Genomic DNA, 114,391 nt, shown 5'->3' with positions numbered 1-114,391 from the left:
ACGATGACGCACACGGGCGAAGAGTTGGACCTCGCCGTCGCTGCCGCTGCGCAGGGCGACAGATCCGCTTTAGCTCAGGTACTGGAGATGATCCGCCCGCTGGTGGTGCGCTACTGCCGCGCGCGGATCGGAGCCGCGGAGCGTGGGCAGCTCTCCGCGGACGACGTTGCGCAGGAGGTTTGCCTGGCTGTGATGACAGCCTTGCCCAGGTACCAAGACCAGGGCAGGCCCTTCATGGCCTTTGTTTACGGGATCGCTTCGCACAAGGTCGCCGACGCGCATCGCAACGCCGCCCGTAACAAGGCGGAGGCGATGGCCGAAGTACCAGATGTCATATCCACCGACCAGGGACCGGAACAACGAGCTCTCGAATCCGAGACGAGCAGGCAGATGAACCGTCTGCTCGCGACGCTTCCTGAGAAGCATCGGGAGATCTTGATCCTGCGCTTGGTCATGGGTTTGTCAGCGGAAGAAACCGCGGTCGCCGTGGGCAGTACGGCGGGTGCGGTACGGGTCGCCCAACACAGGGCACTCGCGAAACTCAAGTCACAAGTGGCGAGGGCAGGTGAAATGTATGGCTAGGGATGGCGAGCGCGGTCGGGGTGACTGGAAGGCGCGGCTTGGATCGCGGAACAGCGGTCCCTACGCCGAGGCGTCCGGTGACACCGGCCCGGTCGACATCGCCGCGGTACGCCGCGACGATGCTCTGATCGATGCCATCGCCAGCGATGGTCCGGTGCACACCGACAGCGCCGAGGAGTATCAGCTCGCGACGTTGCTCGCGGACTGGCGAGCGGAGTTGATCGCGGCTCCGATGCCGGCCGAGCCGGATCTGGATGCGATCGTGGCCGCGGTCAACCAGGAGATCGGCGCGCGGCAGGTTCGCATCGGGGCGCACAGCGGCGGGCGACTGCGGCTACTACGCCCGATCATGGGCACCGCGGCCGCGCTGGCCCTGGTCATCGGCGGCATGACGGCATTCTCGTACAAGGCCGAGCCGGGCGATCCGCTCTGGCGGGTCAAAGAGGTCGTGTTCAGCGAACAGGCGCAGACGACGGTCGTGCAGCGGGCAGGCGACGACCTGAACGAGGCTTCCACGCTGGTCACCCAGAATCCGACCCAGGCCAAAGTGCGCCTGGAGCGGGCCAAGGAGAACGCCGCGCAGGTCAGCGATCCGGACAAGCGCGCCGAGCTGATGACCGAGTGGGAGCGGTTGCTCGCGAAACTGCACGACGTGAATCCGGAGCTGGCCGATCAGCTGGGATCGACGGTCCCCAAGACCACCGATCCGCGTGCCACCTCGGGCAGCAGCGCGACCACGAAGCCGAGCCCGACGCCGGGCAGCGGGACCTCGACGATCGTGCAGCAGCCCGGCGAGCCCTCGACCAATCCCTCGCCGTCGGCCGACGCCACCGCCCCCAGCGGTGGAACGTCGAACAATGGCGGAACGTCGAACGGCGGCGGCGCGCCGACCACGGTGCCTCCGGTGACCACAGCGCCCCCGGCGAACACTCAGCCGCCGTCGACCGCGGAGCCGACGGCGCCGCAGGAGCCGCCGGTCACCGAGGTCAAGCCGCCGCCGGCGGGTGGAACTACGGGAGACACCGGTAATCCGCCGACCGCGCCACAGCAGCCCCCCACTGCCCCGACGCAGGGCAACACCGGTACTCAGAACAACAATCAGCCGCCGACCTTCAGCGTGCCCGTCATCCCCAATCCGGGCTCGTTCGTGCCGCCCCACCGCTGACACCAGAAAAAAACGGTCAAGGCAAGCCGATCGCCAGCCAGGCGGTCGGCTTTTTGCCTTTCCGGGAGAGCGGGCTCGTCCGGCGGGTGACCATAGGGGCCGGATTCATCGGCGTGTCGCGCCGCGCGGAGGCGGCATCGTGTGCCTGCCGCAGTGATCGTGTGCGTCGAAAATCACAGTGGCAAGCGCGAAGTACGCGAGCCTCGAGAGGCCCGCGCGCCGCTCGATCGGCTGTCCTCAGCCGTCGAATCCGTCGAATCCGTCGCCGTGGAAAGCCTCGTTCATCGAAGCGTCCGCGTAGCCCCGGCAGTAGTCCCAGGTGACATACGCTTCCGGGGTCGGGTCGTAGGCGGGCTCGTGCGGGCGGACCGTGCCGTCGACCAGCAACTGAAGCAAGTTGGCGCGCAGCATGTCCCAGTCGTGGTAGTGGTCCTGCCTGCAGTCTTCGCAGCTGACCACGAGTCCGCGGATGCCGCGGTGGGCCAGCAGTGCCTCGTACACCGCGAGGTCGGCGAGATCCTCCTCGACCGCAAGGCGCTCGTGGGGATCCAGCGGTTCGCCGGGCTCGATGGCATCGAGCGCGGCGGACGGGTCGGAGGGGTCTCCGGCGAACGGATCCGGCGGCAAGCCAGGTGGTAGATGGTCACGCACATCCCCACGGTACGCAGAACAGGGTGGTCTGCGCCAGCGATGCGGCCTGCCAGTTTCGGTGGTGGGCTCACTTCGTCGGCGAGTTCACCGGACAGATACCATGGAGCACAGGCTACGGCGGGTACCGATCGCACCGCCGCCGAACCACGTCCATCCCATCAGCCGTCACGGCGCCGGTACCACCGGCGCCGGTCGCTATCGACGTCCAGGAGGGGTCGATCCGAATGAGTAATCCCGTATCGGGCGAACGAATCGCAGTCCGCCCTCCTACGGGTGGCGACGATCCGAACAAGATCGCCATGCTCGGCCTCACATTCGACGATGTGCTGTTGCTGCCTGCCGCCTCGGATCTCATCCCCAGCTCTGTGGAGACCTCCAGCCAGCTGACCAGGGAGATCCGCCTGCGCACCCCGCTGGTCAGCTCGGCCATGGACACGGTGACCGAGGCGAGGATGGCCATCGCGATGGCGCGTGCGGGCGGTATGGGCGTGTTGCACCGCAACCTCTCGACCGCCGACCAGGCTTCCCAGGTGGAGACAGTCAAGCGTTCCGAGGCCGGCATGGTCACCGATCCGGTGACCTGCCGTCCGACCGACACGCTCGCCGAGGTCGACGCGATGTGCGCCAGGTTCCGCATCTCGGGTCTTCCCGTGGTGGACGAGACCGGTGCGCTTGTGGGCATCATCACCAATCGGGACATGCGGTTCGAGGTGGATCAGAACCGGCGCGTCGCCGACGTGATGACGAAGGCCCCCTTGATCACCGCGCAGGAGGGCGTCACCGCCGAAGCCGCGCTCGGACTGCTGCGCAGGCACAAGGTGGAGAAGCTGCCGATCGTTGACGGCAACGGGCGCCTGCGTGGCCTGATCACCGTCAAGGACTTCGTCAAGACCGACCAGTACCCCAACGCCACCAAGGACCGTGACGGCCGCCTGCTGGTCGGCGCCGCGGTGGGCGTCGGCGAGGACGCCTGGTCGCGGGCCATGACGCTGGCCGACGCCGGCGTGGACGTGCTCGTGGTGGACACCGCGCACGGCCATCAGGTGCAGGTGCTGCAGATGGTGACCAAGGTCAAGGCCGAGGTCGGCGACCGGATCCAGGTGGTCGGCGGCAACGTGGCCACCCGCCAGGGCGCGGCCGCGCTCGTCGAGGCGGGCGCGGACGCGGTCAAGGTGGGTGTCGGCCCCGGCTCGATCTGCACCACCCGCGTGGTAGCCGGTGTCGGCGCGCCGCAGATCACAGCGATCCTGGAGGCGGTCGCCGCGTGCAAGCCCGCCGGTGTCCCGGTGATCGCCGACGGCGGCATCCAGTTCTCCGGCGACATCGCCAAGGCGATCGCGGCGGGCGCGTCCACCGTGATGCTCGGCTCGCTGCTCGCGGGCACCGCCGAGTCGCCCGGCGAGCTGATCCTGGTCGGCGGCAAACAGTTCAAGAGCTATCGCGGCATGGGCTCGCTCGGCGCCATGCAGGGCCGCGGCCAGGCGAAGTCGTTCTCCAAGGACCGCTACTTCCAGGACGACGTGCTGGCCGAGGACAAGCTGGTCCCCGAGGGCATCGAGGGCAGGGTGCCGTTCCGCGGCCCGGTCAATCAGGTGATCCACCAGCTGGTCGGCGGCCTGCGCGCGGCCATGGGCTACACCGGCTCGCAGTCGATCGCGCATCTGCAGGAAGCGCAGTTCGTGCAGATCACCGCGGCGGGCCTGAAGGAGAGCCACCCGCACGACATCACCATGACTGTCGAGGCCCCTAACTACACCGGGCGGGCCTAGCCCACTAGGTTCATGTACGGGACCAACCGGTCCGTGCATGATGGAACTCGCCCACCGGCTGTGGCGGTGTGCGAGCCGTGCGGCAGTCGGTGGCGCGTTCCGTGCTGCCCACCTGCCCCCACAAGTAACCACTGGAGGCGCGAGTCTTACGAGCGCCCGTTCGCGGCCCGGCTCGCGTTCCAGCGGTCGAAGCGCATGCGCCGCAGGCGCGAGTCTCGACCGCTGGAACGCGAGCCACAAGAGGGCCGCGAACACGCAGCGCCGCGGGCGCTGCCGAAAATTAAGGAGAATTCGCGTGCGCGACATGGTGGAGATCGGCATGGGCCGGACCGCCCGGCGTACCTATGAGCTGGACGACGTCGACATCGTCCCCTCGCGCCGGACCCGCTCGTCGAAGCAGGTGTCGCTGTCCTGGCAGCTGGACGCCTACCGCTTCGAGATCCCGTTTCTCGCGCATCCCACCGACGCCTTGGTATCGCCGGAGTTCGCGATCGAGCTCGGCCGCCTCGGCGGGCTCGGCGTGATCAACGGCGAGGGACTGTGGGCGCGGCACGCGGATGTCGGCGCGAAGATCGATCAGTTGCTCGAACTGGCAGGCAAGGGCGGCTACGAGCGCGCCGTGGCGCTGCTGCAGGAGTTGCACGCCGCGCCGATGCAGCCGGATCTGCTCGCCGCCGCGGTGGCGCAGGTCCGCGCCGCCGGTGTCACCGTCGCGGTGCGGGTGAGCCCGCAGAACGCGCGCACGCTCACCCCCGCCCTGGTGCAGGCGGGCATCGACCTGCTCGTGGTGCACGGCACGATCATCTCCGCCGAGCACGTCGGCGACGGTGAGCCGCTGAACCTCAAGACCTTCATCGCCGAGCTGGACGTGCCCGTGGTCGCGGGCGGCGTGAGCGATCATCGCACCGCGCTGCACCTGATGCGCACGGGTGCGGCGGGCGTGATCGTCGGCTACGGCTCCTACCCCGGAGCGACCACCACCGGCGAGGTGCTCGGCATCGGCGTGCCGATGGCCACCGCGATCGCGGATGCCGCCGCCGCCCGCCGCGACTACCTGGACGAGACCGGCGGCCGCTACGTGCACGTCATCGCGGACGGTGACGTCGCCACCTCGGGGCACCTGGCCAAGGCGATCGCGTGTGGCGCCGACGCGGCCATGCTCGGCGTCCCGCTGGCCGTGGCCGCGGAGGCGCCGGGCCGCGGCTGGTACTGGCCGTCGGCGGCCGCGCATCCGTCGGTGCCGCGCGGCTCGCTGCTGCACGTCGACGACCCGTGGGATCTCGGTGGTGAGCCGGTCGGCGACCCCGTGCGCCCGAGCTTGGAGCGGGTGCTGTTCGGTCCGTCCGACGACCCGTTCGGCTCACTGAACCTCGTCGGCGGACTGCGTCGCTCGATGGCCAAGGCCGGTTACTCGGACCTGAAGGAATTCCAGAAGGTCGGCCTGAGCGTTCGCGCTTGATACTGGTCCGGGGCGCACCCCGCCACCAGGCGATCTGGAGAAGCGAGTCTTACGAGCGCCGTTCGCGGCCCGGCTCGCGTTCCAGCGGTCGAAGCGCATGCGCCGCAGGCGCGAGTCTCGACCACTGGAACGCGAGCCATGGAGGGGCCGCGAACACGCAGCGCCGCAGGCGCTGCACATCGAACACAGCGTTCACCGCACGCGGGCTGGTTTCGTCCGTGCGCGGAGGAACTGCCGGATCGCGTGGTTCACCGGCTCGGGGTGGGTCATCGTCACCGCCAGGCGGGCTTCGGCGATCTCGATGAACGTGGCGCCGGACAGGCCGTGGGCCAGCTCTTGGGCGCGCTCGCGGTCCATGCCGCTGTGCGTCGGGTGGATCACCAGAGCGGGACAGGCGATTTCGCGGAGGCGATCCAGCACCGAGTCGCGGCTGAGCAGACAGCCTGCCGCCACTTCGATGCCGCGGCGATCGCGCACCAGCCAGCGCTGGGTCCAGATCGAGCGGTACCACTCGTCGTCGCCGATCAGCCAGGAAGCCAGCTGGTGCACGGCCCGTTCGCGGGAGCCGTCGTCGTACCACTCTTCGAGGAACTTCTGCGTGGCGGTGGACTGCTCCGGGGTGGGACCGTGCGCTTCGGTGCTGATCAGGATCAGCGCGGAGACGCGCTCCGGCGCGATCAAGGCGGTGCGCAGCGCCGTGAAACCCCCCTGCGCGGTGCCGCCGACGACGGCCTGGTCGGCGCCGAGATGATCCAGGACGGTCAGCGCGTCCCTGGCCGCGGTCCAATAGGTGAAAGGTAGGCCCTCGTCCCTGGTGCGGCCGTGGCCGCGGGCATCCCAGGACACGATCCGGAATTCGGGTGCGAGCGCGGCCATCTGGGCGGCGAACATGGTGCGGTCCATGAGGAACTCGTGCGCCAGCAATACCACCGGGCCGTCCCCGCCGCTGTCCTCGTAGTGGATGTCGGCATCGATCGCGCGGGCGAAGGGCACGAGCAGAAGGATAACCAGCGAGCCCGGCCGCGGGTGACGATTCGGGCGGTCGGGCTCGTCTCCCACGCCTGCCGCTGTGCCGATGATTCGCTCGTTTCCCCGCTCACTAAACTGGGCGAGTGGCACAAACCCAGAGACCGGTCCTCGTCGTCGACTTCGGAGCACAGTACGCCCAGCTGATCGCGCGGCGGGTGCGCGAGTCGAGCGTGTACTCGGAGGTGGTTCCGCACACCGCGACGGTGGAGGAGATCGCCGACAAGCAGCCGCTCGCGGTGATCCTGTCCGGCGGCCCGGCCAGCGTGTACGCCGAAGGCGCGCCGCGGCTCGATCCGCGGTTGTTCGATCTGGGACTGCCGGTCTTCGGTATCTGCTACGGCTTCCAGGCGATGGCCCAGGCGCTGGGCGGCACGGTCGCGCACACCGGCACCAGGGAGTACGGGCGGACCGAGCTCAACATCGACGGCGGTTTGCTGCACGGCGGCCTGCCGACCATTCAGCCGGTGTGGATGAGCCACGGCGACGCGGTCACCGACGCGCCGGATGGCTTCGAGGTCACCGGAACCACCGCGGGCGCGCCGGTCGCCGCCTTCGAGGATCGCGCCCGCAGGCTGGCCGGTGTGCAGTACCACCCGGAGGTGCTGCATTCGCCGCACGGCCAGCAGGTGCTGAGCCGGTTCCTGCACGAACTCGCCGGCATCCCGTCGACCTGGACTCCGGCGAACATCGCCGATTCGCTGATCGCCTCGGTGCGCGAGCAGATCGGTGACGGGCACGCGATCTGCGGGCTGTCCGGCGGGGTGGACAGCGCGGTCGCCGCCGCCTTGGTGCAGCGCGCCATCGGTGACCGGCTGACGTGTGTGTTCGTCGACCACGGCCTGCTGCGGGCGGGGGAGCGCGAGCAGGTGCAGCAGGATTTCGTCGCCGCGACCGGCGCCAAGCTGGTGACCGTCGACGCGGTGGACAAGTTCCTCGGCGAGTTGAAGGGCGTGACCGACCCCGAGGAGAAGCGCAAGATCATCGGGCGTGAGTTCATCCGCTCCTTCGAGGACGCGGTGGGCGAGGTGGTGCTCGAGCACGGCGCGGCCGACGGCGCGACGCCGAAGGTCGAGTTCCTGGTGCAGGGCACGCTCTACCCGGATGTCGTCGAGTCCGGCGGCGGCAGCGGCACCGCGAACATCAAGAGTCATCACAATGTCGGCGGCCTGCCCGACGATCTGGAGTTCGAACTCGTCGAGCCGCTGCGGTTGCTGTTCAAGGACGAGGTCCGCGCGGTCGGCCGCGAACTCGGGTTGCCCGAGGAGATCGTGGCCCGCCAACCCTTCCCTGGCCCCGGCCTCGCCATCCGGATCGTCGGCGAAGTCACCGCCGACCGGCTGGAGACGCTGCGCCGGGCCGACGCCATCGCCCGCGAGGAACTGACGGCGGCCGGTCTGGACCGGCAGATCTGGCAGTGCCCGGTCGTGCTGCTCGCGGAGGTCCGCAGCGTCGGCGTGCAGGGCGACGGCCGCACTTACGGACACCCCATCGTGCTGCGTCCGGTGTCCAGTGAGGATGCGATGACCGCCGACTGGACCCGGTTGCCCTACGAGGTGCTGGAGCGCATCTCCACCCGGATCACCAACGAGGTGGCGGAGGTCAACCGCGTGGTTCTGGACGTGACCAGCAAGCCGCCGGGCACCATCGAGTGGGAGTGATCCCGCTCAGGCGGTAGAACCCTGCCGTCGGTCCCGACTCCGCGCGACATCAGCGGGGACGGTGGAACGCGCTCTGCAGAATCAGGTGGCCCAGGAGTGTGCCGGGCGTGGCGCAGGGGCGGGGCTCCGGCGGCGTGGTCCGGGCGGTGGGTGGCGTCTGATCGGCGGGTTGGTCGGGCTTCATTCGGTTCTCCTGTCCGTAGGACGACGAGGGGTCTCCGGCGGCGACTCGAGGACGAACGCGCAACGGCCCGTCCGGGTGGACGGGCCGTTCGTCGTGCTCAGGATCGTTTGCGCGGGGAGATCACCAGCACGATGCCGATGACGATCGCGGCGAGCACGACGATCCACCCGATCGGGATCATGCTGGTCGCCGGCACCGACGCCGGACCGGCGAACGCCCACACGCTGATCGCGAGGGAAAGCAGTCCCGCGATCAGCAGCGAGGCGGCGGGGCCGCGCCGGGAGCCGGTGCGCTTGTCGTTGTCGGTCTCAGCCACGCTGCACCTCCACGTTTCCGGCGCGGACGTCGACGTTCAGATCGAGCACCGGCGCGCCGGGAGTATTCGGACCGCTGATGCCGTCGGCGCAGATCGCCTCGGCCATGGTGGCCGTGCACCGGGTGCGGACGGTCATGTCCGCGGGCAGCAGCACGCGGGCTTCGCCCATCCGGACATCGATGTCGACGGTACGGTTCTCGGTCAGTTTCACCGACCGCAGGTCGAGCGTGCCGGTACCCATGGTCACCTGGTAGTTCCCGGCCAGATCCGCGGCCGAGGCGGGCGTCCAGATGTGGTCGCCCATCGCCGCCCGATCGAATTCGAGCGGACCGATCGCCGAGGCGAACAGCACGAATCCGGCGAGCGGAGCGGTGAGCACCAGCAAGCCGTAGCCGCGCCGCAGGAACGCGCCGAGCACCAGGCCGAGACCGATCACGGCCAGCGCCGCCGCGGCGATGCGGGCCGGTGTCATCCACTCCACGCCCGAGGCCGCGGCCGCGCCGGCTCCGGCCGCCGCGAGAATGGCCGAGCCGATCACCACCGGCGTCAGCCGTGAGCGCGGCCGCTTCTCCTGCGGGGCGACGACGGTGCGGGCAGGGGGAGGTTCCGGCAGGTCCCAGGCAAGCGGAGCGACGCCGAGCGGATCCCAGGACGGTGGGGTCGGGCCGCCGATGATCGCGGGATGAACGGACGCGGTGCGAAGCGGGCTCGGAGGGGCCGGGACGTCTTTGCGAAGTGGGACCGGACGGTCGGACGGTGAAATTTTCGCGTCCGGTGTGCTCCCCGATGAATCGGTGCGGCCGGTATAAGCCGAGTCCGATCTGACTCGGCCGACCGTACCGGCGGGATCGATCGGGCCGTTTCCGACCTGAGCCGGCCCCACTCGATCGCTGACCGTGGCGGGTGAATCGATGCGGCGGCCGACCGGAACTTCCGGGTCCTGTTCAGCGGGCATGGCCGCCTTGTCCAGCACTACGGTGGCGTCATCGGTCGCGGGCTTGTGCAGCGGAACCGTCGCGCCGTCCGCGGGGGTCTCCGGGATGTAAGCGTCCGGCAGTTTCGTGTAGGGCGTGTACACGGCGGTCGGCGGCATGTACAGGTCGCCGACGGTTCGGGTCGCTCCCTGTGGGAAGACCGCGCCGGGGTAGCCGGTGGCGTTGATCCCGGTCTCCGCAGCGAATCCGCCGAACGCTTCGGTGGTGCCCGGTGGCGGATTGGGCGTGCGCAGGTGCAGCATCCACCAACCGGCCAGCATCAGGGCGAAGCTGATCACGCCGGAGCCGCCGAGACCGACGCCGACCGGACCCATCGTGCTGACCGCGATGGCCAGCGCCACGATCAACACGATGGTCTTGGTCTGCGACTGCGAGCTGTGGCCCTTGCCGACCAGCGACTCGGCCGCGGAGGCCTGGTCACCCGCCGCGCTGAGCAGCAGCCAGGCCAGCAGGTAGAGCACGATGCCCGCGCCGCCGAAGATCGTCGAGACGACGAACGCGACGCGAACCAGCACCGGATCGATCTCGTAGCGGCGCGCGAACCCCGCCGCGACGCCCGCGATCGGCCCCTGCTGCGGCAATCGGACCGGCCGGGCCTGCCATATCTGCTGGACCTGGTCGCCGAAGCTCGTTTTCGTCATGTTTCCCATGGTGTGCCGATCACGGAATCGGCGCATCGGGGGGAACCCTGAAAAACAGCCTGAACACTTTGGACCGATCCACCGATGCAGCAAATTTTCAGCTATGCGCGGGTGTGCTCGGGTCGCGGCGTGTCCGCCCTGGTCGGCGCGGGTGTGATCGAGCAAGATCAGGGTGAATCCGGATGCTGGCGGCTTCGTCGCCGTGCCAGTATCGAAGACATGTACCCGTCTGTTCCCGCGTTCGACACCCGGGGGTTCGACGCTGCCCGTGGGCTGGGGCCCGTGCCCGCGCCGGTCCCCTGGCCGCCGCAGGCGCGGATGGTCCGCCGGTCGGGCGGCCGGGTCGTCGGCGGCGTCGCGGGTGGTCTGGCCGACCATCTCGGCGTCGACGTGTTCAAGGTGCGGATGGCGTTCGTGCTGCTGTCCGCCCTGGCCGGGGCGGGCATCGTCGGGTACGGACTGCTGTGGATCTTCACGCCCGGCGGATCCGATCAGGTGAAACCCTCCGGTGCGGAGCGGCGGCAGGCGATCGGGCTCGCGATGCTCGGGCTGGGGCTCGCGATCGCCGTGTCCTGGGTGTTCAGCGGGACCGCGGCGAAGGTGATCGCGCCGATCATCGTGGTGGCGGTCGGCGCGGCGCTGGTGTGGCGGGAGTACGACGTCGACGGGCCGCGTTCGCTGCTCGGGCTGCCCGCACGGCCTTCGGTGGTCACCTGGTCGCGCATCGTCGCCGGTGCGACGCTGATCGTGGCCGGTCTCGGTGTGGTGGTGCTGGCCAGGATCAATCTGAGCTCGATCGGATCGGCGCTGCTGGCGGTGGCGGTCACGCTGATCGGCGCGGGACTGCTGACGGTCCCGCTGTGGCTGCGCATGATGCGCGCGCTGAACGCCGAGCGCGCCGCCCGCATCCGCAACGAGGAACGCGAGGAGATCGCCTCGCACCTGCACGATTCCGTGCTCCAGACGCTCGCGCTCATCCAACGGCAGGCCGACGACCCGCAGGAGGTGTTGCGGTTGGCCCGCAGCCAGGAGCGGGAGCTGCGGAAATGGCTTTTCGAGGATTCCGGCCCCGCGCAGTCGAGCTTGGCCGCGGCCCTGCGGACCATCGCGGGCGAGGTGGAGGACCAGCACGGCGTGAAGGTGGCGCCGGTGACCGTGGGCGACGTCTCGATGGACGTCGACGGCTCCGGCTCGGGTCTGCCGAAGGAACACTTCACCGCTCTGCTCGGCGCGAGCAGGGAAGCGCTGGTCAACGCCGCCAAGCACGCGGGCGTCCCGGAGATCGACCTGTTCGCCGAGGTCGAACCGCATCAGGTGAGCATCTTCGTCCGTGACCGCGGCTCCGGCTTCGACCTGGCGGCCGTGCCGGAAGACCGTCGCGGCCTGGCGAAGTCCATCCGCGGACGGGTCGAGCGCCGCGGGGGCCAGGTGGACATCCTGTCGACGCCGGGCCGCGGCACCGAGGTCCGAATCATCATGCCCCGGACGGATTCCGGCTGCGCCACCCAGGACGAAGAGCCCGCTCGGGCCGCCCACTAGGCGCGTTCGGCGCCCGCGCGGGACGTGACGGGCGCACGGGGGACGAGTGTGGTACGGGTTGGGGGTCATGGGTCGGTTAGGAGAAGTAGGTGACCGTGCGGGTCTTTCTCGTCGATGATCACGCCGTCTTCCGGTCGGGTGTGCGTGCGGAATTGAGCCGTGAGGCGGACATGGAGGTGGTCGGGGAGGCCGGAGGGGTCGCGGAGGCGGTGGCCGGGATCAACGCCGAGCGACCGGACGTCGTCCTGCTCGACGTGCACATGCCCGACGGCGGGGGAGTGGCGGTGCTGGCGGGCATCGATCCCGGGCCGGTGTGCCTGGCGCTGAGCGTGTCCGACGCGGCCGAGGACGTGATCGCGGTGATCCGGGCCGGGGCCAGAGGGTATGTCACCAAGACGATTTCGGGTGCCGAGCTGGCCGACGGCATCCGCCGGGTGGCGGGCGGCGACGCGGTCTTCAGCCCGCGCCTGGCCGGCTTCGTCCTGGATTCGTTCACCGGGAGGTCCCCGGTGCCCGAGCCGCCCCTCGACCCCGAACTGGACTCCCTGACCCCGCGCGAACTGGAGGTGCTGCGCCTGCTCGCGCGCGGCTACACCTACCGCGAGATCGCCGAATCCCTGTTCATCTCGGTCAAAACCGTGGAGACGCACGCCTCCAATGTGCTGCGCAAGACGCAGCAGTCCAACCGCAACGCCCTGACCCGATGGGCACACCGCCGCCGCATCGACTGACCGTCGTCCGGGACGGCTGGGTCGAGGTCAGAGGACGGCGACGATGATCCCGATGATGATGATCAGGCCGATCAGCAGGCCGACAGCGATGGCCAAGGGCGCGTTGCCGGGCTGGGCGTTCTTGGTGCGCTGCGGGGGCGGGGCCGCAGCCGCACCCGCGAGGTTGCGGTGCGGGCGGGGAAGGGGCGTGGAGTGCGGGCTGCGGATCCCGGACGCCGAGTTGCGTGCGGCCCAGAACGGAATGGTTCCGTCCTCGGTGCGGACGGGCGCGCCGAGAATGTAGGGCCCGGTGCCGGGACCGAAAGCGGCGGTGAGGATCTCGTCGCGCGCCTCGGCCATGGTCGGGCGGCGCTGCGGCGCGGGTTCCATCATGTGCAGCAGCGCCTGGGTGAGCACGCCGCTGCGGGTCGGCGGGATGATCTGCGCCATGGCGGCGCGGTGCACGATGACGTCGCTGTCCTCGTCGAAGCCGTACGGCGGCTGTCCTTCGATCGCGGTGTAGAGCGTGGCGCCAAGGGAGAACACGTCGCTGGCCTTGGTCGGTTGCGCTCCGCGCGCGACCTCGGGGGGCAGGTAGGAGGGGGTGCCGGTGATCACGCCGTCCGGCTCGTCGAGCAGGTCGCCCGCGCCACGGGAGATGCCGAAGTCGCTGAGTTTCGCCATGCCGACGCCGGGGCCACGGTCGGCGACGAGGATGTTGCCGGGCTTGATGTCGCGGTGCACGATGCCGACCGCGTGCGCGGCGGCCAGCGCGTCGGCGACCTGGGCGCCGATCTGCGCGACCTCGATCGGCGGCAGCGTGTCGACCAGCGCCAGCGCCTTCGCCACGCTGCGCGAGGGCAGGTGCTCCATCACCAACCACGGCTCACCGGCCTCGAGCACCACGTCGTACACGGCGATCGCGTGGTCGTGCGAGAGTTTGGCGGCGACCCGGCCCTCGTGCATGATCTGGTTGCGGACCGCGTCGGCTTCGGCCTCGTCGAGCCCGGCCGTGGTGAGCACCTGCTTGATCGCGACGTCCCGGTCCAGCAGTCGGTCGTGCGCCAGCCAGACCGCGCCCATGCCGCCGCCACCCAGCTTCGACTGGAGGCGGTAGCGGCCTGCGACGAGATATTGGGGGCCGACAGTGGGACGAGCGCGTTCGGTCACGGGTGCAGGGTAGCGGAAAATGAGGCTAGCTGGCCTGATTCGTGTTCGCGCATAGGCGGGCAGGAGGCACTGCTATGTGCCACGCACGCTCTCGGTTCGTATGTGTGCCACAAACCATACCGATGAACCGGGTGCCGGGCGTGGTGGCCGGGTCTGCGACACCATACCGAGGAAACGGGTGGTGGCCGGGCGCGCGCGGAACGGGGCAGCCGCGACACGCGCCGCGGGAACCCTTGACGGAAACCTGGGGGTCGGTTTCTACTGTCTCGGTATAGAACGTATATTCGATATCAATCGATAGCTGAATCGGTGCTGGCACTCGAATCGAGGGTCGCTCCGCATGCTTCGCCTCGGGTCCATCGTGGGAAGTAGGTGGTTGGGATGGGTTCGGATGCGATATCGCAGGGAGGGGTGAATTGGGGCGCGCTGCCGCGCGGTGGTGGGCGTGAGGGCGCCCCTTCTCTGGCTGAGCTGCGCAGACGTATGGCCGCAGTGCCGGGCCACGGGGAATCGGCAGCGCAGCGTGTCCCGCTCGGCGCCGAGTCGCGCCGACCGGCATTGCCGGTGCCCGCAGCGCTCGCGCCATTGTTGCCGGAGGGTGGCTTGGTCGCCGGTTCCGTGGTGGCGTACACGGGGGCGAATTCGCTGCTGGCCGGTCTGCTCGCCGCGGTGACCGAAGGTGGCGGGCACGCCGCGGTGGTGGGCATGCCCCGCCTCGGTCTGCTCGCCGCGGTGGAGATGGGGGCACAGCTGCGGCGGCTGGCCGTGATCGCCGATCCCGGCCCCGACCCGGTGGAGGTGGCCGCGGTGCTGCTCGACGGGCTCGATCTGGTCGTGCTCGGCCTCGGCGGCGGGGCCGTCGCGCCCGCGCGCAGCCGGGTGATCGCGGCCCGTGCCCGCAACAAGGGCGCCACCCTGGTGGTCGCCGACGGTCGCTGGCCCGGCGCGTCCCTCCAGCTCGATGCTCGCGTCGCGGGGTACGCCGGTCTCGGCCGCGGGCGCGGACGATTGCGTTCGCTCGGTTTGGCCGTCGAAGTGCGCGGCAAGGCGGGACCGCCGCGGCGCGGGCGGTTGGATCTGTGCCCGAACGCGGGGCGCGTGGAATGGGTGCTGCGCGAAAAGGCGGCTCCGGCGGTCGAAGCCGTCGACACGCAGGAGGCGGTGTCGTGAGTGCGGCGGCCCGCTCCTCGGTTTCCGCGGGTCGTGCGGCGCCGTGATCCGATCGAAGCGGGTGCTGGCCCTGTGGTGCCCGGACTGGCCCGCGGTCGCCGCGGCGGCGGTGGCGGGCCTGCCCGCTACGCGGCCGGTGGCGGTGCTGTTCGCCAACCGGGTGGTGGCCTGTTCGGCGATCGCGCGAGCCGAAGGGGTGCGCCGCGGGCTGAAGCGCAGAGATGCGCAGGCGCGCTGCCCCGAGTTGTTCCTCGGGCAACAGGATCAGGATCGGGACGCGCGGCTGTTCGAACCGCTGGTCGCCGCGGTGGCCGCGACCATGCCCGGCGTGGAGGTCCTGCGCCCCGGGCTGCTCGTGCTCGGTGCGCGCGGTGCGGCGCGGTTCTTCGGCTCCGAGGAGGCGGCGGCCGAACGCCTGGTGGACGCGGTGGCCGCGGCCGGGGCGGAAGCGCAGATCGGGATCGCCGACGAACTGTCGACGGCGGTGATCGCCGCCCGGCGCGCCGCGATCGTGCCTCCGGGGGAGGGCGCGCGGTTTCTGGCACCGCTGCCGGTCGGGGAGCTCGCGGTCGAACCGAGCTTGGCCGCCCCGGAACGCGCCGACCTCGTCGATCTGCTGCACCGTTTGGGTCTGCGCCGGATCGGCGATTTCGCCGCGCTCTCCGCGGCGGAGGTCGCCTCCCGGTTCGGCGTCGACGCCGTGCTCGCGCATCGCTGCGCCAGAGCCGAGCCGGAGCGCCCGCCGTCCGCGCGGCAGCCACCGCCGGATCTGGTGGTGGAGTACCGCTGTGATCCGCCGATTGAGCGGGTCGATGCGGCCGCCTTCGCCGGTCGCATGCTCGCCACCCGGCTGCACGGCGCGCTCGCGGCCGCCGGGCTGGCCTGCACCAGGCTTTCGGTGCGTGCGGAAACCGAGTCGGGGGAGGGGCTTTCGCGGATCTGGCGCTGCGCAGAGCCGCTCACGCCGGAGGGCACGGCGGACCGGGTGCGCTGGCAGTTGGACGGCTGGCTCACCCGGCGCGACGGCGCGCGGCCCACCGCGCCGATCACCGTGCTGCGGCTGGAACCGGTCGAGGTGGTCACGGCGGGCGCGCTGCAACTCGGGTTGTGGGGCGGGGACGGGGCCGAGGACGAGCGGGCCCGCCGCGCGCTCATCCGGGTGCAAGGGCTGCTCGGCGGGGAAGCGGTGCGGGTCGGCGTGCTGAGCGGCGGACGTGGACCCGCCGAACGCATCACCATGGTCGCGCTGGGCGACGAACTCGTCCCAGCGGCCGACCCCGCGCAACCCTGGCCGGGACGGCTGCCCGAGCCCGCCCCGGCCGTGATCCTGCTGAACCGTCCGCTGGTGCGGCTGGAAACCGCCGACGGCGCGCTGGTCAAGGTCACCGACCGCGCCCTCTTCGACGCCGACCCCGCGCTGCTGCGCTGGGGGAGCAAACAGTGGCGGCTCACCGGCTGGGCAGGCCCGTGGCCGGTGGACGAACGCTGGTGGTCAGCCGGCTCGGGCGACGCGGAATGCACCGCCCGCGCGCAGGTCCAACTCGACGACGCCACCGCGGCCAGCCGGGTGCTGCTGCTGCTCTATCGCGACGAAACATGGTGTGCGGAGGGTCTTTACGACTGAGCACTCTCAGTCGGGGCGCGACCACACGGTCGCCAACGTGAACGGATGTCCGCGCAGGGCCGCCCATTTCGGTTTGCGAGCCAGCCACGCGTCGTCGACCAGCGCCTCGGCTACCTCGGTGAGGACCCAGCCTGCGTCCAGTCCGGCCGACAGGTGCTCGCTGATCAAGTGCAGATGGGTGCTGATCGCCACCGGTTCGCCCGATGGGTCGGTGTAGTGCGTCGGCATGCCGGACACCATGATGAATTGCGGGTGGTAGCTGACCAGTACGCAGCGCGCGCCCGGCGCGGCCAGCCGTGACGCCTCCGCGTAGAACGGCGCCAGCTCCGGCAGGTGCTCGTCGATCAGTGAGGCGATCACCAGGTCGTAGGCGCCTTCCGGCAGGCCGGTGGCCCGCACGTCCGCTCGGGTCAGCGTGGTGTGGGCGCCGCGTTCGGCGGCCAACGCCAGCATCCCCTGGCTCACGTCCACGCCGTCGATATGCGGTATTCCCCGCTCGCGCAACCAACTTCCGGTTCGCCCGGTGCCACAGCCGAGGTCGGCCGCGCGCCGCACTCCGCCGAGGTCGAGCCGCAATCGCCCGAGCAGAGCGAGATCCATCTCGTCCAGGACGGTCTGCTCGTAGGTGGGTGCCCATCCGTCGTACCCCGTGGCCACGTCGACGGTGCGGTAGTCGCGGCGGTCGAAGTCGGCGAAGGAGGGCATGCGGCGAGTATTGCTCCGAGTTCGCCCCTGCGCCAGGCATTTATCGCGCTGCTCGAAACACCACCGTGGAGAACGGCCTTCGCGAGGCTCGGATCTCATCCGGTGAGTGCCGCCCGAACTGCGTTTTCGCCGTTGCGTGATCAGCGCTACACCGCGCGGGGGTGAGGCATGACTGCCGGTATCCTTCATTGTCGTGGATCTGACGCTTGGCCAGGTGACATTCGGAGACGTGCGGATCGCCTATCGGGATTCGGGGGTGGGCGCGGTCAGCGACATTCCCGTGCTGCTCGTGCACGGCATGGGCGGCGACGGGCACACGTGGGATCGGTTCGCCCGTGTCCTCGTGCGATCCGGACGCCGCGTGATCATCCCCGACCTCCGTGGACACGGCCGTAGCTCACACACCGATTCCTATCTTTTCGACGAGTTCGGCGACGATCTGCTGCGCCTGTGCGACCACTTGGAACTGCCCGCGGTGGATCTGGTCGGGCACTCGCTCGGCGGTTACGCGGTGTCGCGCGTCGCGCAGGAGCGGCCGGAACTCGCGCGCAGGCTGGTCATCGAGGAGTGCCCGCTCCCGCTGCGGTCCGGCGCCGAGGAATTGCGCCTGACCCGCCGGTTCCCGACCGTGCCCGAACTGTGGCACGCCACCTCCAGCCTGGTCCTGCACCCGCGCGCGGTGCTCGCCTTCGACCGGTCCATGACGAAGACCGCGCTGGAGCAGTTCCGCAAGCCGAACCCCGAGTGGTGGGACCGGCTCTCCGACATCACCGCTCCCACTCTGGTGCTGTGCGGTGGACCGGGCGGCATGGTGGACCCGGAAAAGCTCGCCATCCTGCAAGACAGCATCACCGACTGCACGGTGACCACCTTCACCTGCGGCCACAGCATCCACCGCGACCGCTACCTGGAGTTCGCCGCGGCGGTCCGGCCGTTCCTGGCGGGCTGAACCCCGTTAGGGCGCCGGATTTCACCAATGGGTGCCGGGGACCCAGCGGGCGGCGCGCCGTAAGGCCGTGCCCGTGACGCGGCGCGTGGTGGATCGGGGCCGGGGCTCGGGGAGAGCGGCGACGGGTTCGGCCGGTTCGTGGGATGCCGTCGGCTCGCCTTTGGCCGCGGGGGAGTCGGGCAGGGCGCGGTAGTAGCGGTGCAGGACCCGGTCGCGGATCTTCGGGGTGAGCAGCGCGCCGTATTCGGCGAGGGTGCCCAGCGGCACGTCGATGCGCTTGGGGCGTTCGGTCAGCGCGCGCACGATGGTGGCCGCCGCCCATTCGGGTGACTCGGCGGGGCCTTGGTCGCCGCTCGGGGCGATCATCGGCGTGCGCACCAGCGGCATGTGGATGGTGGTGAATGTGACGCCGTCCGCCATGGTCTCGACGGCCGCCACCTCGGTGAACTTGTCCAGCGCCGCCTTGCTGGCCAGGTACGCCGCGAACCGGGGTGTGGCGACCTGCACGCCGGCGCTGCTGATGTTGACGATGTGCCCGAACTTGCGTTCCCGCATCTGCGGCAGCAGGCCGAGGGTCAGTCGCAACGCGCCGAAGTAGTTCACGGCCATGGTGCGTTCGAAGTCGTGCAGCCGGTCGGTGGAGCGATGGATGGCGCGGCGGATGGAGCGGCCCGCGTTGTTCACCAGCATGTCCACGTGGCCGTGTTCGTTCAGGACGGTCTCGAGGACCTGATCGACGGAGTCGGAATCGGTGACGTCGCAGGAATATCCGTAGGCCGACCCACCCGCGGCTCTGATCTCGTCGACGACGGCGGCGAGTTCCTCACCCCTGCGCGCGAGCAGGAACACGGTGGCGCCCTTGCCCGCGACCGCCAGCGCCGCCGCGCGGCCGATTCCGGAGGACGCCCCGGTGATGAGGACGTGCCGTCCGGTGAGGTCGCGGTTGTGGCGCCGGCGGCGGACGGGCTCAGCGGAGGCGTCGGTCATCGCTGCTGCTCCTTTGCAGGTCGGGTGCCCATGAACTTACTCCGAAGTAAGTTCGCTGCCAAGTGGCCTTCGTCACGTCCCCGTGGGCCGGTTCGGTCGTCGCCGCGGCCTGCCCGTCCGCTCGGGAATCGCACGCGGCCTGCGGATTTGCCAATGCGCGAAACGCTTCGAACAACTCTCGAAACGTTCGAACATATGTGCGATACTTCAGCGCATGTCGGACGATCGGATGGCGGAGGTGTTTGCCGCGGTGCGGCTCGGTGGCGTCGACCCCGCGGCGGGGCGACGGGCGTTGGAAAAGCTCTGGGACGAACTCGGCGAACGCGGCGGAGCGTTGCAGCGCTGCGTGGTCGCACACCATCTCGCCGATCTCCAGGAGGAGCCCGCCGAGGCGCTGCGCTGGGATCAGCGCGCGCTGGCCGCGGTCTTCGGGCCCGGCGTGCCGCTGGACGAAGGACTGCGCGGCTTCTTGCCGTCGCTGTATCTGAACCTGGCCGACAGTCATCGCCGGGTCGGGGAGTTCGAAGTGGCCAGGATGCAGTTGGCCATCGCGCGCGGCCATCTCGACGTCCTCGCCTCCGATGCCTACGGCGCGCTCATCCGAACGCGCCTGCGGGGTGTCGAGGCGGCTCTGGCCGCCGGTTCCGTCGAACGTCTTCGTGCGTCCTGACCTGCCTGTACATCTCCTGTATTCGAATGTATGTTCGAGGCGAGGAGGTGAGTCGTGGGCTGGGGCAACGGACCGCCGAGCTGGGCGGAGATGGAGCGGGTGCTGTCCGGACGGGCGAGCCAGGAGGCGGCGTATCCGGGCGACGGCGGCGACAGTCCGGCATGGTCGCGTAAGCGCGGCGAGTACCGTCCCGAGCCGGTGCGCCGCAACGATGAACCGCGGGTTCCGTACGCGGAGTTGCACGCGCACTCGGCCTACAGCTTCCTGGACGGTGCCAGTCAGCCGGAGGAACTGGTGGAGGAGGCGGTGCGGCTCGGCCTGACCGCGATCGCGCTCACCGACCACGACGGCTTCTACGGCACCGTCCGCTTCGCCGAGGCCGCCAAGGAATGGGGCATGCCCACCGTCTTCGGGGCCGAACTGTCGCTCGGCACGGCACTCGAACCGCAGGTGCCCACGCGTGGGCACGCCGCAGCTCCCGACTCGGCGCCGCGCACCGGCGCGCCGGACCCGGCCGGGCCGCACCTGCTGGTGCTGGCCCGCGGGCAGGAGGGTTACCGCAGGCTCTCCCGCGAGATCGCCGCCGCGCACATGGCCGCGGGCGAGAAAGGCATCCTGCGCTACGACCTGGACACGCTCACCGCGGCGGCCGATGGGCATTGGCACATCCTCACCGGATGCCGGAAGGGTCACCTGCGCCAGGCGCTCGACCTCGACTTGCGCGCGGGCAGCACCCGGCTCGAACGTGCGGAAGCGGCCCTGCGGGAGCTCGCCGACCGCTTCGGCGCCGACCGGGTGAGCGTGGAACTCACCCATCACGGCATCCCCGAGGACGACGAACGCAACGCGCGTCTCATCGCCTTGGCCGATCGCGTCGGCCTGCCCGTGCTCGCCACCACCGGAGCGCACTTCGCCGCACCGCGCCGGCGCCGCAGGGCCATGGCGCTCGCGGCGATCCGGGCCAGGCAGAGCCTGGACGAGATGGCGGGCTGGCTGGCCCCTGCGGGTGGCGCGCACCTGCGGTCGGGGGCGGAGATGGCGCGATTGTTCGCCGACTGCCCGCAGGCGGTGGCGAACGCGGCGGCCCTGGCCCGCGAATGCGCCTTCGACCTGCAGTTGATCGCCCCGAACCTGCCGCCCTTCGACGTGCCCTCCGGACACGACGAGCAGTCCTGGCTGCGCGAACTCGCCATGGCCGGCGCCGCCGCGCGCTACGGGACGCCCGAGCAGAACCCCGAGGCGTACCGGCAGATCGAGCACGAGCTCGCGGTGATCAACGACCTGGAATTCCCCGGATACTTCCTGGTGGTGCACGACATCGTCAGCTTCTGCAAGGCCAACGACATCCTCTGCCAGGGCCGCGGTTCGGCGGCCAACTCCGCGGTCTGCTACGCGATCGGCATCACCAATGTCGATCCGGTGCGCAACCGGTTGCTGTTCGAGCGTTTCCTCTCCCCGGAGCGCGACGGTCCGCCGGACATCGATATCGACATCGAGTCCGACCGCAGGGAAGAGGCGATCCAGCACGTCTACCGCAAGTACGGCCGCGAGTACGCCGCGCAGGTGGCGAATGTGATCACCTATCGCGGCAAGTCCGCGGTGCGCGACGCCGCACGGGCGCTGGGGTTCTCGCCCGGCCAGCAGGACGCGTGGAGCAAGCAGGTGAGCCGCTGGACCGGTGTGGGCGCCGAGACGAACACCGACATCCCCGCCGAGGTGCTGGAACTGGCCGCCGATATCGAGGGTCTGCCGCGGCATCTGGGCATCCACTCCGGCGGCATGGTGATCTGCGACCGGCCGATCGCCGACGTCTGCCCGGTGGAATGGGCGCGCATGCCGGGCCGCAGCGTCCTGCAATGGGACAAGGACGATTGCGCGGCCATCGACCTGGTGAAGTTCGACATGCTCGGCCTCGGCATGCTCTCCGCCCTGCACTACATGATCGACCTGGTGCGCGAGCACAAAGGCGAGACCGTCGAGCTGCACGCGCTCGATCTGGCCGAACCCGAGGTCTACGAGATGCTTTCGCGCGCGGACTCGGTCGGCGTCTTCCAGGTGGAGTCGCGCGCGCAGATGGCCACCCTGCCCCGGCTGCGCCCGCGCAGCTTCTACGACCTGGTGGTCGAGGTGGCGCTGATCCGTCCCGGCCCGATCCAGGGCGGGTCGGTGCACCCCTACATCCGCAGGCGCAACGGAGCCGAGGACGTCGTCTACGACCATCCGGCACTGAAGAATTCGCTGGAACGCACGCTCGGCGTTCCGCTGTTCCAGGAACAACTCATGCAGATGGCCGTCGACGTCGCCGGATTCACCGCCGTCGAGGCCGATCAGCTGCGCCGCGCCATGGGCTCCAAGCGGTCGCCGGAGCGCATGGAGCGCCTCAAGGCGCGGCTCTATCAGGGCATGCGCGAGCGGCACGGCATCACGGGCGAGGTCGCCGACCGCATCTACGAGAAGCTCTACGCTTTCGCGAATTTCGGCTTCCCCGAGAGTCATTCGCAGAGCTTCGCCTCGATCGTGTACTACTCGGCCTGGTTCAAACTGCACCATCCCGCGGCCTTCTGCGCGGGCCTGCTGCGCGCCCAGCCGATGGGCTTCTACTCGCCGCAATCGCTGGTCGCCGACGCGCGCAGGCACGGGGTCGCGGTGCACGGTCCCGATATCAACGCCAGTCGCGCCGAAGCCACCCTCGAGGCGAAGGGCACCGAGGTGCGCCTCGGTCTCGCCGCGATCCGCCAGATCGGCGACGACCTCGCCGAACGCATCGTGGCCGCGCGGGGCGATCGGCCCTACACCTCCTTCCTCGACCTGACCGGCAGAGTGGAACTCACTGTCGCGCAAGCGGAATCGCTCGCCACGGCGGGCGCGCTCGGCAGCCTCGGCAGCACCCGCCGCGCGGCGCTCTGGGCGGCGGGCGCGGCCGCGGGCGAGCGCCCCGACCGGTTGCCCGGCACCGGCGCGGCCACCACCGCGCCCATGCTGCCCGGCATGAGCGATCTGGAGACCGCCGCCGCCGACGTCTGGGCCACTGGCGTCTCGCCGGGCAGCTATCCGACGCAGTTCCTGCGCCCGCACCTGGACGCCCTCGGCGTCATCCCCGCCTCCGGCCTGCTCACCGTGCCCGACGGCTCGCGGGTCCTGGTGGGCGGCGCGGTGACGCACCGGCAGCGTCCCGCGACCGCGGAGGGCGTCACCTTCCTCAATCTGGAAGACGAGACCGGCATGGTGAACATCGTCTGTTCGCTGGGGCTGTGGCGGCGTTACCGGCGCCTCGCCCAAGGCGCCGCCGCCCTGCTCATCCGGGGCCGGGTGCAGAATGCCGAGGGCGTGGTCAGCGTGGTGGCCGAACATCTGCAGCGCATGGATCTGCGGATGGCGTCCAAATCGCGCGACTTCCGTTGAGCCCGTTGCTTTAAGGAAGTGTTAGAAGCGCTCTAGAGAACCGTTATGCGCGGCTTTTCCAGCGGTGTCAACGGCTACTGTGCCAAGCATGAGGAAGCAGCTTGCTGTGCTGTGCGCCGGCGTGCTCGGGTTGATCTTGCTCACCGGCTGCGGTGACGACGACGCGACGCCCGCCCTGGATCGGACATCATCGGTGCTCACCGGGCCGGGGCCCGCCGCCCCCGCACTGGTGCCGCCGGGGCTGCACGAGCAGGCGCCGCCGAAGCGGGACAACGATTCCGGCGCCGAACCGACGTCCACCCGCAAGGAGGTGGTCACCGGCAGCGTCGAGATCACCGCGGACGCGCCGGTCGCCGCGGCGGGCACGATCATCGACCAGGTGCGCGCCGCGGGCGGCCGAGTCGACAGCCGCACCGAGCAGCCCGGCACCGACGACACCGAGCCGAGCGCCACGCTCGTCGTCCGGCTGCCCGCGGACAAGACCGACGCGTTCATCGCGGGCCTCGGCGGAGTCGGACGGATCACCCGGGTCAGCACCAACCGCGACGACGTCACCATGCACTGGGAGGACCTGGACGCGCGGATCAAGGCGCTGCAAGCTTCGGTCGACCGGCTGCGCGGGCTCATCGCGGGCGCCACCACCACCTCCGACCTGATCGCCGCCGAGCAGGCGCTGTCGAGCCGCCAAGGGGAACTGGACAGCCTCACCGCGCAGAAGCGCAGGCTCGACGACCAGGTCGCCCTGTCCACGCTGACCATCGACGTCAGCACCGATCCCAGGAAGTCCGGCGACGATCCCGACAGCTTCTGGGATGGCGTCGTCTCCGGCTGGAACTCCCTGGTGGACTGGTTGCAGGACGCGATCGTGTTCAGCGGCAAGGCGATTCCGTGGCTCGGATTCCTGGCCGGGGCGCTCGCCGTGCTGTGGGGCGTCGTGCGCTTGGTGCGGCGGCGCGGGCCCGCGCCGGGTGGGGGAGAATCGGCACCGGCTCCCACGGAACCGGTGAGCGGCGCCTCCGACGGCGCGGAAACCAGCGCAGGAGGCAAGCGTGCCGACGGTGGTCAGGGCGACGATCAAGCCGAACAGCCGTAAGGGCCCGCTGGTGGAGACCCTCGACGACGGCAGCCTGCAACTGTACGTGCGGGCTCCCGCCGTCGAGGGCAAAGCCAACAAGGCGGCCATCGAGTTGCTGGCCGACCACTACGGCGTCCCCAAGTCCGCCGTCCGGTTGACCGCGGGCGCGACTTCCCGCTTCAAACGATTCGAGATCGAGGAGTCCTGACGCCGATCAAATGCCGCCGGGGAAACCGAGCTGGCGCCATGCTTCGTAGACGGTCACCGCGGCGGCGTTGGAGAGGTTCATGGAGCGGCGGCCGGGCAGCATCGGGATGCGCAGCCGGTCGGTGATGCGTGGGTCGGCCAGCACTTCCGCGGGCAGTCCGGTGGGCTCGGTGCCGAACAGCAGCACGTCGTTCTCCCGGTAGGCCACGTCGGTGAACCGTGTGGTGCCCTGGGTGGTGAACGCGAAAACCCGCTCCGGGCGCAGCGCCTCCCACGCCGCCGCGAGATCCGGATGCACCGTCACCGACGCCAGATCGTGGTAATCCAACCCGGCCCTGCGCAACTTCGGCTCCGACAGATCGAACCCCAACGGCTCGATCAGATGCAGATGACACCCGGTCCCCGCGACCAACCGGATCGCGTTGCCGGTATTCGGCGGAATGCACGGCTCGTGGAACATCAGATGGAACACGGGTGTCAGTCAACCAGGTGATCGAGAGCGACCGCGAACGGTGATCCCCGGCTCGTGGGCCGTCGGAGAACCGGATCCGGACGATCGGGCGTGCGGCCGTCCAGGACTCAGCCGAAGCTGCCCGTACTCGGCTTGCCGATCACGTCGACGGTGACGATCTCGGTCACCGACGTATCGCCCCCACGGGGATCGCCGGTGGGGCGTTCCCAGGCGCATGCGCCACGCACGCGCATCCGCCCTGCGGGCAGGGAACCGTTGCCCAGCGACGTCTGGACCATCTTGCCGTCGGCGATGGCGAACGACGTGGGGTGGTTGCCGCCGAAGATCTCCCCGGTGTCGTCGTTGTACACCCAGCACACACCCTCGGCGTTGCGGTTGTGGAATTTCGCCGACACGGTTCCGGGCACGGAGAAGACCTCCTCGAGCACCGGAGGCGACAGCGGAGGTGTCGCGGCAGCGGTGGCGCCGGAACCGAGCGCCACCGGAATCGCGGCGAGCGCGAGAAGGGGGAGTCGTCGCAGGATCATGCTCGAGATGATGCCAGCTCCCGCACACACCCACGTCCCTCCGTAACCGATAAACCTGAGCTACAACGCTTTTGGAACCGAAGGATCGCCGAAACGAGTGGCACACCGCCGAGGGATCTCTGGCGATTCGCCGCAGCCGTGTGCCACTCGTCACTACTCGACCGGAAAGGAGTTCTTCCCGGCAAGCGTCACCGCAGCGACGCCTTCGTCCCTCCGGAGAACGCAGAGTCGTGGAACTCGATCTGGGCAGGTTCCGCATCCGGTGGTACGTCGAACACCAAGACGACGTTCAATTTGTTGCCGGGATTGATCTCGGCCCCGATGACGCCGCTGTCGTTCACGCTGAGTTCGGCGGTCGTATCGTTCGTGAACTGTCGTCCCTGGACGTCGATCAACTTCTGGTTCTGGCCGAAGTAGGTTTGCGGCTTGTTTCCGGTGTTGGAGACCGTCACGCGAACCAATACGAATTTGCCCTGAGCATCCTTCTTCAGATACGGATTCGTCCCGACCGACGGCAGGCCCGCCTCGACGCCGGTGACGACGAAGCCGAACTTCCCGTCGCGAACTTCCGTACCGAGGGGCGCTGCATCGGAATTCGCCCGACCTGCCGGTCCTCCTGGCGCCGCGGCTTGATTGCCGGTGCTGGACGCAGAATCCTTAGTGTCGTTCCCCGCGATGCTGACGATGCCGAAGCAGCCACCGCACAGCAGGATTAGCGCCCCGATCAGAATCCACGGCCAGACCCGACGTTTCTTCGGCGGTTGGGGTGGGTACGGGTAGGGAGGCGGATTCTGCCCGTACGGCTGAGGCGGCGGCTGTTGGACCATCGTCGACCTTTCATGAGGAGCCGGGAGGCCCCTGCCCTCCCGGACGATTCCCGGGAGTTCTATCAGCCACGGTCCTCGCCGGGATAGGGAACGGCGGACGGTTTTAGCCCCTAACCTGCATGTTGCAGGCACTGCCAGGACCGCTGGGTATGCGGTCGGCCGGGAGGCCTCTGAAGCACCGATCGCTGGGAGTCTGCAAGAATCGGGGGGTGACCGATGCCGACACGCCTATTTCGGAGCACCGGGCGGGGGCCCGCGGTTTGTGGGCGGAGTTCTTGCGCTCCCATCTGCCCATGGTGGTCGTGACGCTGGTCATCGTGGTGGCGGTGGTGTTCGTGGCGTCCGATCGGTGGCGGCGCGGGGCGTTCTTCTTCGGGGGCGCGACGCTGCTGGCGGCGGCGTTCCGGCTGTGCCTGCCGACCGCGCGGGTGGGGCTGCTGGCGGTGCGCGGTAAGCCGTTCGACGTCGGCGCGCTGACGCTGCTCGGCTCGAGCATTCTTTTCCTCGCGGCCACGATCAATACTCTCGGCGTCGGCTGAGGGCCTGCGAGCGGCGCAGACGTGGCGCAACTCGAGACCGGACGGAATTACTTGGCGCTGCGCGGTGAGGTAGCCCGGACAGGGCTTCTCAGCGTCCGGGTCGCATACCGGCGCGGGCCAGTCGCATGGTCTCGGTCAGCAGTTTCGACACCGCCGCGGCCTCGGTGAGGAATCCGTCGTGCCCGTCGCGCGAGTGCACGATCTCCAACCCGTCGCAACCGGGCAGCAGATCGGCGAGTTCCTGCTGGGTCCGCAGCGGATACAGCCGGTCGGAGTCGACGCCGCCGACCACGCAGGGCACCGGCGTCGCCGCGAGCGCCGCCTCGACTCCGCCCCGGCCCCGGCCGACGTCGTGGCGGTTCATCGCCTCGGTCAGCAGGACGTAGGTGGCGGGATCGAAACGCTTGCACAGCTTCTCGGCCTGATGGTCCAGGTAGCTCTGCACCGCGTAGCGGCCGCCGTGCCACGGGTCCTCGCCGTCCTGCGGCTTGTTCTCGAACCTGTGATCCAGCTCGAACTCGGTGCGGTAGGTCAGGTGCGCGATCCGCCGGGCCAGGGCCATTCCCGTCGTCGGAGCGCGTCCGGTGCCGTGATAGTCGCCGCCCTGCCAGTCCGGATCGGCCTTGATCGCCGCGATCTGGGTGGTCTGGGTGCCGATCTGATCGGCGGTGGCGCGCGCCCCGACCGCGAGCACCAGCGCCGCGGCGACCCGCTCCGGTGCGCCGACCATCCACTCCAGCACTCGCATACCGCCCATCGACCCGCCGACCACGGCGGCGAGCCGCTCGACGCCGAGCACGTCCAGCAGCGCGGCCTCCGCGGTCACCTGATCGCGGATCGAGATCTCGGGAAACCGCGAGCCCCATGGCTTTCCGTCCGGAGCGGTACTGGACGGCCCGGTGCTGCCCTTGCAGCCGCCGAGCACGTTCGTCGCGATCACACACCATTCGTCGGTGTCCAGCGGCGCGCCGGGCCCGACCATGCCGTCCCACCATCCCGGCAGCGGGTGCACGTCGTCGGCCTTGCCGACGACGTGCGAGTCGCCGGTGAGCGCGTGTTCGACCAGCACGATGTTGTCCAGTCCGGGGGAGAGTTCACCCCAGCGCTGCACCGCGAGGTGGACGTCCGGGATGACCGCGCCGTTCTCCAGTCGCACGTCCCCGATGGCGATGGTGCCGAGCTGTCCATCCGGGGGCGGCAGGACGACGCCTGCGGTCCGCGAGCTCGATTCGGTGTTCACGGTCATGTCGCCGCCGCGAAACCGGCGGGCAGGTCGGCCGGGTCGTCCTGCGCCGGGAGCGAACGCATCCCGAACTCGGCACCGTGGCTGTGCGGGCCCGACTGCGCCCGGCCTCGCTCGGCCCCGGGCGCGGTGAATTCACTCATGGTTTGCTCCCAAGCAGGTGTTCGCCGGTACAGCAGGGGTTAGCGGTGTGTGGGTGACGAACAACAACACATGCCGGCGACCTCCTGTTACGCGCTTGCTCCCGGCTCTCGGGAGCCAGGTCATCACCCGGAGCACCCCACCGCGGCTGGAGGGTTGCCGACCAGCGAGCCGGGGCTTGGCGCTGGTACTCATGACCTGTCCGGCATCATAACCGGCAGGCGGTCAGCGCCCGAAATCCTCCATCGAACTCACTGGTCGACGGCGCTCGGCGTCCCGCAGCAGGTGCGCACGAACTCGTCGTAGGCCTCGGTGAACGCGGCACGCCCCGCTCTGGCCGCGGTCGCCAGGTCGTCGTCGAGGAACACATCGTCGGAGCACTCCATGCCGACGTGGCCGATCAGTTGCCAGGTGCCGACGATGAGCCGCACGGGCCGCGCGTCGGGTGTGGTGCCGAGGCGCTCGGCGACCACCGCGGCGATCGCGGTGTTCTTGGCGTCGGCGTGTTCCATGTTGCGCGCGGCGACCGATGGGCTGCTGCGCAGGATCCGCTGCATCTTCTGGAACTGCCGGAACGACAGCGGGTCCGCCTCGCCCGCCGCGGCGGCTTCATCGACCACGTGCAGGAAGGCCGCGCGCAGCGCCGCGAGTTCGTTGCCCGTGCGGGGCAGCTCGCGCAGCGTCTCGGCGATGGTGCGACCGAAATCCTGGACCGGGCCGAGGACGATGTCTTCTTTGCTGTCGAAATAGCGGTTGATCGTGCGCGGCGAGACGTCCGCCGCGTTGGCGATCTGCTCGATCGTGGTCGCGTCGAAGCCATGGGTGTCGCACAGGTCGAGGGCCGCGGCGATGATGCGCAGCCTGGTCTGTTCCTTCTTGCGTTCGCGCAGGCCACGGGTCGCCGGGCCGCCGGCGGCGCGGTCGGCCGCTGCGCCCGCGCCCGTCGGCGCCGATGACTCGAGCATGCCCCCATGCTAACGCAACCTGCCGTTTTCCTGTCCTTAACAGTCAAATGTCGTATCACGACATTTTTCGCTTGACGCCAAATGTCGCTCGATGACAGGATGGCTCGAGACATCGAGGGACGAGGAGAAGACCGTGACGGAGACGGCGACAGCGGTGCACGCGCCGCGGAAGGCGAGCGGTTCAGCGCGGTGGCTCGCGCTGGCGGTGATCGCATTGGCCCAGCTCATGGTGGTGCTGGACGCCACCATCGTGACCATCTCGCTGCCGTTCGCGCAGCGTGATCTCGACATCAGCGACGGCAACCGGCAATGGATGCTCACCGCCTACACGCTGATCTTCGGCGGCCTGCTGCTGCTCGGCGGCAGGCTGGCCGACTACCTCGGCCGGCGCCGGATCTTCATCGTCGGCCTGATCGGCTTCGCGAGCGCTTCGGCGCTGGCCGGTCTCGCGCAGACCGGCGCGGAACTGTTCGCCGGACGCGCGCTGCAGGGCGCGTTCGCCGCACTGCTTGCTCCCGCCGCGCTTTCGCTGCTGTCGGTGACGTTCACCGAGCCCGGCGAGCGGGCCACCGCGTTCGGTGTGTTCGCGGGCATCTCCGCGGGCGGCGCGGCCCTGGGCCTGATCGCGGGTGGCGCGCTCACCGAATACGCCTCCTGGCGGTGGTGCCTGCTGGTCAACACGCCGATCGCGCTGATCGCGCTGGTCGGTGCGCTGGCCTGGGTGGCGAAGGACGTGCCTGCGCCGCGCAGCGGGGGATACGACGTGCCCGGTGCCGTCACCGTGACGCTCGGACTGATCGCCATCGTGTACGGCTTCAGCCGCGCCGCTGACGACGGCTGGCTGGCGGGTAGCACTCTCGCGCTGCTGGTCGCCGGGCTGGCGCTGCTCGTCGCCTTCGTCGCGATCGAACGGCGCTCGGCGAACCCGCTGCTGCCGCTGCACATCCCGGGGGAGATCAACCGGGGCGGCGCGTTCCTGGCCGCGCTGCTCATCCCGATCGCGATGTTCGCGATGTTCCTGTTCCTGAGCTTCTACTTCCAGATCACGCTGGGTTACTCCGCGCTGAAGGCGGGCTTCGCGTTCCTGCCCTTCCCCGCGGGCATCGCGATCTCGGCGGGTGTCACCAGCGCCCTGCTGCCGAAACTCGGCCCGCGTCCGCTGATGCTGGCCGGGGCCGTGCTCGGCGTCATCGGCCTGCTGCTGCTGGCGCAGCTGAGCTACGGCGACAGCTTCCTCGCCGGTGTGCTGCCCGCTCAGGTGCTCATCGCGCTCGGCATGGGTCCGCTGTTCGTCGGCATGCAGACGGTAGCGCTGCACCAGGTGGAGGAAGAGGACTCCGGCGTCGCCTCCGCGTTGCTGAACGCGGCGCAGCAGGTGGGCGGCGCGGTCGGGACGGCGCTGTTGACCACCATCTCGGTGCAGGTCGCCAAGACCTTCGCGCACGACAACCCCGGCATCGACAACCTGGCCGCGCGGGCCGCGATCCGCAGCTACGACGTGGCCTTCTACGTCGGCGCCGGGTTCTTCCTCGCGGCCGTCCCGATCATCGCGCTGATGATCCGGGACCGGCCGGAGAACCTGATCGAAGGTTCGGAGGAGGGAACGCGGCTTCCGGTCGCGGTCTGATCCGCTGGAACGAGGCCCGCGCGACGTGACGGCGTCGCGCGGGCCGGTTGTGTGCTGGACGGTTGCCGAGCCGCGACGGAAGGCGGATCATGGCGACGACGGCGGTGGTACGGGTGCCCGCCGAGGCGCTGGAAGGCATTGCCTACCAATCGGTAACAAAGGTGGTCCAGCTCACTCCGGGGGCTGCCCGTGCGGTGAGGACTTCGGCAGCAGTACGCTTGTCTTGTTTGCACCACATGTCCCGCCGACAACGCGGGACATATACGTTGTCTGTTGGAACAGCTGGGGTCCGCTCACAAGCGTGTTCGCCTGGCCGTGCAATGAGGGCACCATCCTAGGAGGACACGAAGATCCATGTCCAAGATCAAGGTTGAAGGCACCGTCGTAGAACTCGACGGCGACGAGATGACCCGGATCATCTGGCAGTTCATCAAGGACAAGCTGATCCACCCCTATCTCGACGTGAACCTCGAGTACTACGACCTCGGCATCGAATACCGCGACAAGACCGACGATCAGGTGACCGTCGACGCCGCCGAAGCCATCAAGAAGCACGGCGTCGGTGTGAAATGCGCCACCATCACCCCGGACGAGGCGCGGGTCAAGGAATTCGGCCTGAAGAAGATGTGGCGCTCGCCCAACGGCACCATCCGCAACATCCTGGGTGGCACCATCTTCCGCGCCCCGATCATCATCTCGAACATTCCGCGCCTGGTGCCTGGCTGGACCAAGCCGATCATCATCGGCCGTCACGCCTTCGGCGACCAGTACCGCGCCACCGACTTCAAGGTGTTCCAGGGCGGCACCGTCACCGTGACCTTCACCCCGGACGACGGCAGCGAGCCGATCGTGCACGAGGTCGTGAAGATGCCGGACGAGGGCGGCGTCGTCATGGGCATGTACAACTTCCGCAAGTCCATCGAGGACTTCGCGCGGGCGTCGTTCAACTACGGCCTGCAGCAGAACTACCCGGTGTACATGTCGACGAAGAACACCATCCTCAAGGCCTACGACGGCATGTTCAAAGACACCTTCCAAGACATCTTCGACGCCGAGTTCAAGAGCCAGTTCGACGCCGCCGGCCTGACCTACGAGCACCGGCTGATCGACGACATGGTCGCCTCATCGATGAAGTGGGAGGGCGGCTACGTCTGGGCGTGCAAGAACTACGACGGCGACGTGCAGTCCGACACGGTGGCGCAGGGCTTCGGCTCGCTGGGCCTGATGACCTCGGTGCTGCTGACCCCGGACGGCCGCACCTGCGAGGCCGAGGCCGCGCACGGCACCGTCACCCGGCACTACCGCCAGCACCAGCAGGGCAAGCCGACCTCGACCAACCCGATCGCGTCCATCTTCGCCTGGACCCGCGGGCTCGAGCACCGCGGCAAGCTGGACAACACCCCCGAGGTGATCGGCTTCGCGCAGACCCTGGAGGACGTCGTCATCAAGACCGTCGAAGGCGGCCAGATGACCAAGGACCTCGCGCTGCTCGTCGGCGGTGACCAGGGCTACCTGAGCACCGAGGAGTTCCTCGGCGCGCTGGACGCCAACCTGGCTCGCGCGCTGCGCTGAGCTCACGCGGGCCGAGCCACGGCGCTCGGCCGACGCCGGCGCTGGGTGCTCACCCAGCGCCGGGCTGAACATCGGGCACCCGCCCCGCCATCGGTGGAACGGGTGCCCGGATTGTTTTCGCGGCCGATTCGCCGAGTCGTGGGCGCAGGTCAGCTGGGTCGGCTCACTCCGACTCCGGCAGGACCGAGCGGCACGGTGGTCGGGCTGACCTGCGTCGTTCATGCTCCCGGTGGGCGAACTCACGTTCGCCGGGGAAGCGAATGCGGGCCGGGGCCGGTTACATGAACACGTGACCACCCCCGTGATCGCCAGCACCTCCGCTCCGCCCGGACGCACCGATTGGCACGTGCCCGCCATGCTCGCGCTGGCCCTCGGCGGATTCGGGATCGGCACGACCGAATTCGTCACCATGGGTTTGCTGCCGGACATCGCTTCGGCCATGCGCGTCTCCGAGCCGACCGCGGGGCATGCGGTGTCGGCCTACGCGCTCGGTGTGGTGATCGGCGCGCCCCTGATCGCGGCGCTGTGTGCCCGGATGCCGCGCAGGCGCCTGCTCGTCGCGCTCATGGTCGCGTTCACCGTGGGAAATGCGGCGACCGTTCTGGCGCCCTCGTTCGAGACGCTGGTCTTGGCGCGATTCGTCTCCGGTCTGCCGCACGGCGCTTACTTCGGCGTCGCCTCGCTGGCCGCCGCCACTCTCGCCCCGGCAGGGCAGCGGGCCAAGGCGGTTGCCGCGGTTATGCTGGGGTTGAGCGCCGCCAATGTTGTCGGCGTTCCCGCAGCTACCTGGCTCGGCCAGCATCTCGGCTGGCGCGACGCGTTCGTGGTCGTCGCGCTGATCGGTGTCACCACGGTGGCGGCGCTGCTGTGCTTCGTTCCCGAACTCACCGGCATCACGGTGACCGATCCGCGGACCGAACTCGGTGCGCTGCGCCGTCCGCAAGTGCTGTTGACGTTGCTGGTCGGCGCCGTCGGATTCGGCGGCATGTTCGCCGTCTACACCTACATCGCGACCACGCTCACCGACGTCGCCGGTCTGCGGACCGGGGCGGTTCCGTTGGTCTTGATGCTGTTCGGCGTCGGCATGGTGATCGGGAACATCGTCGGCGGCGCGCTGGCCGACCGTGGCGTGGACCGTGCCGTCGGCATGTCCCTGCTCGCGATGACGGTGATTCTCGGCGGGTTCGTCGCCGCCGCGCACAACCCGTACACCGCGGCCTTCGGCGCGCTGCTGGTCGGCGCTTCCGGAGCCGCGCTGGCGCCCGGTCTGCAAACCCGTCTGATGGACGTCGCGGCCGACGCCCAGACCCTCGCCGCCGCCCTCAACCACGCCGCCCTGAACATCGCCAACGCGGCGGGCGCCTGGCTCGGCGGTCTGGTCATCGCCGCGGGTCTCGGTTACACGGCCCCGGCGGTGGTCGGCACGGCCTTGGCGGCGACCGGCGTCGTGTTGTTCGCGCTGACGGTCTGGACGGCGCGCCGATCACGCGGGTAGCCGGGGTGGCGGCCGACGCGGGCATCGTGACGGATCGGAATCGTTTCCGCGGGACTGCTCCATCGGTGGGGTGATCGCGCGGCGTGACAACCTCGTGGCCGGTGCGCGCCGGACTATTCGGTGGGTCGGCTGCTCAGGGCCCGCCCCGCGATCTCGTGCAGATGCGCCGAGGCCCGCCGCCACCGCCGCCGGGCGCGTTCGTCGTCCGGATCGATGAAGTTCGAAATCAAGATGCCGCGCAGCGCGTCCATCGCCGTGTAGATGAAGTCGCGCGCTTCCTTGCGCCGCACGTCGTCCGGCACGAAACGGGCCACCGACAGCAAGACGGCGTTGTTGACGAACGGCTCGACCTTCTCCATCGCCGCCGCCAGCACCGGGTCGGTCCGCCCGGCCACCCACAGTTCGACCGTCGCGATGAACAGTGGACCCTGGTGCAGGTCCCACAGGAAATCCAGCGCCGCCGCCACCGGATCGTCGCCCGCTTCGACCCGCGACATCTCCCGCATGGCGGTCTCGGCGCGCAGCTGCGCCAGATGGCTGATCGCGGCCACGACCAGATCGGTTTTCGAGCCGAAGTGATGGACCTGGGCCCCGCGGGTCACCCCGGCGCGTTCGGCCACCCGCGGCGTGGTGGTGCCCGAATATCCGTACTCGACCAGACAGTCCACCGTCGCGTCCAGCAACCGGGTGCGCATCTCGGTGCTGCGCTGCTCCTGCGTCCGGCGCTGCTGCTTCACGACTACGCTCCTGGCCACCGCACGATCTTACACTTACATACAGTGCTGTATGTTCCGCCATTCCGAGTGGGTGGCCGGCCCCCTGAGGCGGGGACCTCTGCTGCGGGTCAGTAATCCGCCATGTAGCCGGTAGCGAGGAAACAAGCATGTCTCACTGTATGTAGCAGATGCGACGCAATCGGCTGGTTATTCGCCTTGTCTCGGCGCTATCCGGCATCACCCTTGTTCACTTACATACAACCTTGTATGTTTGTTTCCACTCGTTCCGTCGCTCGCGACGTACGCACAATCTGAGGAGTTCGATGGCGAACAAGGTCTACGTCGTCGGTGTCGGCATGACGAAGTTCGAGAAGCCGGGCCGCCGCACGGTCGAGGAAGCCGACGGCACCACCCGCGCCTGGGACTACCCCGACATGGCCAGGGAATCGGGCACCAAGGCGCTCGCGGACGCGGGAATCGCCTACGACCGGGTGGAACAGGCTTACGTCGGCTATGTGTACGGCGAATCCACTTCGGGGCAACGCGCCGTCTACGAGCTCGGCATGACCGGAATCCCGGTGGTCAACGTGAACAACAATTGCTCCACCGGTTCCACGGCGCTGTATCTGGCGGCGCAGGCGATCCGGGGCGGGCTGGCCGAATGCACGCTGGCGCTGGGCTTCGAGAAGATGCAGCCGGGCTCGCTCGGGTCCACCTGGGACGACCGCGAGCAGCCGATGGCCAAGCACGTCATGGCGCTGGCCGAGATCTCCGAGGTGCTGTTCCCGGTGGCCCCGTGGATGTTCGGCGCGGCCGGGCGCGAGCACATGAAGCAGTACGGCACCACCGCCGAGCACTTCGCCAAGATCGGCCACAAGAACCACAAGCACTCGGTGAACAACCCGTATTCGCAGTTCCAGGACGAATACACCCTCGAAGACATTCTCGCCTCGCGCATGATCTACGACCCGCTGACCAAATTGCAGTGCTCGCCGACCTCCGACGGGTCCGGCGCGGTCGTCCTCGCCAGCGAGAAGTTCGTCGACGCCAACGATCTCGCCGGGCAGGCGGTGGAGATCGTCGGCCAGGCGATGACCACCGACTTCGCCTCGACCTTCGACAACACCGCCAAGAACCTGATCGGCTACGACATGAACGTCCAGGCCGCGCGGAAGGTCTACCAGCAGTCCGGACTGGGCCCGGAGGACTTCCAGGTCATCGAACTGCACGACTGCTTCTCGGCCAACGAACTGTTGCTGTACGAAGCGCTCGGTCTGTGCGGCGAGGGCGAAGCGGGCCGGCTGATCGACGACGGCCGGACCACCTACGGGGGCAAATGGGTGGTCAACCCCTCCGGCGGCTTGATCTCCAAAGGACACCCGCTCGGCGCGACCGGTCTCGCGCAGTGCTCCGAGCTGACCTGGCAGCTGCGCGGAGCGGCGGACAAGCGGCAGGTGGACGGCGTCACCGCCGCCCTGCAACACAACATCGGACTCGGCGGCGCGGCCGTCGTCACCGCCTACCAGCGCGCCGACCGCTGACCGGCCCGCCGAACTCGACGAGGAGTGCAACACATGGGACACATCGAAGCCGCCAAGGACGTCAACGCCGCCCCCGAAGCCCTGTGGGCGGTCGTCTCCGACCCGCACAGCTGGGACAAGTGGTTCACCATCCACGAGCGCTTCATGGAGGAGCCGCCCGCTGTGCTCAGCGCGGGCGCCAAGCTGGTCGCGAAGATCGTGATGCTCGGTATGGCGAACAAGCTGGAGTGGACCATCGTCTCGGTGGACGCGCCGAACAAACTGACCCTGGGCGGCACCGGCATGGCGGGCGTGCGGACCGAGTTCACCTTCGACATCAGGCCCAACGGCGATGGCAGCACCATCCTGGTGTCGGGCGACTTCGAGGGCGCGTTGATCAAGGGCGCGCTCGGCAAAGCGGTGGAGAAGGACGGCATCAAACAGCTGGACCGCTCCCTCGACCAACTCGACGCCCTGGCCTCCGCGGCATGAGCGGTCAGGCCCGGAGGCGGCAGCGGAGTGTGACCACGCAGGGCCCCGCTCGTGCCGGAGAGGAAACAGCATGAGCGGTCAGGCCCGGAGGCGGCAGCGGAGTGTGACCACGCAGGGCCCCGCTCGTGCCGGAGCGGAAACAGCATGAGCGGTCAGGCCCGGAGGCGGCAGCGGAGTGTAACCACGCAGGGCCCCGCTCGTGCCGGAGAGGAAACAGCATGAGCGCCGGTACCGGTGCGCGCGCTGTCGAATTCGATGACAGCGGCTTGGAGACGTGGTCGGACGAGGAACGTTTCGAGGTCACGGCCGACCGGATAGCGCAGTACGCCGCCGCCACGAACGATCCGATCGCCGCGCACCTGGCCGGTACGGTGGCCGGGCCGGTCTTCGCGATCGTCCCGGTCTTCGAGGCCATGATGATGCCCGTCATCGATGTCGCGCCGATGGACATCTTCGGCAGGGTCGTGCACGGAGAGCAGGACTTCCACTTCCACCGCGCGATCCGTCCCGGCGACCGGCTGGTGTCGCGCGCCAAGGCGATCGGCTACACCAGCCGCCCCAACGGCACGACCATCACCATCCGCATCGAATGCCGCACCGAGGCGGGGGAACCGGTCAACGACCAGTACCTCACCGCCTTCTTCCGCAACATCGACGCGGGCCGGACGGTCGGTGCCGCCGCTCCGGCGCACAAATTCGACGAACGGCTGCGCGAACAGGATCCGGTTGCTGTCGTGGCGCAGCACGTGGACCACGACCAAACCTTCCGCTACGCGCCCGCCTCGGGCGACCCCGTGCCGCTGCACCTGGACGAGCAGGTCGCCAAGGACGCCGGATTGCCCGGCATCATCGCGCACGGGCTGTGCACCATGGCGTTCGCGTCCTGGGCGGTGCTCACCGAGGTCGCGGAGTCGGACGTGCACCGGCTCCGGCGATTCGCGGTGCGATTCGCCAAGCTGGTCTTCCCCGGTGACGATCTGGAGACCCGCATCTGGAAGGCGGAATCCGCCGACGGCGTCACCCGCTACGCCTTCGAGACCGTGCGCGGCGACGATGTCGTGCTCAGCGACGGACTGGCCGAGATCGCCGACTGACCAGCGCGGCGGCACGATGTCCGCCGCTTCACTTCGCCGGATTCGGCACGAATGCAGGAGACAACACATGGGCGTACTGGACGGACGGGTCGCCGTCATCACCGGTGCGGGCCGCGGCATCGGCCGCGAGCACGCATTGCTGTTCGCGAAGGAAGGCGCCGCCGTGGTCGTCAACGATCTCGGCGGCAGCAACGCGGGCGAGGGGACCGACGCCGGGCCCGCCCAGGAAGTGGTGCGCGAGATCGTCGCCGCGGGCGGCGAAGCGGTGGCCAACACCGACGACGTCGCCACCTGGGACGGGGCGCAGAAGCTGGTCGAACAGGCGGTCACGGAGTTCGGCTGCCTCGACGTCGTGGTGAACAACGCGGGCATCCTGCGGGACGCGTTCATCGCGGGCATGGACGAGGCGCAGTGGGATGCGGTGATCGCCGTGCATCTGAAGGGCCACGCCGCGGTGCTGCACCACGCCGCCGCGTACTGGAAGCAGCAGTCCAAGGCGGGTGACCAGCCGAAAGCCGCCGTGATCAACACCGCGTCGGCGTCGGGCACCACCCTGCCCAACCCGGGCCAGGCCAACTACGGCGCCGCCAAGGCCGCGATCGCCGCGCTGACCTTGGTGGCCGCCGACGAGCTCGCGCGCTACGGCGTGCGGGTCAACGCGATCGCGCCGATCGCGCGCACCCGGCTCACTCTCGCCACTCCCGGCATGGGGGAGATGCTGGCGGCCGAGGCGGAGGCGTCGGAGGGCGGGTTCGACGCCTTCGCCCCGGCCAATATCGCTCCGCTGGTCGCCTACCTGGCCGCCGCGGACTGCCCGATCACGGGCAAGGTGTTCGCGGTGCAGGGCGGCGCGATCTCCGAGCTGGCCGGTTGGCACGATGTGAAGACCATCGAGACCGAGGGGCCATGGCTGATCGACGACATCGCGGCCCGGCTGCCCTGACCTCGGGGAATGTGAGGAGAACGACGATGTTCGAATGGTCTGAGACCGATGTGATGATCCGCGATGCCGTGCGGGCGTTCATCGACAGGGAGATCCGCCCGAACCTGGACGCGCTCGACAGCGGGGAACTGCCGCCGTACCCCGTCATCCGGAAGTTGTTCCGGGAGTTCGGGATCGACGCGATGGGCGGCGAGGCCGTGCAGAAGATGCTGGCGCGGGAAGCGGCGCGCGAGACCGCGGAGGCGGAACAGAAGCCGAAGTCCTCGGGGGCGAGTCCGTTCGGCGGACAGGAATCGCTGATGGCGGTGCTCATCGGGGAGTTGTCCGGGGTGTGCATGGGGCTGGTCTCGGCGATGGGGGTGAGCATCGGCCTCGGCGCGACCACCATCATGTCGCGGGGCACGCTGGCGCAGAAGCAGCGCTGGCTGGAGGACATCGTCACCATGCGGAAGGTCGCGTCCTGGGCGATCACCGAACCGGACTCCGGTTCCGACGCGTTCGGCGGCATGAAGACCTACGTCAAGCGCGACGGCGAGGATTACCTGCTCAACGGCCAGAAGACCTTCATCACCAACGGTCCCTACGCCGACGTGATGATCGTCTACGCGAAGCTCGACGACGGCGCGGGCGGCGACAAGCGCGACCGCAAGGTGCTCGCCTTCGTGCTCGACAAGGGCATGCCCGGTCTCACCCAGGGCAAGCCGTTCAAGAAGATGGGCCTGCACTCCTCGCCGACGGGTGAGCTGTTCTTCGACAACGTGCGCGTCGGCCGGGACCGGTTGCTCGGCGAGACCGAGGAGCACAAGGGCGGCGACGGCCGGGAGAGCGCGCGGTCCAGCTTCACCGCCGAACGCGTCGGCGTTGCCTTCATGGCGCTGGGCATCATCAACGAGTGCCACCGGCTGTGCGTGGACTACGCCAAGCACCGCAAGCTCTGGGGCCAGGAGATCGGGCGATTCCAGCTGGTCCAGCTGAAGCTGGCGAAAATGGAGATCGCGCGGATCAACGTGCAGAACATGGTGTTCAACACGCTGGAGCGGGGCAGGGCTGGCAAGCCCCCGACCCTGGCGGAGGCGTCCGCGATGAAGCTGTACGCCTCCGAGGCGGCCACCGAGGTGGCCATGGAAGCGGTGCAGCTGTTCGGCGGCAACGGCTACATGACCGAGTACCGAGTGGAGCAACTCGCCCGCGACGCCAAGTCGCTGATGATCTACGCGGGCAGCAACGAGATCCAGGTGACCCATATCGCGAAAGGTCTTCTGGCGCAGTAGTTCTCCGCGCGGCCGGGGTCGCGTACCACCGTCCCGCTTACGCGTTCGGAGCCGACCGAGACGGAGCCTTGTCGGTCGCGACCCGGCTGCCCGCTGCCTCGGCGGTCGGCCGGAGCGGCCTCGTCGGCCGCCGTTGCCGCCTGATCACGTCGGCCGCCCGGAGAAACGCCCGGGGGCAGGCGAGTGGTCGGCCGAGCCGACAACCGGCCTCTATGGACTGCGCGCGCCTGATCGCGGGGTTCGGTACCGACGCGCCCAGCGCACCCCCACTACGTCTTTCGAGCGAAGCGAGACCGAGCCTGTTCCGTTCGCGGCCCGGCTCGCGTCCGAGTGACCGCCGTGTCCGCGACGAAGTCGCCAGCGGCGGTCACTCGGACGCGAGCCACACAGGGGCCGCGAACACGCCGCGCCGAAGGCGCGGCCAAACTACACAGCCCGCAGCCGCGTCCGGCTGGCGTAGACGTGTTCGGCGATGAGGGTGGCGATGCGGTCGGGTGCTTCCAGCATCGGAACGTGGCCGACGCCGTTGACCAGGATGCGGTCGGCGGACTCGGGCAGTTCCTTCAGGTAGCGCCGTGCGTAGACGCGGTTGGGGATGACCCGGTCGTATTCCGACAGCAGCAGCCGGACCGGCGTCCGCAAGGTGGACAGGTCCGCCTGTGCGGGCGCGCGCATCGCGCCGAGGATCATCGGCACCATCGCCGGGCAGTGCAGCGCGGCGGCGAGCGCGGCCGCGGCGTCGCGCCGGGATACCGCCGCGGCCTGCTTGCTCAACGCGAGCAAGGCGACCCGCTGGGCGAGCGGGTTGCCGATGGCGAATCCGCCCATGCGCTTGCCGATCTGGACGAGCGGTATCAGAGAGAGGAATTTCAGGTTGATCCGCCACTGGGTCAGCGAGGGCGCGTGCCAGCCGCCGGCGGGCGCGATGAGGGTCAAGGTGCGGGCGCGTCCGCGGCGCGCGAGTTCGACGCCGACCAGCCCGCCGAGCGAGTTGCCCGCGATATGGCAGGTGCGCCAACCCAGTTCGTCGAGCTGTTCGCAGATCCGGTCGGCCAGCGACTGCACATCGACCGACGGACCTCCGGTGGGCGCGCCGCCCCAGTGCCCCGCGAACGCGGGCGCGAACACCTCGCAGTGCGTCGACAGCCGCGCCGCCGTCTGCTCCCAGCAGTGCGGCGACATCATGAATCCGTGCAGCAACAGCAGGGGATCGCCGGATCCCACGTGCAATGCCTTGATCGGCTGGGGCGGTTTCGCCCGGGTGGATCCGCGCGTGACGGCGGAGGAGGACTGGGAGGTGTCGGACGACATCGTCATCACCCCTTCCTGGACGGCAGTGTCCAAGGGACTTCATCTGACCAGCATTGTACGGTCGTGGAGTGCCGTATATCTCGACAGTGAACGTGAACGGTGTCCGCGCGGCCGCGGGTAAGGGCTTGCTCGCCTGGCTCGCGGCCACCGAGGCGGACATCGTCTGCGTGCAGGAGACCCGCGCCACCGACGAGCAGGTCGCGGCCGCGCTGGCGCCCGCACTGGACGCGGGATGGCAGCTGTCGCACGCCGAGCCGGAGTCCAAGGGCCGCGCCGGTGTCGGCATCCTGTCCCGGCGGGCGCCCAGCGCGGTCCGAGTAGGCTTCGGCAGCAGCGAGTTCGCGGCGGCGGGCCGCTATCTCGAGGCCGATTTCGACGACGTCACCGTGGCCAGCGTCTATGTGCACTCCGGTGACGCGGGCACGGTGCGCCAGGACGAGAAGTATCGCTTCATGGCCGAACTCGGCGCCTATCTCACCGCGCGGACCGGCGATTTCGTGGTCGCCGGGGACTGGAACATCGCGCACACCGAGCGCGACCTGAAGAACTGGAAGGGCAACCTGAAGTCGGCCGGGTTCCTGCCGCAGGAGCGGGCGTGGATCGATGACCTGCTGGCCGCCGGATACGTCGACGTGGTGCGACAGTTGCACCCGGAGGGCGACGGTCCCTACAGCTGGTGGTCCTACCGCGGCCGCGCGTTCGACAACGACAGCGGCTGGCGCATCGACTATCACCTCGCTCGCGGTGATCTCGCCGCCCGCGCCAAGGACGCGGTGGTCGAGCGTGCCGCCTCCTACGATCAGCGCTGGTCCGACCACGCGCCCGTCACGGTGCAGTACCGATGAGCCGGTCGATCAAGCGTGGTATCGGCCTGCTCGGCGCGGTGGCCTTGGTGGTGCTCGCCGCGGTGCTCGCGTTGTACGACGGTGGCGATACCACCACGTCCGCTCCGGCGAGTCGCGCGACCACCGCCGCGACGAGCACGGTCACCCCGACCAGCGCGGCGCCGCGCGGTGGGGACAGCGCGTCGCCGGTCACCCAGGCCGCCGGTGTGCCGGAACGCGCGTACGCCACGTTGCGGGAGATCGATGCGGGCCGGTGGCCGGATTCGGCGAACGCCCCCGGCACCAAAGGGGGCGAGCGATGGATGAACCGGGGTGGCGACCTGCCCGCCACCGATGGCTCCGGTAAACCGATCACCTATCAGGAATGGGACGTCAATCCCAAGCAGTCCGGCCGATCCCGCGACGCCGAACGCATTGTCACCGGCAGCGACGGTTCGGCCTGGTACACCGGCGACCACTACAAGACCTTCACGAGGATGCGCTGATGACAAAGACCGTCACGCTGTCGCAGTTCCTTGCCCGCCCCGACGCCGACGACGCGCCGCCCAGCCCCGAACTCGCCCCGCCGCGCGTCACCTTCGGCACCCTCGCCGTCGACGCCGCCGATTTCAGCGGGGTGCGGGACAAGGCGCCCTCCGGATACCTGGTGCGCGAGTTGCGCGGCGCGAAGATGCCCACCACCGCCCGGCTCTTCGACGAGTTCGCCGCCGCGTTCCAGTTCCCGTACTACTTCGGCGAGAACAAGGACGCGTTCGACGAATGCCTGCGCGACCTGGACGATTTTCTCGGCGAAGGGGCCGGATACGTTGCCGTGGTGCGTGATTCGGCCGGATTGCTCGCCGAGGAGCCGATCGAGCGCGACTGGTTCGCCGAGGCCATGCGCGACTGCGCGGCCTACTGGTCGCGGCGGGACGTGCTCTTCCGGGTGGTGCTGCAAGGCGACGCGCCCGATTTGGAAGACGTGTCCCTGCGCCTGTGATCGGGGCTGTTACCGCAGTTTCTCGGCCAGGTCCTCGCCGAGCAGGACGAACACGTCGACGGTCTGCTCGATCAACTCCTCGCGGGTGAGGTCCAGGTCGCCGTGCAGCCAGGCGGTCAGCGTCTGCACCAGGCCCCCGACCAGGTACAGCGCCCGGAAGTCGACCACCGCGGCCGGTGCCGAGTCGGACATCCGATAGAAGTCCGTGCCCTCCGTGGCCACCATCCGCGCGAACGCTCGCACCGTCTCGGTGGTTCGGGTCCGTAGTTCCGGCGTCGCCATGCCCGCGATCAGGGCCGCTTTCGCCTTGCGCGGGTCGTCGGTGAGCAGGTGCACGCCCGCGGTGATCGCGGCGTGCGCGGTCGCGCGCGTGTCCGTGGCGGCGGTGCGGACGGCGGCGAGGATGGCCGCGGCCAGTTCCGTGGCGATCCCGTCGATCAGGGCGGTGAGCACGGCGTCGCGACTGTCGAAGTTCTCGTAGTAGTACCGCTCGTTGAGGCCGGCCCGCGCGCACAACCCCGACACGGTCAGCTTCCCCAGCCCTTCCGTGCCGATGATCTCGAGCGCGGCCTCCAGCAACGCCGCACGCCGCTGCGCCCGGCGCTCCTCGGCGGAAACACCCCCATAGGTCCGTTGCGCCGTCACCCTCCGATTCTTACAGGTACGCCGAAGCCGGTGCCCCCGATCGTCGCGCACGCCGGTTCCCCGGCGTATGCGGCGGTCGGGTAGCGCTTGGTACTCGGCCACTGAGACCGAGCATGCGAACACGCCGCCACGCAGTCGCGGCCGAACACAGCAATTTGGACACAGCTATTGCCAGAATTCGTCGTTCTGGTGGATGCTATTGCCAGATGTTCTCGACGAGGAGGCGGTCATGTCCGAGCCCGGCTATTTCAGTGACCACTCGATGGTCCGGCGGGTGATGACCAAGCGGGCGGTGGGGCTGACCTACGGTGTGCGGGCTCTGGTGATCGGCGCGGTCGATCCGCTGCTCTACGTCGGCACGGCCGAGAACACCGAGCACCGCATGACGCCCTACACCCGGCTGGCGCTGACCGGCCGTCTGTTCGAAGCGGTGTTCCTCGGCAGCAAGGCCGAGGCCGATCGCGCGCTGGCGTTCACCAGGAAACGGCACGTCAAGGTGCGTGGGGCGCTGCCGGAGGACGCCGGTGCCCACCACCCGGCGGGCACCGAGTACTCCGCGCTCGATCCGCACCTGATGTTCATGACGATGGCCTTCACGTTCGACTCGGCCGAGGTGATGTACGACCTGCTGGTGCGCACCATGACCGACGGCGAGCGCGAAGGGCTCTACCAGGACTACGTGCGCTGGGGCGAGCTGTTCGGCATGCCCGTGGACGCCGCGCCGGCGAGCTACCCCGAGTTCCGGGCCTTCTTCGACGGCTACCTCGCCTCCGACGAACTGTTCCTCACCGACGAGGCGCGGCTGGTCGGCTCCTACCTGGCCGGACAGCGCGTCCCCTACACGCAGGGCGTGCCGTTGCAGCAGGTCACCTCCGCGTTCTACCTGCTGGTGCAGGGCAGTCTGCCGGCACGCATCCGCCGGATGTACGGGATGCGCTGGGGTGTGGCGGAGGAGGTGGCCTACCAGGGACTGTCCCGGGCGGTGCGCGCCGCGCACGTGTCGGTTCCGCTGGTGCCCCCGATGCTGCGCGGCACGCTCGCCGGGCCCAGCGCGCCGGTCTACAAGATGCTGTCCCAGCGGGAACACGAACTGGTCAGCAGGGGGCGGCCGAGCATGCCAGGAGTGGACCCGCGCAACTGGGTGCAGCGAAATTCGGCTTGAGCCGCATGCGAAGATCGGGGTATGTCCAGTCCTGCGCCCAGCCCGGCCGCCGAACGCAAACAGCGGGTTCTGTCCGGGATCCAGCCGACCAGCTCCTCGTTCCATCTCGGGAACTACCTTGGCGCGCTGCAGTACTGGGTGACCATGCAGGACGACTACGACGCGCTGTACTTCATTCCGGATCTGCACGCGATCACGGTGCCGCAGGAGCCCAAGGAGCTGCGGCTGCGCACCAAGGCCGCCGCCGCCCAGCTGCTCGCGCTCGGCATCGATCCGAAGAAGTCGACCCTGTTCGTGCAGAGCCAGGTGTCCGAGCACGCCGAACTGGCCTGGGTGCTCAGCTGCATCACCGGTTTCGGCGAGGCCAGCCGGATGACCCAGTTCAAGGACAAGTCGGTGAAGCAGGGCGCGGAGAACGCGACCGTCGGCCTGTTCACCTACCCGGTGCTGATGGCCGCGGACATCCTGCTCTACCGCGCCCATCAGGTACCCGTCGGCGAGGACCAGCGTCAGCACCTGGAACTGACCCGGAACCTGGCCCAGCGCTTCAACACTCGGTTCAAGAAGACGTTCGTGGTGCCGGAGGCGCACATCGTCAAAGGCACGGCGAAGATCTACGACCTGCAGGACCCGACCGCGAAGATGAGCAAGTCGGCCTCCACCGACGCGGGCCTGATCAACCTGCTCGACGACCCGAAGGTCACCGCGAAGAAGGTGAAATCCGCGGTCACCGACACCGAACGCGAGATCCGCTACGACCCGGAGCGAAAGCCGGGCGTCAGCAACCTGCTGGTGATCCTGAGTTCGCTGACCGGTGCACCGATCGTCACCCTGGAAAAGGATTTCGAGGGTAAGGGTTACGGCGAGCTGAAAGCCGATGTGGCCGACGCGCTGGTGGAATTTGTCACGCCGTTGCGGGCGAAGGTGCAAGAGTACATGTCGGATCAAGGTGAACTCGACCGCGTACTCGCCGCAGGCGCGGAGCGCGCGCGAGAGATCGCAGGCAACACCCTCGCACAGGTCTACGACCGGGTCGGTCTGCTGCGTCGCTGAGCGGCTGCTCTCCTTCGCCGGGCGGTTGTCGCCCGCTCGACCGGGTATCACCGGTGCGGGGTCTCTCGGCCGAAGGGGCGAATGGTGCAGGTGATCGACAACGTCAAAGCCGGGATCGAACGCCGGATTCAGGCGAAACCGTGGCTGGACCATCTGGTCCGCGCTGCGGGGCGCTATCAGCGGCAACGGGGTGACTACTACGCGGCAGGCATTACGTATTTCACCGTGTTGTCGTTGTTTCCGCTGCTCATGGTCGCTTTCGCGGTCGCGGGCGTGGTCTTGTACAACAATCCGGAACTGCTGGACGAATTGCGCGGCAAGATCGTCGAGAACATCCCCGGCTCGTTCGGCACCCAGCTCAACGACCTGATCGATCAGGCGGTCCAATCCCGGCGCACAGTCGGCGTGCTCGGCCTGGTCACCGGCGTCTACAGCGGGCTCGGCTGGATGGCCAACCTGCGCGCCGCGCTCACCGAGCAATGGGATCAGAAGTCCCCGGACGGTAACTGGCTGATGACCAAGCTGTCCGATCTCGGCGCGTTGATCGGTCTCGGTCTCGCGTTCACCGTCTCGCTCGGGTTGTCGGCGCTGGCGTCGAGTTCGCTGGGCAGCCAGCTGCTCGACGACCTCGGCCTCGGCGACCTGCCCGGTGCGGGCGTGTTGCTGTCGCTGGCGTCGATCGCGCTCGGATTCCTCGCCTCCTGGGCGGTGTTCGCGTGGGCCATCGCACGGTTGCCCCGGGAACCGGTGACGCTGGCCAGTGCCGCCAGAGCGGCCGGCTTGGCCGCGCTGGTCTTCGAGGTGTTCAAGATCGTCGCTTCGATCTATCTGCAATCGGTGCTCAGCAGTCCGGCGGGCGCCACCTTCGGCTCGATCATCGGCCTGATGGTGTTCAGCTACGTCACCTACCGCATCGTCCTGTTCGCCACCGCATGGGCCGCCACCGCCGCGGAGAACGAGCCGGAGGCGGAGGTCCCCGCGCCGGGACCGGCCGTGATCGCGCCGCGGGTCGGTGCGCGTGACGTATCGATGGGGGTGGGCGCCGCCTTCTTCGGCGCGGGAGCGCTTGCGGCTCTTGCCCTTTCCGGTCTGCGCAGGCGCTGATCGGTCAGCGCCGCCGGGCCGCGCGCCGTGCCCCTAGCAGCAGAGCGGCGACCACCAGGACGCCGCCGATGATCAGCACGGTTCGCGCGCCGGTGCGGTGATCCCCGGTGTGCGGCATGGCGGACGGATCGCTTCCCGGCGCCGATGCCGTGGCCGGCCCGGAGTCCGGCGTCGGCGGCGCGGCCAGGGTGACTCCGCTCTGGTCACGCTGGGGCACCACCGCGCCGGGCAGGTTGCCGATCACGGCGCCGCGGGGTAGCGCGAACCCGTAGTCGAGCAGGCGAGCGGCCTGCTCCCACGGCCGCACCGGTTGCACGTCGGCCTTGAGAAGGGTGACGGCGAGCCTGCGGCCGCCCCGCTGGGCGGCGGCGACGAAGGTCTGGCGCGCGTCGTCGGTGAAGCCGGTCTTGCCGCCGAGGGCGCCGTCGTAGTTGTAGAGCAGCTGGTTGTCGTTGCCGATCGGGTAGCCGGGACGGTCGGTGTCACCGGGAATCGAGGGGTCGGCGGGGTAGCCGGGGAAGTCGACCTGCTCGGTGTGGATCAGCTCGGCGAACAGCGGGATGGTCATCGCCTCGCGGAACAGCACGGCGAGGTCGTAGGCCGAGGTGCTCATGCCGGGGCCGTCGAGTCCGGAGGGGGTGGCCGCGCGAGTGTCCATGGCGCGCAACGATTTCGCCAGGTCGTTCATCTTGGCGACCGTCGCGGCGTCGCCGCCGAGTTGCGCGGCGATGGCATGTGCCGCGTCGTTGCCCGAAGCCATGATCAGGGCCTGCATGAGCTGCCGGTTGGTGTAGCGGCCGCCGGGCCCGATGCCGACCCTTGTGCCGTCGGCGTCGGCGTCGGCCTGCGTGCCGATGACCACTTTGTCGAGATTCAACGTGCGCAGCGCCAGCGTGGCCAGCAGCACCTTGATCGTGCTCGCGGGACGGTAGCGGCCGTGCGGGTCCTTCGCGGCCAGCACTTCTCCGGTGTCCAGGTCCGCCACCAGCCACGCCGTCGCCGAAATGTCCTGTGGAGCGGGCGGCGCGTTCTTGGGAAGCACGACTCCGCACTCGCCGAGGCGCGCGCCCCCGATCGGCGGGGAAGGAATCGGGAGCGGCGGTGGAGCCGGCTGTCCTGGCGCGGGCACCTCGGAGGTGTCGATCGGCGCCGGCGGCGAGGTCTTCTGCGGGCACCCGTCGGTGTTCGGGGTGGTGAACGGCGTGGTGGTGCTCGGCGCTGCGACGGACGGCGCGGCTGTCGCTCCGAGCGCGGCGACGGCGAGCACGGCGCCTACGCAGAGCAAGGCACGGCGAGTGATCTTCATCGCCGATGAGCCTAGCGAGCGATCCGGTGATCGAGCATGCCGTCCCCGCGGCGGTATTGACAGTCACTGCTAAATGAAAGCTACTATCAAATTACTGTAGCTATCATTTTTGGAGGCGTCATGAAGACCGACTCGGCCCGTCGCTGGCTCGCCCTCGGCGCGCTGGCCGTGGCGATGTTGACCATCGGGCTCGATGTCACAGTGCTGACCGTGGCGCTGCCGACGCTCGCCGTCGACCTGAACGCGAATACCGCCGCGCTGCAATGGTTCAGCAGCGCCTACACGCTGGCGCTGGCCGCCGTGATGCTGCCCGCGGGCGCGCTCGGCGACCGCTACGGCCGCAAGAAGTTCCTGCTCGCCGCCCTGGCGCTGTTCGGTGTGGCGTCCATCGCGTGCGCCGTGGCCGGCTCGCCCGGCGAACTCATCGCGGCGCGCGTGGTGCTCGGCATCGCCGCGGCGGCGATGATGCCGCTGTCGATGTCGGTGCTGCCCGCGCTGTTCCCCGAACCCGCCGAACTGCAGCGGGCGCTCACCATCTGGATCACCTCGACCGCGATCGGCCTGCCGCTGGGCCCGATCGTCGGCGGCTGGCTGCTGCGCAATTTCTGGTGGGGTTCGGTGTTCCTGATCAACGTGCCGATGGTCGTGATCGGCGCGTGCGCCGTCGCCGCGCTGGTGCCCGAGTCGCGCAGCGCGCAGCGCTTCCGGATCGATCTGCCCGGCGTCGCGCTGTCCGCGGCGGGCATGCTCGGACTCACCTACGGCTTCATCCGGATCGGTGAGAAAGGCTGGGGCGACGGCCCGGCCTGGGCGATCGTCGCGGCCGGTGTGCTGCTGCTGGCCGCCTTCCTGCTGTGGCAGCGCAGGACCGCGCATCCGCTGATCGATCTCGGTCTCTTCGCCGCCGACGGATTCCGCTGGGGCACAGCTTTTTCCATCGTGGTGAACTTCGCCATGTTCGGCATGTTCTTCACCGTTCCGCAGTACTTCCAGGCGGTGCTCGGCGTGGACGCGCTCGGCAGCGGCCTTCGGCTGCTTCCGTTGATCGGCGGTTTGCTGGTCGGCAGCAGGCTGGTCGACAGAGTGCTGCCGAAACTCGGCGTGCGCGTGGTGGTGGCCGCCGGTTTCGCCCTGCTGGCCGGCTCGCTGGCGCTGGGCGCGCTGACCACGGTGGACAGCGGCTACGGCTTCGCCGCGCTGTGGCTGACCCTGCTGGGCGCCGGCATGGGATTGGTGATGCCCGCGGCCATGGGCATGGCGATGGGTGACCTGGACGCCGAACGCTCCGGCTCCGGTTCCGCGCTGTTGCAGGCGCTGCGCCAGGCCGGTGGCACCATCGGCGTAGCGGTGCTGGGCACCGTGCTGTCCACCCGGTACCGGGCGGACCTGGGTGAGCTCGACCGCGAACCGATCGCCGACGGCGTGAACGCGGGTGTCGCCACCGCCCGCAAGCTGGGTGATCCGTCGATGCTGCACCAGGTGCAGGTGGCCTTCCTCGGCGGCATGAGCGCGATGCTGTGGACCTGCGCCGCGCTGTGCGTGCTGGCGGCGGTGCTCACGGCGACATCGGTGCGCACGCGGCAACCGGCCCGGTCGCCGGAGCCGGGTGCGGCAGAATCGATTCATGTCGGTTGAGCTACCCGCGAACGGGACGGCGCAGGGTCTGCGCGAGCGGAAGAAGGAACGGACCCGCCGGACGATCCGCGTCGAGGCTTTCCGGCTGTTCCGCGAGCAGGGTTACAACGAGACGACGATCGAGCAGATCGCCGCGGCCGCCGATGTCTCGCCGAGCACCTTCTTCCGCTACTTCCCGTCCAAGGAACAGCTGGTGCTCGCGGACGATCTCGATCCGGCGATGATCGAAGCGCTGCGGCGTCAGCCGCGTGACATCGGACCGATGGCGGCCTTCCGCAACGCGGTGCTCGAAGTCTTCGGTAATCTGCCCGCCGCCGAGCTGGCGTTCGAGCAGGAGCGGCAGGCGCTGCTCTATCACGTGCCGGAGCTGCGGTCGGCCATCGGCTTGGAGATCATTCGCAGCATCGACCTCATCGCGGGCCTGCTTGCCGACCATCTCGGCAGGCCCGCCGACGACTTCGAGGTGCGGGTGGCGGCGGGCGCGATGGCGGGCGCGGCACTCGCCATGGCGACGATGACGCCCTTGAACGTCGAGAACATCACTCGCACATTGGATTTCCTGGACGCGGGCATGCCGCTCGGACCGAGGCGCGAGTCCTGACATCTCGATCCGGCCGCACCGCTACGCGCCGACGGGGCTGCCGTGCCGCAGACGGTCGGGTGTGTCGTCGTCCATGGTCGCGAAGAAGCCGCCGATCACGTCCTCGATCTCGCTGATCGAGTCCGCGCAGTAGAGCGTCGGCTGATAGTGGGTGATGTCGTAGGTCGCGGTGCCCATCCGGGCGATGTCGAGGGGGAGTAGCTCGGCGTGCCGGAACTCCTCGATCTCGCCGTAGGACGACAGCAGGCCCGCGCCGTAGCACCGCACCTCGCCGCGCTCCCGGACGACGCCGAACTCCATCGAGAACCAGAAGACGTCGGCGAGGAATTTCAGCGCGCGATCGGTGTTCAGGCGCGCGACCGCGGCGCCGACGGTCGCGTAGATCGCCGCGAAACGCGGGCTGGCGATCTGATTGGCATGGCCGATGATCTCGTGGATGGCGTCCGGCTCGGGCGTGTACAGCGGTGCGGAATGATGCCGGATGTACTGCGTGGAGTGGAAGACCCGATCGGCGAAGGAACCGAAGAACTCTCGTAGCGGCACCAGTCCCGCGGCCGGTGCGTAGCGGAATCCGGTCAGCGGTGCGAGTGCCGCCGACACCTCGTCCAACTGCGGGATGTGATCGGTGGGCAACGACAGCGCCTCGGCGGCCGTCAGTATCTCCGCGCTGGCATAGGTGCGATGTTTGCGCGCGAGTTCGGCCGACACGATCCGCCACACCTGCTGCTCTTGCTCGGTGTAGGCGATGTGCGGCGGCGGTTTGCCCGGCGCGTAATCCAACGCCAGCGCGGCGATGGCATTGCGCCGGGCCCGGTATTCCGGATCGTGCACACCGGGGTGCTCGTCGCTCAGGTGCACGGTCACGTCGCCGTCGCCGGTGCGGGTCACCGGCGAGTACAACTGCGCCTCGCTGAACATGACTCGATGCAAGCACCACCGGCACGCGGCGACAACAAAAGCCCGTTCAGCTGGACAATCTGCCTAGCTGAACGGGCTGCGGGCGGGTCGTCGTGTCATCCGACGGCGCGGATCGGGCGGCGTGCTGATCAGTGCGCGCCGTGCAGCGAATGCACCACCGCGTGGCCTTTGCCGCGTCCGATCATCCACTTGTTGACCGGCGTGGTCAGCACGAAGGCCACTGCCAGGGCGAAGGCGAGGGTGATCCAGAACAGGATGGTGTCCAGGTGGGCGTCCATCGCGCCGGGGACGGCGAGGATCACGGCGTTGTCCACGATCTCCATGACCGTGATGGACACCGTGTCGGCGGCCAGCGCGGTGCCGATGGCGGCCGACAGCGGCAGGCCCGCCCGCAGCACGCCGCGCATGGTCAACGCGTAGCCGAACACGAACGCCAGCACGATGGCCAGCGCCATCGTCGCGGTGTTGTTCCAGCCCAGCGCGGTGCCGATCACCATGCCGAGGATTTCGCCGATGGCGCAGCCGGTGAGGCAGTGCAGCGTGGCCATGGCCGCCATCCGCCAGGTAGCGGGGGAGTGGTGCCCGGTGTGCTGTCCGGCGTGCGCGGCGTGGGAAACATGTTCGGCCGCGGGGTGGTGCCTGTGTTCCATGTCAGGAACTATACCCCCGTAGGGTATTTACGCAAGTCCGAGTTCGCGATTTGCCGGACATGAACGGGCGTTATGCCGCAAGATGGCGAAAGTATGAAGGAGGGCGCATGAAATCCGTGCGGATCGATCTCGACCAGGACCTGCTCGCCGCGGCCGCCGCCATCATGGGCACATCGTCCAGCGCCGCCACCGTCAACGAGGCCTTGCGCCGGATCGTCGTGCACGAGCGCCAGCTGCACAATCTGCAGCGCCTGGCCGCGAAGGCGTTCGTCGGGCTACCCGATATCGCCGTGATGGATCGCTAGGCCCTTCCGACCGGCGGCCTACCTGGGCGAAGCGGGCCGTTGCTCATCGAGAGCGCGCTGCCAGACCTCATCGAACTCTCCGGCGTCGATCTGGAGTGCGGTGAACTCGGTCTCCGCGCTCAGCTCGTCCGGCGTCGGAACCGGGATCTGCCCGAGTTCGGTCGTGCCGGTGCCGCGGCCGGAATCGGCCCAGTCGCGGTGCCCGTCGCGGAACACCTCGACCTTGCGTACCTCGAAACCGTCGTCGCCGATCTCACTGAACAGCTCGACCGGCTCGTCGTCGAAATCATGGTGCCATTGCGCCTTCAGGTACCACATCGCCCCTCAGCTCCCCAGCTCGCGACCGACTCGGCTACCGAACCGCACATCAGCCAGCATATGGGTGCGGCCGAGGTGTCGGTGGTCCCTGGCAGAATCCCGGGCACTGTTGGCGTGACCGAGGGGTGGAAGTCATGGCGGTCTCTCTCATCGACGTGCCGGTAACGCAGCGGCCGCGCGAGCGGTTGCTGGCGCTCGGCCCGCAAGCGCTGAGCGATGCGGAGTTGCTCGCATTGTTGCTGCGGCACGGCAGGCGCGGTGCGAGCGCGCTGGATCTGGCGGTGGAGCTGCTGGTCGAGCACGGCGGGCTGGCCGGCTTGGCGTCGGCGCGTCCGGAGGAGTTGTCGCGTCGGGCGGGCATCGGCGTGGCCAAGGCCGCCGCCATCATCGCCGCCTTCCACCTCGGCGCGCGCGCACGCGGGAGGCCGGACGCTTCGATCCGGCTCACCAGCCCCGCCGATGTGGCCGCCGCCGCTCTCCCGCTCTTCGCGGGCTGCCGGGTCGAGCGTCTGCTCGTCCTGGTCTGCGACGCGCAGAACCGCCTCCGTCAGAAGGTCTTCGTCGCCGAAGGCGCTGTCGATCAGGTGTCCGTCCCCGTCCGCGAAGTCCTGAACACCGTTCTGCGGCACGACGGCCGCGCCTTCGCCATCGTGCACAACCACCCCTCCGGCGATCCGACCCCCAGCTCCGACGACCGCCACACCACCACCCTCCTCATCGAAGCGGCCCGCACCGTCGGCCTCCGCTTCCTGGACCACGTGGTGGTGGCCGGGGAGAAGTGGACCAGTGCTCCGAGGTTCGCGGGCCTACCAGAGCCACCGTCCCCGGGCCTTGCATGAAGTGTGAGCCGGAACTCGCGCTTGACCTTCGCACTGTGTCAAGGCCTTCACTGGCTGTCGGAGGTGGTCCCCATCAATTCGACACACAGCAATCCACAACACACCCGACTGCTCGGCGCATTGGCGGCGAAGAACTCATCGACGCGGCTCGAGGCAGCCCTCGCGATCGGCACGCATCCCGATCCCGGCTTCGTCGACGCGCTGATCGAACGATGCGCGATCGAGCCGGACTTCTTCGTGCGCGACATGCTCACGTGGGCGCTGACGCGGCTGCCATCGGCGATCACGGTGCCGAAACTCCGCGCGGAGCTGGGTTCGGAGCGTCCTCAGGCGCGCAGTCAGGCGCTGCACACGTTGTCCAAGATCGGCGACCAGGACGCCTGGCCCGCGATCACGCGGTCCTTGCTGCACGATGCCGATGACGAGGTAGCCCGGACCGCTTGGCGCGCTGCCGTCGTCCTCGCGCCCGAGGGGGACAAGGAAAGTCTGGCCGCGGAGCTGGCCACGCAGTTCGGGCGCGGTGACCGGGACGTACGGTTGAGCCTGAGCCGCGCTCTCGTCGCGCTGGGTGACGTGGTCGAGCCGGTCCTCCGGGCGGCGACGGCGAGTGACGACCCGGTGGTGCGTGCGCATGCGAGCGCCACCGAGCGACTCCTGCGCGATCCGGAGGCCGGATTCGACCTCGCCGTCGATCAGGCGAAACGGGTTGTCGCGCTCGGTCCGGATCGGGAGGAGACAACTGCGTGCTGATCGGTGAGGTGGCGCGGCGCTCGGGGGTGAGCGCGCGGATGCTCCGGCATTACGACTCCCTCGGGCTGGTGCGACCGACCGGCCGCACCGTGGGCGGCTACCGGGAATACTCCCCGGAGGACATCCGGCGCATCTTCCATGTGGAGGGGCTGCGGTCCCTGGGAATGTCGCTGAGCCAGATCGGACGCGCGCTCGACGACGCGGGATTCACACCGTCCGCGCTGGTCGGCGACCTCATCCGGAAAACAGAAGAACGACTGAACCGAGAGCGGGAACTGCTCGAGCGACTGCGCAGGGTCGATGCCGCCGAACCGTCCGGCTGGCAAGACGCCCTGCGCATCGTCGAACTCCTGCGCGGGCTCGGTTCGCCGGACGCCGCCCAACGACAGCAGGCTGTCCTGGCCCCGGCCGAGGACGTGTCGGTACCCGCCGAACTGCTGGCCGAGGCGGTGCTCACCGAATCCGATCCGTACGTGGCCGGGGCACTGCGGTGGGCGCTCGCGCGAGCCGGCGGTGACAGTGCGGCGAGCGTGGCGGCCGGCCTGGCCTCCGACAACGTCGACATCCGGCGGCGCGCGGTCCTGGCGCTCGCCGAACTACCGGGCGACGAGACCACGGCGGCGCTCACCAGCGCGCTCGATGACCCGGACGCGACGGTCCGCAGACGTGCCGCTCTCTCCTTGGGCGCGCGCGGCATGACACTGGCCGTGCCCGCGCTCGTCGGCACAGTGGTCGAGGGCCCGAACGATGTCGAGGCGGCCGAGATCCTGGGGACGCTGGCGCGCGACCCGGAGTGGGCCGGCCGGATCATCAGCGCGCTGGCCGACGAGCTGAACGAACACAAGGGTGATTCAGCGGTGCGGCTACGCCTGACCCAAGCGCTCGCCGAGATGCCGGGCGCCATCGCGCTGAATACCCTGCGTCAACTGGCCCGCGACGACGATCGCGCCGTGGCCGCCCTCGCCTCGGCCCTCGCGGCAACGCTCGAAGAACGGTCTGACGGATGAAGGACGCTCGCTCGACTACTTGCTCGAGCATTCCCGGGGCGCCGTGGTCGGCAATCTGGTTTCAGCGGCCTTCGGTCCAGAACCGCTGTATGCGAGTGATCGCTTCCTCCCGGGTCATCAGGGCGATTTCGTCCTCGGTGAGACCGACTCGCTGAATCAGCAAGTGCACGAGGTCGATGGGCAATGATGACTTGGGCTTTTCTGGAACACCGCGGTTCGGCAGCACATCGTTCAAGACGCATTCCCAGAACGAATCCTCCGTTACGTCCAGCTGGTCCCGCAAGATGTGCGCCCACAGGGAGGAGCCGTAAGTTGTGCGATCGACGGGATGGGAGATGCGTGTGCGCAGAATTCGGCCGTCCGGTAGGCCCAATTCGTAAGTGATGTGGTGGGTTCCAGTGCGGCCTCGTGCATCCCGTATCCGCTCCCACCCCTCGATTTCGCAAAACTGTTCGTGGCGTTTGCGAGTCGGCTGCGGCCAGGTCATCCGGCGGCTCCGACCAGCCATTCCCGAAGTTGGGCGTCGTTGCTCAGGCCGATCAGCTGAATGAGGCCCCAGTTCTCCCGATGGTTCGGTGCATCGCGGAGCCTGGTTTGCCAGTCCTCGGCGTATTCGCGCAACGCGGCGATCGTCTCGTCTATGGCTTCATCGAGCGTGCTGCCGTCAGCGGCCACCGGCAACCCTGGTAGGAACACCGACCATCCCCCGTTCTCGGCAACCACTTCCGCACCGGACGGGCAAACCTTCGCAAGCATGTAGCGGAGCCGTTCAGCATCGACCACCGCGGCGTACTCGGCGTCGCGCCGTACCGTCGCCACACGTCCTCGTACGGCAGCATCCAACAATTCTTTGAGATGGGCACGCGCGTCGGTGTAGCTGTCATAGTGCACCGCTGACATCGGTCACCTCCAGAATCGCTGCGTCTCCATAATCCCGCCCTTCTACAAGTACGTCAAGTACGCCACGTACTGGTCGCCAGGCTGCGAATGCCGGCGACCGCCGATGCGAGCAGTCCGCCTCACAAACGGCGAAGGCCGCCTCCATCGCATTGATGGAGGCGGCCTTCGGTTCGGCTGGGGCCGTGAAATCAGCGGGTGAACAGCAGCGCTCGCTTGACTTCCTGGATGGCCTTGGTGACCTCGATGCCGCGGGGGCAGGCGTCGGTGCAGTTGAAGGTGGTGCGGCAGCGCCAGACGCCTTCGACGTCGTTGAGGATGTCGAGGCGTTCGCGGGCGCCCTCGTCGCGGCTGTCGAAGATGAAGCGGTGGGCGTTCACGATCGCGGCCGGGCCGAAGTAGCTGCCGTCGCTCCAGTACACGGGGCAGGAGGTGGTGCAGCAGGCGCACAGGATGCACTTGGTGGTGTCGTCGAACCGGGCGCGGTCGGCCTGGCTCTGGATGCGCTCGCGGGTGGGCTCGTTACCCGAGGTGATCAGGTAAGGCTTCACCGCGCGGAACGCGTCGAAGAACGGCTCCATGTTCACCACGAGGTCCTTCTCCACGGGCAGGCCGCGGATGGGCTCGACGGTGACGGTGATCGACTTGCCTTCCTTGGGCAGCATGTCCTTCATCAGCACCTTGCAGGCCAGCCGGTTGACACCGTTGATCCGCATGGCGTCCGAACCGCACACGCCGTGCGCGCAGGAACGACGGAAGGTGAGCGTGCCGTCCAGGTAGGACTTGATGTAGATCAGCACGTTCAGGAAGCGGTCGGTCGGCAGGACCGGCACCTGGAAGGACTCCCAGTGCGCGCCCTTGTCGTCCTCCGGGTTGAACCGGGCCACCTTCACGGTGATCATCACCGAGCCCTCGGGGACCGGAGCGGGCGTCTGCGAAGAGGGTGCTTCGGCAACAGCAGTCATCAGTACTTACGCTCCATCGGCTCGTAACGGGTCTGCACCACCGGCTTGAAGTCCAGGCGGATGTCCGAAAGGAGCTCCGAGCCTTCCTTGTAGGCCATGGTGTGGCGCATGAAGTTGACGTCGTCGCGGTCCGGGTAGTCCTCGCGGGCATGGCCGCCGCGCGATTCCTTCCGGTTGAGCGCGCCGACCACGGTGACCTCGGCCAGCTCGAGCAGGAAGCCGAGCTCGACGGCCTCGAGCAGGTCGCTGTTGTAGCGCTTGCCCTTGTCCTGCACGGTGATCCGCGCGTAACGCTCCTTGAGCGCGTGGATGTCGGTGAGCGCCTGCTTGAGCGTGTCCTCGGTGCGGAACACCGAGGCGTTGTTGTCCATCGACCGCTGCAGCTCGGTGCGGATGTCGGCGACCCGCTCGTCGCCGTGCTCGCTCAGCAGCTGGGCCAGCCAGTCCTGCACCATCCCCGCCGGGTTCTCCGGCAGCTCGACGAACTCGCTGCGCTGCGCGTACTCCGCGGCGGCGATGCCGGCGCGGCGGCCGAACACGTTGATGTCCAGCAGCGAGTTGGTGCCCAGACGGTTCGCGCCGTGCACCGAGACGCACGCGCACTCACCCGCGGCGTAGAGGCCGGGGACGATGTCGCTGTTGTTGCGCAGCACCTCGCCGCGGATGCGGGTCGGGATGCCACCCATCACGTAGTGACAGGTGGGGAACACCGGCACCAATTCCTTCACCGGGTCCACGCCCAGGTAGGTGCGGGAGAACTCGGTGATGTCGGGCAGCTTCTCCTCGAGCACGTCCTCGCCGAGGTGGGTCACGTCGATGTAGACGTAATCCTTGTTCGGTCCCGCGCCGCGACCCTCCAGCACCTCGAGCACCATCGAGCGGGCGACGATGTCGCGCGGCGCGAGGTCCTTGATGGTGGGGGCGTAGCGCTCCATGAACCGCTCGCCGTCGGCGTTGCGCAGGATGCCGCCCTCGCCGCGGACCGCCTCGGAGATCAGAATGCCGAGCCCGGCCAGGCCCGTCGGGTGGAACTGGTGGAACTCCATGTCCTCCAGCGGCAGGCCCTTGCGGAACACGATCGCCATGCCGTCGCCGGTCAGGGTGTGCGCGTTCGAGGTGGTCTTGTACATCCGGCCCGAGCCGCCGGTCGCGAACACGATCGACTTGGCGTGGAAGACGTGGATGTCACCGGTGGCCAGCTCGTAGGCGACCACGCCGGTGGCGACCGGGCCGCGATCGGTCTCGGTGAGCACCAGGTCCAGCACGTAGAACTCGTTGAAGAACTCCACGTCGTGCTTGACGCAGTTCTGGTACAGCGTCTGCAGGATCATGTGGCCGGTGCGGTCGGCGGCGTAGCACGCCCGGCGGACCGGGGCCTTGCCGTGATCGCGCGTGTGCCCGCCGAAGCGGCGCTGGTCGATCTTGCCCTCGGGCGTCCGGTTGAACGGCAGGCCCATCTTCTCCAGGTCGAGCACCGCGTCGATGGCCTCCTTGGCCATGATCTCCGCGGCGTCCTGGTCGACCAGGTAGTCACCACCCTTGACCGTGTCGAAGGTGTGCCATTCCCAGTTGTCCTCTTCGACGTTGGCCAGCGCGGCGCACATGCCGCCCTGCGCCGCGCCGGTGTGGCTGCGCGTCGGGTACAGCTTGGTCAGCACCGCCGTCCGAACCCGCGGGCCGGCCTCGATCGCGGCGCGCATGCCCGCGCCGCCCGCGCCGACGATGACGACGTCGTAGCGGTGCTCCTGGACAGGACGAGATTCACCAGTCCCGATGGTTCGTTCGCTGCGCTCACTCATGCGAGGGGGCCTGTTCCTAACTGATGTTGGGGTCGAAGGTGAAGATGACGTAGGTGCCCACGCCCATGATCAGGATCATCGAGACGGCAAGCAGGGTCTTGAGCCAGAAGCGGGTCGAGTCCTTGCGGGAGTAGTCGTCGATGACCGTGCGCAGGCCGTTGCCGCCGTGCAGCTGGGCCAGCCACAGCATGGTCAGGTCCCAGAACTGCCAGAACGGGCTGGACCAGCGGCCTGCGACGAAGGCGAAGTTGAGCCGCTTCACGCCGCCGTCGAGCAGCAGCATGATCGCCATGTGGCCGAGTACCAGCACGATCAGCAGCAGGCCGGAGAAGCGCATGAACAGCCAGGCGTACTTCTCGAAGTTGTTGCTCGAGCGCGCGCGCGGCGAGCGCGGCAGGTCCAGGCTGGCCGGACGGTCATAGGACTTACCGATGACAGGTGCGCTCATTTCAGTGCTCCGTGAACAGGTAGAAGAACTGGCGCCCGATCGCGGGAACGGCCAGCAGGAACCAGATCGCGAGAATGATCCAGAGCATCAGCCGCTGGTACTTCGGGCCCTTGGACCAGAAGTCCACCAGGATCACGCGGACGCCGTTGAGCGCGTGGAACAGGACGACGACGACCAGGCCCATCTCCATCAACGCCACGATGGGCGTCTTGTAGGTCTCGATCGCTTCGTTGTAGGTGTCCGGGCTCACGCGCACCAGGGCGGTGTCCAGCACGTGGACGAAGAGGAAGAAGAAGATGGTGACGCCGGTGATCCGGTGCAGCGCCCACGACCACATGCCAGGGTCGCCTCGGTACAGCGTCTTCCGCTTCGGCTGGGCCGGAGCTTCAATCGTGGTCATAGAGTGCGGTGCCTCCAACGTCGTTGATGGACCCGGTCGCAGGTCCGACGCCGACGGCGTGGCGGGCGAATGCCCAGGTGGCTGTACTCCGGCCCGTCGCAGGGAACCTGAACCGATCTGTTCTGGACTCTAATCCTCCAGCAATCCCGGAACTAATTCGGCGTACCGTGCGTTGCGCGACACCGGATCGGGTTAGGCTTACCTTTCTTGATGGGTGCGAGGTTCCGTCGTGGCCTTCGCACGGCCGTGATCGGGTCGGTCCGAGAGGGGTTGTTTTTGCCGGAAATCGACTGGAAATTATTGCGGGCCAGCGCGTTTCAAGTTATGCGCAACGCCTATGCGCCGTACTCGCGGTTTCCGGTCGGCGCTGCGGCTCTCAGTGCCGATGGCCGCGTGGTGAGCGGTTGCAATGTGGAAAATGTCTCATACGGTTTGGGCCTGTGTGCCGAATGTGTACTCATCGGTAACTTGATTTCGGGGGGTGGGGGACGTCTGCGGGCGATCTCCGTGACGGATTCTCGCGGCGAAATCCTGATGCCCTGCGGGCGCTGCCGCCAATTGCTGCACGAGCACGGCGGGGCCGATCTCCTGGTCGACCACAAGGCCGGGCCGGTGCCGCTGCGCACGCTGCTGCCGGACGCGTTCGGTCCCGACGACTTGGACGCCGGGCAGGTCTGAGCGAGTACACCGGCGACGCGTGTGCTGCTGCCGGTGGTGCCCCTGGCTCGCGGCTGCGGGCCTCCCCGCATCGACCGCCACGACACCGAGATCGACTTGGCCCCGACTCGCGGCCGCGGGCCTCCCGGCGCGATCGACCCGGCCGATCGGGGTCCGGCGCGCCCGGAAAGGTGCCGGATGGTGGTTTCGTCCCATCGGCGAGAACCCGGGCGCGCGTCGGCCCGTGCCAGACTGTCGACCGTGACGGCACTGGACGCGGTTTCGATCATCACCACCAAGCGCGACGGCGGCGAGTTGTCGGACGCGCAGATCGACTGGGTGATCGACGGCTTCACCCGCGGCGCGGTGGCCGACGAGCAGATGTCCGCGCTGGCCATGGCGATCGTCTGGCGCGGGATGACGCGGCGGGAGACGGCGCGGTGGACCGCCGCGATGATCGCCTCCGGGCGGCGCATGGACCTCACCGGCCTGCCACGCCCGACGGTGGACAAGCACTCCACCGGCGGGGTGGGCGACAAGATCACGCTGCCGCTCGCGCCGCTGGTCGCGGCGTGCGGCGCGGCGGTGCCGCAGTTGTCCGGGCGCGGTCTCGGGCACACCGGCGGCACCCTGGACAAGCTGGAATCGATTCCCGGCTGGCAGGCGGACGTGCCCGCGGCGCGGATGCGCGAGCTGCTGGCCGATCCCGGCATCGGTGCGGTGATCTGCGCGGCGGGCGCCGACCTCGCGCCCGCGGACCGGCGGCTCTACGCGTTGCGCGACGTCACCGGCACGGTCGAGTCGATCCCGCTGATCGCCAGTTCGATCATGAGCAAGAAGATCGCCGAGGGCACCGCTGCGCTGTTGCTGGACGTCAAGGTGGGCTCCGGCGCCTTCTTGAAGACCCTTGACGGGGCGCGCGAGCTGGCCACCGCGATGGCCGAGCTCGGCGCCGACGCGGGCGTGCGGACGATTGCCCTGCTCACCGCCATGGACACCCCACTCGGCCGCACCGCGGGCAATGCCCTGGAAGTCGCGGAATCGGTGGAGGTGCTCGCGGGCGGCGGCCCCGCCGACGTCGTCGAGCTGACCATCGCGTTGGCTCGTGAGATGGTCGCGCTGGCCGGTCTCGACGCCGATCCCGCCGACGCGCTGGCCGACGGCAGGGCGATGGATCACTGGCGCGCGATGATCCGCGCCCAAGGCGGCGACCCGGACGCGAAGCTGCCTACCGCGAAGCACACCGAGACCGTGCGCGCCGACGCCGACGGCGTGCTGACCCGGCTCGACGCGCTGAGCGTCGGCATCGCCGCCTGGCGCCTCGGTGCGGGCCGGGCGCGTCAGGGCGATCCCGTGCAGTTCGGCGCGGGTGTCGAGATGCACGCCAAGCCCGGTGACGCCGTGACGGCAGGTCAGCCGCTGCTCACGTTGCACACCGATACGCCCGCGGCGTTTCCCGGGGCCATCGCGGCCTTACGCGACGCCGTCACGATCGGAACCGATGCCGCGTCCGCTCCGGACTCGTTGGTTCTCGACCGCATCTTGTCCTGAGTCATCCGGGGTTGTCGCGGGCAATGGTGTCCCGAATCGCTCGCCGGTCTCTGCCTCCGCGCTGACCCTGCGGCCGCCGAGCATCGCCCGGGCATTGCCGGTCTGCGACCGTCGCACGCACCGGCGGCCTTGCCGTACTCGCGTTCGAGGCGCAGCAGCGCGGGGCCGATGAGGGCGTCTCTCAACCACGGCTGCACGGAAGCTCGTCCGTGCGGCGAGAGTCAGACTTCACGCGCGAGGGAGTGTTCGGAGCACGGCGCTCGCCGTACGATTCGGCGCCGGAGCGTGCCGCCCGCCGCCTGGTGGCGGCCGCACGCGTTCGCGCGGGCGTGTTGGGGGCCGGTGGTGTGAGGCAGGACCGGGCGGTGTCCGATTGTGGACCGGCGCGCATCCGGCGGGCAACGAGATGGTGGTTGCCACCCGAGTCGGCTGCCGTTTCGGCGCGCTGCGGCTACCGTCGTTACATGACTGGACCGATGCCTCTGACCCTCGCCTCGATCCGCCAAGCGCCGAAGGCGCTGCTGCACGACCACCTCGACGGTGGCCTGCGGCCCGCGACGGTGCTGGAACTAGCCGCGCACTGCGGCTACCAGGAGCTACCCGCCCACGACGAGGCGTCGCTGGCGGCCTGGTTCCGCGACGCGGCCGACAGCGGATCGCTGGAACGGTACCTGGAAACCTTCGCGCACACCGTCGCGGTGATGCAGACCCCGGAGGGCCTGCGCCGGGTCGCCCGCGAATGCGCCGAGGACCTCGCCGCCGACGGCGTCGTCTACGCGGAGGTCCGGTTCGCCCCCGAACAGCACTTGGAGCGCGGACTCACGCTGGACGAGGTGGTCGAGCACACGCTGGCCGGATTCCGCGAAGGCGAGGCGGCCGCCGCCGAGAGCGGCCATCCGATCGTGGTGACCTGCCTGCTCACCGCGATGCGGCATGCCGCGCGCTCCCGGGAGATCGCGGAGCTCGCGGTGCGTTTCCGCGATCGCGGGGTGGGCGGTTTCGACATCGCGGGCGCGGAGGCCGGTTACCCGCCGAGCAGGCATCTGGACGCGTTCGAATACATGCGCGCCAACAGCGCGCACTTCACCATTCACGCCGGCGAGGCATTCGGTCTTCCGTCCATCCACGAGGCGCTCGCGTTCTGCGGCTGCGACCGGCTCGGCCACGGCGTGCGGATCACCGACGACATCAGCGTGCCCGGTGCGATCGAGGACGCACAGCTCGGGCCGGTCGCCAACTACGTCAGGGACATGCGCATCCCGCTGGAGCTGTGTCCGTCGTCGAACGTGCAGACCGGCGCGGTGCCCTCGCTGGACAAGCACCCGTTCGACCTGCTGGCCCGGCTGCGTTTCCGCGTCACGGTGAACACCGACAACCGGCTGATGAGCGACACCAGCATGAGCCAGGAGATGCTGAAGCTGGTCGAGACGTTCGGCTATGGCTGGAGCGACCTGGAACGGTTCACCATCAACGCCATGAAATCGGCGTTCATCCCGTTCCCCGAACGGCTGCGGATCATCGACGACATCATCAAGCCCGGATACGCGGTGCTCATCGGATAGCGGACACGCGCGCCGGAGGCGGTCGCGGATCACCGTGCGGCAACGAAACCGGCCGGCGGCGAGGTCGCGCAAGCGGGCCGGTAACCGGTTCGCTACGGAAGCGGTCGGCGGTAAGGTTCCGCAGCCCGGTCGGCAAACGGTTCGCTAGCGTGGCGATCATGGCGACTTTGCGCATCCCCCGCCGGTTCAACGGTCCGCCCGACTCCGGCAACGGCGGTTACGTGGCCGGTCTGCTCGCCGACCAGCGCGACGAGCAGACCGTCACCGTGATCCTGCGCAGTCCGCCGCCGCTGGAGACGCCGCTGGCCGTGCGGGACGAACGGCTCTACGACGGGGACAGGCTGATCGCCGAGTCCAAGAGCGGCGAACTCGAACGCGACGCCCCGCGTCATGTCGCGTTCGACGACGCGGTCGAGGCGACGCGCAGCTACACGAGCATCGAGATGTTCGCGTCCTGCTTCGTCTGCGGCAGCGGCCGGGCCGACGGGCTGCGCATCGAACCCGGCCGACTCGATGACCACCGAGTGGCCGCGCCGTGGGTGCCCGACGCCACCGTGCCGCTGGGGCCGCCGCTGCTGTGGGCCGCGATGGACTGCCCCGGCGGCTGGTCGCTGCCCGGCATGCTCGAACGTCCCGCGCTGCTCGGGTCGATGACCGCCACCGTGCACGGCATTCCGCAGGTCGACGAGCGCTGCGTCGTGGTGGGCGAATTCCACGGCGAACAGGGCCGCAAATGCTGGGCCTCGACCGCCGTCTACGGCGCGGACCAACGCCTGCTCGGGCAGGCCGAGCAGGTCTGGATCCGGCTGGCCTAGTTACTGCTTGTCGAGCCGGGACTCCAGGTTGCGTTCCAGTTCCCGCCACGCCTGGGCCTCGGCGGTGAACGGCGGGTTGGGCGCCAACCGGGTGGGATCCGGATTGAGCAGGTAGGAGACATACCAGCCCAGCGGGGTGGATTGGGCCAGGGCCTGTTCCACCGTGTCGTCGTCGGCGTAGTCGGCGGCGTCGGTGAACAGCTCGACCGCCAGGTCCAGCTGTTCGATGTCGACCGCCTCCGGGCCTTCGGCCAGGTCCTCGGCCAGGCCGGGCAGCACGTAGACGTTCTCGTCGGTGACCTCGACCTCCAGCGAGCCGTCCACCGCCGCGGTCTGCACGTCGGCGAAGGTGCTCACGCGCGCCAGATCGTGCTCGTGGTCGTCGGCGAGGTAGCGGGCCAGCGCGCGCTCGGAGGAGAACACGGTGATCGAGCCCTTTGAGCCGAGGAAGATCGGCTCGTCGTCGAGGTAACAGCGCAGCGTGAAGACGCTGCCCTCCGAGGTGATGATCTTGACCGGGTCGATGCCGACCTCGTGCCAGAACGACTCGTCCTCGTCTTCCTCGTCGTCGTCCTCGTCTTCTGCGTCGAGGTCGACCGGCTCGAACTCCTCGTCCTCGTCGCTGTCGGCCGCGTCGTCGGCGTCGACCACGTTCTCCTCGGCGGCCAGCAACTCCGCCTCGGCCACCGCGACCGCCTCGGCGTCGACCTCGGGCGTCCGCACCACGGAGTCGATGGCGTCGAGTACGTCGTCCCAGCCCTTGGCGATGGCCGCGCCGATCTGGTCCCACAACTCTTCGCCGTCGCGACCGACGAACGCGTTGACGCCGCCGGGCAGCGCGCCGAGCACCGGATGCGAACCGAAGAACTTGGTCACCGTCTCGAGTTCGCACACCTCGCCGATGTTGCGGACCATGCTGAGCGTGTCCTCCAGCTCGGCGACGGTGTCGACGTCGGGCTCGCCCGCCGCCAGCTCCGGCACCGCGACCAGATCGAAGGAGAAGTTCTCCTCCGGCTCCAGTTCGACCGCCGACAGACCCGCGACAACCTTCCAGGCCGGATGGTCCACGAGGTCGTTGTCGGCGTTGGTTCGGATGAATGCGGCCAGCTCCGCCACGGACTCGAAACCGTAGAGGGCGTCCTCGTGCCCGAGGAACGCCTCCCACTCGTCGTCACCGTCTCGCCAGCGCGGTGCCCACAGGGTGACGAGATCGCCGTCGGTCAGGCCGAGCTCGATCGGGACGATGTCTCCAGAAGCCATGTGCGGAAGCCTATCGACCTTCCGCGTCAGGCACTATCCGGCCCGCCCCCATTCGTGCCCGCGGGCGGCGCCGCGGCGGGCACGAACGACTCGTTCAGTGTCGCAACGACCTTGGACCGCTGCGCGCCGGCGTCCTCGGCGGCCTGCCTGCACGCCCAGACGATCAGCTGCCCGACCTCGGCGGGCGGCAGCGAGGTGACCGATTCCGCCAAGGTCAGGCCGACCAGCGCGCCGTCGCTGTTGACCTCGACGCTCACCGCGCCGTCCGGCGAGGTGAACCGCCCACGCACCTGCTTCAGCCCGTACAGCGCGGCTTCCAGCGCCTCCAGTTTCTGGGTGGCCGACGCGACCAGGGCGTCCATTTCCGCACTCATACCGGCCTCATCCAGCTCGTCGGTCCCGTGTCCGCGTCGTCGATCCGGTCCAGCTCGTCGACCGCCTGCTGGCGGGTGGGCAGGCCGAGCCGGTCGAGGATGTCCGACGGCATGCCCGCCTCGGCGAGCAGTTCGCGCCGCCGCGCCCGCGCCGCGATGGCGGAACGCTGGGTGAGCCGCAGGATCTCGTTCGCGAGCGACTGTGCGCCGTAGCGGTATTCGCTGCGCTCGAACTTGATCTCCACCGGCATGCCCTGATCGGTGGCGCGCACCGAGATGGTGCCCGAGCGGTTGCTGCTCGCCGCCACCGTGACATTGGGGACTTGTGGTCGGGTCATGCCGTCGGCCTGTAGAAACCGTAGAAGTCCATGCCTGAGTTCTCCGTTCGAATCGAGCTGATCTGGACCGGGTCACCCGCCTCGACGAACTGTCCGTTGCCGATCACCATGGCCACGTGGCCGTCCCAGATCGCGAGGTCGCCCGGCATCAGGTCACCGGCCGACACCGGTGTTGCCCCGTTGCCCTGGTCGCACGCGAGCCTGGGCAGGTCGACGCCCGCCTCGCCGTAGGCGTATTTGGTGAGCCCGCTGCAATCCAATCCCGCGCCCGGGGTGTTGCCGCCCCAGACGTAGGGCGTGCCGACGGCGCCGATCGCCGACCGGACCGCCGTGGCGGCCTGCTCGTTGGGGGCCTCCACGACACTGCCGTCGGGCAGCGTGATCTTCACGCCCTTGCCGTCGTCGGGCGCCCCCGACGAACCCGTGTCGGGCCGAGGCGTGCCCGACGTGCCCGGCGTGCCGCGGGAACTGCGTGTGGACTGCGACTGGGTGGGTGTGGCCATCACGGTGCTCAGCAGCGAGCCCGCGCCGTTGAGCACGCCGGAGGCGGCGGACGCCGCTTGCTGCACGCCCGCGGCGGGCACACCGGCGAGTGAGGGGGTCGGCGGCGGCGGGGTCAGGTCGTTCATCGACGCGGTGTGCGTCTGCAACTCGTTCTGCACCCGGCCGACGACAGTGAGCGCCTGGTTGAGATGGTCGATCGCCGAACCGACGAGCACCGTCAGCCCCTCCGGCGTCGCCAGGACCGGGCCCATGCTCGCCGCCGTGTTCACGAAGGACTGCGCGATATCGGTGAGCTCTTTCTGGCCCGTCTCGACCTCGCCCGCGGCCTGGTTCACGACCGTGGCCATCTCGTTGCCGCGATCGGAGATGGTGGCCGCGGAGGTCTGCACCCGCAGCGCCTTCGCCGTGGCAGCGTCGGCGGCGCGGCCGTCCCACGCGTCGTTCATCCCGTTGATGCTGTCGCGGCCCATCTGATGGATCCGGTCGACCGCGGTCGAGGTGCTGCGCAGCGCGTCGGTGGGACCGCCGGAGGGCAGCACACCGCTGCCGAAGCTGGCGAGCAGGTCCAGGATCGGCTGGGCCAGTGCGTTGACATCGATCACGCGCTCACTCCAGCTCGGCGGCCGCGCTCCGCAGCGCGCCCGCGTGGGCGGCGTCGGTCTCGGTGAGGACGGCCGCAGCACCGGTGGCAGCGCCGCCCATGCTGGTCAGCACCGCCGACAGCTGACCGATGGAGGCGACGTGCCCGGCGTGCGCCGCGGCGTAGGCCGCCATGAAGTCACCGCCGATCAGGCCCATGATCGGCCCGAGCAACGCGGGCTCGGCGGCCGCCGCGCTCACCCCCGCCGCCGCCATCTCACCGGCCATGACGTGGGCGGTCGCGCCATAGGCAGCGATGCCTTCGGTGTCCGCCGACATCTTTCGCATCAGAGCTTCCCCCATCTGTTGTTCCCAGGCAGAGTACGTCATCCACTTGGTTCGACGCGCGCGGTTGCGTTTCGGTTCCGCCGCATCGAGAAAAAGTTCGGTGGCGTCCGGCGGCGCGCCCGCGACCGACCTTATCGTTCCCTCATGCGCACCCACACCGTGGACCATCCACTCGTCGCCGCCCTGCTCACCACGATGCGGGACGAGCGTACGCCGAATCCGGCTTTCCGTGCCGCACTGCGGGATCTGACCGGAATCCTGATCTACGAGGCGCTGCGCGAGGCGGAGGTGGAGCGCTTCGAGATCGCCACACCGGTCGCTCCCGCCGAAGGCTTCCGCCTGGCCCACCCGCCGCTGCTGGTTCCGGTGCTGCGCGCCGGACTCGGCATGGTGGACGCGGCCGCCGAGCTGATCCCGGACGCCGGAATCGGATTCGTCGGAATCGCCCGCGACGAGGACACGCACCTGCCGGTGCCGTACATGGAATCGCTGCCCGCGGATCTCGCCGGACTGCCGGTCTTCGTGCTCGACCCGATGCTGGCCACTGGCGGCTCCATGCGGCACACCCTCGAACTGCTCGCGGCGCGCGGTGCCACCGACATCACCGCGGTGTGCGTGGTCGCCGCCCCGGAAGGCATTGCGACGCTGGCTGATTCGGGCCTGCCGGTGCGGCTGGTCACCGCCGTGGTGGACGCGGGCCTGAACGAGAACGCGTATATCGTGCCCGGCCTCGGCGACGCGGGCGACAGGCAATTCGGCCCGCGCTGAAGCGTTTCCGGGTCAGAACTTCCGGCAGAACTCGCGCAGCGCCGAGAGGCGTTCGCGCGCGGCGGCTCGCACGGCGGGGAGATCGGCACGCGAGCCGACCGGTTCGACCACCTCCAAGTAGCACTTGAGCTTCGGTTCGGTGCCGGAAGGGCGGACCACCACGCGGGACGAAACGCCCTGGAAGACTAGCGCGTCGGTCCGCATGCGGCCCCGCACCAGGAGTTGATCGGTGTACTCCATCGGCTCGCCGGCGATCTCGCCCGGCGGATCGGCCCGCAACCGCTCGACCGCGGCCGCCGCCTCGGCGGAGGAGGCCAGCCGCAACGACACCTGCTCGCCCGCGTGCAGGCCGAATTCCACCGCGTAGTCGTCGAGTTCGTCGTTCAGGTCGCGGCCCGCCGCCTTCAGCCGGGCCACCAGGTCCGCGGCCAGCGCGGCGGCGGAGATCCCGTCCTTGTCCCTGACCGCCGCCGGGTCGACGCAGTGGCCGATCGCCTCCTCGTAGGCGTAGACCAAACCGTCGCCCGCGCGGGCCAGCCATTTGAATCCCGTGAGCGTCTCCGCGTAGCGGCCGCCCCGCGCCGCGGCCAGCTTCGACAGCAGTCGCGAGGACACGATGGTCGTCGCCACCAGCGCGCCGTCCGGGGCGGTGCGCAGCACGCAGTCGCCGAGCAGCACACCGGTCTCGTCGCCGCGCAGCATCCGCCAGGCGCCGTCCGCCCCCGGAACGCCCACCGCGCAGCGGTCCGCGTCCGGGTCCAGCGCGATCGCCACGTCGGCGCCGACCCGAGCCGCCGTCGCCAGCAGCAGGTCGGTCGCGCCGGGTTCCTCCGGGTTCGGGAACGCGACGGTCGGGAAGTCGGGATCCGGTGCGAACTGCTCCTGGACCACGTGGATGTCGGAGAATCCCGCCGCGCGGAGCGCTTCGACGGCGAGTTCGCCGCCGACGCCGTGCAGCGGGGTGAGCGCGATCCGGACGTTCGCGCGCTCGCCGGGTCCGCCGATCCAGGCGGGCAATTCGGCGACGCGCCGCAGATAGCGGCGCACCACGTCGTCGTCGGCAGGGGTGACCGGCAGGCGATCGATCGGCTCGGCGACGGCCTCGATGCAGCGCTCGATCTCGGCGTCGGCCGGGGCGATCAGCTGGGATCCGCCGTCGAGGTAGACCTTGTAGCCGTTGTCGGTGGCCGGATTGTGCGAGGCCGTGATCTGCACGCCCGCGACCGCCCCCAGCTCACGCACGGCGTACGCGACCACGGGCGTCGGCAGCGGACGCGGCAGCAGCGTCACGGGGAAGCCCGCCGCGGCGAAGATCTCCGCGGTCGCCACGGCGAACTCGGCGGAACCGTGCCTGGCGTCGCGGCCGACGACCACCGCGCCGCCGCCCAGGCAGCGGTCACGCAGCCACGCCACGAGCCCCGCCGTCGCGCGGCTCACCGTGGTGACGTTCATGCCGTCCGGGCCGTCGCGCAACGGCCCGCGCAGGCCGGCCGTGCCGAAGCGCAGCATCTAGACCCGTTCCAGCACGCCGCGCAGCAGCTTGCCGAGCCGGGGCGCGGCGGCATGCCCTTCGGCGAGCACCTCCGCATGGGACAGATGCGCGCCCGTCACCCCCGCGGCCAAGTTGGTGACCAGCGAGATGCCCAGCAGCCGCGCGCCGAGCGCGCGAGCGGCGATCGCCTCCAGCACCGTGGACATGCCGACCAGATCCGCGCCGATCGTGCCAAGCATCCGGATCTCGGCGGGCGTCTCGTACTGCGGCCCGGTGAGGCCCGCGTACACGCCCTCGGTCAGGCTCGGATCGATCTCCCTGGCCAGCGCCCGCAACTGCGGATCCCAGGCGTCGACCAGGTCGACGAAGGTCGCGCCGGCCAGCGGCGTGCGGCCGGTCAAGTTGAGATGGTCGCTGATCAGCACCGGCTCACCCACCCGAAGGCCGGACCGGATACCGCCCGCCGCGTTGGTCAGCACGACGATCTCCGCGCCCGCCGCCACGGCCGCCGACACCGGGTGCACCACATCGGCGGGCTGATATCCCTCGTAGAGGTGCTGGCGGCCCATCAGGAGCAGCACGTCGTTGTCGTCCACCTGAACGGAATGGATCACGCCGACGTGGCCCTGTGCGGTCGGCGTCCCGAAACCGGGCAGCTCCGGCATCGGCACCGACGCCCGCGGCGCCCCGATCTCCGCGGCCGCGTCCTGCCAACCGGATCCCAGCACCACCGCGATCCGGTGACGTGACACTCCCGTACGTTCGGCGATCGCCTCAGCGGCCTGTTCGGCAAGCATGATCGTCACGATAGTGGATTCCAGCGCCTGCGGCGCTGGGTGTTCGCGGCCCCTTTGTGGCTCGTGTGTGCGCGACCGCCGCTTGCTCCTTCGTCGCGTACGCGGCGGCCGCGCACACGCGAGCCGGGCCGCGAACGGCGGATGCTCGGTCTCGCTTCGCTCGAAAGACGTGGTTGCGGTGAGCCGGGCGCGTTGGTGATCGAACGCTGGGACACAGGGCGCGCGGTTCAGAAGTCGGTTTGTTCGGCCGGGCCTCGCACTCGGTGTTCGCGAAGCTCTTGTGTTCATGTCCAAACGGCGCGCACGCGAGCCGCGGCGGATGGCTGGTCTCGCTTCGCTCGAAAGTCGTGGGTTGTGGTGCGCTGGGCGTGTCGGTGTTCGGACGCCTGGACGCAGGGCGCGGGTCGGATGGCGGGTTTGTTCGGCCGGGCCTGCAATGGGTGTTTGCGGCCCTGGCGTCGCTGCCGTTGCGCGAGCGCCGCTTGTGGCCTTGTCGCGTTGAGCGTCGGTCGCGAAACGCGGAGGACGGCGAAGGCCGGATGCTTGGTCTCGTTCGGCTCGGAAGTCGTGGTTGGGGGTGCGCTGGGCGCGTCGGGGTTCGACTGCTCCTGAGTTGCAGGGGGCGGCTCGGAAGCCGTGCGGTGGACCGGTGATCACCGGGGGAGCGGTTGGGCGTCGTGGTCTGCGGGGTGAGTGCTACCCGTGAGTAGGGGCGTCGGGCGCGGCCCGTTACGCTGCACCGCATGCCGTATCTGGAACGCCAAGGTGAAGTGTTCGTCGTCTACCTCGGGGCCGAGGGGCAGACGGACAGCGAGAACCGATTCCACCCGGATTGGATCGACGCGTTTCACGGGCTGCTCGACGAGGTCGAGAGTTCCACGGGGCCTGCCGCGCTGGTGACGACGGCGACGGGGAAGTTCTTCAGCAACGGTCTCGACACGGATTGGCTGTTCGGCAATCTGGACAAGATGCACGGCTATCTCGATCGCGTGCACTCGCTCTACACCCGCCTGCTCGCTTTCCCGCTGCCGACCGTCGCGGCGATCAACGGCCATGCCTTCGGCGCGGGCGCCATGCTGGCCACTTCGCACGACTTCCGGGTGATGCGCGCCGATCGCGGCTTCTACTGCCTGCCCGAGGTGCACCTGGGCATGCCGTTCACCATCGGGATGAACGCTCTGCTCACCGAGCGGCTGACCAACCAGGTGTGTGTGCAGGCGATGACCACCGGCCACCGCTACCCGGCCGACGAGGCGATCGCCGTGGGCATCGTGGACGGCAAGGCCGAAGCCGACGAGTTGCTCGCGACCGCCGTCCAGCGCGCGGCGACGCTGGCGAGCAACCGCAAGCCCAACCTGCCGGTGATCAAGCGCGCCCTGCACGCTAAGGCACTGGCCGGCCTCGCGGTGCCGACCACCCCGGAGAACCTGGCCTTCGCCACCAGCTGACCCGCATTCGCGGACAACGCCGGCGCCGCCGCGTCCGGCCGGCCCGATCGCCCACGCACCCGGAGGCCGGCCGCACCGCGTCTCTGGCGAAGCGTGACCGCGGTGCCGTCGGAGCTTTGCGGGCGGTCGCCGCGTGAGTGGAAGCCCAGCGAACCTCGACCCCGTCTTTCGGGCGAAGCGATCGCCCATCCTCCGTCCACGGCCGGGCTCGCGTTTGCGCGGCCGACAACTGGACGCCGTGGGAGCAAACGAGCAGCCCGCCCGAGCCGACAACCAGCCCGCCCGAGCAGCCCGCCCGAGCCGCAAACCAGCCCGCCCCACACCGCGTGCACCTGATACCGGGCTCCGGCACCAACGCGCCCAGCGCACCGCCACCACGTGTTTCGAGCGAAGCGAGACCGAGCATCCGCCGTTCGCGGCCCGGCTCGCGTGTGCGCGGCCGCCGCGTAGGCGACGAAGGAGCAAGCGGCGGTCGCGCACACGCGAGCCACAAAGGGGCCGCGAACACTCAGCGCCGAAGGCGCTGAAAAACCAACACAGTGCGAGACTGTGTTGCATGTCATCACCGCGCGGCGGGCGTCAGGGAACGCAACACGACGGCAACGCCGTGTGCGAGGTCGACGCTGTCGCGCGCGGTGATGCCGCGATCCGGGCGGCGGCCGCCGAGTTGGTCGCGCTCTCGCACGCCATCCACGACGAACCGGAGTTGGCGTTCGAGGAGACCCGCAGCGTCGCCAAGACCATCGCTCCGCTGGCCGAGCGCGGCTTCGAGATCGAGGCCGGGGTCGCGGAACTGCCGACGGCTTTCCGTGCGCGCTACGGCAGCGGCTCGCTGACCGTCGGCATCTGCGCCGAGTACGACGCGCTGCCCGAGATCGGCCACGCCTGCGGGCACAACATCATCGCCGCCTCCGCGGTCGGCGCCGCGCTCGGTCTCGCCGAGGTCGCCGACGCGCTCGACCTCACCGTGCTGGTGTTCGGCACACCCGCCGAGGAGAGCGGCGGTGGGAAGGTGCTCATGCTGGAACGCGGCGTGTTCGACGACGTCGCGATGGCGATGATGGTGCATCCAGGCCCGCTCGACATCGTCGGCGCCCGCTCGCTGGCTCTGGCCGACCTGTCGGTGGTCTTCCACGGGCGCGAGGCGCACGCCAGCGCGGCCCCTGAGCAGGGGCGCAACGCGGGCGACGCGGTCACCGTCGCGCAGGTCGCCCTGGGGTTGCTGCGGCAACATCTCCTGCCCGGCCAGCAACTGCACGGTATAGTCGGCGACGGTGGCGTAGCTCCCAACATCGTGCCCGGACGTGCGGAACTGCTGTATTACCTACGCGCAGTCGACTCCGCATCCCTCGATGATCTGATGCGACGAGCGTCGGCTTGTTTCGAGGCGGGCGCCCTCGCGACCGGCTGCACCCACGAAATCCGGACGCTCGCGCCGACGTACACCGAGCTGACCCCGGATCCGGAGTTGTTGCTCGTCTATCGCGAGCAGCTCGCCGGATTGGGACGCGTGCCGCTCGCTCCGGAGTTCGAGGCGCAGCGGCCGCTGGGCAGCACCGATATGGGGAACGTCACCAATGTCATTCCGGGCATCCACCCGGTCATCGGCATTGATGCCGGTGGTGCGGTGACACATCAGCCAGGCTTCGCCGCGGCCAGCGTCAACGCCTCGGCGGATCGTGCGGTCCTCGACGGTGCGCTCGCGCTCGCGCGTACCGCAATCGCCGTCGCCCGCGATGACATCCATAGAGACAGGTTGTTGCAACGGCTAGTTCAACGACAGGAGGACATTCGGTGAGCACAACCGGCCGTTCTGCGGCGCCGGCGACGGGCCCGGAGGTGGGCGTCCGTGTGGCCACGGAGGGCCACGGCAGCTCCGCAGTGTCGGAGACCGGGGGATCAGGGCGCGAAGCGGTGGAGTCGTGGCTGGCCGATCACACGGTCGATCTCGTCCAATGGCGCAGGCACATCCACGCGAATCCGGAGCTGTCCCGTACCGAGTTCGGCACCACCGAGTTCGTCTCGGCGTGGCTGACCAAGGCGGGTCTGACGCCACAGGTGCTGCCCGGCGGCACCGGCCTGATCTGTGACATCGGACCGGAAGGACCGCGGATCGGCCTGCGCGCCGACATGGACGCGCTGCCGCTGCAGGAGTTCACCGGACTGCCCTTCGCTTCGACGGTTCCCGGCGTCTCGCACGCCTGCGGCCACGACGCGCACACCACCATCCTGCTCGGCACGGCGCTGGCGCTGGCCGAGGTGCCGCAGCTGCCGGTCGGCGTGCGGCTGGTCTTCCAGCCCGCGGAGGAGGTCATGCCGGGCGGCGCGATCGATGTGGTCGCCGCGGGCGCGATGACGGGCGTGGAGCGGATCTTCGCGCTGCACTGCGACCCGCGCCTGGAGGTCGGCCGGATCGGCATCCGGGTCGGTGCGATCACCTCCGCCGCCGACACCATCGAGCTGGTGCTCGATTCGCCCGGCGGCCACACCTCGCGTCCGCATCTGACCAGCGACCTGGTCTACGCGATCGGCTCGGTCATCACCGGCCTGCCCGGCCTGCTCAGCCGCCGGATCGACCCGCGCACCAGCACCGTGATGGTGTGGGGCGCGGTGAGCGCGGGAAAGGCGCCGAACGCCATCCCGCAGACCGGCATGCTCACCGGCACCATCCGCACCGGAGATCACGCGACCTGGTCGTTGCTGGAGCCGATGGTGCGGGAGATCGTCGACGGCCTGCTCGCCCCGACGGGCGTGCGTTACCAGCTGAACTACCGGCGCGGCGTGCCGCCCGTGGTCAACGACGAGCACTCCACCCGCCTCTTCGAGGACGCCATTCGCGCACTGGGCCCCGACGCGCTGGCCGACACTCCGCAGTCCGGCGGCGGCGAGGATTTCTCCTGGTACCTGGAGGAGGTGCCGGGCGCGATGGCGCGCCTCGGCGTCTGGTCCGGCGAAGGCGAACAGCTGGATCTGCACCAGCCGACCTTCGACATCGACGAGCGGGCGCTCGCGGTCGGCGTCCGGGTGCTGAGCAATCTCGCGCTCGGCGTGGGCCCTGTCTGACCTCCAGCGCCTGCGGCGCTGAGTGTTCGCGGCCCGTTGTGGCTCGCGTCCGAGCGGCGAGACGCGCGCATGCCGCGCTTCGCTCCTGGACGCGAGCCGGGCCGCGAACGGTGCTCGACGGCCTCGCACTCGACGAGGCCGGGAGCGTGACAGTGGTCGAGCCCAGCGGAGAGGGCACGGCCACACCGCAGGCGTTGCTAGGTGACGCGCGCTCAGCCGAAGTTGCCCGGGCCGACGTTGCGGCTGTTGCGAGTGCGTAGGGCGTGCACGTAGTCCTCTGGCGCACCGGCCTTTTCGGCGGCGTCGGCGATCACGCCGAGGTAGCGGGCCGATGGCAGGCCGCCCTCATAGGCGTCCAGCACGTAGAGCCAGGCCAGCGTGGGCTCGCCACCGTCGCCGTTGCGGGTCACGCGCAGGCGGATCTTCTTGTGGATGCCGAAGTCCGAGCCCTCCCAGCGGTCCAGGCGCTGCTCGTCCTCCGGGGACACGTCGTAGAGCACGACGAACACCCGGGAACCGGGATCCTCCACGACCGTCGCGAGAGGCCCTTCCCAGCCGATGTCGTCACCGGCGAAGGTGAGCCGCCAGCCCTCCAACCAGCCCGTCCCGGACATGGGGGAGTGCGGACAGCGCTCGAGCATCTGCGTCGAGTCCATGTTGGACCCATAGGCGGCATAGATCGGCACCAGCAAAGGGTAGCCAATAACCTTCGCAGACCGCGTTCGATTGCCGCACCTGCGGCGCGCCGCCCGGCGGTCGACCGTTGCGCACCGGTAACGCGGTCGGTGGTGCGAGGTGGTTGCCGGATAACGTTGACCTCGTGCCGGAGATCCCGGCGCGAAGCACGGAGCGGAGGTATCAATGACCCGCATCGCGATCATCGGTGGCGGACCGGCCGGCTATGAGGCGGCCTTGGTGGCGGCCCAGCACGGAGCGTCGGTGACGCTGATCGATTCCGACGGCATCGGCGGAGCGTGCGTGCTGTGGGACTGCGTCCCCTCCAAGACCTTCATCGCCTCCACCGGCGTGCGCACCGATCTGCGCCGCGCTCGCGATCTGGGGATCACCCTCGACCCGGCCCAGGCGCAGGTGCAATTGCCGGAGGTGAACGCGCGCGTCAAGGCGCTGGCGCTGGCGCAGTCCTCCGACATCCGCTCGAAACTGCAGACCGTCGGGGTGACGGTGCTGGCAGGTTACGGCGAGCTGATCGATCGAGGCAGCGGCCTGGCCGCGCACCGGGTGCTGGCCAGACTGGCCGACGGCGCGCAGCAGATCATCGAGGCCGAGGTGGTGCTGATCGCGACCGGTGCGAGCCCGCGGGTGCTGCCGGGCGCGGAGCCCGACGGTGAGCGGATCCTCAACTGGCGTCAGCTCTACGACCTGGATGAGCTGCCGGAGACCCTGGTCGTCGTCGGTTCCGGTGTGACGGGCGCGGAGTTCGTCTCGGCATACACCGAGATGGGCGTGCGGGTGAAACTGGTCTCCAGCCGCGACCGCGTGCTGCCCGGCGAGGACGCCGACGCCGCGCTCGTGCTGGAGGACGCGCTCGCCGAGCGCGGCGTCGAACTGGTCAAGCACGCCCGTGCCGACGCGGTGGAGCGCACCGCCGACGGCATCGTGGTCAAGCTCTCCGACGGCCGCACCGTCTCCGGCTCGCACGCGCTGATGACCGTCGGCTCGACACCCAACACCACCGGCCTCGGGCTGGAAAAGGTCGGCATCGAACTCGACCGCGGCGGCTATCTGCGGGTGGACCGCGTGTCGCGCACCTCGGTGCCGGGCATCTACGCCGCGGGCGACTGCACCGGCCTGCTGCCGCTGGCCTCGGTGGCCGCGATGCAGGGGCGCATCGCGATGTACCACGCGCTCGGCGAAGGCGTCAGCCCGATCCGACTGAAGACCGTCGCCTCCGCGGTGTTCACCCGGCCGGAGATCGCGACCGTCGGCGTCAGCCAGACCTCGATCGACAACGGCGAGGTGCCCGCGCGCACGGTGATGCTGCCGCTGAACACCAATCCGCGCGCCAAGATGTCCGGGCTGCGACGGGGTTTCGTCAAGATCTTCTGCCGTCCGGCGACCGGCGTGGTGATCGGCGGTGTCGTGGTCGCGCCGATCGCCTCGGAGCTGATCCTGCCGATCGCGCTTGCGGTGCAGAACAATCTGACGGTCAACGACCTGGCCCAGACCTTCTCGGTGTACCCGTCGCTCACCGGTTCGGTGACCGAGGCGGCGCGTTTGCTGATGCGGCACGACGACTTGGGCTGAGCTCGGGTTTGACGCACCGGGTGCCGTGTCCGATCCCGGACACCGGGCCCGGTGAACTCGGGGCGGACGCGGGATGCGGGCGCTCTTGCCACCCTTGGCTATTCGCTGCGTTGCCCATCGTGCGCACATGTGGTTCACTCTCGGCAGAGATGCGATCGGCTGGACGGTCGCGGAGTTCGGTGTGGGGGGATGGGTTCTTTCCAGATCGGCACGTGCGAACGGCCCGGGTCGTTCGACGATCAGGCGTCTCACCCAGGGACAACTGCATGCGGCCGTTCCGGTCGCACCCGGGAAGGGAATTGCGAAAAGTGAAACATCGTAAGCCGAGTCGGGCGCAGCGAGCGATGGCGAGCACCTCGTTGCCACTGGCCACAGCGGCTGCCGTGGCCACTCTCTTCGCTGCGCCGGCGGGGGCGGCTCCCAACGATCCGGCCACTCCGTCGACGCCCGCGCCTGCGCAGCCGGGCGTGAACGAGTCGCCGAGCACCCCGGAGACCACCCAGGCCGAGCCGAACAAGCCGGAATCCAAGCCGGAGGCGCAGAAGCCGGAGAGCAAGCCCACGCCGAGCCAGCCGGGCGTCACCACCCCGGAGTCGGATCACGCCGCGCCGGAACAGAAGGATCCGAAGCTGGCCAAGCCGACCCAGCCGGGCGTGACCCCGCCGCGGGTCGCGCCGCTGCCGGTCCCCGGTCAGCAGAAGCCGGACGAGCCGCTGCCCGCGGTCGTGCCTGATCAGGCGGCGCCGCAGCCGGGCGGGCAGTCCGGCCAGCAGGCGGCCCCGCAGCCAGGACAGCAGGCCGCTCCGCAGCAGGGCGCGCAGAACGACAACGCCCAGGCGCGGCAGCCGGACAGCTCCACGCTGGTGCAGCCGCAGGCACAGCCGCGCTGGCAGGCGCCGCGGCTGGAGTCGGCTCCGGCCGCGCCGGTCGTGGAGATGACCGGCCCGCACGCCGAGATCGGCGCCAACATCGACGGCGGCACCATCCTGCCCGGCCACGTGGCCAACACCCACCACTTCAGCAACGAGGCCGGTTACGTCGGCACCATCGGCTACCGCACGCCGACCGGTTCCGGTGAAGCGGGCGTCTCGGTGGAGTTCGTCGACAAGAACACCGTCAAGCTGACCACCTACACCGGTGGCGAGGGCTTGGCATCGAACAACACCACCACGGTGTTCGACACCACCCAGCTGAACCAGGCCAAGGCCGCGGTGGAGGACTGGATCCGGGAGCAGCCGGGCGGAGCCGCTGCCCTGGATGCCGCCGCACAGGTTAAGCTTCCGCTTCAGCCGGGCGATTTCGCTCCGCAGACCGTCGACGTGGGTGGTGTCACCACCCAGTGGGGTGGCTCACTCCAGTACTGACACGTACAGTTTCGGCGGGTGGGGCGGTCGTTCACGGCCGCCCCACTTGTGTGTCCTGGGAAAGGATTGGGTGTGACCTCCGAGGGTGACGCGAGGGAGAACGAATCCGACCAGTCCGGTTCGGCGTTCGGTCCGTCGTTGGGGGAGTTCGGGCCGCCGGTTTCCGAGTTCGGACCGCCCGTCTCGGAATTCGGTCCGCCGGTTGCGGAATTCGGCCCGCCGACGGGGGCCGACACCGGTCCCCGCTGGCAGGTGCCGCAGCAGCCTACCGATCACCCGGAACTGACTTGGCGACCCGCGGGCGAGCCGGAAACGACACCCGCGCTGCCGTCGCAGTTCCGCGCGCCGGATTCCACCGTCTACACCGGACCGCCCTCCGCCGCGCCCGAGCAGCCTTCCGCCGCAGCCGAGCGCTCCCAGCCGACGAGCGGTGAGCCGCAGGAATCCTGGTGGAACCAGCCGACCGCCGAAGGCGGCGTGCCGAAGCCTCCCGCGCCGTCCGAATCGGGTTTGTCCTGGGCCGAGGACCCGATCGCCATGCGGCTGGCGTTGCGTGTGCCGACCACACCGGCGCCGGCCCGGCGCAAGGGCCCCTCGCCGCGATGGATCGTGCTCGGTGCGGTCGCCGCGGTAGCGGTGCTGATCGCGCTGACGGTGACCATCATCGTGTCCAGCGGCAGCGATGAGGACGAGAACGGTACGGCCGCGTCGGCCGGGCCCAGCACCGTGTCGGTGAACTGCCCGACCCGCACCGAGGGCAAGGTCACCTTCGGCAACGGCCCAGGGGATACGAGCAGTGGGATCCGCGCGATTCTGGGCTTCGAGCACGCCTACTATTCCGAGCGCAGCGCCACCCGCGCGCACACGTTCGTGGCGCCGGGCGCGAACGTCGAGCCCCCCGCGGACCTGCAGAAGACCATTGATCAGCACATTCCGCAGGGGACGGGCTATTGCCTGCGGATCGCGGAGATCACCCCCGACCGCTTCAACGTGGAGATCACCGAGCACCGTCCGGATGGCACGGAGGCCCAGTACTTCCCGGTTATCACAACCGTGAATCTGGACGGGCGGACCCTCATCTATCTGATCGATTGAGTCGCTTCGTGGAGTCGGGACCCGTCCGCCGGTTCCTTCCCGCGATCCCGGCTGCGCGCATTGCCTGAAACGAGTGCCGAGTCCGATCCGCCCGGCCACCGGTGCGCGCCGGGACTGCGCACCCGAGGCCGCCGACGCCGATCAGCCGTCGTTGACGCCCGGCTGCAGGTAGTTCGTGACCTGCCACACGTAGCCTCCGCCTGAGCGCACGCAGCCGAGAACGGCTTTGCGCTGGACCCCATTGCCCACGTCCACGTAGTCCTTCGCCGTCGCTCCGGGGACGGTGCACTTCTGGCCGGGCTGGGCGGCGTTCGCCGAGGGCGCGGCGAAGGCCAGGATGCCGGTGGTCAATGCGCCGATGGCGAGCGCGGATGCGATGTGCTTCATTGCTTTTCGTTCCTTCGATCGGATGATCTGTACGTGAATCTGGACGGTCGCGGTGCGCAGGCCGTTCCATCGAGTGATATAGATCACTTCGATCGGACATGTTGTATGCCCTCTGGGCTCGGCTTTCGGGCAGCGGGTCGGTGGGCCTTGCCGTAGGCGCACTCGACTGATCGCACCGGTGTCCTCGCCTATCGATTGGGTCTCACATAATGAGAATAGAATTTCATATTTTGGTAGTCGGTATGAAACAGTGAGGATACGCGTACCGTGGCGTCCTCCTGGAGGTTTCATGTCGGCGATCACTCCACCACTGGCCCGGCGTCTCGACGGCCTGACGAGCTCGGCGATTCGGGACCTGCTGAAGGTAGCCGCGCGCGACGACATCATCAGCCTGGCCGGTGGCCTTCCCGACGAGCAATTGATGCCGAGGGACCGGATCGCGGAGGCGGCGGAATCGGCGCTGGCGGACCGCGCACGACTGCAGTACACCGAGTCGGCGGGCTGGGGCCCGCTGCGTGAAGTGCTCGCCGCGCGCGAGACCCAGCGGCTGGGGCGGCCGGTGCCGCTGGAGGAGGTGTTCGTCACCCACGGCTCGCAGCAGGCGTTGTCGCTGCTCGCCGAGGTGCTGCTCGATCCGGGCGCACTGGTCGTGGTGGAGGATCCGGCCTACGTCGGCGCCTTGCAGGTGTTCCGCGCCGCCGGATCGCGCATCGTGACGGTCCCGCTGGACGCCGACGGGATGCGCGTCGACGCGCTGGCCGAGCTGCTCGGCCGCGGCGAGCGGCCCGCCGTGGTGCACACGGTGAGCAATTTCCACAACCCGCGCGGTGTCACCATGAGTTCGCGGCGTCGACGGGAACTGGCCGAGCTCGCCGACCGGTACGGATTCTGGGTGATCGAGGACGATCCCTACGGTGAGCTGTGGTTCGACCGGCCGTCGCCGGAGCCGATCGCGACGTATTCGCCCAATGTGATCCGGTTGTCCAGCGTGTCGAAGATCCTTGCCCCGACCTTGCGGGTGGGCTGGATGACCGCGCCGAACGCGGTGTGCAGGGGCGTGGAGTTGCTGAAGCAGGGCGCTGACCTGTGCGGTTCGGCCTTGACCCAGCAGATCGCCGCCGATCTGCTCGCCGACGCGGACTGGCTGACCGGGCAGGTCGAACAGATCCGGCGGGTCTACGGCGCGCGTGCGCGGGTCTTGGTCGACGAACTGCGCACCAGCTTCGGCGACCGGCTGGTGAGCACCGACGCCGCCGGTGGCATGTTCGTGTGGGTCGATTTCACCGATGGGACCGACACCGTGCAGCTGTTGCCCCATGCCATCGATCTCGGCGTCGCCTACGTCCCCGGCGAGGCGTTCGCGGTGTCGGGCGGTCATCGGAGCTCGATGCGTCTGTGCTTCACCACTTCCGACGCGACGACGCTGCGGGAGGCGGTTGCGCGCTTGGCGCGCGCGATCGGCGCATAGATTCGGGAGCACCGCTTTCGGTAGCGGAAGCGGACTCGGCGCGTTTTCAGTCCACCCAACCGTAGGTGCGCTCGACCGCCTTGTTCCACGCGGCGAAGCGCTCTTCGCGCTCCGCCTCCGGCATGGTCGGATGCCAGGTCTTGTCGGCGGTCCAGTTGTCGCGGATGTCGTCGGTGCCCGCCCAGTAGCCGACAGCCAGCCCGGCCGCGTACGCCGCACCCAGCGCGGTGGTCTCGTTGACCACCGGGCGCACCACGGGCACGTCGAGCACGTCGGATTGGAACTGCATCAGCAGATCGTTGGCGACCATGCCGCCGTCCACCTTCAACGTGGTCAGCTCCAGGCCGAGCCGCTGGGACTCCGCGTCGGCGCGCATCGCGTCGACCACCTCGCGGGTCTGGAACGCGGTGGATTCCAGCACCGCCCGCGCCAGGTGCGCTTTGGTGACGAAGCGGGTGAGCCCGGTGATCACGCCGCGCGCGTCCGGGCGCCAGCGCGGGGCGAACAGCCCGGAGAAGGCGGGCACGATGTAGGCGCCGCCGTTGTCGTCGACGCTGCGGGCCAGCGGCTCGATCTCGTCGGCGGAGGAGATGATGCCGAGATTGTCGCGGAACCACTGCACCAGCGAGCCGGTGACCGCGATGGAGCCCTCCAAGGCGTATACCGCGTCCGCGTCACCGAGGCGGTAACACACCGTCGTGAGCAGGCCGTGCTTACTGAACACCGGCGTGGTTCCGGTGTTCAGCAACATGAAATTGCCGGTGCCGTAAGTGTTCTTGGCCTCGCCGGGCGCCAGGCACGCCTGGCCGAAAGTGGCGGCCTGCTGGTCGCCGAGGATGCCCGCCACCGGCACCCCGGCCAGCGGTCCCGAACCGATCGGCGCGTAGACCTCCGAGGAACTGCGCACCTGCGGCAGCATCGACTCGGGCACGACGAACTCCCGGCAGATCTCCGAATCCCATTGCAACGAGCGCAGATCCAGCAGCATGGTGCGGGAGGCGTTGGTCACGTCGGTGATGTGCTCGCCGGTGAGCTTCCACAGCACCCAGCTGTCGACGGTGCCGAAGCACAGCTCGCCCGCCTCCGCGCGCTCCCGCACGCCCGGCACGTTGTCCAGGATCCAGCGCAGCTTCGGCCCGGCGAAATAGGTGGACAACGGCAGGCCGGTGCGGTCCTGATAGCGGGCCGGTCCCGCGTCGCCGGCCAGTTCGGCGCACAGCCGGTCGGTGCGGGTGTCCTGCCAGACGATCGCGTTGTACACCGGCCGGCCGGTCTCGCGGTCCCACACCACGGTCGTCTCGCGCTGATTGGTGACGCCAACCGCGGCGATGTCGTCGGCGCCGAGGCCGCCACGCTCGAGAACCTCACCGAGAACGAGTTCGGTATTGCGCCAGATGGTTTCGGGATCGTGCTCCACCCAGCCCGGTCGCGGGAAGATCTGCTCGTGCTCCCGCTGGGCGACGCCGACGACGCGCCCTTGCCGGTCGAAGACGATGCACCGGCTGGAAGTCGTGCCCTGGTCGATGGCGGCCACATAGCGACGCATGGGCTGAGTTTATTTGGCCGCTGTGTTGGTTCTCCAGCGCCTGCGGCGCTGGGTGTTCGCGGCCCCCTTGTGGCTCGCGTCCGAGCGACCGCCGCTGGCGACTTCGTCGCGGACGCGGCGGCCACTCGGACGCGAGCCGGGCCGCGAACGGCGGATGCTCGGTCTCGCTTCGCTCGAAAGACGTGGTTGCGGTGGGTTGGGCGCGTAGATGTCGAAGGTCGGTATCGAGCTCACGCGGTCTGTGGTGGCCGGTATCGGCTCGGACGCGACCCGGGCCGCGAACGGCGCAGGCTCGGTCTGGCTTCCCTCAGCGGGGTGGTGGGGATGAGCTGGGGCGTCGGTGCCTCTTCGTTGGACGTCATGCGCTGCGCGGTCGGGTGTCAGCTCGACCGGTCTGGGGACTCATGGCGTGCGCAAGTGGCCGTGGGGAGCAGGGCCGTCGTGGTCTGTAGGCGCCTGGTGGGCTGGGAGGTCGCTTCGGTGGTTTGTGCGTGCTGGCTACTGGCTGCTGGGTGCGAGTCGGGTGGGTGGTGCTCTGCGTGTCCGAGGCCCGCTCGCTCCACGGCGAGGACTTCGTGCGGTCGATCGGACATGCTTTGGCTGCGAATCGAGCAATGCTCGGTCTCGATCCGGTCGCACAGGGGTGCGGTGGCCGCCCATGACTCGATGTGCGGGTGACCGCTGAGGCGTGGGCGCGGATATCCGGTCGATGGGCTTGGTGGTGCGTGGGGCGCGGTGTCGGGTAGCTCACTGGGCCGGGGAATGGTTCGTCTCTCGGTTAGGGTTGAACTTGTTACCGATGAGTAGGGCGGGGCGACACGGATCGGGGCGCGGGCGGTCGATTCGCGGCGGCTTCGCCTAGCCTGGAGCTGAACGCTCGATCGGACACATCCGCGTCGGCTGGAGGAGTCGAGCATGGCCAAGAAACCGGAATCGCAGCTTCTCGGGCCGGAGCAGCGCAGGGCGGCCTGGGAGCGCTTCGGCAAGGATCATTTCGATGTGGTCGTCGTCGGCGGGGGCGTGGTGGGGGCAGGCATCGCGCTGGACGCGGCGACCAGGGGCTTGCAGGTCGCGCTGGTCGAAGCCCGCGATTTCGCGTCCGGGACATCCAGCCGGTCGTCGAAGATGTTCCACGGCGGGCTGCGGTACCTCGAGCAGCTGGAGTTCGGCTTGGTGCGCGAGGCGCTGCGCGAGCGCGAGCTCACGCTGTCCATGCTGGCGCCGCACCTGGTCAAGCCGCTGCGCTTCCTGTATCCGCTGACCAATCGCGTGTGGGAGCGGCCGTACGTGGCGGCGGGCCTGGTGCTGTACGACACCATGGGCGGGGCGAAATCCGTGCCGGGACAGCGGCATCTCACTCGGGCGGGCGCGTTGCGGCTGGCGCCCGGATTGCGGCGCGATTCGCTGATCGGGGGTGTGAGCTACTACGACACGGTCGTCGACGACGCACGCCACACCATGATGGTGGCGCGCACGGCCGCGCACTACGGCGCGGTGATCCGCACGTCCACGCAGGTGGTGGGGTTCCTGCGGGAGGCCGACCGGGTGGTCGGCGTGAAGGTGCGCGACACCGAGGACGGACGCGCGGGCGAGGTCCGTGGCCATGTGGTGATCAACGCGACCGGCGTGTGGACCGACGAAGTGCAAGCCTTGTCGCATCAGCGCGGCCGGTTCCATGTGCGGGCTTCCAAGGGCGTGCACATCGTGGTGCCCCGCGACCGCATCGTGAGCGACACCGCGATCATCCTGCGCACCGCGACCTCGGTGCTGTTCGTCATCCCCTGGGGCGCGCACTGGATCATCGGCACCACCGACACCGACTGGAATCTCGACCTCGCGCATCCGGCCGCGACCAAGGCCGATATCGACTACCTGCTGGAACGGGTGAACGAGGTGCTGGTCCAGCCGCTCACGCCGGACGACATCGACGGCGTGTACGCGGGCCTGCGCCCGCTGCTGGCCGGGGAGAGCGACGAGACCTCCAAGCTCTCGCGCGAACATGCCGTCGCCCGGGTCGCGCCCGGGTTGGTCGGCATCGCCGGCGGCAAGTACACTACCTATCGCGTGATGGCCATCGACGCGATGGACGAAGCGGCGCAGGACATTCCGGCCCGCGTCTCGCCGTCGATCACCGCGAAGGTTCCGCTGCTCGGCGCCGACGGCTATTTCGCGCTGGTCAATCAGACGGTGCAGCTGGCCGAGAGCTACGGGGTGCATCCGTACCGGATCAAGCACCTGCTGGATCGATACGGGTCGCTGATCTCCGAGGTCATGGCCTTCGCCGAGGACAAACCCGAACTCCTGCAACCGATCACGGACGCGCCGTCCTACCTGCAGGTGGAGGCGGTCTACGCGGCGGCGGCCGAGGGCGCGCTGCATCTCGACGACATCCTGGCCCGCCGGACCAGGATCTCGATCGAGTATCCGCATCGCGGAGCCAACTGCGCGGAGCAGGTGGCCCGGCTGGTCGCGCCGGTCTTGGGCTGGGACGACGAGGAGATCGACCGGGAAGTGCGCACCTATCAGGCGCGGGTCGAGGCGGAGATCCGCTCGCAGACCCAACCGGACGACGCCTCCGCCGACGCCCTGCGGATCGCCGCGCCCGAGCCGCGCCCGCAGATTCTGGAGCCGGTGCCGTCGGAGGGCTGAGCGGTGATCAGTCCCGGTCGGCGCGCGCTTCCACCCCCATCGCCCAGGCGACCAGTGAGCGCAGGTAGCGCAGTACCAGTTCGTCCGGGTACTCGATCGGGTCGGTGAGGTGCAGCCGGGCCAGTTCCTCCATGGCGGCCAGCAGGATTCGCTCCGTCGGGCCGTTCGGATCCACGGTGACCCCGAGATAGCGGGACAGGTGGCGCGCGCCGATCGCACGCGCGTAGGCGCGACCGAGTGAGAGCCGCTCCCGCAGCTCCGGCGGCCCACCGTCGAACGGGCTGAGCATGATGCGCCAGCTGGTCGGCGCGGCGTGCAGATAGTCGAGGATGCCGCGGCCGACCCGGTCCACGTCACCGTGATCCCAGTCCACGCTGCGCACACCGGCGAACGCGATGGCCGATTCGCGGTCCAGCAGCGCCGACGTCAGCCCGGACAGATCGGTGAACTGTTGATACACCAGCGCGCGAGCCACCCGCGCCTCGCGGGCAACCCGCTCGATGCTGACCGCGCCGAAGCCTTCGGTGGCGACGATGTCGCGCGCCACGTTCAGCAGTTGGGTGCGGCGGTCGGCGGCGGACATCCTGCGCTTGGGCCGCGCCTCGGTGGTGCCGCGCTCGGCCGTGGAGCGATCCGTGGTCACGCCGTCGAAGGTAGCTCGAGCAGCAGTTCGACCGCCCGCGCCGCACTCTGCACCGCGCTCTCCATCGTCGCCGACCAGTCGGTGGCGGTCCAGTCGCCCGCGAGCGCCAAGGTGGGCACCGAAGTGCGCTGGTCCGGTCGCAACGCGTGGTTGCCGACGACCTGCGAGAAGGTGGCTTTCGGCATGCGCACGACTTGGGCCTGCACCACGTTCGCCGCTCGCGCCGCCGGATAGTAGCGGCGAAGCAACGCCATCTGCTCGGCGACGATCTCGTCGCTGGACTTGTGGATCTGCTCGTAGGCGCCGCTGGTGGTCAGGCAGTACAGCCATGCCTTCTCGGTGCTGCGCCCGGTCATCCGCTGGCGATCGAAGACCTCGTCGATGACGCCGGTGCCGCCGATCAGCGCCTCGAACTCGGCCGTGGTCCCCAGCGGGCGGTCGAGATAGAGATTGGTGCTGACGATCGGCGTGTAACCCAGTTTGTCGGCCGCCGCGTAGATCTCGGCGTGCTCGGGCAGTTCGTCGAGCAAGCCGCCGATGTTCGAGTTGGGCACGGCGCACACCACCGCGTCGGCCGGGATCGTGCTGCCGTCGGCCAACGCGACGCCCGTCACCTTTCCGTCCGCGATATGGATACGGCGGGCAACGGCCCGGTAGCGCACTTCCACACCGTGCTTCTCGAAGACCCGCAGCGCCCCGGTGACATACAACGTGTCCAGATCGGTGGTGGGATAACCGATGTCGACGGCCTGCCGGTGACGCAGGCCCAGCCGGATGCCGGTGGCCAGTACATCGGCGAACACCTTCGCCGACTCCCGCTGCACCGGCTCCGCCGCGATGCCGAGGGCCAGCCAATCCCACAATGCCTCACGGGCTTTGGCGGGCATGCCGACCCGGTCGAACCATTGTTCCGTGGTGAGGTCGGGCAGGTCGGCGGGTTGGTGCAGGCACTGCCAGCCGAGCCGGAGCGTGGCGATCGTCGCGCGCACGCGCTCGAGCGGGTTCGCGTCGGGATGCGCGCCGGACAGCGTGCGCAGTGCGGCGATTCCTTTGGTGCGCATGGTGACGCTGCGCCCGCCGGGCCAGCGCAGTGTGCCGCCGTGGGGGAAAGCGACGTATTGGCGTGTGCCGACGCTCGTCAGATAGCGGAACAGGTGGTCGTATCCGCTGGCGATCACGTGCTGGCCGTTGTCCGGCGGATCGTCCACCGCCTCGGCGCGCATGGCGTGGGTGCGTCCGCCGAGCCTGCCTCTGCGCTCGAGCAGGGTGACCTGCTTGCCCGCCTCCGCCAGCCAGACCGCCGAGGCGAGCCCGGCCAGTCCGCCACCGATCACCACGTATCGCCGTGGGTCGCTCATGCTGCCTCCCGTCATAACTGACAATTTGTAAGTTAGGTGGGCGGGAGGTGCGCGTCAAGAGTTGTCGGCTGATATCGACTGGGACACAGCGAATTACCGGAGCGGCGGATCACCGCGTCCGGATGCCGGGAGAAACGATCATTCCGCCGGAACAGGCTGACAGCGAGGGCAGAAGAAGATGCCGCGCTCCCGCTGCACCACCCGGTCGTAATCCGGTGCGCTGTCACCGAGTAGGCCGGCCACGAGTGGGGTGCCGCAGCGCTGGCACGGGCGATGGGTACGGCCATAGGCCAGAGGGCGCCGGGGCGGCTTCGCGACCGCCTCGGTGAGAATGCGATGTGCTTCGTTGACCAAGGCCAGCAGATCCGGGACATCCCCCACCCTGGTCGCGGGGTGGACGCGGCGCAGAAAGCAGACCTCGCTGCGGAAGATGTTCCCGATACCGGCCAGATTGCGCTGGTCCAGCAGGGCGACGCCGATGGGCTGGTCGGGATACCGCTCCAGTCGCCGGACGGCTTCCGCCGCATCCCAATCCGGGCCGAGCAGGTCGGGGCCGAGATGGTCGACGACGCGGTGCTCGTCGCGTACCCGCACGACCTCGACGGTGCCCAAGGAGAATCCGACGGCCTCGACATCCGCGGTGCTCAACACCACCCGCGCGGCGACGCGGGGTTTCGTCCAGCGCTGACCGCAGTGGAACACCCGCCAGCTGCCCTCCATCTTCAAATGGGTGTGCACACTCACGATCGGCGTCCGGATGAACAGGTGCTTGCCGTAACTGCCGACGCTCTCGACCACCTGACCGCGCAGGTCGACCGTGGCGTACCGCGGGACACGAAAATCGCTGCGCGTCAGTTCTTTTCCCACCAAGGCCGCGCGGAGCCGCTTCGCGGCCAGGAAGACGGTGTCCCCCTCAGGCATGGGGCGACTCCGGTGCGTCGGCGTAGGGTCGCGGGCTCACGGGCGGCTCCGGAGGCGCAGGCCGCGCGGGGTGGCGGAGAAACCCGCTTCGGTGAGGAATCCGGCGAACGTGTTGCCGTGCACGGTCTCTCCGTTGACCCGATCGATGACCAGCGAGTCCACCCTGCGGCGGCGGACCAGGTCGGCGAGCGCCGCGGCGGCGGCGCGGCGGGCGTCGGGGTCCTCGGTGAAGGTGAGCAGGGTCTTGCCGCCCCGCTCCAGGTACAAGACCAGTTCGCCGTCGACGAGCACGACCAGCGCCCCGGCTTTGCGTCCCGGGCGATGCCCGCCCTCGACGTCGCTCTTCGGCCAGGCCAGTGCCGCGCCGTACGGGTTCGCCGGATCGCAGGCGGCCAGCGCCAGCACCGTGCCGGTCGGCTCCCTGGACTCGGGACGGGCGCGTTCTGGGTCGAAGGAGCGCAGCCGGTCCACCACATCGGTGGTGGAGAACTGCGCGCCGCCCAGCGAATCGACGAAATAGCCGCGACGGCAGCGGCCACGGTCCTCGAACTCGGTGAGCACCCGATACATCAGCGCGAACCCGCCCGGTACGCCTTCGTTCTGTACCGACCCCCTGGTCAGCACGCCGTAGCGCTCCAAGAGCAGATCCGCGGTCGCGTGTGCGCGCAGCGTGTTGTCCGAGATCCGCTCCGGGAGCAGGGACCAGCGCCCGGCGACCGACGGCGGGCCGGAACGGGTGGGCATGCTCGGCCGGGGCAGGTAGGCCCGCCCCCGCGGCGCGCGCCGGGGCGTGCGGTGGGCCGTGGTGGTCCGGGTTGTGCCGGACAGCAGTGCTCGCACCGGCGCGAACGTGTCACCGGAAACCATTCCGGCCCAGACCAGTTCCCACAGTGCCGAGGCCGCCGCGCTGTCGTCGAGCAGGCCGGTGGCGTCGGAGAGCTGGCGGAAGAAGTACGCGCCGCCGCCCTGCGGCACGGGGATCAGGCGTTCCGCGGGAGCAGCGGAGACCGGATTCCCCACACCGGCCGCGTCTTCCGGACCGACCGGTGATCGTCTTCCACGTCGGCCGTCGCCCGACCCGTTCGGTGTGGCGCTACCAGGGGGCTCGGCCACATCGGAGCGCCGGTGCGCGCCGTGACCGTCGGCCGCGCTGCCGACGGGCGGATCCGGCTCGTCCAACGGCACGGGCACTCGATCTTCCGCTCGGCCGGGTGGCGTCCACGGCACGAAGGTCGCGCCCAGCGCGGCGAGCAGGCGCAACTGGACCTCGGTGAGCTCGATGTCGTCCGGCGGCGCGAGGCTGAACGGCGCCTGCTCGGCCGGATGCAGCGCGATCCAGCCGTCCTTGGCGGTGATCGCGCCGTGCCCGGACCAGATCACCTCGCCGGTCGCCATGAGTTCGTCGAGCATGGCCGGGGTGTAGTCGCGCACCCGCGCGGGCAGGACGAGCGATTCCCAGGCCGACGCGGGGATCGGCACGCCCGCGAGCTGTTCCACCACGGCCGCTACGCCGTCGACGCCGCGCAGCTCGCCACTGCCGACGTGCTGCCAGGACGGGAGAAATCGTCCGAACGCGGCGGTCGAGACCGGCTCGACCTCATGTCTCGCGGCGGCGAGCGACCTGCGGCGCAGTCGGCGCAGCACCTGCGTGTCGCACCATTCCGACCCGGCCGCCCCCGGCGTGAATTCGCCCTCGACCACGCGTTTCTCCGCGGCGAGCCGATGCAGCGCGGTAGCGGCGACCGCGGTGCCGAGGCCGAACCTGGCCGCCACCGCCTCCGTGCCGAACGGGCCGTGGGTGCGGGCATAGCGGCCGATCAGATCGCCGAGCGGATCGGCCACCGGCTCGATGAACGCCGACGGCGTGCCGATCGGCAGCGGAACCCCGAGCGCGTCGCGCAGCCGGGCCGCGTCCTCGACCGCGACCCACCAGGTGCGCCCCGCGAAGGAGACCTCCAGCGCACGACGGGCGGACACCAGGCTCTCGAACCAGCCGACGGGGTCGTCCTCGCAGCGCTCGGCGGCTTCGGCGGCGGTGAGCGGCCCGAGCAGCCGCAGCAGATCCGCCAGACCCTCGGCGTCGCGCGCGTGCCGCTCGGGGGTGAGCCGCTGCAGTTCGCGCTCGGTCTGCTCGATGACCGCGGCGTCGAGCAGTTCGCGCAGCTCGACCCGGCCGAGCAGTTCGGCGAGCAGGCCGGAATCGAGCGACAGCGCGGCGGCGCGCCGCTCGGCCAGCGGGCTGTCGCCGTCGTACATGAACTGCCCGATGTAGTCGAACAGCAGAGCGTTGGCGAACGGTGACGGCGTCGCGGTCTCCACCTCGACCAGCCGTATCCGCCGCCGCCCCACCTGGCCGAGCAGTTCGCGCAGCGACGGCAGGTCGTAGACGTCGCGCAAGCATTCGCGCACCGTCTCCAACAGGATCGGGAACTCGGGAAACTTGCGCGCCACGTCCAGCAACTGGGCCGAGCGCTGCCGCTGCTGCCACAGCGGGGCTCGTTTGCCCGGGTCGCGGCGCGGCAGCAGCAGTGCGCGCGCGGCGCATTCCCGGAATCGGGAGGCGAACAGCGCCGAGCCGCCCACTTGCTCGGTGACGATGTCGTCGATCTCGTCGGCCTCGAAGACGAACAGTTCGGCGCCGGGCGGATCGTCGGTGGTGTCGGGCAGCCGCACGACGATGCCGTCGTCGGAGGCGTTCGGCGCGGCGTCGACGCCGAACCGCTCCCGCAACCGCGCGCCGATGGCCAGCGCCCACGGGGCGTGTACCGGGAGGCCGTAGGGCGAGTGCAGCACCAGCCGCCAGTCGCCGAGTTCGTCGCGGAACCGCTCCACCACCAGGGTGCGGTCGGTGGGCAGGTGGCCGGTCGCGGTGCGCTGTTCGTCCAGGAGAGTCAGGAGATTGGCGGTCGCGTTGTCGTCCAGACCGGCGGAGAGCATGAGGTCCGCGACCGGCTCCTGCACCGCTACGGCAGCCGCGCCGCCCGTGTCGATGCTCTTCGGAAACGACTGCGCGCGAGTTCTTTTGGACGTTTTCGGCGGTGTACCGCCGTCGCGCCGCGACGTCTTCTCCGCACTCGCCGGTCCTGCGGCGCGGTCCTGCGCGACCGTGCGCACGAACTCGCCGAGCGCCGCGCCGAGTTCGGCGGGGCGACCCAGCCCGTCACCGTGCCAGAACGGCAACCGGCCCGGCTGCCCGAACGCGGGCGTCACCAGCACCCGATCGAAGGTGATCTCCTCGATCCGCCAGCTCGTCGCCCCGAGCGCGAACACGTCGCCGACCCGGGACTCGTACACCATCTCCTCGTCGAGTTCCCCGACCCTCGAGGCCTTCTCGCCCACCATGTACACCGCGAACATGCCGCGATCGGGAATCGCTCCGCCCGAGGTCACGGCCAGCCGCTGCGCGCCGGGCCGCCCGGTGAGGGTGCCCGCGTCGCGATCCCAGACCAGCCGGGGACGCAGTTCGGCGAACTCGTCGGAGGGATACCGCCCGGAGAGCAGGTCGAGCACCGATTCATAGGCTGAGCGCGGCAGCGAGGCGTAACTGCCTGTGCCGCGCACGACGTCGAACCACGCGTCGACGTCGATCGGGTCGAGCGCGCAGGCGGCGACGGTCTGCTGCGCGAGGATGTCCAGCGGATGCGCCGGGATCTGGATCGCCTCGATCTGCCCGGCCGTCATCCGCTGCGACGCCACCGCGCAGTGGATGACGTCGGTGCGGTGTTTGGGAAAGATCACCCCGCGCGAGATCTCGCCGACCTGATGCCCCGCCCGGCCGATCCGCTGCAACCCGCTCGCCACCGATGGCGGGGCCTCCACCTGGACCACCAGGTCCACCGCGCCCATGTCGATGCCCAGTTCCAAGCTGCTGGTCGCGACCACGCAGCGCAGCCGCCCGCTCTTGAGATCGTCCTCGATCAGCGCTCGCTGCTCCTTGCTGACCGAGCCGTGGTGCGCGCGCGCCAGCAACGGCCCGGCGCCGTGGATCACCTCGGTGGACGGGCCGAGCTGGGCGGGCGGCTTGTGCTCGGTCTCCACCGGCTCGCCCAGCCGCGCCGCGTACGCCTCGTTCAGCCGGGCGGTGAGCCGCTCGGCCAGCCTGCGGGAGTTCGCGAACACGATCGAGGACCGGTGCTCGAGCACCAGATCGACGATCGCCTCGTCCACGTGCGGCCAGATCGATCCAGGCTGGTCGGAGTCGCCCGGCTCGGTCATGTCCGCCACCGGCACGCGCACCGACAGGTCGAACGTCTTCGGCGCTGGCGGCGCGACCAGCGTGATCGGCGCGTTGCCGACCAGGAACCGCCCCACCTCCTCCGGCGGCCGTACCGTCGCCGACAGCCCGATGCGCTGGGCGGGCCGCTCGGTCAGCAGATCCAGTCGCGCCAGCGACAGCGCCAGGTGCGAACCGCGCTTGGAGCCGGCGATCGCGTGCACCTCGTCCACGATCACCGTGCGCACCTCCCGCAGCGTCTCGCGCGCGGCCGAGGTGAGCATGAGGAACAGCGACTCCGGCGTGGTGATCAGGATGTCGGGCGGGGTGCGCAGCATGGACCGCCGATCCGACGCGCTGGTGTCGCCGGAGCGGACGCCGACGGTGATCTCCGGGGGCTGTAGTCCCAGGCGCTTGGCGGTCTGCGTGACACCGACCAGCGGCGCACGCAGATTGCGTTCCACGTCCACCGCCAGCGCCTTCAACGGGGACACGTACAGCACCGAGGTGCCCGCCCGCTCCGGCCGCCGCTCCCGGCCCGCCAGCTGGTCTATCGCCCACAGGAACGCCGAGAGGGTCTTGCCGGACCCGGTGGGCGCGACGACCAAGGTGTGCTCGCCCGCCGCGATCGCCTTCCACGCCCCGAGCTGAGCGGAGGTCGGCGCGGGGAACGCGCCGTCGAACCACTCCTGGGTCGCGCGGGAGAACTGGGCCATGGGTTCAGTGTGCACCGGCGCACCGACAAGCACGCCGGTACCGATTCGCGACCGAACCCGCGAGCAAACGAACAGCGTCCGCCGAGGGCGGCCCGTACGCTTCGACAGGTGCAAAAGGTGCTCAGACTCGACCTGGTCAGCCATGGGATGACCGAGGCGATGCGGAAAGCACGTTTCCCGGTCGACGAATCGCTCACCGAGGCGGGCAGGCGGGCGGTGGCCGGGTGCGGCCCGCTCACCGCCCAGCGGGTGCTCACCGGCCCGGAACGCAGGACGGTGGAGACCGCCGCGTTGCTGGGATTGCCGGGCGAGGAGGACAACCGGCTGCGCGACCTGGACGCGGGCGCCTGGCGCGGCGGCGAACTGATGTCGGTGCCCCAGGACGAACTCTATGCCTGGCTGACCGACCCGGCGTTCCGCGGGCACGGCGGCGAATCCGTGCTGGACGTGATCGAACGGACCAGGCTGTGGATGGCCGAGGTCGCCGCGCGGTCGGTGTCCACGATCGCGGTCACCCACCCGGCGGTCGTGCGGGCCGCGCTGCTGGTGACGCTGGACGCCCCGCCGAAATCGTTCTGGCGGATCGACATCCCTCCCGGCAGCGTCACCCGCCTGCACTATCGCGGCGAATGGACATTGCACTTCACCGCCTGAGCGGCCCGGGACAGGCACTCCCGGGCCGCTTCGATCGGGTTCAGCAGCTGGTCGGTGCGGGTTCGCCGCGGAACCTGGCCTCCACGTAGTTCCACGCGTCCGTGAATCCGGCGGCCGCCGCGGTCATGTGCTCGGAGATGTCGACGGTGTGGAACGTCACCGGCGCACCCGCCTTGCAGTACCGGTCGGCGACCTCGGCGACGGGTTTGTAGAAGGTGAGTTCGTCGAACCGGCCCTGCCACAGATAGGTCGGCACGGCCGGCACGCCGTCGAAGTACCGCAGGCTGTTCTCGCGCAGCACCGCGTGCGCCTCCGGGCTGTCCATCAGGCTCTTGGACGCCGCCATCTGCTCCGCGCTGCGGAAGGCGCCGTGGAAGAGCAGGAACCTGCGGCAGGCGTCGTGAGTGAATTCCCGGAACCACAGACCGTTCTCGTTGAGCTGATCCGAGATCGGCAGCCGATCCGGGTACTCCCGTTCCAGCCCCATGGCGGCGGCGAAAGCCAGGCCGAACCCGGGGTGCGGCTCGAAGCCGAGCGACATCGCCATTTCCTCCAGATCGGCGGGGATGCCGCCGGCAACGGCGGTGGTGAGCTTCAGATCCGGAGCGTAGGTGGGCTGCATGGCGGCGGCCCACGCGGTGGCCATGCCGCCGCCGGAGTAGCCCGCTATGGCGACGGGAGAGTCGGACAACCCGAGTTCGGCGACCTTGCGAACGGCCCTGACGCTGTCGAGGGTCATCATGCCGGCCAGGCGCGCCGCGCCGTAGGCGGAGGTAGGGCCGAGATAGTCCGGCAGCGAGATCGCCCATCCGCGTCCGATGGGCAGCATCGCGCCGACCGCGTCCTGCAGTTCGCCGTTGAACAGCGAGCGCGACGGATTGCACTGGGTGCCGAGCGAATTGATCAGCGCCTGGTAGGAGACCAGCGGCGGGTTCTTCACACCGGCGGGCATCAGGACGGTCGTGATGCCCATGACGGGGTTGCCCTGCGAATTCGTGGAGCGGAATGCCACTTGCCAGCCCTCGGTCCCGACATACATACCGGTGTCGATCCTGCGGGCCCGCACGACGTCGCCGGGGGCGAGCGCCCCCAGGTCGGGCGGCGCCGCGTAGAAGGGGTCGGGATCAGGAGTGGGATACAGGGGCTGAGCCGTCGCTGGCAGGCCGAGCAGGCCCAGCGAGACGATGCTCACCAGCAGGATCGCGATCCGGAACGGAACTCTGGACACGGGTTTCCTTCGAAAGTCAGCCGTCACCGACCCACCGTCGCGCGGCCTGCCGGCCACGGCGCCAGTGCTTCGGACGGATCGGCACTACACGGAAAGCCGCAGCGAACCTTCGCTGCGGGGCAGAGCGGAAGGAACCGCCGCCGCAGCGACCCTGAGTCGATCATGGCGGACTGCCGCACCTCCTTCGACTCCGGGACCGCCGGTAGCCGCGAAGGCGGCACCATCCGCTGCGAAAATAGCGCCCGACCCCCGCCTGGCGCCGCACCGGAACAGACGAACCGGACAACTCACAATGCCCGGGGCTCGCCATTCGACAAGATCACTAACGGGGGCGGCCTACCCGGTCGCGCGTCGGCCCTGCCCCTCGTCGTGTGGCTCATGTGAAGCTGAGCACCGTCCGTCCGCCCAGCGGGCGTTGCAGGTCCACGACGACCACGCCGTACTCGCGCTTCTGCTCCGGGTTCGCGCCCTGGCACGGCGGCATGCCGCGATGCAGACCGTGGATCAGCCGCACGTTCACCCGGTCGGCGGATTCCTCCACCCGCGCGGTGAACCCGATGCTCGGACAGCCGACCGGGCCGGGGATGTGGATGCCGAGCTTGTCCGTCCCGTCCTCGGTGTCGTACTGCGAGAAGGGCAGTGCCGAACTGGATTCCAGATCCGCGGCATGCGGGATGACGACCATCGTCCCGCCCGCGAATCGCCGTGGTCCCGGGTCGGCAGGCATTCCCGCCGCCGCTTCCTCGGTGCGCTCCGCGGTGGCGGGCACGGCCGGGTCCGCTTGCTGCCCGCACGCGGTCAGCGTTCCGAAGGTCAGAGCGGCGACGATCGCCGTGCCCATCCTGCGCAGTGCCACCTTTCCACCTTCACACAGGTGGGCGCGCGTGCGGCGGAGGATGCGCGGTGTGGCACGGGTGCGGCTCACCGGCGGACGGCCGGATCGACGCGCCGCGGTGGTGTGCGCGTCGTCACATGCACCTCGCACTGTGCTTAGCTCGTGCGCATCCGAGTACCTCTTGAATGTGCATACTGCTCAATTTGACACGTAAAGGTTGTGCGTTCAGTTCTTCAGGACCACGATATCGGCAACAAGTGCTCAACAAGGCTCAGCGCCGGACCGGCGCCGGGCAGACGGGTGGATCCCTATGACCGAGCTCGCCGACCGCGATCTGACCGCGGCTGCCTACGACCTGGCCGACCGTTACCGCGTCGGCTCGGGGACCGTTGTCCTCACCGGCGTGCAGGCCATCGCGCGGCAGCTGGTCGAGCAGCATGTGCGCGATCTGCGCGCCGGGCGGCGGGTGGGCACGTTCGTGTCCGGGTATCAGGGCAGTCCGCTCGGCGGCGTCGACAAGATGCTGTCCGGCATGCCGGAGGTGCTCGCCGAGCACGACATCTCGTTCGTCCCGGGATTGAACGAGGAACTGGCCGCGACCTCCGTGTGGGGCAGCCAGGCGGATCTGCCCGCGGGGAGGCCGACCCACGACGGCGTCGTCGGCGTCTGGTACGGCAAAGGCCCCGGCCTCGACCGCGCGACCGACGCGCTGCGCCACGCCAACATGTACGGGGTGAATCCGCGCGGCGGCGTCCTGCTGCTGGTCGGTGACGATCCGGCGGCCAAGTCCTCCACCGTGCCCGCGGTGAGTGAGCGCTCGTTGGCCGCGATGAACATTCCCGTGCTGTTCCCGCGCAACGCCCGCGAGGTCGTCACCATGGGCCTGCACGGCGTCGCCCTCTCGCGCGCGTCGGGCTGCCTGGTGGCCATGAAGATCGTCGCCGACGTCGCCGACGGCGCGTGGACCGTGGACGGTTCGGTGGGTGACATCGATATCGTCGTGCCCGAAATCGAGTGGGAAGGGCGGCGATTCTACTACCGGCAGCGTCCGATGGCCGCGCCGGCCGACAGCCTGCTCGCCGAGGCCGACCTCTACGGCCCCCGCTGGGAGCTGGTGCGCGCCTACAGCACCCGCAACGGGCTCGACGTGATCGAGGTCGACCCGGCCCGCGCCACGCTCGGCATCGCCGCCACCGGCACCACCTTCGACGCGGTCCGCCAAGCGCTGCTCGACCTCGGCGCCGACGACGACGCTCTGTACGGCGCGGGTATCCGCCTGCTGCGCATCGGAATGCCGTATCCCGTCGCGCCGGACCGGGTCCGGGAGTTCGCCGCCGGGCTCGACCGGCTGATCGTCGTCGAGGACAAGACCGCGTTCATCGAGACCCAGATTCGCGACATCCTCTACGGCGTCGCGGGCGCACCCGAGATCCTCGGCAAGCGCGATCACGCCGGCCGCCCGCTGTTCGCCGCCGACGGCGAACTGACCTCGGGACGCATCGCCGCGCCGCTGCGCCGCCTGCTCGACGGGCGCCTCGAACTGAAACGCCCGCTGCCGCAGCCGCTGTCGCTGTCGGTGCTGCCCGCCAAGCGCGCGGCCTACTTCTGCAGCGGTTGCCCGCACAACCGTTCCACCGCTGTCCCGGAGGGCTCGCTGGCGGGCGGCGGCATCGGCTGCCACACGTTGGTGACCATGTCCGGCCGTAGCGACAGCAAGGTCACCGGGCTCACCCAGATGGGCGGGGAGGGCGCACAGTGGATCGGCCAGGCGCCGTTCACCGACGTGCCGCACCTGTTCCAGAACATCGGCGACGGAACGTATTTCCACTCCGGCCAGCTCGCCGTGCAGGCGTGCGTCGCCGCGGGCGTGAACATCACGTTCAAGCTGCTGCACAACGACGTGGTCGCGATGACCGGCGCGCAGCACGCCGAGGGCGCGCTCACGGTGCCGATGCTCACCCACAAGCTCGCGATCGAGGGCGTCCGGCGCATCATCGTCTGCGCCGACGAGCCAGAGCGCTACCGCAAGCGCGATCTCGCGCCCGGCACCTCGCTGTGGCACCGCGACCGGCTCGACGAAGCGCAGCGCGCGCTGCGCGAGGTCCCCGGCGTCACGGTGCTGATCTACGACCAGCACTGCGCGGCCGACGCGCGACGGCAGCGCAAGCGCGGCGCCCTGCCGGTGCGCCGCACCCGGGTGGTCGTCAACGAGGCGGTGTGCGAAGGCTGCGGTGACTGCGGTGTCCAGAGCAACTGCCTGTCGGTGCAGCCGGTGGACACCGAGTTCGGACGCAAGACGCGGATCGACCAGACCTCGTGCAACACCGACTACAGCTGCCTGAAGGGCGACTGTCCCGCGTTCGTCACGGTGGAGCTGCCCGATCCGGCCGAGCGGAAGCCGCGCGGAGCCGGTCGCGCGCCGCGGCCGCCGCGGCTGCCGGAACTCGTGCACGAACCGCCGGCGACCACGCAGAACGTCTTCCTCGCCGGCATCGGCGGCACCGGCATCGTCACCGTCAACCAGGTCCTGGCGACCGCCGCGATGCGCGCCGGGTACGAGGTGGCGAGCCTGGACCAGATCGGCATGAGTCAGAAGGCCGGGCCGGTGGTCTCGCACCTGCGTTTCGCCGTCGGCGCGCTGGAACCGGCCAACCGGCTGGCCCCCGCCTCCGCCGACTGCATCGTGGCCTTCGATCTGCTGGCCGCCACCGACAACAAGAATCTGGCCTACGGCAGTGCCGCGACGACCGTCTCGGTCGCGTCCACCAGCAAGACCCCGACCGGGGACATGGTCTACGACCGGTCCGTCACCTATCCCGGCGAGGGGGTGCTGCTGCGGCGATTGGAACAGGTTTCGCGTTCGGTGCGGTCCTTCGACGCCCTCGCCGCCGCGGAGGCGCTCTTCGGCAACACCGCCGCCGCGAACTTCCTGCTGGTCGGCGCCGCCTACGAGACCGGCGGTCTGCGGCTGCCCGGCTGGGCGATCGAGGAGGCCATCGAGATCAACGGCGTTGCCGTGGACGCCAACCTCGCGGCCTTCCGCTGGGGCCGGGTCGCGATCGCGCGGCCCGATGAGTTCGCCGCGGCCACCACCCGCCGCACGACCGAACCCACCCCTGTGGAGGTGCCCGCGGACCTGTTCGACGGGCTGACCGCGACGGGCGAGACGCGGCGGCTGGTCGAGCTGCGGGCCGTCGAACTGATCGGCTTCCAGAGCGTCGCGGTGGCGCGCGACTACGTCGCCACGATGCAACGCGTATGGGCTGCCGAGCGCCGGGTGACCGACCGCACCGAGTTCAGCGAACAGGTGGCGCGCGGGCTGTACAAATTCACGGCGTACAAGGACGAGTACGAGGTGGCGCGCCTGCTCACCGATCCGGCGTTCCTGGCCGAGGTCGCCGCGCAGGTGCCCGACGGGGCGAATCTCACCTATCGGCTGCACCCGCCGGTCCTGCGCGCGCTGGGACGCAAGGACAAGATCGGGATGGGGCCGGGCAGCCACTTCGCCCTGCGCTTGCTCGCCAAGGGCAAACGCCTGCGCGGCACCAAGCTCGATCCGTTCGGATACGCGCACGTGCGACGCGTAGAACGCGAGTTGCGGGCGCACTACACCGCGATGGTGACAGACCTCGCGGAGGCGCTGGACCGATCGGGCTACGACCGCGCGGTGCGTGCGGCGGCCCTCGCCGACGTGGTGCGCGGATATGAGGACATCAAGCTCGCCAACGTCGCCGACTACGCCGAACGCCTGCGGGAACTCGGTATCGAGCCGCCGCGCTGCTAGCGGCTGCGCGGCCCGCGGGGTGGGCGGGCGCGGCGTGGGTGCTCGGATCGACGCCTCGGCAGGTCTTCGCCGCTCGGCAAACGCCTCACGCCGTGTAACCGGTGACCTTGCCGATCCACGCGACGAAATCCGCCGCGTCCTCATTGCTGGCGTGTCCCGCGTCCCAATACATCGCGGCGTCGACCTGGTCACCCAGATTCGCCAGACTCGCGGCGAGATTGCCCACAATGGTCAGCGACGCGTCGGTGTCCTTGGTGCCGACGCGAATCCACCAGTGCTTCGCCCGGGCGGGATTGCGCTGCCGGAGGAAGAACATCGGGTTCATCATGCTGATCTTCTCGGGCAGGTCGCTGTCGAGGACCGCCCCCGGGTCACCCGTCGCTTTCCGCAGGCTGAAGAGGGTGAAATGCCTGGCCTTGACGTTGCCGGAACCGAAAAGGTTGTTCTCGGCCGAGGACAGGTCGAAAGCGTCGAACGCGGGCACGCCTTTCTTCCGCTCGCCCACGTGGGCGAGGAAGTTCGGCCAAGTGAACTCCGCCCGGTCGCCCGACCACGTGATCCAGGTGTTGGCCGCCAAGTAACTCGAACGGTCGGCGTCGGGCAGGGCGTGCAGATACTTGGTCGCCGCCGGTTCCAGATAGGTGCGCACCAGGTAGTTGCCGTAGTTGGCGGCCGTGATGAGCCCGAAGCCGTCCCCGCCCTGCAGTTCCAGTGCGGCCTGGTAGTCCGGGAACGCCGTGCTCAGATCGTGCGAGGCCGTCGCGTCGAATTCGCCGGAGCGCACGGGGTTGGCGCCCCAGTTCCACTCGTAAGCCATGTCCGCGTGTTCCAGGTCGGTGATCGGGCAGTAGGGAGCGGCGGCGAAAACGGCGTCGCTCGCGTCCGCCGCGCCGAGTTCGGCGAGATACCGGTCGTACATCCGGTTGTCGGCGGAGGCGGCGAGCAGCGCGGACAGCGCGCCGCCCGCGCTGACCCCGGTGGCTACGATCCGGTCGGTGTTTCCCGGAACCCGGCCGGAATTGTGCCGGAGGTATCGGACCGCGGCCTTGAGATCCACGATGGCCGCGGGGGCCACGCCGTAATTCGTGGCGTCGGGTGAGACCAGGTCGCGCCCGCGCACACCGGGCTCGACCACGACATAACCGGCCGCGAGCGCGAGGTCGCGGTTGCGGTTCGCCCCGCCGTCCGGCTCGTCGTTCTTCGCCGCCGACGACAGGTATCCGCCGACGGAGTTGCTGAAGAGGATCGGAGCTCTGCTCGCGTCGACGGAATTTCCCTCGATCTCGACAGGGACGCTGATGTTCAAGCTCTGATACGTCTTGTCCACCGGCTTCGCCACGTAGACGACGTTGTCGTAGAACCGATAGGTCACCTTCTTGTCCCGCTCGAAGGTGGCGACGGTCTTCTTCCGCGTCGTGAAGTCGTCGGGGTCGAAGGCCAACTCGTCCACCGCTCGCGCGTCGCCGTCCAACAGGCCGCAGGCGGCGAACATCGGCACGGCGACCGCCGCCGCACACCCTTCGAGCATCGCCCTGCGCCGCACAGCTCTCTCCTTCGCATTCGTGGCAAGCCGTTCGGTGTCGCGGCCGTAGCGGCGACAGAACTCTTGCCCGGAACGAATCAGCTGGTCATCGGGTCGCTGAGATCGAAGGATAGCGGTAGCGGACGCCGCGCACGTGCGCTGCTGCGCCCGACGCGCGCCGGAAGACGGGCGCCGGGCGCGACCTGCCGGTCGGCGGTCGATGACCGCATCGAGGCTGAGCGAGCGCAGCCGATCAGCCGACTTTCACCGGCGCCGTCGCCGCATCGGCTGTTCGCGCACGGCCGACGGCAAGCGCGACCAGAACGGCATTGCCCGCCGTGGAAATCATCGGCCCGGCGATGGACGCGAATTCGAAGCCGCTCACCATCAGCACGCCGAGCAATCCGAGGCTGTTGGCGAGTGCGTTCGCGGCGAACGTCTGCCAGGTTTCCTCACGCGGTTCGGACCACACGTGCCGGAGCGTCGGAATGGTGGCGATGAGATTCGCGCAGATCGCGAACAGCGCGCCGAACGCCTTTTCCGATACACCGACCGTCACCAGCACGCACGCGATCGAAGAAACCAGGCAGGCCCAATCGATATTGTCCTCCGGTCGCAGACCGGACCCGCGGGTGAGGCCGACGGCGATGACCGCCGCGTTCATGGCCGCCGCCGCGGCGTTGATGGCCGCGGCGAGATAGCCGCCATCGAGGTACGCCACCACTGCGAACACGGTGTTCGCGGTGCACCAGGCCGCCCACGATGCGATGCGCGGCCTGGTGTTGCCCTCCAGTATCCCCGCCAGGTAGGCGACGACGCCGAACAACGAAATGCCGACGCCCAGACACGCCGAAGACGTGCTCACATTCCAGAAATCACTCACGCGGAACTTTCCTCACAAATTGTCGTCGTTGCACGCAGAGATGGCCGACATTGGCGATCGAATCATTACGAACACGCCGAAGGAGACAAGCCGGGTGCGGTGATGGAACCGGGGGTTGCCTGCGGGAGAACACTTCGGGATGAATTGTCCGGGTGACCGGAAAGCATCGTGACACGACAACTCGGGCGTCACCAATGCAGGGCCGCGCTGTAACCATCTTTTAACTAGTGCTTTGCAAAGGTCGGCGGCGATGGGTATGCGGCGGGTTATTCCGCCGGGTATTCCGCTGTGATCTGCAGGACAGAGATCGGGCAAATATGCGACATGTCGCGGTATGCGACATCCCTGCTTTTTCCGCCCCGGCCCGGTCCGGAGGCGAGCGCTCTGCGCGCTGCTCCGGCTCGGATCGCGGCTGCCGTACCGACTGACTGGTCCGGCAAAAGAGAAACGGCCCGGAGCGATCTGCTCCGAGCCGTTTCGTAGTAGCGGGGACAGGATTTGAACCTGCGACCTCTGGGTTATGAGCCCAGCGAGCTACCGAGCTGCTCCACCCCGCGTCGGTAGGGACAACACTACACAACAGGGGAGCGAACAACCCAATCGTGCTGGTAGGGCGGCATATTTGCGGTCTCGGATCAGCCGAATTCGATGCCTTGGGCGAGGGGAAGGTCGGTGGAGTAGTTGACGGTGTTGGTGGCTCGGCGCATGTACGCCTTCCACGAGTCCGAGCCGGATTCGCGGCCGCCGCCGGTCTGCTTCTCGCCGCCGAAGGCGCCGCCGATCTCGGCGCCGGAGGTGCCGATGTTGACATTGGCGATCCCGCAATCGGATCCGTCGGCGGCGAGGAAACGCTCGGCCTCGCGCTGGTCGGTGGTGAAGATGGCCGAGGACAGGCCCTGCGGCACTTCGTTGTGCATGGCGATCGCGCGATCGAAGTCGTCGTAGGTGAGCACGTACAGGATCGGCGCGAAGGTCTCCTCCCGCACCACCGCGGTCTGGGCGGGCATGCGCACGATGGCGGGCCGGACGTAGTAGGCGTCGTCGCCGAATCCCTCGACTCGCTCACCGCCGCAGACCAGTTCGCCGCCGTCGGTCACGGCCTTGTCCAGCGCCGCGCGCATCCCGGTGTAGGCCTTGCCGTCGATCAGCGGTCCGACCAGCACGCCGTCGTCGAACGGATCGCCCACCGGCAGTTGCCGGTACGCCCGCTCGAGCCGGTCCAGCAGGGGGCCCGCCACGCCGCGGTGCACGATCAGCCGCCGCAACGTGGTGCAGCGTTGCCCGGCCGTGCCCGCCGCGGCGAACACGATGGCCCGCGCCGCGAGGTCGAGGTCAGCGGAGGCGGTGACGATCGCGCCGTTGTTGCCGCCCAGTTCGAGCAGGCAGCGCCCGAGCCGCTCGGCCACCCGCGGCGCCACCAACCGGCCCATCCGCACCGAGCCGGTCGCGCTCACCAGCGCCACCCGTGCGTCATCGACGAGACGGGAGCCGACGGCGCTCGCGCCCTGGATCAACTGGTGGATCTCCGGATCCGCGTCCGCCTCGCACGCCGCGCGCCGCAGCAGCGCGTGGCAGGCCAGCGCCGTCAGCGGCGTCGTCTCCGACGGCTTCCACACCACGGTGTCGCCGCAGACCAGCGCGATCGCCGTATTCCATGCCCAGACCGCGACCGGGAAGTTGAACGCCGAGATCACCCCGACCACGCCGAGCGGATGCCAGGTCTCCATCAACCGGTGGCCGGGACGCTCCGAAGGCATGGTGTGGCCGTACAGCTGCCTGGACAGACCGACGGCGAATTCGCAGATGTCGATCATCTCCTGCACTTCACCCGCGGCCTCGGCGGGGATCTTGCCCGCCTCGAGCGTGACGAGTTCGGCGAGATCGTCCTTGTGTTCGGTGAGCAGCCTGCCGAGGCCGCGCACGACCCCGGCCCGAACGGGCGCAGGAACCGTGCGCCAGGTCCGGAAGGCGCTAGCGGCCCGGCCGATCGCGGCGTCTACCTCGTCGAGCGAACTGGACCGCAAGGTGGTCAGCTGCCCTCCGGTGATCGGAGTGCGAGCGAGCAGATCGCCGGGTTCCGGTGCCGGCGCGCCCAATTGGCGCAACACCGCCTCCGCGCGGGCGGCGAGACGCTCGGTGGCCTGATCGTCGAGTACCTCGGTCATGTGTTGTTCCGCCGTACCTTTCGGCCGCGTCGCGGCGTGTCTGTCCCACATAGCGGGAGGATGGAGATGAGGTTCCGGACACGAGGCGGGCTGCCTGAGTTAGCCTTCGCTGATGGCGGATACACCGGCAAGACCCGTACTCGATGACATCGATCGCCTGCTGATTCGTGAACTGATGGCCGATGGACGGGCCACTTTGTCGAACCTGGCCGAGAAGGCGAGTCTGTCGGTGTCCGCGGTGCAGTCACGGGTCCGCCGATTAGAGGCGCGCGGCGTGATCCGCGGGTACACCGCGCACGTCGATCCCGAAGCGCTCGGCCAGCTGCTGTCGGCATTCGTCGCGATCACTCCTCTCGATCCGTCGCAACCCGATGACGCCCCCGCGGTGCTGCAGCACATCCCCGGCATCGAGGCCTGCCACTCGGTGGCCGGTGAGGAGAGCTACATCCTGCTGGTGCGCGTGGCGTCTCCGCGGCACCTCGAGCAGTTGCTCCAAGAGATCAGAGCCACCGCCAACGTGCGCACCCGGAGCACCATCATCTTGCAGACATTCTATGACAGGTGACGATTCTGTGTAATTAATACGCTTTGTTGTAGAGGTTCCGTAAATTTTTACGTACCCTCAGGGCGTGACCATCGAACTGGAACGCACCCGCCCGGCGGTCACCCCCGCCGCCAGGGTCCACGAGATCTTGTCGGCGAGCATCCTGGCCGACGGCTTCGACTTGGTACTCGACCTCAACCGTTCCCGCGGCTGCCGCCTCGTCGACGAACGCGACGGCAGCCCCTACCTGGACATGTTCGGGTTCTTCGCCTCCAACGCGCTGGGCATGAACCATCCCGCCCTCGCCGAGGACGCGCAGTTCCGGGCCGAGCTGCTCGCCGCGGCGGTGAACAAGCCGAGCAACTCCGACGTGTACACCGTCGAGATGGCCCGCTTCGTCGAGACGTTCGTGCGGGTGCTCGGCGACCCGCGGCTACCGCACCTGTTCTTCATCGATGGCGGCGGCCTCGCCGTGGAGAACGCCCTCAAGATCGCGTTCGACTGGAAGAGCAGGCACAACGAAGCACATGGCCGCGCACCGGAACTCGGTGCCAAAGTGCTGCATCTGACCGGCGCGTTCCACGGCCGCACCGGGTACACCATGTCGCTCACCAACACAGATCCGGTGAAGACCGCGCGCTTCCCGAAGTTCGACTGGCCGCGGATCGAGTCGCCCTATCTCACCGACGCGTTCGACGTCGAGGAGGCGGAGGCCGACTCACTCGCCCGGATACGGCGGGCATTCGAGCAGAATCCTTACGACATCGCGTGTTTCATCGCCGAACCGATCCAGGGCGAGGGCGGCGACCGGCATCTGCGTCCGCAGTTCCTGCAAGCCGTGCAGCGGCTGTGTCACGAGAACGACGCGCTGTTCGTGCTGGATGAGGTGCAGACCGGCGTCGGCATGACCGGAACCGCATGGGCCTACCAGCAACTCGGCTTGGCGCCGGACGTCGTCGCGTTCGGCAAGCGGACCCAGGTGTGCGGCGTCATGGCGGGCGGACGCGTGGACGAGGTGCCCGACAACGTGTTCACGGTCAGCTCCCGGCTCAATTCCACCTGGGGCGGCAACCTGGCCGACATGGTGCGCAGCAGGCGCACCCTGGAGGTGCTCGAGCAGGACGCGCTGATCGAACGGTCCCGGGCGCTGGGGGCGCACCTGCTCGAACGGCTGGGCGACCTGGCCGCCCGGCACGCCGATGTCAGCGAGCCGCGCGGGCGCGGCCTGATGTGCGCGATCACTCTGTCGTCGCCGCTGTTGCGCGACGAGGTGCTCACCGCGCTGCGCGAGCGCGAGCACGTGCTGATCCTGGGCACCGGCGAACGGGGCATCCGGTTCCGTCCTCCGCTGACGGTCACCGGCGCCGAACTGGACGAGGCCGTCGACGCACTGGATCGGGTCCTGAGCAGCCTCGAACAGCGCACGTAGGGGCGATCCGGACATTCCGGTGCACTCCGGCGCGGGTGCGCCGGAATGCCGGATCCGGCCCCTAGGCTTCGCACCCATGGCCTCTCGTCTTCACCACGCTCCGGCAGGGCGCGGCGCGTGAAACGACAGCGGATGTACCGGTGCCGCGCGCCCCACCTCGTGGCCGCGCTGCTGTTGTCGGCGTCGGCCGGCTGCGCGGCCGGCGACGCGGGCACGGTGGGCACCGAACAGAGCCGGACCGCCTCGACCGCGATGGCGACTCCGGCCGCCGCGGCGGCCCCCACCACGGCAGCGCTTCCACCCCACATGACCGATCTGCTGCCGGGGATGCCGCCGCCGCTCTCACCGACCGACGTGTACGTGGCCGACCGGGAACTCAGCCCCGCCGTGGCCGGCCATCGCTCGCTCGTGTACGTCCCCAACAGCCGGTCGAACACGGTCTCTGTGATCGACCCGGAGACCTTCCAGGTGATCGACACTTTCCCGGCGGGCGGCTCGGAACCGCAGCACGTCGTGCCGTCCTACGACCTGCAGACCCTCTATGTCACCAATGATCTGCCGATCGGCGGGGGCAGCCTGTTGCCCATCGACCCGAGGACGGGAAAGCCTGGTGACCCCTTCCCCGTACGCGATCCCTACAACATGTACTACACGCCGGACGGCCGGTACGCGCTCGTCGTCGCGGAGGCGGACAAGTCGCTGGATTTCTACGATCCGCGAACCTGGCAGAAGCGGCACGCCATGGCGGTGCCCGACTGCCCGGGAGTCGATCACATGGACTTCACCGCCGACGGCCGGTTCGCCCTGGCCTCGTGCGAATTCGCCGGGCGCATGCTGGTTTTCGACGTCGCCGAGCGCAAGGTCGTCAAGCTGGTCGACCTGCCCGGCGGTCGTTCGGGTATGCCGCAGGACGTGAAGCTGTCCCCGGACGGGCACACCTTCTTCGTCGCCGACATGACCGCCGACGGCGTCTATCTCTTCGACGCGCACACCTTCGACAACGCCGGTTTCGTGCCGACCGGCAAGGGAGCGCACGGCCTCTACGTCACCCGGGACTCCGCGCGGATGCTCATCACCAACCGGCACGAAGGCAGCGTCTCGGTGTGGGATTTCGCGGCGCACGGGCTGGTACGCAAATGGTTCGTGCCCGGCGGCGGCAGTCCCGACATGGGCAACATCTCCCCGGACGGTCGCGTCTTCTGGGCCTCCGGCCGGCATCACGACGAGGTGTACGCGATCGACATCGTCAACTGGGAACTGCTTGCGCGCATCCCGGTGGGCAAAGGGCCGCACGGGCTCACCATTTGGCCGCAGCCGGGCCGCTACTCCACGGGGCACACCGGCGTCATGCGCTGACCAGGGCGGTTGTCGTCGTGGGTGCGGGAGAAGGATCGATCAGGACGTGACCGGACGCAGCCCGAGACCGCCTTCGACGAAACGGTGCACCGACCGCAGCCCGGCGTCCAAGGCGGCCTCGTAGCCAGGACGCGCCCATCCGCTCACCGCCGCGGTGCCGTCACCCGCGGGCGTAACCCCGATCTCGGCGACCAGCTCGGCCGTGGTCGGTTCGCAGACCGCCCACGAGAAGTGCGTCTCCTCCGCCCAGCCCGCACCGCGCCGGGCCACATAGTCCGGTTCGGTGATGCCACCCGCGGCCAGGGCGGGGCGGTCGTCGATGCGGTCGTCGGCGCGCAGGGCGCGCAAGTACCAGGCGCCCGCGTTGATCTCGATCGGTTCCATCAGCATTCGGCCGTTCCGCCGCGCCGGTGGTCCGGCAGACCCGCGAGCGCTCCGCCGAATTCCGCGACGCCGACCGGCCTCGCTGGGACATGATCGGATGACCGCGTCGTCGCATTTGCGCGTTTCGCGATACCGATGCGGATTTCGGGTAGCTCGATCATGACGAAAAGGCTAGCGGGAGGTTCTATCGATATGGGCGAGCTGTGGTTCGGCCATTACCGCCTCGATCGGTTGCTGGGCAGCGGCGGCACCGGCGAGGTATGGCTCGCACACGACACCACCACCGACCGTGCGGTCGCATTGAAGCTGCTGGCCAGCGCGTACGCGGCGGACCCGAAATTGCGGCAGCGGTTCACCAGGGAGGCCAGGCTCGCCACCCAGGTGCGGGGGCCGCATCTGGTGCCGATCCATTCGTTCGGCGAGCTCGACGGTCGCCTGTACATCGACATGGAGTTCATCGAGGGCTCCGACGTGGCCGGTTTGCTGCGGCGGTCGGGGCGGCTGGATCCCGAGCACGCGCTCGATATCGTCGCGCAGACGGCCACCGCGCTCGACATCGCGCACCGCGCCGGCCTGGTGCACCGCGACGTGAAGCCGTCCAACATCATGGTGACTCCCGCCGGCACGGTCTACCTGATCGACTTCGGCACCGCGCACCGCAGCGACCAGCCCGCGATCACCGCCACCGGCAATGTGGTCGGCACGCTGGCCTACATGGCGCCGGAGCGGTTCGACGGGGTGGGGGGCCCGCGCTCGGATCAGTATTCGCTGGCATGTGTGCTGTTCGAATGCCTGACCGGGCGCAGGCCGTTCGACGACGGCGAGCCACCACGTTTGCTGCGCGCCCACCTCTTCCAGGCCCCGCCGTCGGCCTCGGCGTTCGATCCGGCGATCCCGCCCGCGCTCGACGCGGTGATCGCACGCGGCATGGCGAAAGACCCGGACCGGCGCTGGTCCAGCGCCGGGGAACTGGCGTCGGCCGCGCACATAGCGCTGACCGGCCGGGACGCCACCACGGTCGAGCTGGCCTCCGCCGTGCCGACCGTCGTGCTGCCGCCGCCGCGCGCGGTGGCCGCCACCGCCGCCTCGCCCGGATCGCGCACACCGCTCGGGCCGCGTCTGGCGCTGGCGTCGTTCGGGGCGCTCGTCGCGGCGGTGGCCGGGGCGCTATGGATCGGACGACCGGACACAGCCGACGCGGGATCGGCCGCCACGCCGCTGCCGCCCCCGAGCCAGGAGCACGCGTCACCGTCGGCTCCGCCGTCGCACGCCACGGCCGCGCCGACGCCGATCTCCGCCCCCATAGTCGTCCTGCCCGGCGCGGGTCAGCCGTGCGACCCGGCGATCGACGTGCACAGTGTCACCGTGGACGGTCTCGCGCTCACCTGCACCGCGTCGTCGGCGGGCCGACCGAGTTGGCTTCCGGTTCTCCCCGCGTCCGACGGTGTCGCCGTGCGCGACGTGGACGAGTCGAACGGGCCGGTTCAGCAGGATGCGGGCGACAAGCGCGGCCGTGGCAAGCCGGACCACGCGAACCAGGGACACGGCAAGGACAAGCCCAAACCCGGCAAGTAGACCGATTGTCATCGAGCCCACAGTGGTGTGCGGTGCGGGGCGGGGTTACGCTCCGAAGAAGGCCATTTCTTCGGCGTTCGCGCGGTGACCTGCCGATTTCCGATGTCCGCTCCGTGCGGAGGCCGGGTCGGCCAGATGTCAACGGTGACTGGAGGTTCGCGATGGGGGAGGTGCGGTTCGGGAATTACCGTCTGGAGCGATTGCTCGGCAAGGGCGGTATGGGGCAGGTGTGGCTGGCCTACGACCTGGTGGCCGCACGCCGGGTGGCGTTGAAACTCTTGCCCGCCGAACTCGCTGCCGCCGCGGGGTATCGCAAGCGATTCGAGCGTGAGGCCGAAGCGGTGGCGCAACTGCGCGATCCGCACATACCCCGCATCCACCGGTTCGGCGAGATCGACGGCCGCCTCTACATCGACATGCAGTTCGTGGAGGGGGCCGATCTGGCGGGCAAGCTGCTCGCCGAAGGGCGGCTGTCCCCGGCCGTCGCGGTCGGCGTCATCGGTCACGTCGCGGCGGCGCTCGATGTGGCGCACCGGCTCGGGCTGGTGCATCGCGACGTCAAACCGTCGAACATCGTCGTCCATCCCAGCGGCTTCACCTACCTCATCGACTTCGGCATCGCGCACGGGCTCGGCCAGACCGCCGTGACGACCACGGGCATGGCGATCGGCACGCTGGCGTACATGGCGCCGGAGCGGTTCACCGGCAAGGTGGACGCCCGCGCTGACGTCTACTCGCTGGCTTGTGTGCTCTACGAGTGCCTCACCGGCTCACGGCCCTACGGGGACACCGACCCCGCACAGCAGATGCACGCGCACCTGATGGCCGCACCCCCGAGAGCCGGTTCGGTGTGCGTGGGCATCCCCGCCGCCCTCGATGCCGTCATCGCTCGGGGCATGGCCAAGGAGCCGGACGAAAGATATCCGACCGCAGGGGAATTCGCCGCGGCCGCGCGAGTTGCGATCGGTGCTGCCGACTCGCGAGCCGTGCCGCCACCCTCGCCCGGTGCCGGAGTCGACGCCGGTCCGCCTGCGCGAGAAGGTCGTTCGCCGAATCCGCCCTCTGGGCCCGCCGGACCGGATGGGTTCTCGGAACCGCCGGGTGCGGAGCGACGGCGCACGCCCACCCCGACAAAAGTTCTGCCGCAGCCAGCTCCGACGCCGACGCTCGTGGCGACCAGGCTCGACTGGTCCAGTCCGAATCCCGCCCCGGGACAGGCTGTTGCGCCACCTGATCCATCGGTGCGTGGATACGCACGTGCCCAGGTGGTCCCTGGTCATCCGGGTCAGCCGTCGTCAGCACGTCGAGGGTGGTATCGGAACGCGCCGTATGCCGTTGGCGCCGGACAGCCGGGTTGGCAGGACAGATTGCTCGCGTTGCAGGCGCGGGTGTTGTCCCCGAAGCCAGGTCCGGTCGCTCCGCCGTATCGGGCGCAAGCGCGCAAGGTCTTTCCAGCGGTCCCGCGTCCGGGTCGGCGGCCTGTGCTTCAGCGGCGGCCGGTCCAGCGACGTCGGCGGAGTCTGCTGTCGAAGCTGATCGGCGCGCTGGTGGTGGTGTTCCTCACGCCGTTCGCGTTCGCGGCTGGTTGCGTCGCGTTGATCGCGGCCGGAACCAGGGCCGGCGACTCCGGCACGCCCGCGCCGACGCCGCCGCCCGCCGCGGTGGCGGTGGAGGAGCCCGGACCTCCGATGACCGATCCGGCCGCCGTGGCGCCGGTGGGCACACCCGTGCGCGACGGCAAATTCGAGTTCGTCGTGACGAAGGTCGACGCGGGCGTTTCCCGCGTCGGATTGCAGACGGCCGCCGGTTCGTTCCTGATCGTCACGCTGGCCGTGCGCAACATCTCCGACGAGTCGAAGTGGTTCCTGCCGCTGGGCCAGCGCCTGCTGGACGCGCAGAACACTCCGTTCGACCACAACGCCACCGCAACCATCTGGCAGAACACCCAACAGCGCCTCGGCTACTCCTTCGAGCTGCGCCCCGGCCAGTCCGCCACCACCCAACTCGTCTTCGACCTCCCGCCCACGGTCACTCCCGACCACTTGGAACTCCACGACTTCGTCCTGTCCAACGGCGTGCGAGTCGCCCTCGGCTGAGCGTCTTCGGGCAGCGGCGTCACGCCGATCCGAAGCGGGCGCTCTCGGCTCGACCGCCTCGCCGCCGTGGGCGGGTCCGCACGCCACCCCCGCGCTGATGGCCGCGACCCAGCGCACTGTCGCCTTGCCGCAGCCCGCTCACCACGGCTCTACGGAGCTTCCGGTCCACCGCCGCGCTGATGGCCGCGACCCAGTGCCCCGTCGCCTTGCCGCAGCCCACCACCACCATGGCCGCCCTACGAAGCCATCCGGTCGCGCAGGTCACCGGCAAGGACGACAACATGCCGACGGGGCGCGCGGCGGTTCATGGCCGACCGCGTCGGGCGGCCTCGGTCGAGTCACCCGGTAGGAGGCGTCCTTCGGCGGGTCGCGCTGGCTTCGATTGATGGAGGCCGCTTCGGGCTCGGTGAGGCCTTCCGCCGGAGTTCGGGTGTCCCGACCGGGATTGTGTCGGCTCCCGACGTAGCCGGTGGGTTGAAACGCGGCGAGCGCGACACCGATCTCGGCGGCTACGGCCCACGCCCGCGATGTGCTCGCATGCCGGGTGGCCGCGGGCGATCAGGCGGCGGGTATGACGGCGGACAGCGCGCTGAGGACCGCTTGCCGGCCGATGCGCAGGCCCTCTGCCAGCAGCGTGGTGTCGCGGGTGGCGCTATCGATGTCGGGAGAGCCGATAGGGGGATGGATTTGCAGTACCGAGTCGCCGAGATCGGCCAGCGCCCGGTCCTCGATGTCCTGTTGGCGGGGGCGTTCGAGCCAGGCCTTGTACGCGCCGGGGGCCACGGCGCGCATATAACCGCCGCCGACGATCTGGTGCAGGCGCGAGGCGGGCGGACGCCTCTCGTCCACGCGCCGGGTGCGCAGCACCAGGGCGAGGGTGGTGCCCGCACGGACCGCGGTGCGGATCGGCACCGTCTCGGACAACCCACCGTCGAAGAAGGCCGAGTCGCCGAGGGCGACCGGCGGCCCCGCCAGCAGGGGCAGCCCCGCCGACGCGCGCAAGGCGCGCATCAGCGTGCGCTTGTCGGTGATGTGCGGATGCAGATCCACCGCCAGCCCGGTGCGGATGTCGGTGGCGATCGGATGGAACGTCGTGGAGTTGGCCAGGATGGCCGCGAAGTCCATCGGTTCGACGCCGTCGTACACCTGGTGCACGAGATAGCGCAGATCGAACGCCGGACGCCCGCGCAGCAGCCGGGCCGGGTCGATGGCGCGGCGCATGATCGCCGGATCGGTCCACGAGCGCATGCCGGGAATCGCGCGCCCGCACAGCAGCCAGGCGCCGTTGATCGCGCCCGCCGACGTGCCGTACACGGCGTCGAACACCCCGGCCAGTCCGAGCTCTTCCAGCGCGGACACCATGCCGCTGGAGTACACGCCCCGGCTGCCGCCGCCTTCCACCACCAGCGCCAGGCGGTGACCGTCGGCACGGCTGCCCGTGGCACGACGCGCGCGGATCGCCTCCGCGACAGGGGAGAGGCTTGTCGAGCTGGTCACCGGATCACGATACGACACCGTGGTATGCGCCTCGGGTCCAGCGGCGTGACGACGGAGGGACCGCCGCGTGAACAAAGAAGCGGGGGCGGGCCCCCGGGTGCGCGCCCCCCCCGGTGCCCGCCGGCGCCCGGGGCAAAATTTTATACCCCCCAAACGGGGCCGGGGGGGTAGCCCCGCCCCCCCCCCCCGCCACGCCCGGGAGCACACCCCCCCAGTGGGC

At 69.4% G+C, this 114,391-nt stretch carries 102 protein-coding genes, 1 tRNA gene and 1 riboswitch; of the genes, 55 read left to right on the top strand and 48 right to left on the bottom strand.

Features of this window, described 5'->3' with window-relative positions; all coding sequences use genetic code 11:
- The first annotated feature begins 3 nt into the window (after positions 1-3).
- Positions 4-582, top strand: coding sequence for a sigma-70 family RNA polymerase sigma factor (locus ACH49X_RS23130; RefSeq protein ID WP_039795737.1), 579 nt, complete (start codon positions 4-6; stop codon positions 580-582).
- Positions 575-1,747, top strand: a complete 1,173-nt coding sequence (locus tag ACH49X_RS23125) for an anti-sigma-D factor RsdA (RefSeq protein WP_357106507.1) — start codon at positions 575-577, stop codon at positions 1,745-1,747. The genes ACH49X_RS23130 and ACH49X_RS23125 overlap by 8 nt, the downstream gene beginning before the upstream one ends.
- Before the next feature lie 237 nt (positions 1,748-1,984).
- Here ACH49X_RS23125 and ACH49X_RS23120 read toward each other — a convergent pair whose 3' ends face one another.
- Complete coding sequence (locus ACH49X_RS23120) at positions 1,985-2,398, bottom strand: DUF5319 domain-containing protein (RefSeq protein WP_039795739.1); 414 nt, start codon at positions 2,396-2,398, stop codon at positions 1,985-1,987.
- A 224-nt stretch (positions 2,399-2,622) separates the two neighbouring features.
- Here ACH49X_RS23120 and guaB point away from each other — a divergent pair, with 224 nt between their 5' ends.
- Both guaB and ACH49X_RS23110 read left to right on the top strand, forming a co-directional pair.
- Positions 2,623-4,167, top strand: a complete 1,545-nt coding sequence (gene guaB, locus ACH49X_RS23115; RefSeq protein WP_195080461.1) for an IMP dehydrogenase — start codon at positions 2,623-2,625, stop codon at positions 4,165-4,167.
- A gap of 295 nt (positions 4,168-4,462) precedes the next feature.
- Complete coding sequence (locus ACH49X_RS23110) at positions 4,463-5,626, top strand: GuaB3 family IMP dehydrogenase-related protein (RefSeq protein WP_195080462.1); 1,164 nt, start codon at positions 4,463-4,465, stop codon at positions 5,624-5,626.
- A 192-nt stretch (positions 5,627-5,818) separates the two neighbouring features.
- Here the strand turns inward: ACH49X_RS23110 and ACH49X_RS23105 are convergent, their stop codons facing one another.
- Entirely contained in the window at positions 5,819-6,619 is an 801-nt protein-coding gene (locus ACH49X_RS23105; RefSeq protein WP_195080463.1) for an alpha/beta fold hydrolase, read from the bottom strand.
- 119 nt (positions 6,620-6,738) lie between these two features.
- On the opposite strand from ACH49X_RS23105, the gene guaA reads away from it, so the two are divergent.
- Positions 6,739-8,313 carry a glutamine-hydrolyzing GMP synthase gene (gene guaA / locus ACH49X_RS23100; RefSeq protein ID WP_195080464.1) on the top strand — a complete coding sequence of 525 codons (1,575 nt, stop codon included), beginning with the start codon at positions 6,739-6,741 and terminating at the stop codon, positions 8,311-8,313.
- Positions 8,314-8,594: 281 nt separating this feature from the next.
- Here the strand turns inward: guaA and ACH49X_RS23095 are convergent, their stop codons facing one another.
- Both ACH49X_RS23095 and ACH49X_RS23090 read right to left on the bottom strand, forming a co-directional pair.
- Positions 8,595-8,813 carry a hypothetical protein gene (locus ACH49X_RS23095; RefSeq protein WP_067803608.1) on the bottom strand — a complete coding sequence of 73 codons (219 nt, stop codon included), beginning with the start codon at positions 8,811-8,813 and terminating at the stop codon, positions 8,595-8,597.
- Positions 8,806-10,458 (bottom strand): PspC domain-containing protein, encoded by a 1,653-nt coding sequence (locus ACH49X_RS23090; RefSeq protein WP_397070893.1) that lies wholly within the window; start codon positions 10,456-10,458, stop codon positions 8,806-8,808. Before ACH49X_RS23090 ends, ACH49X_RS23095 begins: the two co-directional genes overlap by 8 nt.
- 210 nt (positions 10,459-10,668) lie before the next feature.
- Between ACH49X_RS23090 and ACH49X_RS23085 the strand changes: the two genes are divergently transcribed.
- Both ACH49X_RS23085 and ACH49X_RS23080 read left to right on the top strand, forming a co-directional pair.
- The gene (locus tag ACH49X_RS23085; RefSeq protein ID WP_195080466.1) at positions 10,669-11,988 is read left to right on the top strand and encodes an ATP-binding protein; all 1,320 of its coding nucleotides are present in this window, start codon (positions 10,669-10,671) and stop codon (positions 11,986-11,988) included.
- A gap of 95 nt (positions 11,989-12,083) precedes the next feature.
- A complete protein-coding gene (locus ACH49X_RS23080) occupies positions 12,084-12,719 on the top strand; it encodes a response regulator (RefSeq protein WP_195080629.1) in 636 nt (211 codons plus the stop codon).
- 27 nt (positions 12,720-12,746) lie between these two features.
- Here ACH49X_RS23080 and ACH49X_RS23075 read toward each other — a convergent pair whose 3' ends face one another.
- Positions 12,747-13,868 (bottom strand): serine/threonine-protein kinase, encoded by a 1,122-nt coding sequence (locus ACH49X_RS23075; protein ID WP_195080467.1) that lies wholly within the window; start codon positions 13,866-13,868, stop codon positions 12,747-12,749.
- Between the two features lie 381 nt (positions 13,869-14,249).
- Between ACH49X_RS23075 and ACH49X_RS23070 the strand changes: the two genes are divergently transcribed.
- Both ACH49X_RS23070 and ACH49X_RS23065 read left to right on the top strand, forming a co-directional pair.
- The gene (locus ACH49X_RS23070) at positions 14,250-15,038 is read left to right on the top strand and encodes a hypothetical protein (RefSeq protein WP_397070791.1); all 789 of its coding nucleotides are present in this window, start codon (positions 14,250-14,252) and stop codon (positions 15,036-15,038) included.
- A gap of 43 nt (positions 15,039-15,081) precedes the next feature.
- Complete coding sequence (locus ACH49X_RS23065) at positions 15,082-16,662, top strand: DNA polymerase Y family protein (RefSeq protein WP_357208736.1); 1,581 nt, start codon at positions 15,082-15,084, stop codon at positions 16,660-16,662.
- A gap of 6 nt (positions 16,663-16,668) precedes the next feature.
- On the opposite strand, the gene ACH49X_RS23060 is transcribed toward ACH49X_RS23065, so the two are convergent.
- On the bottom strand, positions 16,669-17,367 hold the full coding sequence (locus tag ACH49X_RS23060; RefSeq protein WP_195080470.1) for a class I SAM-dependent methyltransferase: 699 nt from the start codon (positions 17,365-17,367) through the stop codon (positions 16,669-16,671).
- A 193-nt stretch (positions 17,368-17,560) separates the two neighbouring features.
- On the opposite strand from ACH49X_RS23060, the gene ACH49X_RS23055 reads away from it, so the two are divergent.
- Positions 17,561-18,316 (top strand): alpha/beta fold hydrolase, encoded by a 756-nt coding sequence (locus ACH49X_RS23055; protein WP_195080471.1) that lies wholly within the window; start codon positions 17,561-17,563, stop codon positions 18,314-18,316.
- Positions 18,317-18,337: 21 nt separating this feature from the next.
- Here the strand turns inward: ACH49X_RS23055 and ACH49X_RS23050 are convergent, their stop codons facing one another.
- Positions 18,338-19,303, bottom strand: a complete 966-nt coding sequence (locus ACH49X_RS23050) for an SDR family NAD(P)-dependent oxidoreductase (protein WP_357208738.1) — start codon at positions 19,301-19,303, stop codon at positions 18,338-18,340.
- A 214-nt stretch (positions 19,304-19,517) separates the two neighbouring features.
- On the opposite strand from ACH49X_RS23050, the gene ACH49X_RS23045 reads away from it, so the two are divergent.
- The 4 genes from ACH49X_RS23045 (at position 19,518) to ACH49X_RS23030 (ending at position 24,658) form a co-directional block, all read left to right on the top strand.
- Entirely contained in the window at positions 19,518-19,973 is a 456-nt protein-coding gene (locus ACH49X_RS23045) for a hypothetical protein (RefSeq protein WP_357106489.1), read from the top strand.
- 54 nt (positions 19,974-20,027) lie between these two features.
- A complete protein-coding gene (locus tag ACH49X_RS23040) occupies positions 20,028-23,375 on the top strand; it encodes an error-prone DNA polymerase (RefSeq protein ID WP_357208739.1) in 3,348 nt (1,115 codons plus the stop codon).
- A gap of 88 nt (positions 23,376-23,463) precedes the next feature.
- Positions 23,464-24,468, top strand: a complete 1,005-nt coding sequence (locus tag ACH49X_RS23035) for a DUF4349 domain-containing protein (protein WP_357106483.1) — start codon at positions 23,464-23,466, stop codon at positions 24,466-24,468.
- Positions 24,425-24,658, top strand: coding sequence for a DUF167 domain-containing protein (locus ACH49X_RS23030; RefSeq protein ID WP_357208740.1), 234 nt, complete (start codon positions 24,425-24,427; stop codon positions 24,656-24,658). The genes ACH49X_RS23035 and ACH49X_RS23030 overlap by 44 nt, the downstream gene beginning before the upstream one ends.
- 6 nt (positions 24,659-24,664) lie before the next feature.
- Here ACH49X_RS23030 and ACH49X_RS23025 read toward each other — a convergent pair whose 3' ends face one another.
- From ACH49X_RS23025 to ACH49X_RS23015, 3 genes are all read right to left on the bottom strand, one after another.
- Entirely contained in the window at positions 24,665-25,129 is a 465-nt protein-coding gene (locus ACH49X_RS23025; RefSeq protein ID WP_195080476.1) for a tRNA (cytidine(34)-2'-O)-methyltransferase, read from the bottom strand.
- Positions 25,130-25,236: 107 nt separating this feature from the next.
- Complete coding sequence (locus ACH49X_RS23020; protein WP_357208742.1) at positions 25,237-25,656, bottom strand: hypothetical protein; 420 nt, start codon at positions 25,654-25,656, stop codon at positions 25,237-25,239.
- A 188-nt stretch (positions 25,657-25,844) separates the two neighbouring features.
- Positions 25,845-26,483, bottom strand: a complete 639-nt coding sequence (locus tag ACH49X_RS23015; RefSeq protein WP_195080478.1) for a DUF4352 domain-containing protein — start codon at positions 26,481-26,483, stop codon at positions 25,845-25,847.
- Between the two features lie 293 nt (positions 26,484-26,776).
- On the opposite strand from ACH49X_RS23015, the gene ACH49X_RS23010 reads away from it, so the two are divergent.
- Positions 26,777-27,022 carry a DUF3017 domain-containing protein gene (locus ACH49X_RS23010; protein ID WP_195045274.1) on the top strand — a complete coding sequence of 82 codons (246 nt, stop codon included), beginning with the start codon at positions 26,777-26,779 and terminating at the stop codon, positions 27,020-27,022.
- Positions 27,023-27,110: 88 nt separating this feature from the next.
- Here the strand turns inward: ACH49X_RS23010 and ACH49X_RS23005 are convergent, their stop codons facing one another.
- The 3 genes from ACH49X_RS23005 to ACH49X_RS22995 form a co-directional block, all read right to left on the bottom strand.
- Positions 27,111-28,268, bottom strand: coding sequence for a homoserine O-acetyltransferase (locus ACH49X_RS23005; RefSeq protein ID WP_195080480.1), 1,158 nt, complete (start codon positions 28,266-28,268; stop codon positions 27,111-27,113).
- Positions 28,265-28,408: a hypothetical protein gene (locus tag ACH49X_RS23000; protein ID WP_195080481.1), complete on the bottom strand. Its 144-nt coding sequence runs from the start codon at positions 28,406-28,408 to the stop codon at positions 28,265-28,267. Before ACH49X_RS23000 ends, ACH49X_RS23005 begins: the two co-directional genes overlap by 4 nt.
- 86 nt (positions 28,409-28,494) lie before the next feature.
- Positions 28,495-28,605, bottom strand: a riboswitch (SAM riboswitch).
- 52 nt (positions 28,606-28,657) lie between these two features.
- A complete protein-coding gene (locus ACH49X_RS22995) occupies positions 28,658-29,371 on the bottom strand; it encodes a TetR family transcriptional regulator (protein WP_357208743.1) in 714 nt (237 codons plus the stop codon).
- A 91-nt stretch (positions 29,372-29,462) separates the two neighbouring features.
- Here ACH49X_RS22995 and ACH49X_RS22990 point away from each other — a divergent pair, with 91 nt between their 5' ends.
- From ACH49X_RS22990 to ACH49X_RS22980, 3 genes are all read left to right on the top strand, one after another.
- Positions 29,463-30,998 (top strand): MFS transporter, encoded by a 1,536-nt coding sequence (locus ACH49X_RS22990; RefSeq protein ID WP_357208744.1) that lies wholly within the window; start codon positions 29,463-29,465, stop codon positions 30,996-30,998.
- Between the two features lie 354 nt (positions 30,999-31,352).
- Positions 31,353-32,570 (top strand): NADP-dependent isocitrate dehydrogenase, encoded by a 1,218-nt coding sequence (locus tag ACH49X_RS22985; RefSeq protein WP_039795772.1) that lies wholly within the window; start codon positions 31,353-31,355, stop codon positions 32,568-32,570.
- 355 nt (positions 32,571-32,925) lie between these two features.
- Positions 32,926-34,065 carry an MFS transporter gene (locus ACH49X_RS22980; protein ID WP_357106762.1) on the top strand — a complete coding sequence of 380 codons (1,140 nt, stop codon included), beginning with the start codon at positions 32,926-32,928 and terminating at the stop codon, positions 34,063-34,065.
- Positions 34,066-34,178: 113 nt separating this feature from the next.
- Here the strand turns inward: ACH49X_RS22980 and ACH49X_RS22975 are convergent, their stop codons facing one another.
- On the bottom strand, positions 34,179-34,760 hold the full coding sequence (locus tag ACH49X_RS22975) for a TetR/AcrR family transcriptional regulator (protein WP_195080632.1): 582 nt from the start codon (positions 34,758-34,760) through the stop codon (positions 34,179-34,181).
- A 344-nt stretch (positions 34,761-35,104) separates the two neighbouring features.
- On the opposite strand from ACH49X_RS22975, the gene ACH49X_RS22970 reads away from it, so the two are divergent.
- The 5 genes from ACH49X_RS22970 (at position 35,105) to ACH49X_RS22950 (ending at position 40,101) form a co-directional block, all read left to right on the top strand.
- Positions 35,105-36,322, top strand: coding sequence for a lipid-transfer protein (locus ACH49X_RS22970; RefSeq protein ID WP_195080484.1), 1,218 nt, complete (start codon positions 35,105-35,107; stop codon positions 36,320-36,322).
- Positions 36,323-36,355: 33 nt separating this feature from the next.
- Positions 36,356-36,793, top strand: coding sequence for an SRPBCC family protein (locus tag ACH49X_RS22965; RefSeq protein ID WP_195080485.1), 438 nt, complete (start codon positions 36,356-36,358; stop codon positions 36,791-36,793).
- Between the two features lie 218 nt (positions 36,794-37,011).
- Positions 37,012-37,887, top strand: a complete 876-nt coding sequence (locus tag ACH49X_RS22960; protein ID WP_195080486.1) for a MaoC/PaaZ C-terminal domain-containing protein — start codon at positions 37,012-37,014, stop codon at positions 37,885-37,887.
- A 67-nt stretch (positions 37,888-37,954) separates the two neighbouring features.
- Positions 37,955-38,830, top strand: a complete 876-nt coding sequence (locus ACH49X_RS22955; RefSeq protein WP_195080487.1) for an SDR family oxidoreductase — start codon at positions 37,955-37,957, stop codon at positions 38,828-38,830.
- 26 nt (positions 38,831-38,856) lie between these two features.
- Positions 38,857-40,101, top strand: a complete 1,245-nt coding sequence (locus tag ACH49X_RS22950; protein ID WP_195080488.1) for an acyl-CoA dehydrogenase family protein — start codon at positions 38,857-38,859, stop codon at positions 40,099-40,101.
- A 426-nt stretch (positions 40,102-40,527) separates the two neighbouring features.
- Here the strand turns inward: ACH49X_RS22950 and ACH49X_RS22945 are convergent, their stop codons facing one another.
- The gene (locus ACH49X_RS22945) at positions 40,528-41,418 is read right to left on the bottom strand and encodes an alpha/beta hydrolase (RefSeq protein ID WP_323124649.1); all 891 of its coding nucleotides are present in this window, start codon (positions 41,416-41,418) and stop codon (positions 40,528-40,530) included.
- Positions 41,419-41,498: 80 nt separating this feature from the next.
- On the opposite strand from ACH49X_RS22945, the gene ACH49X_RS22940 reads away from it, so the two are divergent.
- Genes ACH49X_RS22940 through ACH49X_RS22930 form a run of 3 tightly spaced genes read left to right on the top strand, consistent with a single transcriptional unit; the run spans position 41,499 to position 43,236 of the window.
- Positions 41,499-42,257, top strand: coding sequence for an exodeoxyribonuclease III (locus tag ACH49X_RS22940; RefSeq protein ID WP_397070779.1), 759 nt, complete (start codon positions 41,499-41,501; stop codon positions 42,255-42,257).
- Entirely contained in the window at positions 42,254-42,742 is a 489-nt protein-coding gene (locus ACH49X_RS22935; RefSeq protein ID WP_357112788.1) for a ribonuclease domain-containing protein, read from the top strand. Before ACH49X_RS22940 ends, ACH49X_RS22935 begins: the two co-directional genes overlap by 4 nt.
- A complete protein-coding gene (locus ACH49X_RS22930) occupies positions 42,742-43,236 on the top strand; it encodes a barstar family protein (RefSeq protein WP_357112791.1) in 495 nt (164 codons plus the stop codon). The genes ACH49X_RS22935 and ACH49X_RS22930 overlap by 1 nt, the downstream gene beginning before the upstream one ends.
- Positions 43,237-43,245: 9 nt before the next feature.
- On the opposite strand, the gene ACH49X_RS22925 is transcribed toward ACH49X_RS22930, so the two are convergent.
- Positions 43,246-43,881: a TetR/AcrR family transcriptional regulator gene (locus ACH49X_RS22925; RefSeq protein ID WP_323124648.1), complete on the bottom strand. Its 636-nt coding sequence runs from the start codon at positions 43,879-43,881 to the stop codon at positions 43,246-43,248.
- A 229-nt stretch (positions 43,882-44,110) separates the two neighbouring features.
- Between ACH49X_RS22925 and ACH49X_RS22920 the strand changes: the two genes are divergently transcribed.
- The 3 genes from ACH49X_RS22920 (at position 44,111) to yhjD (ending at position 47,200) form a co-directional block, all read left to right on the top strand.
- On the top strand, positions 44,111-45,043 hold the full coding sequence (locus tag ACH49X_RS22920) for an oxygenase MpaB family protein (RefSeq protein WP_357208747.1): 933 nt from the start codon (positions 44,111-44,113) through the stop codon (positions 45,041-45,043).
- 21 nt (positions 45,044-45,064) lie between these two features.
- The gene (gene trpS / locus ACH49X_RS22915; protein ID WP_357208748.1) at positions 45,065-46,096 is read left to right on the top strand and encodes a tryptophan--tRNA ligase; all 1,032 of its coding nucleotides are present in this window, start codon (positions 45,065-45,067) and stop codon (positions 46,094-46,096) included.
- Between the two features lie 84 nt (positions 46,097-46,180).
- Positions 46,181-47,200 (top strand): inner membrane protein YhjD, encoded by a 1,020-nt coding sequence (yhjD, locus tag ACH49X_RS22910; protein ID WP_195080634.1) that lies wholly within the window; start codon positions 46,181-46,183, stop codon positions 47,198-47,200.
- A 4-nt stretch (positions 47,201-47,204) separates the two neighbouring features.
- Here the strand turns inward: yhjD and ACH49X_RS22905 are convergent, their stop codons facing one another.
- Positions 47,205-48,506, bottom strand: a complete 1,302-nt coding sequence (locus tag ACH49X_RS22905; protein WP_357208749.1) for a D-alanyl-D-alanine carboxypeptidase family protein — start codon at positions 48,504-48,506, stop codon at positions 47,205-47,207.
- Positions 48,507-48,626: 120 nt separating this feature from the next.
- On the opposite strand from ACH49X_RS22905, the gene ACH49X_RS22900 reads away from it, so the two are divergent.
- Entirely contained in the window at positions 48,627-50,141 is a 1,515-nt protein-coding gene (locus tag ACH49X_RS22900; protein WP_195080496.1) for an MFS transporter, read from the top strand.
- Positions 50,131-50,742: a TetR family transcriptional regulator gene (locus ACH49X_RS22895; RefSeq protein ID WP_195080497.1), complete on the top strand. Its 612-nt coding sequence runs from the start codon at positions 50,131-50,133 to the stop codon at positions 50,740-50,742. The genes ACH49X_RS22900 and ACH49X_RS22895 overlap by 11 nt, the downstream gene beginning before the upstream one ends.
- 21 nt (positions 50,743-50,763) lie before the next feature.
- On the opposite strand, the gene ACH49X_RS22890 is transcribed toward ACH49X_RS22895, so the two are convergent.
- Both ACH49X_RS22890 and ACH49X_RS22885 read right to left on the bottom strand, forming a co-directional pair.
- Positions 50,764-51,660, bottom strand: coding sequence for a phenylalanine 4-monooxygenase (locus ACH49X_RS22890; RefSeq protein WP_357112805.1), 897 nt, complete (start codon positions 51,658-51,660; stop codon positions 50,764-50,766).
- A 128-nt stretch (positions 51,661-51,788) separates the two neighbouring features.
- Positions 51,789-52,310 (bottom strand): DUF4396 domain-containing protein, encoded by a 522-nt coding sequence (locus ACH49X_RS22885; RefSeq protein WP_357112807.1) that lies wholly within the window; start codon positions 52,308-52,310, stop codon positions 51,789-51,791.
- Between the two features lie 107 nt (positions 52,311-52,417).
- Here ACH49X_RS22885 and ACH49X_RS22880 point away from each other — a divergent pair, with 107 nt between their 5' ends.
- Positions 52,418-52,615, top strand: a complete 198-nt coding sequence (locus tag ACH49X_RS22880; RefSeq protein ID WP_357208750.1) for a type II toxin-antitoxin system VapB family antitoxin — start codon at positions 52,418-52,420, stop codon at positions 52,613-52,615.
- Positions 52,616-52,633: 18 nt separating this feature from the next.
- Here ACH49X_RS22880 and ACH49X_RS22875 read toward each other — a convergent pair whose 3' ends face one another.
- Positions 52,634-52,933 (bottom strand): DUF6881 domain-containing protein, encoded by a 300-nt coding sequence (locus tag ACH49X_RS22875; RefSeq protein ID WP_195080501.1) that lies wholly within the window; start codon positions 52,931-52,933, stop codon positions 52,634-52,636.
- A gap of 134 nt (positions 52,934-53,067) precedes the next feature.
- Between ACH49X_RS22875 and radC the strand changes: the two genes are divergently transcribed.
- From radC to ACH49X_RS22860, 3 genes are all read left to right on the top strand, one after another.
- Positions 53,068-53,772 carry a DNA repair protein RadC gene (gene radC / locus ACH49X_RS22870; RefSeq protein ID WP_357208752.1) on the top strand — a complete coding sequence of 235 codons (705 nt, stop codon included), beginning with the start codon at positions 53,068-53,070 and terminating at the stop codon, positions 53,770-53,772.
- A 63-nt stretch (positions 53,773-53,835) separates the two neighbouring features.
- Positions 53,836-54,522, top strand: coding sequence for a HEAT repeat domain-containing protein (locus tag ACH49X_RS22865; protein WP_323124647.1), 687 nt, complete (start codon positions 53,836-53,838; stop codon positions 54,520-54,522).
- Positions 54,516-55,529 (top strand): MerR family transcriptional regulator, encoded by a 1,014-nt coding sequence (locus ACH49X_RS22860; RefSeq protein ID WP_195080503.1) that lies wholly within the window; start codon positions 54,516-54,518, stop codon positions 55,527-55,529. Before ACH49X_RS22865 ends, ACH49X_RS22860 begins: the two co-directional genes overlap by 7 nt.
- Positions 55,530-55,590: 61 nt before the next feature.
- Here ACH49X_RS22860 and ACH49X_RS22855 read toward each other — a convergent pair whose 3' ends face one another.
- The 6 genes from ACH49X_RS22855 to sdhC all read right to left on the bottom strand — a co-directional run bounded on the left by ACH49X_RS22855 (position 55,591) and on the right by sdhC (position 60,038).
- Positions 55,591-56,016, bottom strand: a complete 426-nt coding sequence (locus ACH49X_RS22855) for a cytotoxic translational repressor of toxin-antitoxin stability system (RefSeq protein ID WP_195080504.1) — start codon at positions 56,014-56,016, stop codon at positions 55,591-55,593.
- Complete coding sequence (locus tag ACH49X_RS22850; protein ID WP_195080505.1) at positions 56,013-56,429, bottom strand: prevent-host-death protein; 417 nt, start codon at positions 56,427-56,429, stop codon at positions 56,013-56,015. The genes ACH49X_RS22855 and ACH49X_RS22850 overlap by 4 nt, the downstream gene beginning before the upstream one ends.
- A gap of 188 nt (positions 56,430-56,617) precedes the next feature.
- A complete protein-coding gene (locus ACH49X_RS22845; protein ID WP_195080506.1) occupies positions 56,618-57,391 on the bottom strand; it encodes a succinate dehydrogenase iron-sulfur subunit in 774 nt (257 codons plus the stop codon).
- Positions 57,391-59,190 (bottom strand): succinate dehydrogenase flavoprotein subunit, encoded by a 1,800-nt coding sequence (gene sdhA, locus ACH49X_RS22840; protein ID WP_195080507.1) that lies wholly within the window; start codon positions 59,188-59,190, stop codon positions 57,391-57,393. The genes ACH49X_RS22845 and sdhA overlap by 1 nt, the downstream gene beginning before the upstream one ends.
- Positions 59,191-59,206: 16 nt before the next feature.
- Positions 59,207-59,638 (bottom strand): succinate dehydrogenase hydrophobic membrane anchor subunit, encoded by a 432-nt coding sequence (locus ACH49X_RS22835; protein WP_067803455.1) that lies wholly within the window; start codon positions 59,636-59,638, stop codon positions 59,207-59,209.
- Position 59,639: 1 nt separating this feature from the next.
- A complete protein-coding gene (gene sdhC / locus ACH49X_RS22830; RefSeq protein WP_083863252.1) occupies positions 59,640-60,038 on the bottom strand; it encodes a succinate dehydrogenase, cytochrome b556 subunit in 399 nt (132 codons plus the stop codon).
- A 276-nt stretch (positions 60,039-60,314) separates the two neighbouring features.
- On the opposite strand from sdhC, the gene ACH49X_RS22825 reads away from it, so the two are divergent.
- From ACH49X_RS22825 to ACH49X_RS22810, 4 genes are all read left to right on the top strand, one after another.
- Complete coding sequence (locus tag ACH49X_RS22825; RefSeq protein WP_195080508.1) at positions 60,315-60,716, top strand: cytidine deaminase; 402 nt, start codon at positions 60,315-60,317, stop codon at positions 60,714-60,716.
- A 240-nt stretch (positions 60,717-60,956) separates the two neighbouring features.
- Positions 60,957-62,246, top strand: coding sequence for a thymidine phosphorylase (locus ACH49X_RS22820; protein ID WP_195080509.1), 1,290 nt, complete (start codon positions 60,957-60,959; stop codon positions 62,244-62,246).
- A 464-nt stretch (positions 62,247-62,710) separates the two neighbouring features.
- The gene (locus tag ACH49X_RS22815; protein WP_195080510.1) at positions 62,711-63,808 is read left to right on the top strand and encodes an adenosine deaminase; all 1,098 of its coding nucleotides are present in this window, start codon (positions 62,711-62,713) and stop codon (positions 63,806-63,808) included.
- Between the two features lie 158 nt (positions 63,809-63,966).
- Complete coding sequence (locus ACH49X_RS22810) at positions 63,967-64,623, top strand: hypothetical protein (protein ID WP_357112826.1); 657 nt, start codon at positions 63,967-63,969, stop codon at positions 64,621-64,623.
- On the opposite strand, the gene ACH49X_RS22805 is transcribed toward ACH49X_RS22810, so the two are convergent.
- Genes ACH49X_RS22805 through ACH49X_RS22785 form a run of 5 tightly spaced genes read right to left on the bottom strand, consistent with a single transcriptional unit; the run spans position 64,624 to position 68,026 of the window.
- Positions 64,624-65,883 carry a primosomal protein gene (locus tag ACH49X_RS22805; RefSeq protein WP_195080512.1) on the bottom strand — a complete coding sequence of 420 codons (1,260 nt, stop codon included), beginning with the start codon at positions 65,881-65,883 and terminating at the stop codon, positions 64,624-64,626.
- Positions 65,884-65,909: 26 nt separating this feature from the next.
- Positions 65,910-66,257, bottom strand: coding sequence for a YbaB/EbfC family nucleoid-associated protein (locus ACH49X_RS22800; protein WP_195080513.1), 348 nt, complete (start codon positions 66,255-66,257; stop codon positions 65,910-65,912).
- Complete coding sequence (locus tag ACH49X_RS22795; RefSeq protein WP_067803443.1) at positions 66,254-66,595, bottom strand: hypothetical protein; 342 nt, start codon at positions 66,593-66,595, stop codon at positions 66,254-66,256. Before ACH49X_RS22795 ends, ACH49X_RS22800 begins: the two co-directional genes overlap by 4 nt.
- Complete coding sequence (locus tag ACH49X_RS22790; protein WP_195080514.1) at positions 66,592-67,701, bottom strand: C40 family peptidase; 1,110 nt, start codon at positions 67,699-67,701, stop codon at positions 66,592-66,594. The genes ACH49X_RS22795 and ACH49X_RS22790 overlap by 4 nt, the downstream gene beginning before the upstream one ends.
- Before the next feature lie 4 nt (positions 67,702-67,705).
- Entirely contained in the window at positions 67,706-68,026 is a 321-nt protein-coding gene (locus tag ACH49X_RS22785; protein WP_195080515.1) for a hypothetical protein, read from the bottom strand.
- A gap of 144 nt (positions 68,027-68,170) precedes the next feature.
- Here ACH49X_RS22785 and upp point away from each other — a divergent pair, with 144 nt between their 5' ends.
- Complete coding sequence (upp, locus tag ACH49X_RS22780; protein WP_357208754.1) at positions 68,171-68,794, top strand: uracil phosphoribosyltransferase; 624 nt, start codon at positions 68,171-68,173, stop codon at positions 68,792-68,794.
- 12 nt (positions 68,795-68,806) lie between these two features.
- On the opposite strand, the gene ACH49X_RS22775 is transcribed toward upp, so the two are convergent.
- Positions 68,807-70,303, bottom strand: a complete 1,497-nt coding sequence (locus ACH49X_RS22775; RefSeq protein WP_357208755.1) for a phospho-sugar mutase — start codon at positions 70,301-70,303, stop codon at positions 68,807-68,809.
- Positions 70,304-71,083, bottom strand: a complete 780-nt coding sequence (locus ACH49X_RS22770) for a purine-nucleoside phosphorylase (protein ID WP_195080518.1) — start codon at positions 71,081-71,083, stop codon at positions 70,304-70,306.
- Positions 71,084-71,826: 743 nt separating this feature from the next.
- Between ACH49X_RS22770 and ACH49X_RS22765 the strand changes: the two genes are divergently transcribed.
- From ACH49X_RS22765 to ACH49X_RS22755, 3 genes are all read left to right on the top strand, one after another.
- Complete coding sequence (locus tag ACH49X_RS22765) at positions 71,827-72,531, top strand: enoyl-CoA hydratase-related protein (RefSeq protein ID WP_357208757.1); 705 nt, start codon at positions 71,827-71,829, stop codon at positions 72,529-72,531.
- A gap of 556 nt (positions 72,532-73,087) precedes the next feature.
- Positions 73,088-74,329, top strand: coding sequence for a M20 family metallopeptidase (locus ACH49X_RS22760; protein ID WP_195080520.1), 1,242 nt, complete (start codon positions 73,088-73,090; stop codon positions 74,327-74,329).
- A gap of 116 nt (positions 74,330-74,445) precedes the next feature.
- On the top strand, positions 74,446-75,594 hold the full coding sequence (locus ACH49X_RS22755) for a M20 family metallopeptidase (protein ID WP_397070889.1): 1,149 nt from the start codon (positions 74,446-74,448) through the stop codon (positions 75,592-75,594).
- A 212-nt stretch (positions 75,595-75,806) separates the two neighbouring features.
- On the opposite strand, the gene ACH49X_RS22750 is transcribed toward ACH49X_RS22755, so the two are convergent.
- The gene (locus tag ACH49X_RS22750) at positions 75,807-76,280 is read right to left on the bottom strand and encodes a gamma-glutamylcyclotransferase (RefSeq protein ID WP_039796248.1); all 474 of its coding nucleotides are present in this window, start codon (positions 76,278-76,280) and stop codon (positions 75,807-75,809) included.
- 175 nt (positions 76,281-76,455) lie between these two features.
- Between ACH49X_RS22750 and ACH49X_RS22745 the strand changes: the two genes are divergently transcribed.
- The 3 genes from ACH49X_RS22745 (at position 76,456) to ACH49X_RS22735 (ending at position 80,318) form a co-directional block, all read left to right on the top strand.
- Positions 76,456-77,859, top strand: coding sequence for an NAD(P)H-quinone dehydrogenase (locus ACH49X_RS22745; RefSeq protein WP_357209330.1), 1,404 nt, complete (start codon positions 76,456-76,458; stop codon positions 77,857-77,859).
- Between the two features lie 383 nt (positions 77,860-78,242).
- A complete protein-coding gene (locus ACH49X_RS22740) occupies positions 78,243-79,223 on the top strand; it encodes a hypothetical protein (protein WP_195080522.1) in 981 nt (326 codons plus the stop codon).
- A gap of 72 nt (positions 79,224-79,295) precedes the next feature.
- Positions 79,296-80,318: a hypothetical protein gene (locus tag ACH49X_RS22735; RefSeq protein ID WP_357209328.1), complete on the top strand. Its 1,023-nt coding sequence runs from the start codon at positions 79,296-79,298 to the stop codon at positions 80,316-80,318.
- Between the two features lie 141 nt (positions 80,319-80,459).
- Here ACH49X_RS22735 and ACH49X_RS22730 read toward each other — a convergent pair whose 3' ends face one another.
- Positions 80,460-80,705, bottom strand: a complete 246-nt coding sequence (locus ACH49X_RS22730) for a hypothetical protein (RefSeq protein WP_195080524.1) — start codon at positions 80,703-80,705, stop codon at positions 80,460-80,462.
- Between the two features lie 289 nt (positions 80,706-80,994).
- Between ACH49X_RS22730 and ACH49X_RS22725 the strand changes: the two genes are divergently transcribed.
- Complete coding sequence (locus tag ACH49X_RS22725; protein WP_195080525.1) at positions 80,995-82,173, top strand: PLP-dependent aminotransferase family protein; 1,179 nt, start codon at positions 80,995-80,997, stop codon at positions 82,171-82,173.
- A 46-nt stretch (positions 82,174-82,219) separates the two neighbouring features.
- Here ACH49X_RS22725 and glpK read toward each other — a convergent pair whose 3' ends face one another.
- Positions 82,220-83,719 carry a glycerol kinase GlpK gene (gene glpK, locus ACH49X_RS22720; RefSeq protein WP_357209327.1) on the bottom strand — a complete coding sequence of 500 codons (1,500 nt, stop codon included), beginning with the start codon at positions 83,717-83,719 and terminating at the stop codon, positions 82,220-82,222.
- Between the two features lie 915 nt (positions 83,720-84,634).
- Between glpK and ACH49X_RS22715 the strand changes: the two genes are divergently transcribed.
- Positions 84,635-86,368 (top strand): glycerol-3-phosphate dehydrogenase/oxidase, encoded by a 1,734-nt coding sequence (locus tag ACH49X_RS22715; protein WP_195080527.1) that lies wholly within the window; start codon positions 84,635-84,637, stop codon positions 86,366-86,368.
- 7 nt (positions 86,369-86,375) lie between these two features.
- Here ACH49X_RS22715 and ACH49X_RS22710 read toward each other — a convergent pair whose 3' ends face one another.
- The 4 genes from ACH49X_RS22710 to ACH49X_RS22695 form a co-directional block, all read right to left on the bottom strand.
- Positions 86,376-86,951, bottom strand: coding sequence for a TetR/AcrR family transcriptional regulator (locus ACH49X_RS22710; protein ID WP_195080637.1), 576 nt, complete (start codon positions 86,949-86,951; stop codon positions 86,376-86,378).
- A 56-nt stretch (positions 86,952-87,007) separates the two neighbouring features.
- On the bottom strand, positions 87,008-88,369 hold the full coding sequence (gene hpnE, locus ACH49X_RS22705; RefSeq protein WP_195080528.1) for a hydroxysqualene dehydroxylase HpnE: 1,362 nt from the start codon (positions 88,367-88,369) through the stop codon (positions 87,008-87,010).
- A gap of 138 nt (positions 88,370-88,507) precedes the next feature.
- On the bottom strand, positions 88,508-89,290 hold the full coding sequence (locus tag ACH49X_RS22700) for an Fpg/Nei family DNA glycosylase (RefSeq protein WP_195080529.1): 783 nt from the start codon (positions 89,288-89,290) through the stop codon (positions 88,508-88,510).
- Positions 89,291-89,326: 36 nt separating this feature from the next.
- Positions 89,327-94,219 carry an ATP-dependent helicase gene (locus tag ACH49X_RS22695; RefSeq protein ID WP_357209309.1) on the bottom strand — a complete coding sequence of 1,631 codons (4,893 nt, stop codon included), beginning with the start codon at positions 94,217-94,219 and terminating at the stop codon, positions 89,327-89,329.
- Between the two features lie 108 nt (positions 94,220-94,327).
- Here ACH49X_RS22695 and ACH49X_RS22690 point away from each other — a divergent pair, with 108 nt between their 5' ends.
- Positions 94,328-94,873, top strand: a complete 546-nt coding sequence (locus tag ACH49X_RS22690; protein WP_067803408.1) for a histidine phosphatase family protein — start codon at positions 94,328-94,330, stop codon at positions 94,871-94,873.
- 40 nt (positions 94,874-94,913) lie between these two features.
- Here ACH49X_RS22690 and ACH49X_RS22685 read toward each other — a convergent pair whose 3' ends face one another.
- Both ACH49X_RS22685 and ACH49X_RS22680 read right to left on the bottom strand, forming a co-directional pair.
- Entirely contained in the window at positions 94,914-96,068 is a 1,155-nt protein-coding gene (locus ACH49X_RS22685; RefSeq protein ID WP_397070887.1) for a lipase family protein, read from the bottom strand.
- Between the two features lie 409 nt (positions 96,069-96,477).
- Positions 96,478-96,957, bottom strand: coding sequence for a hypothetical protein (locus ACH49X_RS22680; protein WP_357209308.1), 480 nt, complete (start codon positions 96,955-96,957; stop codon positions 96,478-96,480).
- A 289-nt stretch (positions 96,958-97,246) separates the two neighbouring features.
- On the opposite strand from ACH49X_RS22680, the gene ACH49X_RS22675 reads away from it, so the two are divergent.
- Positions 97,247-100,720 carry an indolepyruvate ferredoxin oxidoreductase family protein gene (locus ACH49X_RS22675; protein WP_357209307.1) on the top strand — a complete coding sequence of 1,158 codons (3,474 nt, stop codon included), beginning with the start codon at positions 97,247-97,249 and terminating at the stop codon, positions 100,718-100,720.
- 85 nt (positions 100,721-100,805) lie between these two features.
- Here the strand turns inward: ACH49X_RS22675 and ACH49X_RS22670 are convergent, their stop codons facing one another.
- The 4 genes from ACH49X_RS22670 to ACH49X_RS22655 all read right to left on the bottom strand — a co-directional run bounded on the left by ACH49X_RS22670 (position 100,806) and on the right by ACH49X_RS22655 (position 105,290).
- Positions 100,806-102,263: a subtype B tannase gene (locus tag ACH49X_RS22670; RefSeq protein ID WP_323124329.1), complete on the bottom strand. Its 1,458-nt coding sequence runs from the start codon at positions 102,261-102,263 to the stop codon at positions 100,806-100,808.
- 232 nt (positions 102,264-102,495) lie between these two features.
- Positions 102,496-103,125, bottom strand: coding sequence for a hypothetical protein (locus ACH49X_RS22665; protein WP_357209306.1), 630 nt, complete (start codon positions 103,123-103,125; stop codon positions 102,496-102,498).
- Positions 103,126-103,608: 483 nt separating this feature from the next.
- Positions 103,609-103,682 (bottom strand) — tRNA-Met (locus ACH49X_RS22660).
- A gap of 78 nt (positions 103,683-103,760) precedes the next feature.
- Positions 103,761-105,290 (bottom strand): aldehyde dehydrogenase family protein, encoded by a 1,530-nt coding sequence (locus ACH49X_RS22655; RefSeq protein ID WP_195080534.1) that lies wholly within the window; start codon positions 105,288-105,290, stop codon positions 103,761-103,763.
- A 112-nt stretch (positions 105,291-105,402) separates the two neighbouring features.
- On the opposite strand from ACH49X_RS22655, the gene ACH49X_RS22650 reads away from it, so the two are divergent.
- The 3 genes from ACH49X_RS22650 (at position 105,403) to ACH49X_RS22640 (ending at position 108,619) form a co-directional block, all read left to right on the top strand.
- Complete coding sequence (locus tag ACH49X_RS22650; RefSeq protein ID WP_039796222.1) at positions 105,403-105,855, top strand: Lrp/AsnC family transcriptional regulator; 453 nt, start codon at positions 105,403-105,405, stop codon at positions 105,853-105,855.
- 64 nt (positions 105,856-105,919) lie between these two features.
- The gene (gene lat / locus ACH49X_RS22645; RefSeq protein ID WP_195080535.1) at positions 105,920-107,263 is read left to right on the top strand and encodes an L-lysine 6-transaminase; all 1,344 of its coding nucleotides are present in this window, start codon (positions 105,920-105,922) and stop codon (positions 107,261-107,263) included.
- Positions 107,264-107,380: 117 nt separating this feature from the next.
- Positions 107,381-108,619: a YncE family protein gene (locus tag ACH49X_RS22640; RefSeq protein WP_357209305.1), complete on the top strand. Its 1,239-nt coding sequence runs from the start codon at positions 107,381-107,383 to the stop codon at positions 108,617-108,619.
- Positions 108,620-108,658: 39 nt separating this feature from the next.
- Here ACH49X_RS22640 and ACH49X_RS22635 read toward each other — a convergent pair whose 3' ends face one another.
- On the bottom strand, positions 108,659-109,003 hold the full coding sequence (locus ACH49X_RS22635; protein WP_357209310.1) for a hypothetical protein: 345 nt from the start codon (positions 109,001-109,003) through the stop codon (positions 108,659-108,661).
- Between the two features lie 192 nt (positions 109,004-109,195).
- On the opposite strand from ACH49X_RS22635, the gene ACH49X_RS22630 reads away from it, so the two are divergent.
- Both ACH49X_RS22630 and ACH49X_RS22625 read left to right on the top strand, forming a co-directional pair.
- Complete coding sequence (locus ACH49X_RS22630; protein ID WP_357209304.1) at positions 109,196-110,578, top strand: protein kinase; 1,383 nt, start codon at positions 109,196-109,198, stop codon at positions 110,576-110,578.
- 161 nt (positions 110,579-110,739) lie between these two features.
- Entirely contained in the window at positions 110,740-112,674 is a 1,935-nt protein-coding gene (locus ACH49X_RS22625) for a protein kinase (RefSeq protein ID WP_195080537.1), read from the top strand.
- 558 nt (positions 112,675-113,232) lie between these two features.
- Here the strand turns inward: ACH49X_RS22625 and ACH49X_RS22620 are convergent.
- Positions 113,233-114,171: a patatin family protein gene (locus tag ACH49X_RS22620; RefSeq protein WP_357209303.1), complete on the bottom strand. Its 939-nt coding sequence runs from the start codon at positions 114,169-114,171 to the stop codon at positions 113,233-113,235.
- Positions 114,172-114,391: the final 220 nt, after the last annotated feature.

This window comes from Nocardia sp. NPDC019323 (assembly GCF_044389845.1).
Taxonomy (GTDB): domain Bacteria; phylum Actinomycetota; class Actinomycetes; order Mycobacteriales; family Mycobacteriaceae; genus Nocardia; species Nocardia implantans.
Note: the sequence above shows the minus strand (reverse complement) of the source record. Positions and strands in the feature narration are given on the sequence as shown.

Coding starts and splice junctions, on each gene's coding strand:
- ACH49X_RS23130 (WP_039795737.1), top strand. CDS start 4: ATGACGCACACGGGCGAAGAGTTGGACCTCGCCGTCGCTGCCGCTGCG.
- ACH49X_RS23125 (WP_357106507.1), top strand. CDS start 575: ATGGCTAGGGATGGCGAGCGCGGTCGGGGTGACTGGAAGGCGCGGCTT.
- guaB (WP_195080461.1), top strand. CDS start 2,623: ATGAGTAATCCCGTATCGGGCGAACGAATCGCAGTCCGCCCTCCTACG.
- ACH49X_RS23090 (WP_397070893.1), bottom strand. CDS start 10,458: ATGGGAAACATGACGAAAACGAGCTTCGGCGACCAGGTCCAGCAGATA.
- ACH49X_RS23085 (WP_195080466.1), top strand. CDS start 10,669: ATGTACCCGTCTGTTCCCGCGTTCGACACCCGGGGGTTCGACGCTGCC.
- ACH49X_RS23070 (WP_397070791.1), top strand. CDS start 14,250: ATGGGTTCGGATGCGATATCGCAGGGAGGGGTGAATTGGGGCGCGCTG.
- ACH49X_RS23060 (WP_195080470.1), bottom strand. CDS start 17,367: ATGCCCTCCTTCGCCGACTTCGACCGCCGCGACTACCGCACCGTCGAC.
- ACH49X_RS23050 (WP_357208738.1), bottom strand. CDS start 19,303: ATGACCGACGCCTCCGCTGAGCCCGTCCGCCGCCGGCGCCACAACCGC.
- ACH49X_RS23045 (WP_357106489.1), top strand. CDS start 19,518: ATGTCGGACGATCGGATGGCGGAGGTGTTTGCCGCGGTGCGGCTCGGT.
- ACH49X_RS23035 (WP_357106483.1), top strand. CDS start 23,464: ATGAGGAAGCAGCTTGCTGTGCTGTGCGCCGGCGTGCTCGGGTTGATC.
- ACH49X_RS23020 (WP_357208742.1), bottom strand. CDS start 25,656: ATGATCCTGCGACGACTCCCCCTTCTCGCGCTCGCCGCGATTCCGGTG.
- ACH49X_RS23015 (WP_195080478.1), bottom strand. CDS start 26,483: ATGGTCCAACAGCCGCCGCCTCAGCCGTACGGGCAGAATCCGCCTCCC.
- ACH49X_RS23010 (WP_195045274.1), top strand. CDS start 26,777: ATGGTGGTCGTGACGCTGGTCATCGTGGTGGCGGTGGTGTTCGTGGCG.
- ACH49X_RS23005 (WP_195080480.1), bottom strand. CDS start 28,268: ATGACCGTGAACACCGAATCGAGCTCGCGGACCGCAGGCGTCGTCCTG.
- ACH49X_RS23000 (WP_195080481.1), bottom strand. CDS start 28,408: ATGAGTGAATTCACCGCGCCCGGGGCCGAGCGAGGCCGGGCGCAGTCG.
- ACH49X_RS22995 (WP_357208743.1), bottom strand. CDS start 29,371: ATGCTCGAGTCATCGGCGCCGACGGGCGCGGGCGCAGCGGCCGACCGC.
- ACH49X_RS22990 (WP_357208744.1), top strand. CDS start 29,463: ATGACAGGATGGCTCGAGACATCGAGGGACGAGGAGAAGACCGTGACG.
- ACH49X_RS22985 (WP_039795772.1), top strand. CDS start 31,353: ATGTCCAAGATCAAGGTTGAAGGCACCGTCGTAGAACTCGACGGCGAC.
- ACH49X_RS22980 (WP_357106762.1), top strand. CDS start 32,926: ATGCTCGCGCTGGCCCTCGGCGGATTCGGGATCGGCACGACCGAATTC.
- ACH49X_RS22975 (WP_195080632.1), bottom strand. CDS start 34,760: ATGCGCACCCGGTTGCTGGACGCGACGGTGGACTGTCTGGTCGAGTAC.
- ACH49X_RS22970 (WP_195080484.1), top strand. CDS start 35,105: ATGGCGAACAAGGTCTACGTCGTCGGTGTCGGCATGACGAAGTTCGAG.
- ACH49X_RS22965 (WP_195080485.1), top strand. CDS start 36,356: ATGGGACACATCGAAGCCGCCAAGGACGTCAACGCCGCCCCCGAAGCC.
- ACH49X_RS22960 (WP_195080486.1), top strand. CDS start 37,012: ATGAGCGCCGGTACCGGTGCGCGCGCTGTCGAATTCGATGACAGCGGC.
- ACH49X_RS22955 (WP_195080487.1), top strand. CDS start 37,955: ATGGGCGTACTGGACGGACGGGTCGCCGTCATCACCGGTGCGGGCCGC.
- ACH49X_RS22950 (WP_195080488.1), top strand. CDS start 38,857: ATGTTCGAATGGTCTGAGACCGATGTGATGATCCGCGATGCCGTGCGG.
- ACH49X_RS22945 (WP_323124649.1), bottom strand. CDS start 41,418: ATGACGATGTCGTCCGACACCTCCCAGTCCTCCTCCGCCGTCACGCGC.
- ACH49X_RS22935 (WP_357112788.1), top strand. CDS start 42,254: ATGAGCCGGTCGATCAAGCGTGGTATCGGCCTGCTCGGCGCGGTGGCC.
- ACH49X_RS22930 (WP_357112791.1), top strand. CDS start 42,742: ATGACAAAGACCGTCACGCTGTCGCAGTTCCTTGCCCGCCCCGACGCC.
- ACH49X_RS22920 (WP_357208747.1), top strand. CDS start 44,111: ATGTCCGAGCCCGGCTATTTCAGTGACCACTCGATGGTCCGGCGGGTG.
- trpS (WP_357208748.1), top strand. CDS start 45,065: ATGTCCAGTCCTGCGCCCAGCCCGGCCGCCGAACGCAAACAGCGGGTT.
- ACH49X_RS22905 (WP_357208749.1), bottom strand. CDS start 48,506: ATGAAGATCACTCGCCGTGCCTTGCTCTGCGTAGGCGCCGTGCTCGCC.
- ACH49X_RS22900 (WP_195080496.1), top strand. CDS start 48,627: ATGAAGACCGACTCGGCCCGTCGCTGGCTCGCCCTCGGCGCGCTGGCC.
- ACH49X_RS22895 (WP_195080497.1), top strand. CDS start 50,131: ATGTCGGTTGAGCTACCCGCGAACGGGACGGCGCAGGGTCTGCGCGAG.
- ACH49X_RS22890 (WP_357112805.1), bottom strand. CDS start 51,660: ATGTTCAGCGAGGCGCAGTTGTACTCGCCGGTGACCCGCACCGGCGAC.
- ACH49X_RS22885 (WP_357112807.1), bottom strand. CDS start 52,310: ATGGAACACAGGCACCACCCCGCGGCCGAACATGTTTCCCACGCCGCG.
- ACH49X_RS22880 (WP_357208750.1), top strand. CDS start 52,418: ATGAAATCCGTGCGGATCGATCTCGACCAGGACCTGCTCGCCGCGGCC.
- ACH49X_RS22875 (WP_195080501.1), bottom strand. CDS start 52,933: ATGTGGTACCTGAAGGCGCAATGGCACCATGATTTCGACGACGAGCCG.
- radC (WP_357208752.1), top strand. CDS start 53,068: ATGGCGGTCTCTCTCATCGACGTGCCGGTAACGCAGCGGCCGCGCGAG.
- ACH49X_RS22855 (WP_195080504.1), bottom strand. CDS start 56,016: ATGACCTGGCCGCAGCCGACTCGCAAACGCCACGAACAGTTTTGCGAA.
- ACH49X_RS22850 (WP_195080505.1), bottom strand. CDS start 56,429: ATGTCAGCGGTGCACTATGACAGCTACACCGACGCGCGTGCCCATCTC.
- ACH49X_RS22845 (WP_195080506.1), bottom strand. CDS start 57,391: ATGACTGCTGTTGCCGAAGCACCCTCTTCGCAGACGCCCGCTCCGGTC.
- sdhA (WP_195080507.1), bottom strand. CDS start 59,190: ATGAGTGAGCGCAGCGAACGAACCATCGGGACTGGTGAATCTCGTCCT.
- ACH49X_RS22835 (WP_067803455.1), bottom strand. CDS start 59,638: ATGAGCGCACCTGTCATCGGTAAGTCCTATGACCGTCCGGCCAGCCTG.
- sdhC (WP_083863252.1), bottom strand. CDS start 60,038: ATGACCACGATTGAAGCTCCGGCCCAGCCGAAGCGGAAGACGCTGTAC.
- ACH49X_RS22815 (WP_195080510.1), top strand. CDS start 62,711: ATGACTGGACCGATGCCTCTGACCCTCGCCTCGATCCGCCAAGCGCCG.
- ACH49X_RS22810 (WP_357112826.1), top strand. CDS start 63,967: ATGGCGACTTTGCGCATCCCCCGCCGGTTCAACGGTCCGCCCGACTCC.
- ACH49X_RS22805 (WP_195080512.1), bottom strand. CDS start 65,883: ATGGCTTCTGGAGACATCGTCCCGATCGAGCTCGGCCTGACCGACGGC.
- ACH49X_RS22800 (WP_195080513.1), bottom strand. CDS start 66,257: ATGAGTGCGGAAATGGACGCCCTGGTCGCGTCGGCCACCCAGAAACTG.
- ACH49X_RS22795 (WP_067803443.1), bottom strand. CDS start 66,595: ATGACCCGACCACAAGTCCCCAATGTCACGGTGGCGGCGAGCAGCAAC.
- ACH49X_RS22785 (WP_195080515.1), bottom strand. CDS start 68,026: ATGCGAAAGATGTCGGCGGACACCGAAGGCATCGCTGCCTATGGCGCG.
- upp (WP_357208754.1), top strand. CDS start 68,171: ATGCGCACCCACACCGTGGACCATCCACTCGTCGCCGCCCTGCTCACC.
- ACH49X_RS22775 (WP_357208755.1), bottom strand. CDS start 70,303: ATGCTGCGCTTCGGCACGGCCGGCCTGCGCGGGCCGTTGCGCGACGGC.
- ACH49X_RS22770 (WP_195080518.1), bottom strand. CDS start 71,083: ATGCTTGCCGAACAGGCCGCTGAGGCGATCGCCGAACGTACGGGAGTG.
- ACH49X_RS22765 (WP_357208757.1), top strand. CDS start 71,827: ATGCCGTATCTGGAACGCCAAGGTGAAGTGTTCGTCGTCTACCTCGGG.
- ACH49X_RS22760 (WP_195080520.1), top strand. CDS start 73,088: ATGTCATCACCGCGCGGCGGGCGTCAGGGAACGCAACACGACGGCAAC.
- ACH49X_RS22745 (WP_357209330.1), top strand. CDS start 76,456: ATGACCCGCATCGCGATCATCGGTGGCGGACCGGCCGGCTATGAGGCG.
- ACH49X_RS22730 (WP_195080524.1), bottom strand. CDS start 80,705: ATGAAGCACATCGCATCCGCGCTCGCCATCGGCGCATTGACCACCGGC.
- ACH49X_RS22725 (WP_195080525.1), top strand. CDS start 80,995: ATGTCGGCGATCACTCCACCACTGGCCCGGCGTCTCGACGGCCTGACG.
- glpK (WP_357209327.1), bottom strand. CDS start 83,719: ATGCGTCGCTATGTGGCCGCCATCGACCAGGGCACGACTTCCAGCCGG.
- ACH49X_RS22715 (WP_195080527.1), top strand. CDS start 84,635: ATGGCCAAGAAACCGGAATCGCAGCTTCTCGGGCCGGAGCAGCGCAGG.
- ACH49X_RS22710 (WP_195080637.1), bottom strand. CDS start 86,951: ATGTCCGCCGCCGACCGCCGCACCCAACTGCTGAACGTGGCGCGCGAC.
- hpnE (WP_195080528.1), bottom strand. CDS start 88,369: ATGAGCGACCCACGGCGATACGTGGTGATCGGTGGCGGACTGGCCGGG.
- ACH49X_RS22700 (WP_195080529.1), bottom strand. CDS start 89,290: ATGCCTGAGGGGGACACCGTCTTCCTGGCCGCGAAGCGGCTCCGCGCG.
- ACH49X_RS22695 (WP_357209309.1), bottom strand. CDS start 94,219: ATGGCCCAGTTCTCCCGCGCGACCCAGGAGTGGTTCGACGGCGCGTTC.
- ACH49X_RS22675 (WP_357209307.1), top strand. CDS start 97,247: ATGACCGAGCTCGCCGACCGCGATCTGACCGCGGCTGCCTACGACCTG.
- ACH49X_RS22655 (WP_195080534.1), bottom strand. CDS start 105,290: ATGACCGAGGTACTCGACGATCAGGCCACCGAGCGTCTCGCCGCCCGC.
- ACH49X_RS22650 (WP_039796222.1), top strand. CDS start 105,403: ATGGCGGATACACCGGCAAGACCCGTACTCGATGACATCGATCGCCTG.
- ACH49X_RS22635 (WP_357209310.1), bottom strand. CDS start 109,003: ATGGAACCGATCGAGATCAACGCGGGCGCCTGGTACTTGCGCGCCCTG.
- ACH49X_RS22630 (WP_357209304.1), top strand. CDS start 109,196: ATGGGCGAGCTGTGGTTCGGCCATTACCGCCTCGATCGGTTGCTGGGC.
- ACH49X_RS22625 (WP_195080537.1), top strand. CDS start 110,740: ATGGGGGAGGTGCGGTTCGGGAATTACCGTCTGGAGCGATTGCTCGGC.